At 72.1% G+C, this 114,139-nt stretch carries 102 protein-coding genes (1 of these 102 cut by a window edge); 57 read left to right on the top strand and 45 right to left on the bottom strand.

Going from position 1 to position 114,139, the window contains the following annotated elements; all coding sequences use genetic code 11:
• Positions 1 to 1,140, top strand: the final stretch of a protein-coding gene (locus tag V1634_RS27555; protein ID WP_331209063.1) for a hypothetical protein. The gene continues 1,416 nt to the left of window position 1, outside the view; 1,140 of the gene's 2,556 nt are visible here — the last part of the coding sequence; the start codon falls outside the window, past its left edge; it ends in the stop codon at positions 1,138 to 1,140.
• 188 nt (positions 1,141 to 1,328) lie between these two features.
• On the opposite strand, the gene V1634_RS27550 is transcribed toward V1634_RS27555, so the two are convergent.
• The gene (locus tag V1634_RS27550; protein ID WP_331209064.1) at positions 1,329 to 2,630 is read right to left on the bottom strand and encodes an asparaginase; all 1,302 of its coding nucleotides are present in this window, start codon (positions 2,628 to 2,630) and stop codon (positions 1,329 to 1,331) included.
• A gap of 253 nt (positions 2,631 to 2,883) precedes the next feature.
• Here V1634_RS27550 and V1634_RS27545 point away from each other — a divergent pair, with 253 nt between their 5' ends.
• The 5 genes from V1634_RS27545 (at position 2,884) to V1634_RS27525 (ending at position 6,889) form a co-directional block, all read left to right on the top strand.
• Positions 2,884 to 3,462, top strand: a complete 579-nt coding sequence (locus tag V1634_RS27545) for an RNA polymerase sigma factor (protein ID WP_331209066.1) — start codon at positions 2,884 to 2,886, stop codon at positions 3,460 to 3,462.
• Positions 3,459 to 4,370 (top strand): anti-sigma factor, encoded by a 912-nt coding sequence (locus V1634_RS27540; protein ID WP_331209067.1) that lies wholly within the window; start codon positions 3,459 to 3,461, stop codon positions 4,368 to 4,370. Before V1634_RS27545 ends, V1634_RS27540 begins: the two co-directional genes overlap by 4 nt.
• Positions 4,371 to 4,445: 75 nt before the next feature.
• Complete coding sequence (locus V1634_RS27535) at positions 4,446 to 5,171, top strand: hypothetical protein (RefSeq protein ID WP_331209068.1); 726 nt, start codon at positions 4,446 to 4,448, stop codon at positions 5,169 to 5,171.
• Between the two features lie 5 nt (positions 5,172 to 5,176).
• Positions 5,177 to 5,968 carry a hypothetical protein gene (locus V1634_RS27530; RefSeq protein ID WP_331209069.1) on the top strand — a complete coding sequence of 264 codons (792 nt, stop codon included), beginning with the start codon at positions 5,177 to 5,179 and terminating at the stop codon, positions 5,966 to 5,968.
• A 30-nt stretch (positions 5,969 to 5,998) separates the two neighbouring features.
• Entirely contained in the window at positions 5,999 to 6,889 is an 891-nt protein-coding gene (locus tag V1634_RS27525) for an ABC transporter ATP-binding protein (RefSeq protein ID WP_331209070.1), read from the top strand.
• Positions 6,890 to 6,911: 22 nt separating this feature from the next.
• Here V1634_RS27525 and V1634_RS27520 read toward each other — a convergent pair whose 3' ends face one another.
• From V1634_RS27520 to V1634_RS27510, 3 genes are all read right to left on the bottom strand, one after another.
• Entirely contained in the window at positions 6,912 to 10,289 is a 3,378-nt protein-coding gene (locus V1634_RS27520) for an NACHT domain-containing protein (protein ID WP_331210726.1), read from the bottom strand.
• A gap of 118 nt (positions 10,290 to 10,407) precedes the next feature.
• Positions 10,408 to 10,944: an NUDIX hydrolase gene (locus V1634_RS27515; RefSeq protein ID WP_331209072.1), complete on the bottom strand. Its 537-nt coding sequence runs from the start codon at positions 10,942 to 10,944 to the stop codon at positions 10,408 to 10,410.
• Positions 10,941 to 12,305, bottom strand: coding sequence for a helix-turn-helix domain-containing protein (locus V1634_RS27510; RefSeq protein WP_331209073.1), 1,365 nt, complete (start codon positions 12,303 to 12,305; stop codon positions 10,941 to 10,943). The genes V1634_RS27515 and V1634_RS27510 overlap by 4 nt, the downstream gene beginning before the upstream one ends.
• Positions 12,306 to 12,656: 351 nt before the next feature.
• Between V1634_RS27510 and V1634_RS27505 the strand changes: the two genes are divergently transcribed.
• The 3 genes from V1634_RS27505 to V1634_RS27495 all read left to right on the top strand — a co-directional run bounded on the left by V1634_RS27505 (position 12,657) and on the right by V1634_RS27495 (position 13,955).
• Positions 12,657 to 12,917, top strand: a complete 261-nt coding sequence (locus V1634_RS27505) for a hypothetical protein (protein ID WP_331209074.1) — start codon at positions 12,657 to 12,659, stop codon at positions 12,915 to 12,917.
• Positions 12,917 to 13,345: an Imm1 family immunity protein gene (locus tag V1634_RS27500; protein ID WP_331209122.1), complete on the top strand. Its 429-nt coding sequence runs from the start codon at positions 12,917 to 12,919 to the stop codon at positions 13,343 to 13,345. The genes V1634_RS27505 and V1634_RS27500 overlap by 1 nt, the downstream gene beginning before the upstream one ends.
• 109 nt (positions 13,346 to 13,454) lie before the next feature.
• Complete coding sequence (locus V1634_RS27495; RefSeq protein WP_331209075.1) at positions 13,455 to 13,955, top strand: hypothetical protein; 501 nt, start codon at positions 13,455 to 13,457, stop codon at positions 13,953 to 13,955.
• Here the strand turns inward: V1634_RS27495 and V1634_RS27490 are convergent.
• The 3 genes from V1634_RS27490 to V1634_RS27480 all read right to left on the bottom strand — a co-directional run bounded on the left by V1634_RS27490 (position 13,952) and on the right by V1634_RS27480 (position 19,402).
• Complete coding sequence (locus V1634_RS27490) at positions 13,952 to 15,169, bottom strand: TolB family protein (protein WP_331209076.1); 1,218 nt, start codon at positions 15,167 to 15,169, stop codon at positions 13,952 to 13,954. The genes V1634_RS27495 and V1634_RS27490 overlap by 4 nt on opposite strands.
• A gap of 206 nt (positions 15,170 to 15,375) precedes the next feature.
• Positions 15,376 to 16,095: a hypothetical protein gene (locus V1634_RS27485; protein WP_331209077.1), complete on the bottom strand. Its 720-nt coding sequence runs from the start codon at positions 16,093 to 16,095 to the stop codon at positions 15,376 to 15,378.
• Positions 16,096 to 16,408: 313 nt separating this feature from the next.
• Positions 16,409 to 19,402 (bottom strand): AfsR/SARP family transcriptional regulator, encoded by a 2,994-nt coding sequence (locus tag V1634_RS27480; RefSeq protein ID WP_331209078.1) that lies wholly within the window; start codon positions 19,400 to 19,402, stop codon positions 16,409 to 16,411.
• Between the two features lie 71 nt (positions 19,403 to 19,473).
• Here V1634_RS27480 and V1634_RS27475 point away from each other — a divergent pair, with 71 nt between their 5' ends.
• The gene (locus tag V1634_RS27475; protein ID WP_331209079.1) at positions 19,474 to 20,340 is read left to right on the top strand and encodes an AfsR/SARP family transcriptional regulator; all 867 of its coding nucleotides are present in this window, start codon (positions 19,474 to 19,476) and stop codon (positions 20,338 to 20,340) included.
• Between the two features lie 218 nt (positions 20,341 to 20,558).
• On the opposite strand, the gene V1634_RS27470 is transcribed toward V1634_RS27475, so the two are convergent.
• Both V1634_RS27470 and V1634_RS27465 read right to left on the bottom strand, forming a co-directional pair.
• Positions 20,559 to 21,143, bottom strand: a complete 585-nt coding sequence (locus tag V1634_RS27470) for a hypothetical protein (protein ID WP_331209080.1) — start codon at positions 21,141 to 21,143, stop codon at positions 20,559 to 20,561.
• A gap of 220 nt (positions 21,144 to 21,363) precedes the next feature.
• Entirely contained in the window at positions 21,364 to 21,585 is a 222-nt protein-coding gene (locus V1634_RS27465) for a DUF397 domain-containing protein (RefSeq protein ID WP_407951807.1), read from the bottom strand.
• A 214-nt stretch (positions 21,586 to 21,799) separates the two neighbouring features.
• Between V1634_RS27465 and V1634_RS27460 the strand changes: the two genes are divergently transcribed.
• From V1634_RS27460 to V1634_RS27445, 4 genes are all read left to right on the top strand, one after another.
• Entirely contained in the window at positions 21,800 to 21,922 is a 123-nt protein-coding gene (locus V1634_RS27460; protein ID WP_331209082.1) for a hypothetical protein, read from the top strand.
• 59 nt (positions 21,923 to 21,981) lie between these two features.
• Positions 21,982 to 22,503, top strand: coding sequence for a GNAT family N-acetyltransferase (locus V1634_RS27455; RefSeq protein ID WP_331209083.1), 522 nt, complete (start codon positions 21,982 to 21,984; stop codon positions 22,501 to 22,503).
• 331 nt (positions 22,504 to 22,834) lie between these two features.
• A complete protein-coding gene (locus V1634_RS27450) occupies positions 22,835 to 23,515 on the top strand; it encodes a lytic polysaccharide monooxygenase auxiliary activity family 9 protein (RefSeq protein ID WP_331209084.1) in 681 nt (226 codons plus the stop codon).
• Positions 23,516 to 23,817: 302 nt separating this feature from the next.
• Positions 23,818 to 26,265: a M14 family metallopeptidase gene (locus tag V1634_RS27445; protein WP_331209085.1), complete on the top strand. Its 2,448-nt coding sequence runs from the start codon at positions 23,818 to 23,820 to the stop codon at positions 26,263 to 26,265.
• Between the two features lie 130 nt (positions 26,266 to 26,395).
• Here the strand turns inward: V1634_RS27445 and V1634_RS27440 are convergent, their stop codons facing one another.
• Entirely contained in the window at positions 26,396 to 27,781 is a 1,386-nt protein-coding gene (locus V1634_RS27440; RefSeq protein WP_331209086.1) for a serine hydrolase domain-containing protein, read from the bottom strand.
• A gap of 311 nt (positions 27,782 to 28,092) precedes the next feature.
• Between V1634_RS27440 and V1634_RS27435 the strand changes: the two genes are divergently transcribed.
• The gene (locus V1634_RS27435; protein ID WP_331209087.1) at positions 28,093 to 29,154 is read left to right on the top strand and encodes a lytic polysaccharide monooxygenase auxiliary activity family 9 protein; all 1,062 of its coding nucleotides are present in this window, start codon (positions 28,093 to 28,095) and stop codon (positions 29,152 to 29,154) included.
• Positions 29,155 to 29,211: 57 nt separating this feature from the next.
• On the opposite strand, the gene V1634_RS27430 is transcribed toward V1634_RS27435, so the two are convergent.
• Complete coding sequence (locus tag V1634_RS27430) at positions 29,212 to 30,138, bottom strand: SDR family NAD(P)-dependent oxidoreductase (RefSeq protein ID WP_331209088.1); 927 nt, start codon at positions 30,136 to 30,138, stop codon at positions 29,212 to 29,214.
• A gap of 405 nt (positions 30,139 to 30,543) precedes the next feature.
• Here V1634_RS27430 and V1634_RS27425 point away from each other — a divergent pair, with 405 nt between their 5' ends.
• From V1634_RS27425 to V1634_RS27415, 3 genes are all read left to right on the top strand, one after another.
• Positions 30,544 to 31,731: an FUSC family protein gene (locus V1634_RS27425; protein ID WP_331209089.1), complete on the top strand. Its 1,188-nt coding sequence runs from the start codon at positions 30,544 to 30,546 to the stop codon at positions 31,729 to 31,731.
• A gap of 171 nt (positions 31,732 to 31,902) precedes the next feature.
• Positions 31,903 to 32,865: a hypothetical protein gene (locus V1634_RS27420; protein ID WP_331209090.1), complete on the top strand. Its 963-nt coding sequence runs from the start codon at positions 31,903 to 31,905 to the stop codon at positions 32,863 to 32,865.
• A gap of 5 nt (positions 32,866 to 32,870) precedes the next feature.
• A complete protein-coding gene (locus V1634_RS27415; RefSeq protein ID WP_331209091.1) occupies positions 32,871 to 33,824 on the top strand; it encodes a hypothetical protein in 954 nt (317 codons plus the stop codon).
• 7 nt (positions 33,825 to 33,831) lie between these two features.
• Here V1634_RS27415 and V1634_RS27410 read toward each other — a convergent pair whose 3' ends face one another.
• The 4 genes from V1634_RS27410 to V1634_RS27395 form a co-directional block, all read right to left on the bottom strand.
• Positions 33,832 to 35,124, bottom strand: coding sequence for a caspase family protein (locus tag V1634_RS27410; RefSeq protein ID WP_331209092.1), 1,293 nt, complete (start codon positions 35,122 to 35,124; stop codon positions 33,832 to 33,834).
• Positions 35,125 to 35,132: 8 nt separating this feature from the next.
• Complete coding sequence (locus V1634_RS27405) at positions 35,133 to 35,507, bottom strand: effector-associated constant component EACC1 (protein ID WP_331209093.1); 375 nt, start codon at positions 35,505 to 35,507, stop codon at positions 35,133 to 35,135.
• An 84-nt stretch (positions 35,508 to 35,591) separates the two neighbouring features.
• Positions 35,592 to 36,323: a cation transporter gene (locus V1634_RS27400; protein ID WP_331209094.1), complete on the bottom strand. Its 732-nt coding sequence runs from the start codon at positions 36,321 to 36,323 to the stop codon at positions 35,592 to 35,594.
• A complete protein-coding gene (locus V1634_RS27395; protein ID WP_331209095.1) occupies positions 36,323 to 36,667 on the bottom strand; it encodes an ArsR/SmtB family transcription factor in 345 nt (114 codons plus the stop codon). Before V1634_RS27395 ends, V1634_RS27400 begins: the two co-directional genes overlap by 1 nt.
• Positions 36,668 to 36,866: 199 nt before the next feature.
• On the opposite strand from V1634_RS27395, the gene V1634_RS27390 reads away from it, so the two are divergent.
• On the top strand, positions 36,867 to 40,640 hold the full coding sequence (locus V1634_RS27390) for a S8 family serine peptidase (protein ID WP_331209096.1): 3,774 nt from the start codon (positions 36,867 to 36,869) through the stop codon (positions 40,638 to 40,640).
• 46 nt (positions 40,641 to 40,686) lie between these two features.
• Here the strand turns inward: V1634_RS27390 and V1634_RS27385 are convergent, their stop codons facing one another.
• Positions 40,687 to 41,682 (bottom strand): helix-turn-helix domain-containing protein, encoded by a 996-nt coding sequence (locus V1634_RS27385; protein ID WP_331209097.1) that lies wholly within the window; start codon positions 41,680 to 41,682, stop codon positions 40,687 to 40,689.
• Between the two features lie 116 nt (positions 41,683 to 41,798).
• Here V1634_RS27385 and V1634_RS27380 point away from each other — a divergent pair, with 116 nt between their 5' ends.
• Positions 41,799 to 42,638 carry a M55 family metallopeptidase gene (locus V1634_RS27380; RefSeq protein WP_331209098.1) on the top strand — a complete coding sequence of 280 codons (840 nt, stop codon included), beginning with the start codon at positions 41,799 to 41,801 and terminating at the stop codon, positions 42,636 to 42,638.
• Between the two features lie 26 nt (positions 42,639 to 42,664).
• Here V1634_RS27380 and V1634_RS27375 read toward each other — a convergent pair whose 3' ends face one another.
• From V1634_RS27375 to V1634_RS27350, 6 genes are all read right to left on the bottom strand, one after another.
• The gene (locus V1634_RS27375; protein ID WP_331209099.1) at positions 42,665 to 42,976 is read right to left on the bottom strand and encodes an NIPSNAP family protein; all 312 of its coding nucleotides are present in this window, start codon (positions 42,974 to 42,976) and stop codon (positions 42,665 to 42,667) included.
• 41 nt (positions 42,977 to 43,017) lie between these two features.
• The gene (locus V1634_RS27370) at positions 43,018 to 45,522 is read right to left on the bottom strand and encodes a DUF4132 domain-containing protein (protein ID WP_331209100.1); all 2,505 of its coding nucleotides are present in this window, start codon (positions 45,520 to 45,522) and stop codon (positions 43,018 to 43,020) included.
• 11 nt (positions 45,523 to 45,533) lie between these two features.
• Entirely contained in the window at positions 45,534 to 45,926 is a 393-nt protein-coding gene (locus V1634_RS27365) for a hypothetical protein (RefSeq protein ID WP_331209101.1), read from the bottom strand.
• 67 nt (positions 45,927 to 45,993) lie between these two features.
• Positions 45,994 to 46,743, bottom strand: a complete 750-nt coding sequence (locus V1634_RS27360) for an MBL fold metallo-hydrolase (protein WP_331209102.1) — start codon at positions 46,741 to 46,743, stop codon at positions 45,994 to 45,996.
• A gap of 5 nt (positions 46,744 to 46,748) precedes the next feature.
• Positions 46,749 to 47,144 carry a RidA family protein gene (locus tag V1634_RS27355; protein WP_331209103.1) on the bottom strand — a complete coding sequence of 132 codons (396 nt, stop codon included), beginning with the start codon at positions 47,142 to 47,144 and terminating at the stop codon, positions 46,749 to 46,751.
• The gene (locus tag V1634_RS27350) at positions 47,141 to 47,866 is read right to left on the bottom strand and encodes a GntR family transcriptional regulator (protein ID WP_331209104.1); all 726 of its coding nucleotides are present in this window, start codon (positions 47,864 to 47,866) and stop codon (positions 47,141 to 47,143) included. The genes V1634_RS27355 and V1634_RS27350 overlap by 4 nt, the downstream gene beginning before the upstream one ends.
• Positions 47,867 to 48,094: 228 nt before the next feature.
• Between V1634_RS27350 and V1634_RS27345 the strand changes: the two genes are divergently transcribed.
• The 11 genes from V1634_RS27345 to V1634_RS27295 all read left to right on the top strand — a co-directional run bounded on the left by V1634_RS27345 (position 48,095) and on the right by V1634_RS27295 (position 59,931).
• Entirely contained in the window at positions 48,095 to 49,417 is a 1,323-nt protein-coding gene (locus tag V1634_RS27345; protein WP_331209105.1) for an ABC transporter substrate-binding protein, read from the top strand.
• On the top strand, positions 49,414 to 50,376 hold the full coding sequence (locus V1634_RS27340) for a carbohydrate ABC transporter permease (RefSeq protein WP_331209106.1): 963 nt from the start codon (positions 49,414 to 49,416) through the stop codon (positions 50,374 to 50,376). The genes V1634_RS27345 and V1634_RS27340 overlap by 4 nt, the downstream gene beginning before the upstream one ends.
• Positions 50,373 to 51,221 carry a carbohydrate ABC transporter permease gene (locus V1634_RS27335; RefSeq protein WP_331209107.1) on the top strand — a complete coding sequence of 283 codons (849 nt, stop codon included), beginning with the start codon at positions 50,373 to 50,375 and terminating at the stop codon, positions 51,219 to 51,221. The genes V1634_RS27340 and V1634_RS27335 overlap by 4 nt, the downstream gene beginning before the upstream one ends.
• Entirely contained in the window at positions 51,218 to 51,994 is a 777-nt protein-coding gene (locus V1634_RS27330) for an SIS domain-containing protein (protein WP_331209108.1), read from the top strand. Before V1634_RS27335 ends, V1634_RS27330 begins: the two co-directional genes overlap by 4 nt.
• A 33-nt stretch (positions 51,995 to 52,027) precedes the next feature.
• On the top strand, positions 52,028 to 52,969 hold the full coding sequence (locus tag V1634_RS27325) for a sugar phosphate isomerase/epimerase family protein (protein WP_101365630.1): 942 nt from the start codon (positions 52,028 to 52,030) through the stop codon (positions 52,967 to 52,969).
• Positions 52,966 to 54,483, top strand: a complete 1,518-nt coding sequence (locus V1634_RS27320) for a xylulokinase (protein ID WP_331209109.1) — start codon at positions 52,966 to 52,968, stop codon at positions 54,481 to 54,483. Before V1634_RS27325 ends, V1634_RS27320 begins: the two co-directional genes overlap by 4 nt.
• Positions 54,480 to 55,667 carry a M20 family metallopeptidase gene (locus V1634_RS27315; protein WP_331209110.1) on the top strand — a complete coding sequence of 396 codons (1,188 nt, stop codon included), beginning with the start codon at positions 54,480 to 54,482 and terminating at the stop codon, positions 55,665 to 55,667. Before V1634_RS27320 ends, V1634_RS27315 begins: the two co-directional genes overlap by 4 nt.
• On the top strand, positions 55,664 to 56,563 hold the full coding sequence (locus V1634_RS27310) for an IclR family transcriptional regulator (protein ID WP_331210725.1): 900 nt from the start codon (positions 55,664 to 55,666) through the stop codon (positions 56,561 to 56,563). Before V1634_RS27315 ends, V1634_RS27310 begins: the two co-directional genes overlap by 4 nt.
• Positions 56,560 to 57,831 (top strand): pyridoxal-phosphate dependent enzyme, encoded by a 1,272-nt coding sequence (locus V1634_RS27305; protein WP_331208377.1) that lies wholly within the window; start codon positions 56,560 to 56,562, stop codon positions 57,829 to 57,831. The genes V1634_RS27310 and V1634_RS27305 overlap by 4 nt, the downstream gene beginning before the upstream one ends.
• The gene (locus V1634_RS27300; protein ID WP_331208376.1) at positions 57,828 to 58,865 is read left to right on the top strand and encodes a Gfo/Idh/MocA family protein; all 1,038 of its coding nucleotides are present in this window, start codon (positions 57,828 to 57,830) and stop codon (positions 58,863 to 58,865) included. Before V1634_RS27305 ends, V1634_RS27300 begins: the two co-directional genes overlap by 4 nt.
• Before the next feature lie 178 nt (positions 58,866 to 59,043).
• Positions 59,044 to 59,931 carry a glycoside hydrolase family 19 protein gene (locus V1634_RS27295; protein WP_331208375.1) on the top strand — a complete coding sequence of 296 codons (888 nt, stop codon included), beginning with the start codon at positions 59,044 to 59,046 and terminating at the stop codon, positions 59,929 to 59,931.
• A gap of 95 nt (positions 59,932 to 60,026) precedes the next feature.
• Here the strand turns inward: V1634_RS27295 and V1634_RS27290 are convergent, their stop codons facing one another.
• Entirely contained in the window at positions 60,027 to 60,902 is an 876-nt protein-coding gene (locus V1634_RS27290) for a universal stress protein (RefSeq protein ID WP_331208374.1), read from the bottom strand.
• A 232-nt stretch (positions 60,903 to 61,134) separates the two neighbouring features.
• On the opposite strand from V1634_RS27290, the gene V1634_RS27285 reads away from it, so the two are divergent.
• The 11 genes from V1634_RS27285 (at position 61,135) to V1634_RS27235 (ending at position 72,565) form a co-directional block, all read left to right on the top strand.
• Positions 61,135 to 61,608, top strand: coding sequence for a Crp/Fnr family transcriptional regulator (locus V1634_RS27285; protein WP_331208373.1), 474 nt, complete (start codon positions 61,135 to 61,137; stop codon positions 61,606 to 61,608).
• Positions 61,609 to 61,730: 122 nt separating this feature from the next.
• Positions 61,731 to 63,392 (top strand): carbamoyltransferase family protein, encoded by a 1,662-nt coding sequence (locus tag V1634_RS27280; protein WP_331208372.1) that lies wholly within the window; start codon positions 61,731 to 61,733, stop codon positions 63,390 to 63,392.
• Positions 63,389 to 64,414 (top strand): glycosyltransferase family 2 protein, encoded by a 1,026-nt coding sequence (locus V1634_RS27275; protein WP_331208371.1) that lies wholly within the window; start codon positions 63,389 to 63,391, stop codon positions 64,412 to 64,414. The genes V1634_RS27280 and V1634_RS27275 overlap by 4 nt, the downstream gene beginning before the upstream one ends.
• Positions 64,411 to 66,123, top strand: a complete 1,713-nt coding sequence (locus V1634_RS27270; protein WP_331208370.1) for an HAD-IIIA family hydrolase — start codon at positions 64,411 to 64,413, stop codon at positions 66,121 to 66,123. Before V1634_RS27275 ends, V1634_RS27270 begins: the two co-directional genes overlap by 4 nt.
• Positions 66,120 to 67,076 (top strand): glycosyltransferase, encoded by a 957-nt coding sequence (locus tag V1634_RS27265; protein ID WP_331208369.1) that lies wholly within the window; start codon positions 66,120 to 66,122, stop codon positions 67,074 to 67,076. Before V1634_RS27270 ends, V1634_RS27265 begins: the two co-directional genes overlap by 4 nt.
• A complete protein-coding gene (locus V1634_RS27260) occupies positions 67,076 to 68,293 on the top strand; it encodes a glycosyltransferase (RefSeq protein WP_331208368.1) in 1,218 nt (405 codons plus the stop codon). The genes V1634_RS27265 and V1634_RS27260 overlap by 1 nt, the downstream gene beginning before the upstream one ends.
• Positions 68,293 to 69,006, top strand: coding sequence for a D-sedoheptulose-7-phosphate isomerase (locus tag V1634_RS27255; RefSeq protein WP_407951783.1), 714 nt, complete (start codon positions 68,293 to 68,295; stop codon positions 69,004 to 69,006). Before V1634_RS27260 ends, V1634_RS27255 begins: the two co-directional genes overlap by 1 nt.
• Complete coding sequence (locus tag V1634_RS27250; protein WP_331208367.1) at positions 69,003 to 70,529, top strand: PfkB family carbohydrate kinase; 1,527 nt, start codon at positions 69,003 to 69,005, stop codon at positions 70,527 to 70,529. The genes V1634_RS27255 and V1634_RS27250 overlap by 4 nt, the downstream gene beginning before the upstream one ends.
• A complete protein-coding gene (locus V1634_RS27245; protein ID WP_331208366.1) occupies positions 70,526 to 71,218 on the top strand; it encodes an SDR family oxidoreductase in 693 nt (230 codons plus the stop codon). Before V1634_RS27250 ends, V1634_RS27245 begins: the two co-directional genes overlap by 4 nt.
• Positions 71,215 to 72,255, top strand: a complete 1,041-nt coding sequence (locus V1634_RS27240; RefSeq protein WP_331208365.1) for a glycosyltransferase family 9 protein — start codon at positions 71,215 to 71,217, stop codon at positions 72,253 to 72,255. The genes V1634_RS27245 and V1634_RS27240 overlap by 4 nt, the downstream gene beginning before the upstream one ends.
• A 103-nt stretch (positions 72,256 to 72,358) precedes the next feature.
• Positions 72,359 to 72,565: a hypothetical protein gene (locus tag V1634_RS27235; RefSeq protein ID WP_331208364.1), complete on the top strand. Its 207-nt coding sequence runs from the start codon at positions 72,359 to 72,361 to the stop codon at positions 72,563 to 72,565.
• 36 nt (positions 72,566 to 72,601) lie between these two features.
• Here V1634_RS27235 and V1634_RS27230 read toward each other — a convergent pair whose 3' ends face one another.
• The 4 genes from V1634_RS27230 to V1634_RS27215 form a co-directional block, all read right to left on the bottom strand.
• The gene (locus tag V1634_RS27230) at positions 72,602 to 78,118 is read right to left on the bottom strand and encodes an ATP-binding protein (RefSeq protein ID WP_331208363.1); all 5,517 of its coding nucleotides are present in this window, start codon (positions 78,116 to 78,118) and stop codon (positions 72,602 to 72,604) included.
• Positions 78,119 to 78,320: 202 nt separating this feature from the next.
• Positions 78,321 to 79,571, bottom strand: a complete 1,251-nt coding sequence (locus V1634_RS27225; RefSeq protein ID WP_331208362.1) for an MFS transporter — start codon at positions 79,569 to 79,571, stop codon at positions 78,321 to 78,323.
• 73 nt (positions 79,572 to 79,644) lie between these two features.
• On the bottom strand, positions 79,645 to 80,376 hold the full coding sequence (locus V1634_RS27220; RefSeq protein WP_331208361.1) for a DUF6766 family protein: 732 nt from the start codon (positions 80,374 to 80,376) through the stop codon (positions 79,645 to 79,647).
• A 154-nt stretch (positions 80,377 to 80,530) separates the two neighbouring features.
• On the bottom strand, positions 80,531 to 80,758 hold the full coding sequence (locus V1634_RS27215; RefSeq protein ID WP_331208360.1) for a DUF2188 domain-containing protein: 228 nt from the start codon (positions 80,756 to 80,758) through the stop codon (positions 80,531 to 80,533).
• Between the two features lie 172 nt (positions 80,759 to 80,930).
• Here V1634_RS27215 and V1634_RS27210 point away from each other — a divergent pair, with 172 nt between their 5' ends.
• The gene (locus V1634_RS27210; protein ID WP_331208359.1) at positions 80,931 to 81,908 is read left to right on the top strand and encodes a DNA topoisomerase IB; all 978 of its coding nucleotides are present in this window, start codon (positions 80,931 to 80,933) and stop codon (positions 81,906 to 81,908) included.
• A 75-nt stretch (positions 81,909 to 81,983) separates the two neighbouring features.
• Here V1634_RS27210 and V1634_RS27205 read toward each other — a convergent pair whose 3' ends face one another.
• From V1634_RS27205 to V1634_RS27185, 5 genes are all read right to left on the bottom strand, one after another.
• Entirely contained in the window at positions 81,984 to 82,673 is a 690-nt protein-coding gene (locus tag V1634_RS27205) for a DUF3618 domain-containing protein (protein WP_331208358.1), read from the bottom strand.
• The gene (locus V1634_RS27200; RefSeq protein ID WP_331208357.1) at positions 82,670 to 83,113 is read right to left on the bottom strand and encodes a phage holin family protein; all 444 of its coding nucleotides are present in this window, start codon (positions 83,111 to 83,113) and stop codon (positions 82,670 to 82,672) included. Before V1634_RS27200 ends, V1634_RS27205 begins: the two co-directional genes overlap by 4 nt.
• Positions 83,110 to 83,697, bottom strand: coding sequence for a hypothetical protein (locus tag V1634_RS27195; RefSeq protein ID WP_331208356.1), 588 nt, complete (start codon positions 83,695 to 83,697; stop codon positions 83,110 to 83,112). The genes V1634_RS27200 and V1634_RS27195 overlap by 4 nt, the downstream gene beginning before the upstream one ends.
• 357 nt (positions 83,698 to 84,054) lie before the next feature.
• Positions 84,055 to 84,855, bottom strand: coding sequence for an SDR family NAD(P)-dependent oxidoreductase (locus tag V1634_RS27190; protein WP_331208355.1), 801 nt, complete (start codon positions 84,853 to 84,855; stop codon positions 84,055 to 84,057).
• 172 nt (positions 84,856 to 85,027) lie between these two features.
• On the bottom strand, positions 85,028 to 86,212 hold the full coding sequence (locus tag V1634_RS27185) for a zinc-dependent alcohol dehydrogenase (protein WP_331208354.1): 1,185 nt from the start codon (positions 86,210 to 86,212) through the stop codon (positions 85,028 to 85,030).
• Positions 86,213 to 86,502: 290 nt separating this feature from the next.
• Between V1634_RS27185 and V1634_RS27180 the strand changes: the two genes are divergently transcribed.
• The 6 genes from V1634_RS27180 to V1634_RS27155 all read left to right on the top strand — a co-directional run bounded on the left by V1634_RS27180 (position 86,503) and on the right by V1634_RS27155 (position 91,889).
• The gene (locus tag V1634_RS27180; RefSeq protein WP_331208353.1) at positions 86,503 to 87,846 is read left to right on the top strand and encodes an extracellular solute-binding protein; all 1,344 of its coding nucleotides are present in this window, start codon (positions 86,503 to 86,505) and stop codon (positions 87,844 to 87,846) included.
• Between the two features lie 7 nt (positions 87,847 to 87,853).
• Positions 87,854 to 88,828, top strand: coding sequence for a carbohydrate ABC transporter permease (locus tag V1634_RS27175; RefSeq protein WP_331208352.1), 975 nt, complete (start codon positions 87,854 to 87,856; stop codon positions 88,826 to 88,828).
• The gene (locus tag V1634_RS27170; RefSeq protein ID WP_331208351.1) at positions 88,825 to 89,760 is read left to right on the top strand and encodes a carbohydrate ABC transporter permease; all 936 of its coding nucleotides are present in this window, start codon (positions 88,825 to 88,827) and stop codon (positions 89,758 to 89,760) included. The genes V1634_RS27175 and V1634_RS27170 overlap by 4 nt, the downstream gene beginning before the upstream one ends.
• A gap of 115 nt (positions 89,761 to 89,875) precedes the next feature.
• Positions 89,876 to 90,292, top strand: coding sequence for a CBS domain-containing protein (locus V1634_RS27165; protein WP_331208350.1), 417 nt, complete (start codon positions 89,876 to 89,878; stop codon positions 90,290 to 90,292).
• Between the two features lie 270 nt (positions 90,293 to 90,562).
• Complete coding sequence (locus tag V1634_RS27160) at positions 90,563 to 91,522, top strand: TIGR03557 family F420-dependent LLM class oxidoreductase (protein ID WP_331208349.1); 960 nt, start codon at positions 90,563 to 90,565, stop codon at positions 91,520 to 91,522.
• A 61-nt stretch (positions 91,523 to 91,583) separates the two neighbouring features.
• Positions 91,584 to 91,889, top strand: coding sequence for a hypothetical protein (locus V1634_RS27155; RefSeq protein ID WP_331208348.1), 306 nt, complete (start codon positions 91,584 to 91,586; stop codon positions 91,887 to 91,889).
• 120 nt (positions 91,890 to 92,009) lie between these two features.
• Here V1634_RS27155 and V1634_RS27150 read toward each other — a convergent pair whose 3' ends face one another.
• From V1634_RS27150 to V1634_RS27140, 3 genes are all read right to left on the bottom strand, one after another.
• Entirely contained in the window at positions 92,010 to 94,487 is a 2,478-nt protein-coding gene (locus V1634_RS27150) for a glycoside hydrolase family 65 protein (RefSeq protein WP_331208347.1), read from the bottom strand.
• A 41-nt stretch (positions 94,488 to 94,528) separates the two neighbouring features.
• Positions 94,529 to 95,509 carry a PfkB family carbohydrate kinase gene (locus V1634_RS27145; RefSeq protein WP_331208346.1) on the bottom strand — a complete coding sequence of 327 codons (981 nt, stop codon included), beginning with the start codon at positions 95,507 to 95,509 and terminating at the stop codon, positions 94,529 to 94,531.
• A 125-nt stretch (positions 95,510 to 95,634) separates the two neighbouring features.
• The gene (locus tag V1634_RS27140; RefSeq protein ID WP_331208345.1) at positions 95,635 to 95,994 is read right to left on the bottom strand and encodes an STAS domain-containing protein; all 360 of its coding nucleotides are present in this window, start codon (positions 95,992 to 95,994) and stop codon (positions 95,635 to 95,637) included.
• Between the two features lie 215 nt (positions 95,995 to 96,209).
• On the opposite strand from V1634_RS27140, the gene V1634_RS27135 reads away from it, so the two are divergent.
• The 4 genes from V1634_RS27135 to V1634_RS27120 all read left to right on the top strand — a co-directional run bounded on the left by V1634_RS27135 (position 96,210) and on the right by V1634_RS27120 (position 100,047).
• Entirely contained in the window at positions 96,210 to 97,982 is a 1,773-nt protein-coding gene (locus V1634_RS27135; protein ID WP_331208344.1) for a glycoside hydrolase family 15 protein, read from the top strand.
• A 370-nt stretch (positions 97,983 to 98,352) separates the two neighbouring features.
• A complete protein-coding gene (locus V1634_RS27130) occupies positions 98,353 to 99,129 on the top strand; it encodes a hypothetical protein (protein WP_331208343.1) in 777 nt (258 codons plus the stop codon).
• A 94-nt stretch (positions 99,130 to 99,223) separates the two neighbouring features.
• On the top strand, positions 99,224 to 99,685 hold the full coding sequence (locus tag V1634_RS27125) for an SRPBCC domain-containing protein (protein ID WP_331208342.1): 462 nt from the start codon (positions 99,224 to 99,226) through the stop codon (positions 99,683 to 99,685).
• 2 nt (positions 99,686 to 99,687) lie between these two features.
• A complete protein-coding gene (locus tag V1634_RS27120; protein ID WP_331208341.1) occupies positions 99,688 to 100,047 on the top strand; it encodes an ArsR/SmtB family transcription factor in 360 nt (119 codons plus the stop codon).
• 120 nt (positions 100,048 to 100,167) lie between these two features.
• Here the strand turns inward: V1634_RS27120 and V1634_RS27115 are convergent, their stop codons facing one another.
• The gene (locus V1634_RS27115; protein ID WP_331208340.1) at positions 100,168 to 100,998 is read right to left on the bottom strand and encodes a TetR/AcrR family transcriptional regulator; all 831 of its coding nucleotides are present in this window, start codon (positions 100,996 to 100,998) and stop codon (positions 100,168 to 100,170) included.
• Between the two features lie 85 nt (positions 100,999 to 101,083).
• Here V1634_RS27115 and V1634_RS27110 point away from each other — a divergent pair, with 85 nt between their 5' ends.
• Together V1634_RS27110 and V1634_RS27105 are read left to right on the top strand one after the other, a co-directional pair.
• Positions 101,084 to 102,094, top strand: coding sequence for an ATP-binding cassette domain-containing protein (locus tag V1634_RS27110; protein WP_331208339.1), 1,011 nt, complete (start codon positions 101,084 to 101,086; stop codon positions 102,092 to 102,094).
• Positions 102,091 to 102,933, top strand: coding sequence for an ABC transporter permease (locus V1634_RS27105; RefSeq protein WP_331208338.1), 843 nt, complete (start codon positions 102,091 to 102,093; stop codon positions 102,931 to 102,933). Before V1634_RS27110 ends, V1634_RS27105 begins: the two co-directional genes overlap by 4 nt.
• Positions 102,934 to 102,986: 53 nt before the next feature.
• On the opposite strand, the gene V1634_RS27100 is transcribed toward V1634_RS27105, so the two are convergent.
• Together V1634_RS27100 and V1634_RS27095 are read right to left on the bottom strand one after the other, a co-directional pair.
• A complete protein-coding gene (locus V1634_RS27100) occupies positions 102,987 to 103,817 on the bottom strand; it encodes an NmrA family NAD(P)-binding protein (protein ID WP_331208337.1) in 831 nt (276 codons plus the stop codon).
• A 52-nt stretch (positions 103,818 to 103,869) separates the two neighbouring features.
• Complete coding sequence (locus tag V1634_RS27095; protein WP_331208336.1) at positions 103,870 to 106,122, bottom strand: DUF6461 domain-containing protein; 2,253 nt, start codon at positions 106,120 to 106,122, stop codon at positions 103,870 to 103,872.
• A 127-nt stretch (positions 106,123 to 106,249) separates the two neighbouring features.
• Between V1634_RS27095 and V1634_RS27090 the strand changes: the two genes are divergently transcribed.
• A complete protein-coding gene (locus tag V1634_RS27090) occupies positions 106,250 to 106,669 on the top strand; it encodes a GntR family transcriptional regulator (RefSeq protein ID WP_331208335.1) in 420 nt (139 codons plus the stop codon).
• Positions 106,670 to 106,874: 205 nt separating this feature from the next.
• Here V1634_RS27090 and V1634_RS27085 read toward each other — a convergent pair whose 3' ends face one another.
• The 5 genes from V1634_RS27085 to V1634_RS27065 form a co-directional block, all read right to left on the bottom strand.
• Entirely contained in the window at positions 106,875 to 107,306 is a 432-nt protein-coding gene (locus V1634_RS27085) for a hypothetical protein (protein ID WP_331208334.1), read from the bottom strand.
• Entirely contained in the window at positions 107,254 to 107,961 is a 708-nt protein-coding gene (locus V1634_RS27080; protein ID WP_331208333.1) for a hypothetical protein, read from the bottom strand. The genes V1634_RS27085 and V1634_RS27080 overlap by 53 nt, the downstream gene beginning before the upstream one ends.
• Positions 107,958 to 108,218: a hypothetical protein gene (locus V1634_RS27075; protein ID WP_331208332.1), complete on the bottom strand. Its 261-nt coding sequence runs from the start codon at positions 108,216 to 108,218 to the stop codon at positions 107,958 to 107,960. Before V1634_RS27075 ends, V1634_RS27080 begins: the two co-directional genes overlap by 4 nt.
• 346 nt (positions 108,219 to 108,564) lie before the next feature.
• Positions 108,565 to 108,768, bottom strand: a complete 204-nt coding sequence (locus V1634_RS27070; protein ID WP_331208331.1) for a DUF397 domain-containing protein — start codon at positions 108,766 to 108,768, stop codon at positions 108,565 to 108,567.
• On the bottom strand, positions 108,761 to 109,645 hold the full coding sequence (locus tag V1634_RS27065; protein ID WP_331208330.1) for a helix-turn-helix domain-containing protein: 885 nt from the start codon (positions 109,643 to 109,645) through the stop codon (positions 108,761 to 108,763). The genes V1634_RS27070 and V1634_RS27065 overlap by 8 nt, the downstream gene beginning before the upstream one ends.
• Positions 109,646 to 109,973: 328 nt before the next feature.
• Between V1634_RS27065 and V1634_RS27060 the strand changes: the two genes are divergently transcribed.
• Positions 109,974 to 112,049 carry a hypothetical protein gene (locus V1634_RS27060; protein WP_331208329.1) on the top strand — a complete coding sequence of 692 codons (2,076 nt, stop codon included), beginning with the start codon at positions 109,974 to 109,976 and terminating at the stop codon, positions 112,047 to 112,049.
• Between the two features lie 54 nt (positions 112,050 to 112,103).
• Here V1634_RS27060 and V1634_RS27055 read toward each other — a convergent pair whose 3' ends face one another.
• The gene (locus tag V1634_RS27055) at positions 112,104 to 112,832 is read right to left on the bottom strand and encodes a GntR family transcriptional regulator (protein WP_331208328.1); all 729 of its coding nucleotides are present in this window, start codon (positions 112,830 to 112,832) and stop codon (positions 112,104 to 112,106) included.
• Positions 112,833 to 112,940: 108 nt separating this feature from the next.
• Positions 112,941 to 114,139 (bottom strand): dipeptidase (locus tag V1634_RS27050; RefSeq protein ID WP_331210723.1); only part of this gene is annotated, 1,199 nt, incomplete at its 5' end.

Genomic DNA, 114,139 nt, shown 5'->3' with positions numbered 1-114,139 from the left:
CTGCTCTCGGCCGCGCACAGGTCCCAACTGGCCAGTGACCCCCGGGTCGCCCCGGCGCACCGGCTGCTCCGGGTCCGGCTCGCCGAGATCGGCACCTACCTCGGCCGGTCCCAGAGCGCGGGGCTGCTCGCCGCACCCACCTCGACGAACGGCGCGCTCGACCCGTCCGCGCTCTACGACCGGCTGGCCGCGCTCGGCGAGGCACATCCGTGGCGCTGGGACCTGACCCAGGCGCTGCTGCGGCTGCCGCCCGGCGGTGACGACGCCTTGGCGGGACGTGCCTCGGCACTGGGCACCCCCGGTGGGGACCGGCTCGCCGCCTGGCTGCGCTCCGGTGGGCTGCCGCGGCCGACGTTCCGGCCGGTCAGGGTGAGCTTCAGGCAGGCCCCCTCCTACCACTCCGGCCAACCCGGTACCTCCATCGAGCGGGTGCAGGTCGAGGTCGGCGCGGCGCAGGAGGCCGGGGCGGAGCGGTTCGAGGATCCGCTCGGGCTGCTCACCGGTCGGGTGGCCCGGTTCGACAACCACTGCGCGCGATGGTCCCGCCTCTGGCCGTCGGTACTGCCCGGTCACCGGGGGTTGGTCGCCGCGTACGCGTTGAACGACATCGCCGGCTCCGCCGACCAGGATCACCGGGGCGGCGCCGAGCTACTGCCACTGCTCGCCGAGAGCACCGGAGAGGGTGGGGTGGCGCTCGACATCGCCCTGGCGTACGGGCTCGGCGCCCGGCACCGGGCCGACCGGGTGGCCGCCGTCGACGCCCTGCTGGCACTCGCCGCCGCCGGTGAGCTGGACGCCGCCTCCGTGGGTCGGCAACTCGGTGAGCTGGCCTCGGGCGGGATGGTCACCCTGACCCGGACGGTCGAGCCGCTGCGGGACCTGACCCTGGCCGGTGCCCGGCTCAGCACCTGGCGACTGCTCGCCGCCGCCCTGCCGGCCCTGCTGACCGCGCCGAAGCCGCGCCCCGGGCTACCCGATCTGCTGACCCTGGCGGCGGAGACGGCGGCCGCCACCGGCGTCCCGATCGTCGTTTCCGGGCTGGCCGAGGTGGCGGCCCGCCGGGGGTCGAGTCGGCTGACGACCGAGGCCCGCCGCCTCGTCGCCGCGCTCGACAACCCGGCCGCCGCACTGACCGGATAGCCCCGCCCGCGCGCCGGGGGCGCTGCTCGAGGCACGCCGCACTGACCGGATAGCCCCGCCCGCGCGCCGGGGGCGCTGCTCGAGGCACCCGCTCCGGCACGGCGAGCCTCGAGCCGGACTGCCTCCGGCCTCGGCTGCCGGGCGGATCCCGGTTACTGCTCCTCCGCCCGGCACCGCCGGCAGGCCGGTCAGTCCTTCGGGCTGCCCTTGGGAGCGGTGTTCCACTCCGGGTTGCCGAGCGTGGTGACCCAGCTCCGCACCTGGGCCACGTCGGCCGGTGCGAAGGCGAGACTGAGCATCAGCAGCAGCCGGGCCTTCTGCGGCAGCAGGTCGTCCCCGGCGATGATCGGCGAGGTGGTGCTGCCGCCGTAGACGGAGCCGGAGCCGGTCCGGGTGGTGCTGACGAAGAGGACTCCCTTCGCCGCCGCCGCGCTCCGGGCGCTGCTCTGCGCCGAGGAGATGCCGCCGGCGCCGGTACCGGCGGTGACGATGCCCCGCACCCCGGCGTCCGCGAAGGCGGTGATGGCCTCCCCACCGGCCTGCTGGTAGCCGTAGACCACCTCGACCCGGGGCACCGAGGTCGGCGCGATCTTCGACAGGTCGAACGGGGTCAGCCAACGCTTCTTCGCGTCACACTCCTCGACCCGGGCCGGTGCCCGGCCGACCTTGATGTTCGGTCCGTCGACCCAGCCCAGTACGCCCAGTTCCCGGGACTGGAAGGTGTCCATCCGGTAGGAGCTGGTCTTGGTGACGTCCCGGGCGGCGTGGAACTCGTCGCCGAGCAGCAGCACGGTGCCGTAGCAGTAGGTGGACTGGCTGGCCGCCAGCACGATCGAGTTGTAGAGGTTGGCGGGTCCGTCGGCGCCGATCACCTGCGGCCCGTCCGGGGTGCCGGCCGCCCACGGTCGCATGGCACCGGTGAGCACCACCGGCTTGCGGCTCTGCACGGTCAGGTCCAGCCAGTACGCGAACTCCTCCATCGTGTCGGTGCCGCTGGTCACCACCACCGCGTCCGACTTCGTCAGGGCAGCTTCGACAGCCAGGGTGAGGGCGTGGAACTCGGCGATGGTGTAGCCGCCGGAGCCCTTGTTGCCGAACTGCACCGTCGAGACGTCGGCGACCTGGCCGATCTCCGGCTGGAGCCGGGCGACCAGGTCGCCGATGGCGATCCGGCCGGACTGGTAGTCGGTGAAGCTGCTCCGCGAGGTGGCGACGCCGGAGATCGTGCCGCCGGTGCCGATCACGGTGACCTTGGGCTTCTTCGCCTTGGCCCCGGCGACCGCCTGGGCGTACGCGACGCTGCGGATCTCGGTCGGTCCGGTGACCCCGGAGACCGCGCCGCTGATCGGGGGGAGCGCCATCGCCGTCGGCTCGGGGGCGCGGTTGAGCACCGAGACGACGGTGGCGGTGAGTGCCGCGGTGAGGACCGGGACCAGTACGGCGGTCAGGCGCCGAGGTGTCGGCCGGAGTCGACCGGGAAGGCTGGACAATGCGACCTCCAGTTGCGGGATGGGGGTGACGGCGATGGTGCGAGTTCCGGTTTTCCTCGGCGTTACAAGATCATTTCCCGTTGCCGCCTTTCGGAGCGGATCCGGTCGATCGCCGATGTCGATCAATCTTCCGGGGTGGTAACTGCCGGTTCGACCGCCTTCGCCGCCGGATTCGGTAAAGCCTGCTGTGACGAGCGGCACATTCCGCACCGGGACGTGAACCCGGGCGGGTCGGGCGGCTACCCAGGACGGGATGAATGACGTCGACCACGGGCTGTTGCAGCGGGTGGCCGCCGGTGACCAGCGGGCATTCGAGGAGCTGTACACCCGGCACGGCCAGCCGCTGCTGGCGTACGCCGAGGGGTTGCTCGGCGGCGACCGTGGGCGGGCCGAGGAGGCGCTCCAGGACACCTTCCTGGCCACCTGGCGGGGTGCCGGCTCGTTCGAGGGACGGTCCTCGGTGCGTACCTGGCTCTTCGGCATCTGCCGACGGCAGGCGCTGAGCCGGATGGACGGACGCCGGCCGGCGCCGCTGCCGATGGAGGCCGCCGCCGAGGTACCGGCCGGCGAGCCCGGTCCGGAGGCGGTGGCCCTGGCCCGGGCCGACGCCCGGGCGGTGGCCGTCGCCCTGGCCGAGCTGGCTCCGGCGCACCGGGAGGTGCTGGACCTCGCGTTCGGCGCCGGGCTCGCGCACGCCGAGATCGCCGAGGTACTCGGCATCCCGGTCGGCACCGTGAAGAGTCGGCTGTTCCATGCCCGGGCGGGGCTCGCCCGGGCGCTGCCCGACGACGCCGAGGCGGTCGGGCTTTCCGGACGGGAGGCGGGACGATGACCCACCCGGGTGACCTGCTGGCGGCCTTCGCCGCCGGCACGCTCGCAGACGACCGGGCCGACCAGGTGGCCCGGCACGTCGCGCAATGCCCCGGCTGCGCCGCCGAACTGGCGGCCTGGCGGCGGGTGGCCGACGCCGTCGGGGACCGCGTCGCGGCGGTCGCGGCACCGCCGGCCAGACTGCGCGACACGCTGCTGTCCCGGATCACGTCGGCCCGGTCGGTGGTCGGCGCGTCGACCGTACCCCGGTATGCGGCACCGATCGGCGGCGCCGCCGGGCGCCGCGCAGCGCGGATCCTGGCCGCGCAGCGACGCCTGGTCGACCGGCGGATCTGGCTGGTCGCCGCCGTGGTGCTGGCGGCCGGCACCGGCGTCGCCGGCTGGGCGCCGCCGGGAATCTCCGAGCAGGTCCTGGCCATCGTGGTACCCCTGGTCGCGGCCCTCGGCGTGGCCGGCGCCTGCGGCAGCGGCGCCGATCCGGCCGGCGAACTGGTCGCGGCGAGCCTGACCGGGGTACGCGCGGTGCTGCTGGCCCGGCTCACCCTGGTGCTCGGGGCGATCTTCGGCGCCTCCTCGCTCGCCTCCCTCGGCCTGGTCTGGGTCGACGCCGGAGCGCCGCTGGCGCTCTTCGCCGCCTGGCTCGGACCGATGGCGCTGCTCTCGGCGGTCAGTTTCGCACTCTCGGTGCTCTGGCGACCGGCGGTCGGGATCGGGGTCGCCATGGGCCTCTGGGTGCTCCGGCTGCTCGCCGGCTCCAGCGCCCTGGACGGGACCGTGGACCGGCTGGTCGAACCGCTCTGGCGGACCAGCGGGCCGTTGCTGCTGGTGGCGGCGCTGCTGATGGCCGGCACCGTCGTACTGCTGCCGCACCTGCCGGCCGGAGTCGGACGCCGCGCGTCACTGCGGTGACCGACCCCGGAATGTGGTCCGGGTCACCGGCCGCAGCGTGAACCCCGGCGGCCCGCCGGCCCACCCAGTTGCGTGATGGCCCAACATTCCTGGCACGTTCCCCTGCGGCGGGCCGAGTCCCGCCAACTGTGGCGGTACGAGGCGCGGCGAGCCGGCTGGGCGGCCGCCGCCACGCCACCGGCGGCACTGCTGGTCGCGGTGACCATGGCACTGCTCGCCGGCAACGGCGGGGCCGGGCGGCGGCAGGTCGGCGACCTGCTGCTCACCGGCCTGGAGGCCGTGCTGCCGCTGGCCGTGGCGATGAGCGCGGTGACCCTGGTCGCCCGGGACGGCTGCCGCGAACTGCAACTCGCGCTCCCCACCCGGTACGCCCGCACGCTCGGCCGCCGGCTCGGGGTACTGGCGCTGGCCACCGCGCTCTCCGCGCTGGTCTACTCCGCCGGGCTCGGCCTCACCGGCTGGTGGACCGGCCCGCACCTGCTCGCCTCGGCCCTGGTCTGGGCCCCGCCGACGCTCTGGCTCGCCGCCCTGGCGGTGCTGCTCGCCGTACTCGGCCGCAGCGTCGTACTCGCCACCAGCGCGGTCGCCGGGCTGTGGCTCTGCGAGCAGGTCCTCGCGAGCCTGCTGGTCGGTTACGAGTGGAGCCGTCCGCTCTACCTCTTCACCACCAGCCGGGTCGGTACCGGGGAGGGCTGGCTGACGAACCGGCTGGCGCTGACGCTCACCGGGCTGCTGCTCGCCGGTGCCGTCGCGCTGCTGCTGCGCCGGCCCCATCTGCTGTTGTCCGAGGAAGAGGAGTGAGCGGGATGTCGGAACTGTTCGCGGTCGGCCGGTACGAGTTCCGGATGCAGGCCCGCAAGCGGTCGCTGTGGCTGGCGACGCTGCTCCTGGCGGCGGTGATCACCCTCTTCCAGGGGCCGCGCGGGCCCCGCTACCTGCCGGCGGACGCCACGGCGCCGGAGGTGATGGCCGGCTGGGCGCTGCTGTTCGGCATCGTCGTGCCGCTCGGCTTGGGCATGGTGCTGGCGGACCGGCTGGTCCGGGACCGTCGGCTCGGCACCGCCGCGCTGCTGGAGAGCCTGCCGGTCCGGCCGGGACTGCTGCTGGCCGGGAAATACCTCGGCGGGCTCGCCGCGACCGCGCTGCCGGCGCTACTGGCGATGGTGGTCGCCGGAGGGTACGAGACCGTGCACCGGGGCGATCCGCTGATGCTCGGCTGGGCGGTACTGGCGTTCGCCGTGATCATGCTGCCCGGACTCGCCTTCGTCGCCGGGTTCGCCCTCACCTGCCCGCTGGCGATCTCCGCGCCGCTGTTCCGGGTGCTCTTCGTCGGCTACTGGTTCTGGGGCAACATGCTCGCCCCGGACTTCCTGCCCTCGCTGACCGGCACGCTGATCACACCGATCGGCGACTACCAGGCGAGCTGGCTCTCCGGCGAGCTGGCGTTCTTCGCCGGCGTACCCGGTTGGCTCTCCTTCCTGCGCCCCGAGCCCGGCGCCGGTAGCGCGCTGCTCAGCGTCGCCCTGCTCGTCCTGCTCGGCGTGGCGCCCCTGCTGGTCACGCACACCCTCCTGTCCCGTCGCCGGCACGCCGCCTGACGCGTCCGCCTGTCGAAAGGCTCACCTCGCATGGACATCCAGACCACCGGTCTGACCCGCCGGTTCGGCAAAGTGACCGCGCTGCACTCGGTCGACCTCGACATCCCGGGCGGCATGTACGGCCTGCTCGGCGCGAACGGTGCCGGCAAGACCACGCTGATGCGGATCCTCGCCGGAGTACTGCCACCCAGCGGCGGCCGGGTGCGGGTCGGCGGGCAGGACCTGACCACCGGCGCGGGGCGGCTGGCGGTGCAACGCCGGCTCGGCTACCTGCCGCAGGACCTCGGTCTCTATCCCGACCTGTCACCTCGGGAGTTCCTGGACTACGTCGGGCTGCTCAAGGGACTCGACGACACCCGGGCGCGGCGGCGGCAGGTCGACGAGCTGCTGGAACTGGTGGCGTTGACCGACGTCGCCGGCCGGCGGATGAAGGGCTTCTCCGGTGGCATGCGACGCCGCGTCGGCATCGCGCAGGCGCTGCTCGGCGACCCGGCGCTGATCGTCGTGGACGAGCCGACCGCCGGGCTGGACCCCGAGGAGCGGGTACGCTTCCGGACCCTGCTGGCCGGGCTGGCCGGGCATCGTACGGTGCTGCTGAGCACGCACATCGTCGAGGACGTGGCGCAGACCTGCCAGCACGCGGCGGTGATGGCGGCCGGTCGGGTGGTCTACACCGGGATGGTCACCGATCTGGTCCGGGTCGGTGAGGGTGCCACCTGGGAGGTGACCAGTTCCGGTCCGGCGCCGACGGTCGGGGTGGTGGTCTCGGCGATCGGCCGGACCGACGGCACGCACTACCGGGTGGTCAGCCCGACCCGGCCGAGTCCGGACGCGACGCCGGTGGCGCCCTCCCTTGAGGACGGTTATGTCGCGCTGATGCAGCGGGCCACGGTGTTGTCGACCACGACCGCTGCCGGCTGACGTCCGGCCGGCCGGCCCGACGTCAGCCCGGCGGGGTGGGCCCGGCCGGGTCGCCGGTCATCGTGGCGAGGGCCCGCAGCATCGGTGGCATGGTCGGGTCCACGCCGGCCTCGTCGAGCAGGTCGAGTCGTTCCAACTCGTCGAGGACGGCCGTCAGATGCTCGGCCGTCGGTGTCCCCGGCCGTGGGTGATTCCGCTCCACCAGCAGGTCCGGCAGGAGGTGCCGTAAGAGCTGGGCCAGCTCCCGATCGACGTCCTCGTGCCGACCCAGCCACACCCGGACGCAGCGCAGGTACGGCTCGGGCGGCAGCGGGCGCGCCTGGAAGTACCCCTGGCGCGCCTGCCCCGTCGCGCTGGAGAGGATCGTGGCCGCGACCGGCGCCGGTAGGCCGGTGTCGGCGGCGAGCCGCTCCAGCAGCAGCGTCAGCGGCAGCGTTTCGAAGGGCCGGAACTCGCACACCCGGAGCCACCGCTGGTACACGGAGAGACGCTCCGTCGGGGTGGTCTCGGAGAGCGGGGTCAGCAGGAGCGCGACCAGCTCGTGCGCCTCGGAACGCAACTGCGCTGCGGGCCCGACCCTAGCCACCTTGACGGCGTCGGGTTGGCGGGCGATCAGCGGGTCGAGCGCGTGTTGGGTCATGTCCTCGCCGACCCCGCAGAGCAGGTTGACCTCCCGGGCACCCCACCGGAAGGTGACAACCCGGGGGACATGCTCCGGCTGCTGGTCGGGCCAGGCCTGGCCCATCGTCCAGCCGAGATCGATCGGTGGTGGCGTCTCGTCCGGTCCGGCCAGCCGCAGCTGGATGTCCCGGTTCTCGCCGATACCGATCCGGTCGAGCGCGATGGTCCGGACAAAGCTGGTCCAGTCGGCCGAGAGCAGTTGCGAACGCCACAGCAACACGTGCCGGTGCCAGGACGGCACGACGCTGGTGCCGACGCCGTACAGGGTGCTGCCGGGGAGCGTACCGGCGGCGCAGACGGTGAGCAGCAACAGGTTGACCGAGTATGCCGCGTGCCGGGCCGGCACCGGCACCGGACGGGGCTGGTACCTGTCGTACCGGTGTTCGGCGCGCGCCCAGTTGGCCGCCCGGAACAGGCCGATCAGTAGCTCGACCAGGCAGTCCCGGCGCTGCTGATCCACAGTGGACATCATTCCCGCCAGGAATTCGACCACCGGCGCCCGGCCGCACAGCGCGGCCCAGGAGGTGAGCGCGTGCAGTCGGCCGTCGTCCACCGGCTGCGGGTCGCCGAACGGCATCCCGAAGGGCGCGACGGCCGCCGCCTGCCGAGCGGCCACCATGCCAGCCAAGACGTGCCAGACGAGGCGGGCCACCAGATATTCGCCGAAGGTCGCGTGCAGAAACTCGTACGTCTCCAGCTCGTCGTCGCCGGCTGTCGCGTTGTCGGCCACCCGGGAACGGTGCACGAAGAAGAACCGACCGAGCACGATCTCGGCCGGGCGCAGCGGAGCGCGCCGGTGCTCGGTGGGTGGGCTGGACGGAGCCGGGCCGAGCAGCGCGCCGAGGTCGTCGTCCAACTCCTTCTTGGTGACCCACTGCGCGCCCCGGTTGAAGAGCGCGAACGCGACCACCGACAGCCGGTACAGCTCGGCCGCGACCGCCGCGTCCAGCTCCGACCGGTCCAGTCCCGCCCGGTGTTTGGTCACCTCGCGGCGGGCGAACCGGTCCAGCAGCCGCTCGTACAACTCGTCGCGGCGGAGTTGGCCCGCGGCGCGCAGCGCGTTGCCGTCCGCGTCGTAGAGCGCGAGCATGAGCAGCAGCAGGGGTTGCTCGGCCAGCCTCCCGTGCGCGAGCACGGTGTCGGGGGCCAGCGGTGCCACGCCGCGCCGGGCGAAGTTCTCGGCGTTCACGGCGTTCCACACGTCCAGCCAGGCCGACACCCGTTCGGCGTCGAACGGCTCCAGCCGGACCGCGACCGTACCGTCCGGCGGCACCGCCCGGTCCGCCACGCTGGTCCGGCTGGTCACCACGACGACCGCCGGCCGGCCCTGGACCGCTTCCCGGCGCTGGAACCGGGCCACCCGGTCCAGATAGTCGGTCTGGCTGATCCCGGTGGCCTGCAACAGTTCGTCGAAACCGTCGAGCAGCACCACCGGCAGGGCACCGCCGGCCGCGCCGGCCAGCGCCGGCCAGTCCATCCGCTCACCGGTGACGTCCCGGACCGCGCGCTCGATCTGGTCCTGGAGGTCGGTGAGGGCCGACACGTTCCGCAGTTCGACCCGGACCACCAGGAAGTCGGCGGCCGGCAGCCGTGCCGCGAGCGTCCGGGTCAGCACGGACTTGCCGGAGCCGGGCTGGCCCAGCACCAGCAGCGGCGTCCGGGTGGCTCGCGGCGAGGTGAGGTAGCCCAACAGGAACTCCGGCAGGTCGTCCCGGACCGGCTGCTGCGTCCACCACCACTCGTCGCTGGGCCTGGCGTCGTCACCGACCAACTCCGCGACCCGACACAGCGGCGGCACGTACGCCTGGCCGAGGGCGGGCACCGAGAGCCAGTCCGGCACCTCACCGGACTCGACGACGGAGTCGTCGAGGGTGTCGGTGTAGGCGCGACGCAGGGCCGCCGGCAGGTCGGCGGCGGTCCGGCCGGCCGCGATCCGGGCGAGCGCCCGTTCCAGCCCGGCGAGCGAGATGCCCAACTCCCGTACGTCGGCCCGCGCGTCGCGCAGCACCGCCAGGACCCCGCGCACCTCGGCCCGGGTCCCCTCGTGCTCGCGGAGCTGCGACCAGAACGCCACCTCGGGGAAGTCGGTCGCGAGCTGCCCGAACAGCTCGTCGTACCGGCGCATCGCCCGCTCGGGCAGCGGCTCCACGCCCATCAGGAAGGCGGTCCGAGCCGAGGGTCGCAGCCGCTCCCAGGCGGCGAGACCGGGCAGGAAACCCACCAGTCGTACCGTGACAGCCTCGTACATCAGGCGGAGCGGGCCGCGGAATTCCCCGTACGGTTCGTGCGGTGCCGGCCGAGGCACCGGAGAGGCGAACAACGCCGTGAGCGGTGAGCGTACGGCGCCCTGGATCTTGTGACCGGTGAGGAGCAACTGCTCGTCGCGGGTCAGCTCCAGCTCGGCGAAGGAGATCGGCAGGTCGAGTTCGGCCAGCGCCTCGAAGTAGGCGGTCACCACGAGCACGGAGTGCGCGGCAGCCAGCCGCTCGGTACGGTCGTACCTGCCCAACCGGTGCCACTGCTCGCTGGCCTTGCTGACGAGTTCCCGGCTCAGCCGGGCGAACTCCGCCTTGGCATCGAAGAGCGCGAGCAGTCCGGGCACCAGCAGCGACCCGCCGAGCAGCAGCCCGCCGGCCAGATTGTCCAGGGCGGTGACGACCCGGCTGCGCCCGCCGCCGAGCAGACGCACGGCGTCGGCATACGAGAACGTGTCAGCCACCGGGCCATCATCGTCGAACGGACAGCCGGACGGGTATCGCCGGGGTGTCCCGAACCCGTCAGTCCGGCACGGTTACCGGTGTGCCAGGCCATGACTGCCCAGCTCCCACAGCACGTGGTCATCCGGATGGCCAGTCGCTCACCGACGTATGCAGATAGCCCGCCGTTCCGTCGGTGAGGGCAGTCAGTGCCCGATCGAGCCGCTTCCAGACGTACGGCCTGAGTAACGTCGCCGCCTGGTCCACGGAGACGAATCCGAAAGCCCTGATCTCCGGATCCGCCACGTGGAGCGAAGTGATCTGTCGATCGTCGAGGACTCCGCCGTCGAAGACGAACATGAGGCTGTCGTCCCAGGGACCGTGCGGCGCGACCCAATCGACCACCAGCACCGTGTTGAGCGAAAGCTCCAAACCCAACTCTTCCCGCAGTTCACGCTCAGCAGCCTGGTGCGGCGGTTCGTTCTGCTCGGCCATGCCGCCCGGCAGATCCCAGTCTGGTTTGTAGCTCGGATCCACCAGCAGGATCTCACCCCGACCGTTCCGGATGAGGGCGTCCGCGCCGACCCGTTTGCGGGCCTGCCTGGAGTTACCCTCGGCGAGGTGCTCACGCCAGGCTGCCCGGTCGCGTTCGTACAGTGGCCGTTCTTCGCTGGTCATCGCGGCCGACGTACTGCTGGTGGCTCGTGCAAGGCCCCGGTGGTGCCGATCCACGCGCGGTCGAGCACAGCTTGTCGAAGCCGCTCGATCAACTCCGGAACGTCGCCGCACTGCCCGGTTTGGGACCTGAGCAGCAACGCCACATGTTTCAGCCGGTCGAGGAGTACTGCCGAGCCGAGGTTCGTGGTGTTTGCGAGCACCTCGCGGACAAGAGCACACGCCTCGTCCGGCCGCCCTTGGCCAAGCAGGGCGGTGGCAAGCGTGATCTGGGCGAGAGCACGGCTACGTACGTGACCGTGCTTGCGACCTGCGAGGGCCTGGTGTAGTTGTCGGGCCGCCTCAGCGAAGTCGCCTATCTGGAGAAAACACCGGGCCGCCTCCGAGGCGAGGGATGCTTCGTCGAATGGGCTCAACCAGGGTGAGGAGGAGACAACTGTGCCCTGGAATGCAGTCTCGGCGGCCATGACCGCCGCTACGGCGTCGACGGGGCGGCCACCTGCCGCCAACCCGGACGCGCGGACTGCCTGTAGCCGAGCTTCAAGAGGGCCGTGTGGTGGTCCCTTCCGGAGATGTACCAGCCCGGCGTCGGCGTGTGCCACCGCATCCTGCGCGTTGCCATCCTGGCGAGCGAAGTGACTGAGACTCGCACAGACCTGGGCAGCGAGTTGGCTGTCACCGCTGGCGACGGCGTTGGCAACCGCGTAGGACAGATGCCGGTGGGCCATCGTCCTGGCGCCGCTTTCCAACGCCATCCAGGCCGCCATTTCGGCAAGGGACGCCACGGATTCTGATCCGGGGTGCGTTCGTGAACTCGCACCGGTCGATGGAAGCGCGGACGGGTACTGAGCGAGGTGGGCCGCGACTGTTGCGTAAAGGTGAGCGCCGCCGACCTCTCGATCGACGGCACGGAGCACGTGCACGAAGGGAAGCGCGATGCCGTCCGGTCCAGGCTGGGACTGTGCTGGTGCACTGCTGGGCAGCGCGAACCACAGTATCTCTGCGGGCATGCCGAGTAGCAGCGCCCAGTCGACCAGCCGATCGAGGTCGCGTAACGCTGGCCCGTTTTCCAGACGGCTGAGCTGAGCCTGCGACAGGTTCATCCAGCCAGCGACGAGGTCCTGGGGCAGCGGTCGTGGTCCGTGGTGGGGATGATGCCGGTAGGCCCTGATCACGTGGCCGATGTGGCGCTCGGAAAAAGCGTCGCGTAACTCCCTGGCCCGCCAGAACCCGGACGGCAATGGTGGCGGAGCGAAGAGATAACCACTGGCCTCGCCGCCGCATCGCCGACAGACGTTCGTGCGATTGTCTTTCGCCAGCCGCGTGCCACACCGGCCACAGATTGGCGGGGCTTTGCTGGACATGTCAGGACCCCCACGAGGGTTGCCGGTTCGCGTCGGACAGATACCGACGAGGTTATCGAACCAATGAGCTTTGCGTATATGTCGTACCAACGTTGCGTCATTCTGGCGGGGTGCGTCCTCCGTACAGGATCCACTCACGGCCCGGGGCGGGTGCTGTGGCCACCGGTCTCCGCGATGTACGTCCTTCCGACCGACCCCGCCCGCCTCGGTGCCGATCCAGTCGACAGGTGCGGACGACGTCGGGAGGGCACAGGTGTCTTGGTCTGCGAGAGCCGCCCGGAGGGCGGGGTGGGGTGGTGTTGCGGTTGGGGCGCTGGTCGGCGTACCCGGTCGAGCTGGTGGTGGTCGGCGGTGACGGATCGACCGGTCGATCGGCCGTCTGCGGCCGTCGAGGTCTCCGACGAGATGGCGGCGCACTTCCGGGACACGATGCGGACGCACGCCAACGATCCCGACCTCGGGGTCTGCGTGCGCTGTGGCCGGAGCCGGTGCGACGAGTGGCGGTGGGCATACGAGCGGCTGGTCCTGGCCGGCCGGCTCGACGACCTGCCCCGACCCGCTTGGCCGGGTGATGGTGGGGCGTCCTCGGCGGATGCGGGAGCCGCCGGGTGATGGTGGCGGTGGGGTGGGGGCTGGGCAGCTGGCGAGCGGTGGGCGACGCCGCCGAGTTGGATGCCCTGCTGGCCGGACTGGCGGTGATCTCGACCGGGCCACAGGTGGTCGGGCTGTATTCGCCGAGGTTCCTGGAGCCGGGTTTCCGGCCGGGCAGGCCGCCGGGGCTGCCGTCGTTGCAGCTCGGGCTCGGGCATCCGGTGCGAGGATTGCTCTACTGGACCGGGCCTCACCCCAGTCTGGGCTATGAGCCGGAGTTGCCGTCGTGGCCGGCCGAGGTGGAACGGATCGAGTTCGACTACGGCGGCGATCCGATCGCCTGCGGTCCGAAGCTCGCCAGCGTGACCCCGGGCGCGGTCCGCGACGCTGCCCTGGAGTACGCGGCCACCGGCGCCCGCCCGACCCGGGTCCGCTGGCGCGACAGCTAGCCCGGGGAGGTGCTCGCCCGGACGAGAACGTCGATGATCCCGAGCCGTCTGCGACGATACCCGGCAACCGTGTCGTCAATGCCCCGGTACTGACCCCATTGGAGTGCCTATGCCGAGCGGTAGACCTCTGCTGACCGCGACGTTGATGGTCATGGCGCTGTCGGGTTGCTCCGGCAGCGGAGAGCAGACGTGCCATCTGATTGGAGTCCCCGAGGGGATCGGCCTCACCGTCGACGCGGCGATTGCAGGACGGGTGGAAACAGGGGAGTTGACGCTGTGCTGGAGCGGCTCCTGCCAGACGCGGCCGGTCACGCTACGGCCGAGTTCCCGAATCGCGGACGAAGCCTGTACCGGGAACGAGTCTGACTCCGTCTGTGCCGCACGCGCAGAGCCGACGGGCGAGGAATCGGGCTTCGTCGACATTCCCGACATGCCGTCCGGCCCGGTCGAGGTGACCGTGGACCTGAAAGATCCGGCAGGGAGCCGGATAGTCAACCAGACCCTGACGGTTGACACGAAGATGGTGGACTCTCCCGGGGAGTGCGGGGGAGTAAGGCCGCAGGGCCGGATCGCGGTCGGCGCCGATGGGAAGGCGTACGCGGTCGGCTAGGCGGTCGAGCGCATCGCGGCTCGCCTCCGGCGCCGCCAGCGCAGCAGCACCAGGACGGTGGGCAGCAACCCGACGGCGAGAGCGGTGACCAGCCACGGCGGCGCGGCGAACGGGGAGGGACGCGGATCCGAACCGCGGAACGCGGCCCGGACCAGCAGGTCACCGGGTACCTCCAGGTCGCTGACCCCGGCCGGGGCGGTCAGCAGGACCTGCTCCGGACCGCCTGCGGTGACCGCCGCGAGCGCCGTCTGTCGCTTCTCGTGGTCCGCTTCCGGCGACTGCCGCTCCACCACCGGGTCCGCGCCGCGCCAGGAGACCAGTTCGGTGGCCGAGCCGGTGACCGGGACGGGGTCGCCCACCGGGCGGCCGGTGGTGGCGTCGAGGAACTCGATTCGCCAGGAGCGGCGGAGCGTCTCGGCGGTGTCGGCGCAGCGGGTCGTGCAGCCGTCGTGGGTCAGCAGGGCGATCCGCCGGCCGTCCGGGGTCCAGGCGGCCCGGCCGGCCAGCCGCTGCCGCTCGCCCAGCTCGACCCGCCAGCGCACCGCGGCACTGATCGGATCAAGCACCGTCAGCCACTCCCGCTCGGCCAGTTGCGCGGTCGGGTCCACCGGCCCGGTCACCGCCAGGGACGAGCCGTCGGGCGACCAGGCCGCCGCACTGTGGCTGGCGAAGACGCCGACCGGCAGTACCCGCTCCACCCCGCTCCACGGGTCGACGACGAGGAGGTCGTCCGGCTTCGCCGGATCGTTGAGCTGCTGGTTGTCCGGCCCGTACGTGATCACCTGGTCGTCGTTGTTCCGGGTGGCGACCACCGACCTGCCGTCCGGGGACCAGGCCAGCGGGCGGGACCCCGGCCGGTGCGTACGCCGTTGGTCGCCGCTGCGCAGGTCGAGCAGGAGGCCGGTGCCGGGACGCAGATACCAGCGGCCGTCCGGTGAGAGCAGCCCATGCCCCTCGCCGACGTTGATCGGCAGCAGCCGGTAGCCGCCGTCGCGGCCGACCACGACACCGGTGGACTCGAGATAGCGGGTGTTCGCGGTGAAGAAGAGCACCGAGGCAGGTCCGACCGGATGTTGGCCGACGGTCGCCTGCCAGAGCCACGGATTCCGTACCTGGCCAGGGACGATCTCGGCCGGGGCGGCGTCGCGGCGCGCGGCGAGCCAGCCGGGCGCCTGCGCCGCTACGGCGAGGGCAGCGGCGGCGGCGAGATACACCAGGACTCGGGTACGGCGCGTCGGCACAGGACCATTAAAGCCGAACCGGGGTGGCGAGCGAGTCCTCTCCCGCTGTGCCGCGATGACAGCGAGCCCGCCTCCGGCAGCTGGCCGGGGGCGGGCTCGCGGCGTGCGTCGGCTCCGGATCCGCTCCGCCTCGCCATCGAGCGGCGCGTCGGGCTCCAGCCCGCGCAAGCCGGCACTCTTCAGGAGAGGAAGGCGCCGTACCGTCCGCTGAGGATCCTGTCCTTCTGCGCCTGGCTGAAGTGCGTGTTCGGGTAGTTGTAGAAGGACGCCGACATCGGTGTGCCGTCGGTGTAGGTGGAGTCCGGCAGGCCCAGGGCGTGACCGAGTTCGTGCACCATGCCGCCGTACCAGCGGTTCATGTTGCCGTTGATCCCCGCCGCGCCGTCGGCGTCGTGGCCGCTGAGGATGACCCAGCCGTTGCCGCCGCCGCCTCCGGCGCCCTCGCCTTCGGCGCTGATCTCACCGACGTTGATCCAGCGGTTGTCCGGTGCGCCCAATCCGAACTTGCGCCTGAGTTCGGCCTGCATGTTGCAGACGGTCCACCAGTATTTCGCGCCGCAGGCCGGGGTGTTCTCGTACCAGGTGCGCAGCTGGTCCCCGGTGACGACCTCGACCACCGGATCGTTCAGCCGGAACGTCCGGCCCAGTTCCTGCCGGTAGTACCGCTGGGCCTCCCGCATCACGTTCGCGATGCCGTCCGGATAGCGCTGGTCGTACGCCACGTCGGCGGGCTTTAGCCAGAAGACCCGTACGGTTCCGTTCGGCGGGGCGGCGGACGCGGCCGGTGGTGCGACGGTGGCCGCGGCGAGGACGGTCGCCACCACCACACCGATCGTCAGGCCGATGCGCCAGCCACGGCGTCTCGACCGTGCCGGTGGTCGCCTCTGTTCGGTTGCCATCTCGGTCGTCCTTCCGTTGTCCGGGCCGGAGGTGGCGGAGGCGGGCCGGTGTGGAACATGCGCCTCGACACTCCCCGGCGTACTGGAGCCCGGCGATCGGGCACCGACGGCGGGACGGTCCGATGGGGGCGGTCAGCGGCCTGTGTCGTCGTCGGGGCGCTGTCGGAACCGGCGGTCCGGAGGGTGTGGTCGCGGGGCTCACATCACACCATGGCGGACGAAAACCTTTTCGGCAATGCTTCGAGCAATATCAATGTCTTGCTCAGCTCATCAACCTGAGCAGTGGAATCGACAACCGGCCGCACCGAAAAGGTTAGCGGTCGAGCTTGTCCCGGACCGTCCCGGCCTCCGGACGGCCGAGGCGGTCGAAGATCGCCAGCGCCGCCCGCCACGCCAGGCGGGCTTCGGGTACGGCTCCGGCGGCGTACTGGGCGTCGCCGAGGCGGTGCAGGGATTCCGCCTCCTGCGTCCACTGGCCGAGTTCCCGGCACAGCTCGACCGCCTGCCGCAGATAGCCGACCGCCGCCGCGTGGTCGCCGAGGAGGTGGTGGGCGTAGCCGAGGCTGTCCAGGGCACTGGCCTCGCCGCCCCGGTTGCCGTTCTTGCGGTGCAGCAGCAGCGCCTGTTCGCAGTGCTCGATCGCCTCCCGGTGCCGGCCCAGCAACGCCTGGCACCAGCCGACCGAGTTGAGTGCACTGGCCTGGCCGTCCAGGTGGCCGACCTGCTGGAACAGCCGCAGCGCCCGCAGGTCGGCGCGGAGCGCGCCCGCGGGATCGCCCTGCCGTTCGGCCAGCCAGCCGAGGCTGCGATGGGTGAACGCCTCGCCGACGGTGTCACCGAGTTCGCCGAAGAGGTCCAGCGCCCGCCGGTACGCCGCCCGCGCGTCGTCGTGGCGCCGCAACCGCACGTACGCGGCGCCGAGGAGCCGGTGCGCGTGTGCCTGGGCGGACCGGTCACCGAGGCGGTCGAGCGCCGGCATCACCCGACCGACGGTGGCCAACCAGTCGTCCCAGTGTCCACGATGGTCGAAAAAGTTCACCAGGGTCCAGGCGAGCTGCCAGGCGGGGGCGTCGGAACCGGTGTCGACAGCCCGGGCCACCACGTCCAGCAGTACGGCGTGTTCGGCGGCGAACCAGGCCAGTGCCGACTGCTGGTCGACGAGCCGTTCGGCGACCACACCGTCGCAGGGCGGCGCGATGGCGATCGGGTCCCGCTGCGGCCAGAGCAGCCGGTCGGCGGCGCGGGCCGTGTGCAGGTAGTGGTCGAGCAGCCGGCGTTCGGCGGCCTGCCGTTCCTCCGCCGGATCGCCGCCGGCCAGCTCGACCGCGTACGCCCGCAGCAGGTCGTGCCAGGCGTACCGGCCGGGCGCCACCTCGGCGACCAGGTGGGCGGCGGCCAGCTCGGCGAGGGCCGGCCGGAGCCGGTCCGCCGGCTCGGCGGCGAGACTGGCCGCGGCCGGTGCGGTGATGCTGGGGCCGGGCGTCAGGGCGAGCAGCCGGAACAGCCGGGCCGCCGCCGGGCTGAGGGTGTGGTAGGACCAGGAGAAGACGGTACGGATGTTGGTGGCCGGGCTGCCGGCCCGGAACCCGTCCAGGCCCTGATCGGCGTGGCGCAGCTCGGCGGCGAAGGATTCGAGCGGGAAGCGCGGGTTGCCGGCGGCCCGGGCGGCCACGATCGCCAGCGCCAGCGGGAGCCGACTGCACCGGTCCACGATCTCCGCCACCGCCACGGGTTCGTCGGCCACCCGCTGGTCGCCGAGGCGACGAGCCAGCAGCTGCCGGGCCTCCGGCTCGGAGAGCAGATCCAGGCCGAGCGGGTGCGCTCCCTCGGCGGCGACCAGGTCGGCGAGCTGGTTGCGGCTGGTGACGAGTACGGCGCAGCCCGGCGACCCGACGAGCAGTGGGCGTACCTGGTCGGCGTCGCGGGCGTTGTCCAGCACCACCAGCATCCGCCGGCCGGCCAGCCTCGCCCGGTAGAGGCCGGCCTGGGCCGCCTCGGTCACCGGAAACTGCTGCTGCGGTACGCCGAGCGCGTCGAGGAACCCCCGGATCGCCTCACCGGGGCCGAGCACCGAGCCGGTCTGGTCGAAGCCGCGCAGGTTGACGTACAACTGGCCGTCGGGAAACCGGTCCGCCACCGCGTGCCCGGCCCGGATCGCCAGGCTGGACTTGCCCACCCCCGGCGGCCCGGTGATGACCAGGGTTTCGGCCCGGTCGGTCAGGTCGTCGAGCCGGCGCCGGATGTCGTCGAGTTCCGCCTCGCGGCCGACGAAGCGGGCCGGGTCCGGCGGCAGCAGGTGCGGCGCGACCGACCCGGCCGAGACCCGTTCCCCGCTCCCGCCACCGGTCTCGATTCCGCTGGCCGTGCCGGGCGGGGTGGCCGGAGTTGGTGCCGGTCCGGTCGCGGCGGGCTCCGGGACCACGGCAGCGGTGCCGGCGGCGCTGCCCGGCGGCCGGTGCAGCGGCACGTCACGCCGCAGGATCTGGCGCTGCAACTCCTGAAGTCCCGGGGCGTCGATGCCGCGCTGGCGGAGCAGGAGCAGACCGGCCCGGCAGAGCCCGGCGGCCTCGTCCACCCGCTGCTCGGCATAGAGGGCGACAGCGAGCAGCCGGCGCAATCCCTCGTCGTACGGCTCCTCGGCCACCACGCCGGAGAGTTCGACGACCACCTCGCCGTACCGGCCGAGCGAGGCGAGCGCCTCGGCGTGGGCGAGCCGGGCCGAGCGGTGCAGTGCGCCGAGCCGGGCGACCTCGTTCAGCGCGAACGGCCGGTCGGCCACGTCGGCGAAGGCCGGGCCGCGCCAGAGCCCCAGGGCGTCGTGCAGGACGGTCACCGCCCGGGCCGTCGCCTCGGCGTCGTTCGCACCCAAAAGTTGGCGGGCCTGCGCGTACTCCTGCTCGAACCGGTGCGCGTCGAGCCGGTCCGGAGCCAGGTCCAGCCGGTACCCCCGGCCCGAGGCGTTGCCGGCGCCACTGATGATGGCGGAGGCGCCGGGGGAGTCCGGTCGCAGGGCCCGGCGTAGGTGCGACACGTGGCTGCGCAGCGTGGCCGGTGCCCCGGGCGGAACTCCGTCGCCCCAGAGCAGGTTCACCATCCGGTTGGCCGGCACCGACGTACCCCGGTTGAGCAGCAGGATCGACAGCACCTCGACCTGTCGCGGCCCGAGCCGGACCGGGATGCCGTCGCGCAGCACCCGCAGCGGTCCCAGCACCGAAACCAACAGCATCCCGACCTCGCACTTCGAAGGCTTCTCGGCCCGGCAGTGGAACTTGTTGATGTTACCGGGGCGGCTCCACGTCCCTTCCACGCTTCTTCCACGCCCCCGGTGTGATCCTTAACGGACGGTGCTCTGCGGCAACGGGGGAGGGAGCGGTCGCGATGGAACTCGCGGTCGGACTGTTGGGGCCGTTGGACATCCGTCAGGACGGGGAGCCTGTCACAGCGCCGGTCGGCAACCGGCGCCGCATCCTCGCCCTGATGCTGCTCGACGGCGGCGCCGTGTCACGTACCAGGTTGGTGGCCGAACTGTGGGGCCGGGAGGCACCACGGTCGGCAGCGGCAAACCTGCGCACCTACCTGTCCGGGCTGCGGGCGTGGCTGGCCGACCGCGCCGACCTGGTGCGTGACGATTCCGGATGGCGGATCGTCCCGCCGTCCCGGGTCCGCTTCACTCTCGACGTGACGAGCTTCCGGGCCGCGCTGGCGCAGGGGCGGCGCGCGGCCGAGGTCGGTGATCTGGCGGGGGCGGGCGGAGCCCTGCGGTGTGCTGTCGGGTACTGGCGGGGAGCGCCCCTGGAGGACGTGTCGCAGGGTGGCCCGCTGGCCGCCCGTGCCGCCGTACTGGAGGCGGAGCGGTTCGCCGCCACCGAGGAGTACGCGGACGTGCTGGTCCGGGCGGGAGAGTACGAGGCGGCCCGGGCGCTGCTGCACGAGTTCCTCGGCGACCATCCGCATCGGGAGCGCGCCTGGGGGCAGCTCATGGTCGCCTGCTACCGCAGTGGTGACCTGGCGGGGTCGCTCGCCGCCTACCGCAGCGCGCGGGTCGCGTTGATCACCGGGTACGGGATGGAGCCGGGCGACGAGCTGACGGCCCTGCACCGCGCGATCCTGCAACGCAAGCTGCCCGTTGAGGCGGCCCAGCCGACTCCGTATCCGCCTGAGCAGTTGCCACACCGCCATCCGGTGCGCGTGCCAGCCCGGATCGTGCGTCGCCGGGCGGCGGCCGGGTCGGTGGAACGCTCCTGACCCGGCGGTCCATCGTGAGCCCACGTCCGCTCTGCTCTGCGTCCTGGCAACCGTGGCGAACACGTCTGCATGGCCGGCTTCGCAACTGTTGCCGCGAGAAGCGAGGAGGAAAAGTATTACGGTTCGACGGTGAGCGCTTCAGTTCCTGTGGTTCCGCATGTCGCGTACGGGCCTGGCGGGCTCGTTGCAGTGCGCGTGCAAGTCGAGGCGGCAGTGAATCAGCGCCCATAGTCGCGACGCTCAGAATCGCGGCGGAGCAAGAACGGACGCACGCTGTTCTCCCAGACCTGATATGCAATGAACGAGGTCAAGACAAGGCCAACCGACCAAACGATCAGGAGACCCACGCCTTGAGCCTTGGAGGACTCCACTAGTTCCTCAAATATCGCGGGTGTCGCAGCCGTGAGTGCCAGTGCCGATATTCCTGGGAACGCAATGAAAGTTGGCTGCAGAAGGCCCACCGAACTCCTTCGAGAACGTAGCCGGTTGAACTCTTCCCAGTTGAGGCCGCCGGGCGCCCGAGGGGAGAGCTCGGTTTCGATGTATCGGCCGAGGCGAGCAATATCTCGCCTCATAAGCACATACCGCGAATACAGCAAGTATGTCGAGACGGGTAGGATTAGCAAGAGGGTCGTCCGGTTCGCGCCGGATAAGGCGAATCCGAAAAGTGCCCCCGCTGTCGTGATCTGGTAGATGAGCAGATTGTGTCGTTGGGCGCTGAGATCAAGGATCTCTTGTCGTAGTGCGGCGAATTCAGCTAAAAGTGCTTGCAGATTCGAATCGCTGCCGCTGTCGTCGGACATGCAATCAGGATAGTGTTCCAGTGCAACGGGGTTTCCAGTGAATCAATGGTCGCGGTCGACCTTTTGATGGATCTTGACACGGTAGGACCCCATGCACAACCTTGATCGAGGCCGTCGGTGCATTGATCTCGGCATGAGCGGGCGCTGCAGGAATGACTAGCCCGTTAGATGTGCGGCCCGAGGCGTTACGGCGCGTAACAAGCCTGATCTGCCCCTGGTATTACTGGATCATAGTTGCGGCGCGGCGGTCAGCGGGGAGGACGCCGGTCTTGACTCCGACGACGAAGGCGGACCAGGCGTACGGCGGGAAGGCGAGGACCGGTCCGACCTCGTCCTTGCTGTCGCGCACGGCGACGACGCCGGTCAGGTTGTCAGCGACCTCGACGCACTCGCCACCGTTGTCGCCGCTGCGGGTGCTCTCGCGCCACTGAACACCGGTCATGTTAACCATGATGGACCTCGCCGGCGAGCGACCCCGCCGACCCTGGCCGGAGCGATCGCATACGCCCTCGATCATCTGCCGAGTGCGCTGGCCGAGGCGGTACCCGACGACCCCGCACGACCACTCGGCGCGTCGCAGGCGGCGATCGGGGAGCCGATCGCCGATCCGGAGCCGATGTTGTTCCGGCCTCGCCGCGCACCAGCCCGGCGAGTGGGTGACCGGGCGTTTCGACGCGGCCGGCCGTCGGGTCGAGCTGTGCGAGTGCGGCATCCGTCATCTGGTTGGCGCCGCCGACTTCGCCACCGCGCTCGGCGTTCTCGGCCTGGCAACCCACTGACCTGCTGGTGGGTGTGGCTGCCGCGCCCGCCCGCGTGCCGGCGGTGCAATCATGATGCGGTGGTCGTCTGGCTGCCCACCCCGCTCGATGCCGGCCCCGTGCTTCTCCGTCGGCCCGCTGCCGAGGATCTGGCCGGGCTGACCGGGCTCTACACGGATGGTGAGGTGCGGCGTTTCCTCGGTGGAGCGCTCGACCCGGCGACCGCGGCGTCGAGGGCCGCTCGGCTCCTGGCCGAACGGGCCTGGGGGCGGTTCGTGATCATCGACCGGTCCACCGGCGAGTTGGCCGGCAGCGGCGACCTGGCTCGCAAGCGCGGCCCCTGGGAGATCTCCTACCAGCTGCGGCCGGCCTTCTGGGGTAGGGGCCTGGCGTCCGCGACGATCAACGCCTTGGTCGGCTGGTTCTTTTCGCAAATGGAAGAGGAGATCCTGATCGCGGTGACCCAGGACGCCAACGAACGCTCGACGAGGCTTCTGGAGCGCAACGGCGCGACGCTTCAGCACCGGTTCGTGGAGTACGGAGCACTCCAGCGGCAGTACGAGTTCCGGCGCACGTCCCGCCGACCGGGTGACCGTCAGTAGCGGACGAGGTGCGGCCAGCGGGCGCGGCCGTGGTCCGGGAGGTAGGGTCGAACGGTCGTCGCGTCGAGATCCTCGCCGTGGCGGGTCGGGTCGGATGCTCCCGGTGATGGTGGTCGTCGCCCGCGACCTGGGCTTATGTCGAAGGCGTCGTTGTTTGCCGGATCGCCACAGACCGTCGCAACCCGACAGACTAGGCTGCACTAGCGGCGACTCCGGCGAACTGGACCCACGGCGGCACTAATAGACGATCGTTGATATTTCGTTTCGTAGCTGTAATACTTCTGGAAGCGCTCCCAGACCGATCTTGAGCGCCGATGAAGGAGGATGTACAGTGCGTTCACACCACCACGACCAGTCCGGCCGGCGACCCCGGTCCGCCGCCCACCAGTCCCTCCGAGCGCTCGTCCTGGTGCTCGCCATGGTGGCCGGCTCGCTGGCCTGGACCGGCGCGGCCCAAGCTCACGGCACGATCGTCAACCCGGCATCTCGCGCCTACAAGTGCTGGCAGGCATGGGGAAGCAACCACACCAACCCGGCCATGCAGCAACAGGACCCGATGTGCTACCAGGCGTTCCAGGCCAACCCCGACACCATGTGGAACTGGATGAGCGCGCTGCGGGACGGCCTGGGCGGCAACTTCCAGGGCAGTACCCCCGATGGCCAGCTGTGCAGCAACGGCCTCTCCAGGAACAACAGCCTGAACCAGCCCGGAGCGTGGAAGACGACCAACGTCGGCCGCAGCTTCACCGTCCAGCTGTACGACCAGGCCAGCCACGGCGCTGACTACTTCCGGGCCTACGTCACCAAGCAGGGGTTCAACCCGGCCACCCAGCGCCTCGGTTGGGGGAACCTCGACCTGATCACCACGACCGGCCGGTACGCGCCCGCCCAGAACATCTCGTTCAACGTCTCGACCTCGGGACGCACGGGACACCACATCCTCTTCGTGATCTGGCAGGCGTCGCACCTCGACCAGGCCTACATGTGGTGCAGCGACATCAACATCGCCTGATCGGCACGACCGACAGTCGAGTCTGAACCGGCCCAGGACATCGTCCTGGGCCGGTTCGGTTTTTTCCGGAACGTTGCCGCGCCGGGCGGGAACCGAGCGAGCTGACGGAGCGTAACCGTTCCTCTGTGGTCGGTGATTGACAAGACGATCACGACAGCTTCAAGATTATCCAGCCCGGGCAGTAGGCAACGATCGCCGCCGGTCCCGGCGGCTGTTGCATCCTGCGTGTCATCCAGCGGTCCGCCGTCTCCCCGGCGGCCGGTCCCACAAGGGGAGAACTGCGCAGAAAGGGTTGCAACGCGATGTCAGATCTTCCTGGCCCCGGCTGGCGACGCCGCGTCGTCGTCGCGGCATCGGCCGCCCTCGCCGGCCTGCTCCTGGTCAGCCCGGCCACGGCGGGCGCGCCGACCCCGACCCCATCCGGATCCGACACCAGCGGACACCCCGATCTCGGCCGGCTCGCGGGCGAGGCGACGAGCGTGGTGGAGGTCCTGCTCGCCGACAGCGACGAGCTGGACAGGCTGGTCGCCACCGGCGTCGACCTCGACCACCACGTGAGCCGGACCGCGAGCGGCATCGTGGTGCACGCCGTCGTCACCCCGAACGAGGTCGCCACGTTGCGGGCGAGCGGCTACCGGCTCGGCGAGGTGCTCTTCACCCCCGCCGACTCGGCCCGACGGATCGCCGAGCGTGACGCGACCATCGCCGCCCACGCGGCGGAGAACGAGGCGCTGCGCGAGACCCAGTCCCGCCGGGGCGCCCAGGCACCCGCCGACGTCAAAATCATCCGGGCCGACTACTACACCTCCGGCACCGACCAGGTGTTGTCGGTGGAGGCGAAGTGGGCGCAGGGGCAGACCGCCACCGACGCCCTCACCGTCACCCGGGACAGCGGTCCCGGCACCCCGATGGGCTCCGGCGGCACCCAGACCATCTCCCGCTTCGTGGATGCCGGGGTGTACCTCTACCACCGTGGCGCCTCGACGGTGACGGCCCGGCCGAACTACATCCAGATCACCAGCCCGAGCGGCGACGTGGCGGTGGCCAAGGTGAACCAGTGGCTGCCCATCCCGAGGGAGAACCCGGAGGGTCCCGGCTACCAGAAGGACTTCGTCTCCAGCTACCTGACCCCGACCGAACTCTACGACCGGATCCACCAGCTCGCCGAGCAGTACCCGAGACTGGCCGAGATCGTCGAGTTGCCGCACAAGACGAACGGCTACCGGCGTAAGGCGCAGGCGGTGCTCGGCGCCGCCAACTCGAGCCGGGTCGCGGTCGACTCCAAGGCGTGGGGGCACGAGGGCGGCAACGACATCACCGTCGAGTTCGCCGACCCCGGCGCCGCCGACCAGGCGCTGTCGGTGCAGGTGACCGGCAACGCCATCCGGGTCAGCCTCGGCACCGACGCCTCCGGCGCGGTGACCAGCACCGCCGCCGAGGTCGTCGCGGCGCTGAACGCCACCGCCGGATCGCTGGTCGTCGCGTACACCTATCGGGGCGACACCGGCGGCGGTGTGGTGGCGCCGGCCGCGTCGACGCCGCTGACCGACGGCCTGAGCGCGCCGGCCAGCGTCTCGCGTGACCCGCACCCGGTGTACGCGATCCGGATCGGCAAGCACCGCAACAGCTCCAAGCTGGGTGTCCTCGCGTACGCCCAGGAGCACGCCCGGGAGTGGGTGCCGCCGCTGGTCACGATCGAGACCGCCGAACGGCTGCTGCGCAACTACGGCCACGACCGCCGGACCCGGGACCTGCTGGACAACCTCGACATCTGGATCGCCCCGTCGATCAACCCCGACGGCGGGCACTACTCGTTCTACGACTTCAACTCGCAGCGCAAGAACATGACGAACCACTGCCCGCAGACCGGGTCGGCGGACGCGCTCGGCCGCAACTCCTGGGGCGTGGACAACAACCGGAACTACACCGAGTACAGCCTCTTCGACGGCTACTCGGGCGCGTCGCCGAGCTGCACCAGCGGCACCTACGCGGGCCCCGGCGAGCTGTCCGAGCCGGAGAACCGGAACCTCGACTGGCTCGCCTCCCGACCGAACATCAAGTTCTCGATGAACCTGCACTCCTCCGGCAACTACTTCATGTGGTCGCCGGGCGCGTACGCCACACCGGGCCGCATCTCGGCGCCCCGGCCGACCCTCGGCGAGGAGTCGTTCTTCTGGGGCGCCTCGTCGCGGATCCTGACCTCGATCAAGCGGCACCGGAACATGGCGGTCACGCCGGCCCGTACCGGCCCGATCTCCGACGTGCTCTACTCGGCCGCCGGGAACTCCGGCGACATGCTCTGGTACAAGTACGGCATCTACGCCTGGAACTTCGAGGTCGGCACGTCGTTCCAGCCGGAGTGGGCCGAGGCGCACGACGAGACGATGGAGTTCGCCAACGGACTCGTCGAGCTGATGCGGGTGGCGCGGGACTTCGACACCGACCGCAGGCGACCGGAGAGCGGCCTCTCGGTCACCCGCAGCGCCACGCCTGGAATGGTGGACGTCAGGTTCGAGGTGAGCGAGCCGGCGGCGGTCTTCTACACCCTGGACGGCCGCAAGCCGACGTACTCGTCCACGCTCTACGGCTCGGCCGGCATCCGGGAGGGCGGCGAGACCCTGACCGTGCGCTACGGGACCAGGATCCACTGGTTCTCGGTGGACGCGGCCGGCAACGTCGAGAACAACTACCGTCCGGACGGCCGGGGCAAGAACTACCGCAAGGGCGTTGCCATCCCGCCCCGGCGGTGACGACGGCTCCGACACGACCACGTGGCGGCCGCGGCTCCTCCGGGTGCCACGGCCGCCGCGTCGCGTCGGGCGGGTGTGCTGCGGTTCCGGACGCTGGCGCGTACCGGTGCGGTCGCGGCGGGGCTGTCGATCACCTGACGGACCGGGCGAGCAGGTCCGCCACGGCGGCGCGTACCGGGTCGGGGTCCGCCCAGCTCCAGTTGGGGTGGGCCCGGTTGGTGAGCAGGGCGAGCACGAGTTTGCGGGCGGGGTCGACCAGCAGCGAGGGGCCGGCGAAGCCGGTGTGGCCGAAGGTGTGCGGGGAGGAGAGCCCGCCCATGAACCAGGGCTGGTCGAGGACGACGCCGAGGCCGTGCGCGGAGGTGCGGTGCGGGCGGTCGGGGTCGACCGCGGGTTTGCCGGCGTTGTGGTTGCGCAGCATCCGGGCCACGGTCTCGGCGGCCAGGATCCGGGTACCCCGGTAGGTGCCGCCGCCCAACAGGAGTTGGCCGATCGCGGCGACGTCGGTGGCGGAGGCGAAGATGCCGGCGTGTCCCGCGATCCCGCCGAGGTGGTTGGCGACGTCGTCGTGCACCGTGCCGCGCAGCAGACCTCGGGAGGATCGGGCGTCGGTGGCGACCAGCCGGGTGGATCTGGCGGTGGCGGAGAGCCAGGTGTTGGGGTTGAAGCCGGTGTCGCGCAGGCCGAGCGGCCCGGTGAGGTTGGTCTTCAGGGCCTGGTCGAGGCGCTGGCCGGTGACCTTCTCCACGATCTTGCCGGCGACCATCAGGCCGACGCTGGAATAGCGGAACGTGTCGCCGGGTGTCGCGCCGGCGAGCAGCGGGGTGCTCAGCACGGCGTTCCAGCGGGCGGTGTTGTCGGGCAGGCCGGTGACCTTGGCGCCGACCGGGAGGCCACTGGTGTGGGTGAGCAGCATCTCGACGGTGACCCTGTCCTTGCCGGTACCGCTGAAGTCCGGCAGGTAGCGGCGGACCGGGGCGTCGAGGTCGACCCGGCCCTGGTCCACCTGCTGGAGCAGCAGGATGGCGGTGTAGACCTTGGTGACCGAGGCGAGGTCGAAGATCGAGTCGGGGCGCATCGGGACCCGTTGACCAGCCGGGAGAAGCTTCGGCCCGGCGCCGTAGCGCAGCGCCTCGCCGACCGCGGTGTGCACGGTGGCGACCCCTCGGACCAGGACCGTGGCGACCGCGCCGGGGAAGCCGCTGTGCTGGAAGGTGTTCGCGGTGGCGGGTAGCTGCCGCTTGAGCAGGGCGGTCACGTCCGCCGCGTAGCCGAGGCGGTTGCCGGGCACCGGTTCCGGCGCGCTCGCCGGCCCGGGGGCGCCGCCGGGGGTCGACGTACCGGTCGGCGCGGTGCCGGCGGCCCCTCCGCTCCCGCCTCCGGTCGTGCGCGTCCTGCTGCCGGCGCCGCCCCACGCCGCGTCCGACCCGGCCCCGTCGGGGCGGTCGCAGCCGGCGAGGGTGGCGGTGGCGGCGGCGAGACCGGCGCTGACCAGGGTACGACGGGTGATGCCCATGGCGGTGATCCTGACAGCCGGGGATGCTTTGCACCACCGACCCGCCGGCCCTCGGTGACGAGTCCGCCCGTTGCCGGGTCGGCGCACGACGGCGAGGCGGGTTCGCGGGGCCCGGGGAAACTCCCGCAATGAGATTCACATATTTAGATGTATCTAGTACGATCATCGCGGGAGCCACCCCGCCGCCGCAGGCAGCGCAGTCGTCCTGCCCGCGGTTCCGAGATCAATGACGTTGGTGTCGGCGCGTGTTTCCTCGTGGGCCAGGGCATCCCGTCGAGCGACACAGGCGTCGGCGGAATGCTGGAGCACAGATGAAAGCTGCACGAAGAGCCCGCCGTCTGATATTCGGTGCGGTCGCTGTCCTCGTCACCGGGCTCACGATGGTCGTGGTCAACCAGGCCGGCCCGGCCTCGGCGCACGGATCGGTCACCAACCCGCCGTCCCGGAACTACGGGTGCTGGGAGCGCTGGGGTGACGACCACCTCAACCCCAACATGGCGCAGACCGACCCGATGTGCGCCCAGGCCTGGCAGGCCAACCCGAACACCATGTGGAACTGGAACGGCCTGTTCCGGGAGAACGTCGGCGGCAACCACCAGGCCGCCGTCCCGGACGGGCAGCTCTGCAGCGGCGGTCGTACCCAGGGCGGGCTGTACGCCTCGCTCGACGCGGTCGGCGCATGGGTCGCGAAGCCGATGCCGAACAACTTCACGCTGACGCTGACCGACGGGGCCCGGCACGGTGCCGACTACATGCTGATCTACATCACCAAGCAGGGCTTCGACCCGACCACGCAGCCGCTCACCTGGGGCAGCCTGGACCTGGTGCTGCGCACCGGCAGCTACCCGACCACCGGGCTGTACGAGGCCCAGGTGAACGCGGGCAACCGCACCGGGCGGCACGTCGTCTACACGATCTGGCAGGCGAGCCACCTCGACCAGCCGTACTACCTGTGCAGTGACGTGATCTTCGGCGGTGGCGGCAACCCGACCAACCCGCCGCCGACCACCCCACCCCCCACGAACCCGCCCCCGACCACCCCGCCGCCGACCACCCCGCCGCCGTCGGGCAACGGCGGCTGCACCGCGACGTACGCGAAGACCAACGAGTGGTCGGGTGGCTTCGGCGCCCAGGTCACCGTTCGGGCCGGCAACGCCGCGATCTCCGGATGGACGGTGAACTGGACCTGGCCCAACAGCCAGAGCATCACCAACTCGTGGAACGCGACGATAACTTCGTCGGGGTCGTCGGTGACGGCCACGAACGCCGGTCACAACGGCGCGCTGAGCGCCAACGGCAGCACCAGTTTCGGGTTCAACGGTTCCTGGAACGGCACGAACACCGCACCGACCCTGACCTGTACGGCCAGGTAGCAGCAACCGCGACGGGGGTGGCGCCGACCGGTGCCGCCCCCGTTCCGCTGCCCCGGATCAGCCGACCATGCGGTCGCACATCCGCCACAACCGGTCGGCCTTCTCCGGGTCGATCGCGTAGTCGGCGACGGACGAGGCGAGTTCCGCCTGGTCGGTGGGCGGGACGCTGACCGGCCTCGCCTCGGCGCAGTCGTTGAAGTAGCGGCCGGTGACGCCGGAGAGCAGCGGTGAGGTGGCCAGCAGTACGGAGGTGGCCGCGCCCTGCTGCGGGCTCTTCTGTAGATCGACCGGAACACCCAGGTCGCCGCCGATGTACTGCTGAAGTCCGGTGGCGATCGCGCCCGGGTTGAGGGCGTTGGCGGTTATCCCCAGCCGGGCCCAGCGACTGCCGGCGCCGACGGCGAAGAGGGCCACGGCGGTCTTGGCCTGCCCGTACGCCTGTTGCGGGTGGTAGGGGCGGGAGAGGTAGTGGATGTCCTGGAATACCACGGGGGAGAGGTGGTGGGCAGCCGAACTGACCGACACGATGCGGGCGCCCTCGGCCCGGGCCAGCGCGTCACGCAGTCCGACGGCGAGCAGGTGGTGGCCGAGGTGGTTGACGGCGAACTGTTCCTCCCAGCCCTGCGGTGTCCGGTGCAGTTCGGGCAGGGCCATGATGCCGGCGTTGTTGACCAGGATGTGCAACGGTCCGTCCCAGTCGTCGACGAAGGTCCGGATCGACGAGACGCTGGTCAGTTCCAGGGGTACCACCCGCACGTCGGGGTTTCCGGTCGACGCCGCGATGTCGGCGGCGGCATGGGCGGCGTTGTCGTCCCGGGCCGTCACCGTCACCTGCGCCCCCGCGCCGGCCAGCGCCCGCGCCGTCTCCAGACCGATGCCGGAGACGCCTCCGGTGACGACGGCTCGGCGTCCGGACAGGTCGATCCCGGCGATGACCTCCTCGGCGGTGGAGTGCCGCCCGTACGGTGTGACGATCCGTGCCATGATCCGTCTCTCGGTTGGTTCACTCCTGGGTGGTTTCGCCCGGCAACCGTCCGCACCCGCCGCAGCGCGCTCCCCGTGCGCCGCGCGGCGGGCAGTCCGCGCGGTGCTGCCGGTACCGGTCGCGCTCACGCTTCGCTCGTCATGATCGTCCGCCTACCGGCCCAGCATTCCCGCCCGGCACCACTTCAAGCGCTGGTCGGCGGCGCTGCTTCGCCGGCCGACTCTTTGGCGACCGGCCCGCGGGGACGAGGAGATTTCGACTCCGGGCCCGGAAAGGGACTACCTGACCGGATCGGCCGCTCTCGTCGGGTACGCGGTTGCCATATGACAGATCAGCCCGCTGCCGTCATATTTCCTTCCTATTGTGGCAACTGTGGTGGCCCGCAGACCGTCCGGGTGGCGGTGATGAGCACCCGGCGGGTCCGGAAGTTTCGCGGCGCGCTGGTCGAACGGTGGCGCCAACTGCGGGCGATCGAGGTGGTCGTGGTGCAGAGCGCCGTGGCGGCGGCGCTGGCCTGGTTCCTGGCCGCGGAACTGGTCGGCAACCCGCAGCCCGTGTTCGCCCCGATCGCGGCCATGGTCACCCTGGGGATCTCGTCCGGCCAGCGCCTGCGCCGGGCGGTGGAACTGGTGCTGGGGGTGACCGCCGGCATCGCCGTCGGCGACGGGCTCATCTATCTGATCGGCACCGGTTCGTGGCAGATCGGCGTGGGGGTCGCCCTGGTCATGATGGTGACGATCCTGGCCGGCGGGTCGGCGGGTGTGGTCTCCCAGGCGGCCACCTCGTCGGTACTGGTGGCCACGCTGCGGCCGCCGACCGAGGGCATCTACTTCACCCGGCTGATCGACGCGCTGATCGGCGGCACGGTGGCTTTGGCGGTGATGGCCCTGCTCCTGCCGGTGAATCCGGTGACCGTGGTGTCGCGGGTGGCTCGGCCGGCTCTCGACGTACTCGTCGACAGCCTGACGGGGACGGCGCGCGGCCTGGCGGAGCGCGACCAGGACCGCGTGCAGGAGGCGCTGGCCGCGTTGACCCGTGGTGAGGAGAAGCTCGACGAGTTCTACGACGTCCTGCCCGAGGGTCGGGAGGCCGCCACCATCGCACCGCTGCGCTGGCGGTCGCGGGCCGCGTTGCAGCGGTACGTGAAGGCCGCCGAATACCTCGAACGGGCGGTACGCAACGCCCGGGTGCTCACCCGGCGGGCGGTGACGCTGCTCCGCGACGACGAGCCGGCGCCGGCCGAACTCGTGGCCTCGCTCTGCGGGCTGGCGGAGGCGGCGAGGGTGGTGCAACGCGATCTCCGCCGTGGGTCGCTGCCGAAGGCGTCGCACCTGGTGTGCCAAGCCGTCGAGCAGGCGAGCGCCGCCTACCGGCAGGGGCTGGGCTTCTCCGGGAGCGTGGTGGTCGCACAGGTCCGCGCGATCGGCACCGACCTGCTCGGGACGACCGGGCTGCCACACGACGACGCGGAGCGGGAGGTACGCCGGGCCGGCGGCAGGCCGGGAGACAGCTTCGAGGCCACGAACTCCGCCGGTGGTGCGGCGGACCCGTCCGGTGCCGACCGGCGTCCCGACGGCGGCGGCACCGGCTGAGCGGAGCGCCGTGCCCGGCCGGCGGGGTGGTTGAGGGTGCCGACATGACACTCCTGGAGCCGTCGGTTCCACCGCCGCGTCGGGCAGCGCCGATGGAATCGCCGCACGATACGATTGGCCGTTGGTGAGCGCATCGTCGCGGTGGGCTATCCGAGAGGACGCGGAGACCCGATGTCGGGGACGTCGCTTGGGATCGGCTTCGTGCTGGTGCTGCTCGCGTTCGTCGGCTGGACCGGATACCGGGCGGCCAGCGTTGGTGGCACCTGCCTGCTCCTGGCCGGTGTCGGACTGGTCCTTGAGGAAGCCGTCGGATGGATGCCCGCCGACCAGGAGGCGGTGCTGACCTATCAGCTCGGGGTCGTCGTCGTGGCGGCGGCCGTCGCCATCCCGTTCGGCCTGCGTCGCCGCCTCGACGGTGCCGGCGGCATCGTGGTCGCCCTGGTGTTCGCGCTGACGTCGCTCGCGGCATCCCGGTTCGCCGACCCCGACTCGGCACTGCGGATCGTACTGGGGGCGTTGACGGCCGCCCTGGTGCTGATCGCGCTGCACATCCTCGCCGACCTGTGGGTGCTGCGACCGTACGTCGCCGTGGGGACGTACCTGCCGATCCGGCGGTTGTGCCGGGGGGTGATGCTGACCGCGCTGGCGGGAATCCTGGTCAATGCCGCGAGTCTCCTGGTGCCATGGCTCTGGCCCGCGCTCGGCCTGCTGTTTCTCAGCTTCACCTGCTTCGTCGTCGCGCTGCAACTCACGACCTTCGTGGTGATCCTCGTCCGCAACGGCCCGTTCGCGAAGGCGTGGGCCCGGCGGTGGTCGCGGACCAGGCGAGCGGCCAACGTCGAACTGGTCGGCTGGGGTGCGGCGGGCGCCGGTGCGTTGACGTCGCTGGGGATTCCGGTCGCGATCCCGGATGTTCTCCGGCCACCCGCGCCGGTCACGGTCGCGCTCCTCGTCCTCGGCGCGGGCTGCGTGGTGGCCGGCGGCGAGATGCTGCGCAGGGTGCTGGACCGGGCCGCTTCGCACCGGTACCGCCCGGAGCCGCCGGAGAGCCCGCACGTCGCCTCGGCGCTGCGCGGACTCGTCGAGTCGGAGCCGGTCTACCGGCTGCTGCCGGGCATCGTACGGAGGTGGTGAGGGTCGTGCGGGACGCGATTCAGACCGGCACGCTGGTGCTGGTGGCGTGGCTGCTCGTGGGCGCCCTGTTCCGTGGCGACGCCGTCGTGCAGGCCGCGCTGTCGCTGGCCCTGGTCACCGGTGGACTGCTCTGGGAGTCGGTCTCGCCCTGGATGCCGCCGGACCTGCGGCCCGCGCTGCTGAACTCCGCCGTGACCCTGGTGGGCTCGGCGGTGGTGGCGATCATGATCAGCGTGCGCAGCGACGACCGCTGGCGCGCCTGGGTGGCGCTGCTCGGCGCCGCGGCGGTCACCGGTGCGGTGCTGCGATACGACGTCGGCGAGCATCAGTCCTCGCTGATCATGACTGCGACGGTGCTCGCCGTCGTGGCGGCCGGGGTGGCCGTGCACATCCCGCTCGTGCGACACGTGCTGCGCCGCGAAGAACCGCAGGCGGCGAGGAGTGTGCACGGGCTCTGGACGACCGGGATGATGTGGGCCGTGCTGCTGGCCGTCGGCGTCGTCGCGCTGTGGCGGCAGACGATGCCGGGCTGGGCGGTGTCGCTGCTGGCGACCGGGTCGACCGCTGCCGGGATCGCGGCGTTGACGATCGGCCACACCATCGCACTGATGTGGCGCCACCCCGGGTTCGCCGGGGCGTACGCGGTGCCGATGTCCCAGACCCGGATCGACGTCCGGGCCGTCCTGCTCGGTGGCGTCCTGCTCTTCTCCCCGATAGTCGCCCTGCCCGGCCTCGTGCGGGCCCTGGGCGGCGGTCCCGAGTGGGCGGACGCGCTGAGTTGGACGGGCGGAGCGGTCGTGCTGGGCGGGGTGTCGAACGTCATGCGGGTGATCCGGCGCGAGGCGCTCCGACAACACCGGAACGCGCTGGCCGATCGGGGCTCCGCCGCCGTCCGGGACCGGGCGCTGGAGGAACCCGTCTACCGGCTGCTGCCCGGGTTGGTGAGCGAACGCGACTGAGGCCGGTTCAGAGTCCCTGCAACGCGGCCTGTACGGCGCGGCGGTCGGCGACCGGTAGGCCACGCTTGCGCAACATCCCCCTGAGTACGCTGCGCGCCTGATCGGCGTACCCGTGACCGGCGAGCTCGGCCACCGCGGCGGTCTGGGCCTGCACCGGCAACCCGCTCGCGGACAACCAGATCGCCATCATCAGTCCCCACAGCGCATCCGGGTCGTCGGTGCTGCCGACGTCCCAGGAGTCGACGAGTTCCGCCGCCCAGATCCGGTTCTCCGCCACCAGCGAGCTGAACTCGCGCATCCTCTTCAGCACCTGGTGCAGATCACCGTCGACGCCGAGGTCGCGGAGTGTCTCCAGGGCGCTTCCGGTCTCGCCGAGGTGGTCGAGTTCGGCCGCCATCCGCAGCCGTGCCAGCGCCGGCCAGCGCCGGTCCCGGGCGGCCTCGCGGAGTACGAACCGGTCCCGACCCTCCTCGCCGGCCCGGCGTACCAGGAGGTCGACGTGCCGGAACGGATCCCCCTGCGGACCGGTGGACGGTGACACCGGATCGGCGCGGAGGTAGGCGGCGTTGTGCACCAGCGCGAGGTCGCTGGCCGTGTCGCTGTGCACCTGCCTGGGTGCCGGCAGGCCGCTGCCGCGCATCCTGCGCAGCAGGTGCCGGTATACCGCGTCGACCGACAACAGCGGGGCCCCGTCGGGGATGCCGTTTCGCAGGGTGGCGATCAGCTCCCCGGTGAAGACGGTGTAGCGCTCGCCCTCGTGGAACAGCGCCTGGAGGTCGCCCGGCACCGAGGCGAGGGTGTAGGTGCCGGAGACCTCCACCTGGCCGAGCAGGTCGGCGTCGGCACCGCCGAGGGCCCGGATCGCCCGTCCGGAGTAGCAGCAGTCGAGGACGAGCACCCTGGTCCGGGCCGGGCTCGCCTGTACTGCCTTACGCAGCAGGCCGATCGGCAGCGCGGTGTACTCGGCCATTTCGGGATCGGTGTCGGCGCAGGCGAGCAGCAGTTCGCCGTCCTCGCCGACCAGGCCGTGCCCGGAGAAGTAGACGACGAGCACGTCGTCGGCTTCCCGGCACCACGCCGCGACCTGCCGGATCGCGAGGTCCTTGCTGGGGTCGACCAGGGTGTGGCAGCTCTCCTCGCCGAGTCCGCCCAGCCGGGGGTCGCGGAAGACCCGGGCCAGACCCTCCACGTTGCCGGTCACCGGCGGGATCTCCGGCAGCCCGTACCGGTAGTTCGCCGTACCGACGAGGATCACCCGGGACCGGTCCGGGTCGGCGAGCCGGAGTTCCCTGCTCGGCATCGTTCGGCTCAGCCCTCGTCCAGGGTGCGGGAGAACTCCGCCACCATCTCCTTCAACTGGGCGAGGTCCGCCGCCCGGACCCGGTCCGCGGTGATCGTGACGCTCCGGTTGCCCTTCTTGACGGTCGCGGTGATCTTGGCGTTACGGTGGCGCATCCACACCGACATCGTGCCGAGCAGAGCGGTCACCGCACCGCCGCCGCCCGCGGCGATCGTGATCGTGTCGAGCACCGCGCCCATCTGCCCCGGCCCCGGTTCGTGCCGCAGCAACCGCGTCCGACCGGCGAAGTCGTCCTGCTCGCCGAGCCACCGCTGTAACGACAGCACCTCGTCGAGGCTGCCGTCCACTGTCACCCGCAGGTCGGTCGGATCGTCAACCGTCACGGTGTCTGACGCTAGCAGCCGGTCGGTGGGCCAGTCACCGACCGGCAGCTCGGTCGATCGCCGTCGGCCGGTGCGCCGTCGGCGTCAGTTCCGGCCGCCGGAGCAACCCGGCTGGCAGCCGCACGCGTCGCCGGTGGTGGCGACGACGGCCCGGTCGGTCCCCGGCGGCGCGCTGAACGGTACGGCGCAGCAGGTGTCGCCGCGCCAGGCCTCCCGTCCCTCCCTGACCGCGACGGCGGCGATGACCAGCGCGGCGACCGGGTCGGCCCAGGACCAGCCGAAGAGGCTGTTCAGGCCGAGCCCGACCAGGAGTACCGCCGACAGGTAGGTGCAGAGCAGGGTCTGCTTGGAGTCGGCGACCGCCGAGCGGGAGCCGAGTTCCCGGCCGGTGCGTCGCTGCGCATAGGACAGCAGTGGCATGACGGCCAGCGAGAGCGCGGCCAGGACGAGACCGATGGTGGAGTGCGCTGCCTCGGCGCCACCGACGAGGGCGCGTACCGACTCGACCGTGACGTAGCCGGCGAGGGCGAAGAAGGAGATCGCGATGATCCGCAACGCGACCCTCTCCCGGGACTGCGGGTCCCGGCCGGCGAACTGCCAGGCCACGGCCGCCGCCGAGGAAACCTCGATCACCGAGTCCAGACCGAATCCGATCAGGGCGGTCGACGAGGCGAGCGTGCCGGCGGTGATCGCCACCACCGCCTCGACGACGTTGTAGGTGATGGTCGCGGCGACCAGCAGCCGGATCCGCCGGGCGAGCAGGGCGCGGCGGGCCGGTGCCGGGCCGGCCGGCTGCGACCGCAGCGGCGCGGCCATCAGCAGCAACCCCGGGTCGCGGCGTCGGGACAGGTGGCCGGGTCCACCGCCAGCACCAGGCCGAGCAGGTCGCCGAGGGCGTGCGCCAGCCGGGCGTCGGCCAGCTCGTAACGGGTCCGGCGGCCCTCCGGTACGGCGACCACCAGGCCGCAGCCGCGCAGGCAGCCGAGGTGGTTCGACAGGTTCTGTCGGCTGGTGCCGAGCAGGTCGGCCAGTTCGGCCGGGTAACCCGGGCCGTCGCGCAGGGCCAGCAGGAGTCGTGCCCGGGTCGGATCCGACAGTGCGTGACCGAATCGGGCCAGCACCTGTCCATGCGTGAGTGTCTCCACGACGCGATAGTACATTCACCGCTGTACTGTGGGCGGCCCAACCGAGGTACCCGCTGGGTGAACGCCGCAGGTACCCGCAGTGGCGGCCCGGTGTCCACTTGGCGCCATGTCGCCTCTGCGGCACCGCAGGGTGCTGACCGGGCAAATGCTCCGGCCACAGACTCCGACTGTCGCCGTTGACGGCGTCTTCGAAAGAGTCGAAGGAGACCCCGCCATGTCATCTCCGCTGCGCCGTACCGCTGCCGTGCTGGCAGCCGTACTCGCGCTCACCGCCGCCGGGCCGCCGCCGGCGAGCGCCGCGCCGCCGTCCGCCCCGGCGACCGGGCCGGTGGCCGCGCCCGGTACGGCCGGCGCAGGGTCGCGGGTCACCCTGGTCACCGGCGACGTCGTCGAGGTCTCGCCGGCCGGCGACGGCCGGTACGCGGCCTCGGTCCGCCCGGCGGCCGGACGTGAACGGATCACCTTCCACACCCAGGAGGTGGACGGCGGGCTGCGGGTACTGCCCAGCGACGTCGTGCCGTACGTCTCGGCCGGCATCCTGGACGAGGACCTCTTCGACGTGCAGGAGCTGATCGTCGACGGGTACGCCGACGGCGCGACGGCCAGCCTGCCGCTGATCGTCCGCTACCAGGACCCGACAGCCGACACCGTCCGCGCCCTCGCCGGTACGACCGACGCCCGGCCGCTGCCCAGCATCGGCGGCGCCGCGCTGGCCGCCGGGAAGGACTCGCTGGCCGGTCTCTGGCGGACGGTCGCACCGGCCGATCCGGGCTCGGCCCGCTCCGCAGCCGCCCTCGGTGGCGGGATCAGCCGGATCTGGCTGGACGGCCGGGTCCGGCCGGTACTCGACCGCAGCGTCGCCCAGATCGGCGCCCCGACCGCCTGGCGGGCCGGCCTGGACGGTGCCGGGGTGAAGGTCGCGGTGCTGGACACCGGGGTCGACCAGACGCACCCGGACCTGACCGGCCGGGTGACGGCGGCCCGGAACTTCAGCGACAGCCCGGACCCCACCGACCGGCACGGCCACGGTACGCACGTCGCGGCGACCGTGGCCGGCACCGGCGCGGGATCCGGCGGCACCCGCCAGGGGGTGGCCCCCGGCGCGAGCCTGCTCGCCGGCAAGGTGCTCGGCGACGACGGCAGCGGTTACGACTCCTGGATCATCGCCGGGATGGAGTGGGCCGCCGAGCAGGGCGCGGCGGTGGTCAACCTGAGCCTCGGCGGCGGCCCGACCGACGGCACCGACCCGCTCAGCGAGGCACTGGACCGGATCACCGCAGACACCGGCACCCTCTTCGTGGTCGCCGCCGGTAACGAGGGCGCGGACTACACCGTCGGGACGCCCGGCGCGGCCCCGTCCGCGCTCACCGTCGGTGCGGTGGACCGGGACGAGTCGCTCGCCGAGTTCTCCAGCCGGGGCCCGCGACTCGGCGACGAGGGACTGAAGCCGGAGATCACCGCCCCGGGCGTGGGTATCGTGGCGGCCCGCGCCGCCGGCACCACCATGGGGCGCCCGGTCGACGAGCGGTACACCGCCGCCTCCGGCACCTCGATGGCGACCCCGCACGTGGCGGGCGCGGCGGCGCTGCTGGCCCAGGCCCATCCGGACTGGTCGGCGGCACGGCTGAAGGACGCGCTGGTCAGCACCGCCCGGAGCAACCCGGAACTGTCGGTGTTCGAGGAGGGCACCGGCCGGGTGGACGTCGCCCGGGCGACCGGCCAGCGGGTGTACGCCAGCGGCCAGGTCGACTTCGGCCTGCACACCGACCCGGACGGCGCCGCCACCGCCCGGGCCGGTACGGCGGCGGTGCCGGTCGGCAAGGTCGTCACGTACACCAACGACGGGCCGGCGCCGGTGACCCTCGACCTCGCCGTCGAGCTGGAGAACGTCACCACCGAGGTGCCGGAGACCGATGCCGTCACGACCGGTTCCCGCACCGTGACCGTGCCGGCCGGAGGCTCGGTGCAGGTGCCGGTCACGGCCGACCTGGCGAAACTGGACCGGGGACTCTTCGGCGGCTGGATCACCGCGACCGGCCCGGGCGGCATGCTCGTCAGCACGGCGGTGGGGATCAGCCTGGACGGCCCCCGGCACCGGGTCACCCTCCGCGCGGTCGGCCGGGCCGGCCAGCCGGTGTCGGTGCCGGTCGTCGCGCTGATGGGTGACAGCTACCGCTGGGACAACCTGAACTTCCTGTGGGAGGGGGAGACCAAGACCATCGAGGTCGGCGAGGGTACCTACCTGCTGCACGCGCTGATCGAGGACGGCGGCGTACTCGACGAGCAGGCCACCCTGATCACCGACCCGGAACTGCGGGTCGACCGGGACCTCGAGGTACTGCTCGACGCCCGCCGGGGCACCCCGATCCGGATCGAGACACCCCGACCGGCCGAACAGCAGTCGGTACTGAGCTACTACTCGCACCGGGTCACCGGCACCGGTCGGCAGATCAGCCACGGCACCATGCACTTCAGCACGGTCCAACAGGTCAACGTCACCCCGACCAGGAGACTGACCAGCGGCCGGTACGAGTTCTCGTCGCGGTGGCAGCTCGTCGCGCCGATGGTGCGTGCCGAGGTCGCCGGAGTCGCCGGCCCACTCGACGTCAACCTGACCGGGCAGTCCCCGGCGTACGACGGCACCCGCCGGTTCCCGCTCGTCTACGCCGGCCGGGGCACCCCGGAGGAGTTGGCCGAGGCGAAGGTGCGCGGCGCGGCCGTACTCGTCGAGTCGGCCAACGAACCGGGCGGCGAGGACGCGCCGAGCGAGAGCGAGGTGACCGCGGCGGCGGCCCGGGCCGGTGCGGCGGCGACCCTGATGGTGCGTCCGGCGGACTGGTCGGCGTGGACCGTGTGGCGGCCCACCGGTGACCGGGAGCCGATCCCGATGCTGGCGGTGGCGAACGACGACGGCCGGCGGCTCATCGGGCGGGCGCAGCGCGGCGGGGCGACGCTGGCCCTGACCCTCACCACCTCCAGCCCCTACCTCTACGACGTACAGCACGTGGAACGGAACCGGATCCCGGACCGGATCGTCTACCGGGTTACCCCGGCCAACTCGACACGGATCACCACCCGGTACGCCGACAACGGCGGATTCCCCTGGGCGAAGGAGCAGCGGTTCGGATGGCGCCCCTGGCAGACCTATGCATGGAACGACACGTCCCGGTTCGTGGCGACACCGAAGGAGCGCGAGGAGTGGGTGACCACCGGCGACTCGGTCTGGCAGCACCGGGTGAGCCACGAGTGGCCGTGGAACGACTTCGGCGCGCTACAGAGCGGGATGGCCGAGCGGCCCACCAGCTACCGTGCCCGTAGCGCCGAGCAGACCTGGCTCGCCCCGGTGGTCCGCCCGGCCTCGCCGCGCGGGATACCGGAGCTGGTCTCCACCCGCACCGGTGACACTCTCGGGCTGCGGGTCCCCGAGTTCGTCGACGCCGAGGGCCACTACACGATCGGCGAGGCGTCCCGGGTCGGTGCCACGCTGTGGCGCGACGGGAAGCTGCTCGCCGAGCTGCCCGACGCCCGCCGGGACGTACCCACCACCGGGCCGGACGCCGGCTACCGGCTGGCCCTGACCACCGAGCGCACCGGCGAGGAGTGGGTCTGGGGCACCCGTACCGAGACGGTGTGGCAGTTCCGTTCCGGTCAGCGGCCCGGCGACGAGGCTCGACCGCTGCCGTTGTTGCAGGTCGACTACGCCGCGCCCGTCGACCTGACCGGACGGGCCAGCGGCCGGCCGCACACCGTCGGGCTGACCGTCCGGCACCAGGACGGTCACGCCACCGCGAAGGGGACCAGCCTGACCGCCGAGGTCTCGTTCGACGAGGGCGCCACCTGGCGGACCGTCCGGGTCACCGGGCACGGCAACGCCTACCGGGCGAGCGTTCCGGCCGGGAAGGGCACGGTCTCGCTGCGGGTCCGGGCCGCCGACCGGTCCGGCAACGCGGTCACCCAGACCGTGATCCGGGCGTACGGCCTGCGCTGAGCGGGTTCCGGGCGGGACGGCAGGGTGCCGTCCCGCCCCGGACCGGTCAGAGCCAGCCCCGGCGGGCGGCCTGGAAGGCCAACCCGGTGCGGGTGTCCACCCCGGCCAGTGCCATCAACCGCTCCAGCCGGCGCTGCACGGTCCGCCGGCTGACGCCGAGCTGCGACGCGATCGACTTGTCGGGAAAGCCGGCCACGAAGAGCGACAGCAGGAAACGCTCGCCGTCCTCCAGGGCGTCGTCGGGTGCCGCGTCGGCGAGTCCACCCCGGTCGGCGTCCCAGCGGATCGGCGTGGCCCGGTCCCAGTGGCTCTCGAAGAGCGCCAGCAGGGCATCCAGCAGCTCGCTGCGCCGGATCAGTGCGGCGGTCGGCTCCCCGACGTCGCGCTCGTCGTCCGGCACCAGCGGGCAGATCGCGGTCGACCGGTCGGCGATGGCGATCCGGACCGGCAACGTCGGCAGGGTACGGGCCTCCTCACCGGCGCGGACACTCTCCGCGATGCTCTCCAGTTCACCGGGTGCCTCCAGCAGGGCTCGCTCGTAGATCGCCCGGTAGCGCACCCCACGGGCCAGCGCCCCGGACTCCTCGGCGTTCTCCGAGCCGGACATCGCCAGCGGATTGGCCCGGCAGAACCAGAGGATCTCCTCCCGGGCCGAGTCCTGGAGGTCACGCAGCCGGTCACGCAACGCGGCCGCACCGACCACCACCTCGACCAGATGGTCGGCGTTGCGGCGCCGGGCGCTGCTCCGGTACTCCTCGGTCAGCGCCGCCACCGCCTGGCGGGCGCTCTCCAGCGACTCCTGCCGGCGCAGCAGGGTGTTGCCGAGCGCGACGTCCGGCGGCAGCGGCTCGAACACCGGGTCCGGGCCGGGTCGGGCCATGGCCAGTCCCTTGCCCCGCAGGCCCTCCAACACTCCGGTGGCCTCGTCGAGCGGCACGTCGGCCAGTCGGGCGAGATCGGCGGGCCGGGCCGCGGAGAGGCGCAGCAGCAGCCGGTACGCCCGCTCCTCCTGCGGTCGCAGCAGTCCGGTGTCGTCGAACATGCCCGTCTCCCCACTCCCCGTCGACTGCGAAGACTCTACGAAGCCACGGCCCGGTCGGCTGGCGTGGTGGCACGGGGACGTCATGGTCGTCGACGCCACCTGACTACGGTGGTGTGATGGCGAACCGGCTGAAGGTGTTGATCTCCGCCGACCTGGAGGGTGTCTCCGGGATCGTGCATCCCACCGAGACGAACCCGGGCGGCTACGACTACGAGCGCGGACGGGCGCTGATGACGGCCGAGGTGAACGCGGCGATCGCCGGGGTGCTGGACGCCGAGCCGAGCGCCGAGGTCCGCGTCGCGGACTCGCACGGCCCGTTCCGCAACCTGCTGCCCGAGGAACTCGACCGGCGGGCCCGGCTGATCCGTGGCAAGCCGCGCCCGCTGGGCATGGTGGCCGGGCTCGAAGCCGGGGCGGACGCGCTGCTCTTCGTCGGGTACCACGCCCGCGCCGGTGCCGGGCCGGCCGTGCTCGGCCACACCATCAGCGACGCCGTACTCGACGTGCGGCTCGACGGAGGGTCGGTGGGCGAGATCGGGCTCAACGCCGCCGTGGCCGGCCACTACGGCGTACCGGTGGTGCTGCTCAGCGGCGACGACGCGGCCTGCGCCGAACTCCGGGACCTGGTGCCGGAGGTGGTCACCGTCGAGGTCAAACGGGCGCTGGGCCAGGCGGCGGCGGAGACGCTGCACCCCCAGGAGGCCCGGGACCGGATCCGCCGGGGTGCCGCCGAGGCGGTCCGGGGGCGCCAGCGGGTCCGCCCCGTGCCGACCCGCACTCCGGTACGGGTGGAGCTGGACCTGTACGGCCCGTACACCGTCGACCTGGCCACCCTGGTGCCCGGCGTCACCCGGGCGGCCGGTGGCCGTACGCTCGCCTTCACCGCGCAGGACATGGCCGAGGCGTACCGGCTGGTTCAACTCCTGGTGCAGCTCGCGCAGATCAAGCCCGGCTGACCGGTCCGGCCGTCGAGGGTCGGGGTTCAGTCGGTCGGCAGGAGCGGACGCATGAAGGTCCGCTCGTACCGCACGACACAACCGGATTCGTCGCGGATCCGGTCCGCCGCGACGAACTCCGGATCGACACCGAACCGCGCCCGGTAGCGTTCGTAGGCGGCCAGGCTCTCGAAGCTGAACAGGGCCTCGGCCCGGTCGCTGGCCCCCTCGGCGGGCAGGAAGTAACCGTGGTGCACACCTCCGTGCTCGGCCACGAGCCGCATCCACGCGCGGGCGAAGCGTTCGAACGCCTCGATCTGCGCGGGGTCGATGGTGTAGTGCACGACGCAGGTGATCACGGCACCCACCGTACGGGCCGACGCCGGATCGCGGCTGGCCGTCAGCGCCGGAGCTGCCCGGTGATGGTGGGGTCGGTGATCTGGGTGTCCTTCGCGAGCATCAGCGCCTTGCTGAGGATGACGGCGAGCACCCGGTCCCCCTCGAACGGCAGGAAGACGTCGCCGGTCGAGGAGCCGGCGGTCTGCTTCGGCACGATGCAGAGATATTGGTCGTTCGGGCTCATCAGGATGTTGCCCGAGCCGAGGTGGATCTTGTAGGTGCGCAGGTCGCCCCGGACCACCAGGAAACGGCCCTCCACCTGCGCCCGCTCGGCGACGGCCAACCGGGGGACGAGGCGTTCGAGCATCTCCCGACGGGTCTGCGCGGTGCCGCTGAGTTCGCCGAAGCTGTAGGACGCCCAGTATTCCCGGAACCGTCCGCCGGGCCCGCCGTCCTGCCAGGTCGGGTCGTTGCCGACGCTGGCGACGCCGACGAACAGGTCGACGTCGCGGAGAATCTCGCTGAGCACCAGCGGCGGAATCTCGGCCAGCGGCACCGGGTCGGTCGGCTGCGCGTCCTGGGACACCCACTGCTCGTAGCCGCCGCCACCGGCGTGCGCGTAGTGCTCGGGTGCGCCGATCGGATAGAACCGGACCTGGTCGGTGGCGATCCGCAGGTATGCCCCCGACTCGGTGGTGTCGTCCTGCCACTCGTCGCCGATGCCCTCGATCCAGAACTCCGCGCGCAGCCCCCACTGCGGCAACTCGCGGGTGGCCGGCTCGTACGCGTCGTCGACCATCATCCGCAGCCTGTTGCGCCAGCCCCGGGCCGCGGCCAGGGCGTGGAACTGGTGCTGGCGCAGCACGTGCGCGGCGTACCGGTTGGAATAGACCCGGGTGTTCTCCTCGGCGGCGGTCAGCAGGTAGACCTCGCGGTGTGCCTGCTTGAACGGCTGGGTGACCCGGTGGGTCTCCAGCCAGGCGCGCCAGGCGAGCACCTCGGCCACCTCGCGGCCGATCGGGTGCCAGAGCCGGACCGTCTCGCCGGCCACGATCTCCTTCTCCTCGTGGGTGCGCAGGGCACCGTCGGCGAAGGCACACGGCACGTCGTCGACGAGCCAGATCAGCCGGCGGGCCAGCGTACCGACCAGTGGGTGGTCGAGGTAGCGGGCGCGCCAGGCGCCGAACGGCCAGACCCGCTGGGCGAGAAGCTGGCGGTCGAGGCGTTCCGCCTGGGCGGAGAGCATCTTCTCGACGTCCTTGACGGCGGCTTTGAAATCGGCGAGTTCCTCGGGGTGGGCGGACCGCACCGAGGCCGGTACCGCCTTGACGGTCTTTCCGGCGGCGTTGCGCCAGGTGACCGTGACCGTCCCGGAGGTGGCGTCCAGGGTCGCCGAGGCGTCGCCGAAGTGCGCGACGCGCACCCCCACCTCGGTCAGCCCGTACGCCGGCACGGCGAGTTCCTCGACCTCGTCCCGGGTCAACCCCAGCGCCGCCGCCCGGGCGTCGAGTGCCGAGTTCAGCTCCTTGAGGGTGCCCTTGAAGGTGACCCGGGCGGCGAGCCGGGCGATCTGGGCGAGCGCCTCCTCGGTCGGAATCCGCGACAGCGCGTGGACCGCCGCGTTGGCGATCTTTGGGCTGCGCGGGCCGAGCCCGGCGACCTTGCGCAGCGACGTCTCGACGAGCGCGCCGAGCAGCCGCGCGGTCTCGGGGTGCTCGGGCAGGAAGGAGAGCAGCCAGACCAGTCCACGCAGCGGCGTCGTGTTGAACTGGTCGAAGGACTCGTTGACGTCGTGTTCCCACTGGGTGCGGTTGAGCCGGAGGGTGCGCGGCTGCCCGACCAGCGCGAGCCAGCGCCGTAGCCGGGCACCGGGCTCGGCCAGCCCGTCGAGCAGTTCGCGGGCCGCCGCCTCCCATTTCTGCGACGGTCTGGCGCTCGTCGCGGTCGCCGCGCGCCGGAACAGCACGTGCCAGCGACGGGCCTGGTCCGCCTCGAGCGAGGCGACGTCGGCGAGGGCGCGGTCGGCCCACGCCTCGCCGGGGTTGAGCGCCGGTGCGTCGAGCTTGTCGAGCAGCGGCTTGAGCGCGTCGGCCGAGCCCCAGTAGCCGTGCGCGACGGTCCGGCGCATCACGGCGACGACCTCCGGCGGCAGCGACCGCCCGGTTTCGCGCAGGAGTTCGGCCATCTGCCGCAGCTCGTCGCCACCGAAGAAGGCGGTGTGCCGGGCGGCGAAGGCGAGCGCGACGGCGGCCGATTCCGGGCTGTCGATCTTGCCGTAGGGCTTGACCAGGATCTTCAACAGCTCGTTGGTGACCCGGCGCTGCTCGGCTTCGCTGACCAGGCAGCAACGGTCGAGGATCGCCATCAGCAGCTCGGGCTTGCGCTCGGGCGCGACGAGACCGAGCGCGTCGGTGACGTGCCGGCTCTCCCTGCCCCAGTCGCCGGTGTAGCCGGCGGTGTAGGCCATGGTCTCGTCAACGAGGCCCTCGACGTCACCGCGCCGGGCCAGCTCCGCCATCCGTTCGCCGGCTTCGGTCGCCGGCCGGTCCGGTCCGCAGTGGAGCATCGGCACCGGCATCAGCCACCGACCAGCGGTACGAGCTTGAGGAAGGTGATCCGGGTGCCCCGGGCCAGCTCCACCACCGCGTCCAGCTCGTCGACCTGCCGGTCGTCGACGAGGACGATGAAACCGTTGCGGGAGAACGCCTCCAGCGCACGATCGGCCTGCTCGTCCGGGTCGATCCGCCGGGGCTGCCGGAGCTTGAAACCGTTGAGCGTCCGCTCGGTGTCGGTCGGCTGCACCAGACCCCGGAAGAGGTCGCCGCCCTTCGCGTTGTGCTCGGCGACCTCCTGGAAGACGCGTCGCCGGATCACCTCCCGCAGCGGCAGGCGCTCCTCGAAGATCTCCAGGTGCCATGCGGCGCCGCGCTCGCCCGCGGTCGTCTCGTCGACGAAACTCACCATCGCCATGGCGCCGCAGTCTAGGGCCGCCCACCGACAGCGTGTCGGCGGTGCGGCCCACCGGAGCACCGGACGGTCAGGAGGTAAGGACGTTCGGCGGCGGGACGAGGCGCCGGAAGGACTCGGCCGCCCGGGCGATCTCCACCCCGGCGCCGGTCAGCACCGGCTCGCCGTGGCCGGGGAGCAGTACGTCGACCCGGTGCCCGGCGAGTGCGACCACCGTCTCGGCGTACCGGTCGAGCCGGCAGTCGTGGATCGCCTGCATGCTCACCCGCCCACCGGCGAAGAGGCAGTCCCCGCTGAACAGGATGGTGCGGCCGGCGCGCCGCAGCAGTACGACGAGGTGGCCGTCGCAGTGCCCGGGTGCGTCGACGATCCGGATGTCGAGGTCGCCGGCCCGGACGACGTCACCGCCGGCCAGCACCCGGTCCACCGTGGCCGGCGCGAGCCGGTAGTCGGACGGGTAGACCCCGGCCGCCCGGGCCACCGCCAGGGAACTGCGCGACTCGTCGGCGGTGGCGAGCGCGGCCGAGGTCTCGGCGCTGGCCAGCAGGGGCAGCCCGGCGGCCCGCGCGGCGGCGGCGCCGCCGGCGTGGTCGGCGTGGTAGTGCGTGACGACGACGCCGGCCAGGGCGGCCGGGTCGCAGACCTCGGCGACGGCGGCCAGCCAGGCCCGCGCACCCAGGCCGGTCCCGGTGTCGACCAGTACGCCGCCCGTGCCGTCCCAGATCAGGTAGCAGTGGCAGTCGTGCGGGTCGGTGCGGGCGTCGGGATGGCTGCCGCTGCCGACCAGCCAGACGGAGTCGACCAGGGGGACGGCGCCCATCGTGCTCAGCTCGCCCGCGTCGGGTCGCGGCGTACGGCCACGACGTCGATCTCGACCAGGATCCCGGCGAGGGTGCTGCCGACGGTGGTCCGTACCGGGTAGGGCGGCCGGAAGCGCCTGGCGTACACCTCGTTGTAGGCGGCGAAGTCCCGGTCGAGGTGTTGCAGGTGCACGGTCGCCTTCACGACGTCGCCGAGGCCCAGTCCGACGGTGCGCAGCGCGTCCTCGACGTTGTCGAGCACCTGCTCGGTCTGCGCGGTGATCCCCTCCGGTACGACGCCGGTGGCCGGGTTCTGCGGTCCGAAGCCGGCGGTCCAGACCAGCGTGCCGGTGTCGACGACGTGACTGTAGGGTCCGGCCGGTTCGGGCAGGTCGGGGCTGGTGTGGGCGGTCCAGGTCACTTGGCGGTCTCCCTCGGTTCGCTGCTGGGGCGGTGCAGGTCGGACATGACCTCGTAGCGGTCGTGGCGGTAACGGGACCGGGAACGCTGCGCCGGGCGGCGGTTGGTGTCGTAGAAGACGTCGACGATCTCCAGTGCCGGGGCGTGTTCCGGCAGGCCGAGCAGTTGGGCGTCGCGTGACGGTGCGGGTACGGCGCGTACCCGGCGTCGGGCCGCCGCGACCACCACGCCGGCCCGGGCCAGCACCTCGTGCAGCGACCCCTCCAGTTCGGCGGCTTCCAGGATGCGCTGGAACCGGGCCGGCAGGTGGGCGTCCTCCAGGCACATCGGCTCGTCGTCGGCGAAGCGGAGCCGTTCCAGCCGGATCACCGGGCTCTCCACCTCGACCCCGAGGTCGAGGGCGACCTCGGGGGAGGCGGCGACCTCCTCGATCGCCACGAGGCGGCTGCTCGGCCGCAGCCCCCGGGAACGCATGTCCTCGGTGAAGGAGGAGAGGTTGGGGCCCATGGCCACGGTGGGCCGGCGGACGAACGTGCCGAGGCCGGGAACGCGTTCCACCCGTCCGTCGGTGGCCAATGCGTCGAGCGCCTGCCGGACCGTCATCCGGCTGACCTCGAAGCGCACGGCGAGATCCTTCTCCGAGGGCAGCCGGGACCCGACCGGCAGGTTCCGGCACTGCTCGCGGAGAGCGTTCGTGATCGCGACGTGTTTCGGCGTTGACATGAAGTGAGCATCCCGTATCTCCGGCTGGCGGCCGTACCCGGCCAGGTCGGGTCCAGACCCGGTTCTCCCTTGCTCTTGACTGGTCTAGACCGCCTCGGTATGGTCCGGAACATTATTCCAACACCGCTCGGTCCGTCTAGTCCGCAGCGTCGTCGTCAGCCGCACGAAGAGTCGTGACGATCCGGAAGCTCGCGGAACACCTGAAGGCCGTGAGAGGAGTACCAGCTCATGAGGTACGGGAAGGTCAAGCGGCTGACCGCTGTGGCCGTGGCCGCGGTGGTCGGGCTCTCGGCCGCCGCGTGCGGCGGTTCGAGTGGGCCAGCCGGTGACGACAAGACACTGATCCTGTGGCACATGGAACAGCCACCGAACCGGGTCGAGGGGTTCCAGAAACTGATCGACGGCTACAACGCCACGAACCCGGAATACAAGGTCCAGGCGCAGGTCCAGGACTGGAACCAGATCTACACGAAGATCTCGGGCGCGGTGCAGTCGAAGACGCAGCCCGACATCCTCTTCACCATCCCCGACTTCACCACCTACGTACGCCCGCTCGGCGCGGTCCGGCCGGTGACCTCGCTGGTGGAGGAACTCGACAAGGCACACACCTTCGGCGAGGCGGCCAAGGCACCCTACCGGGACGACGACCAGTACTGGGCCGTCCCGCTCTACGGCATGGTGCAGATGCTCTGGTACCGCAAGGACCTGCTGGCCAAGGCCGGCATCAACGAACCGCCGAAGACCACCAGCGAACTGCTGGCGGACGCCCAGAAGCTCACCCAGGGCAACCAGAAGGGGATCGCGCTGCCGGCCGGCAAGAACCTCGCCACCGACCAGGTGCTCTACAGCCTGATGCTGACCAGCGGGGCCGGGAACTTCTTCACCCCCACCGGTGAGATCAACTTCAACACCCCGGAAACCGTCCGGGCCCTCACCCTCTACCGGGACCTGCTCAAGCAGTCGCCGTCGGACAGCGGCAACTACTCCTGGGGCGAGCCGCAGGCGGCGTTCAACAGCGGCGCGGCGGCGATGGCGATCGAGAAGGGGCAGTACCTGGCGCCGTTCGAGTCCGAGTCGGGCCGTCCGGCGAGCGACCTGGGCTGCGCCCCGATCCCGGTCGCGGACTCCGGCGGCAAGCCGGGCAGCATCTACTACTCCAACGCCGCCATGGTGATGTCGGGCGACGACGCCAAGGCCGCCGGTGCGGAGGCGTTCCTGAAGTACGTCCTCCAGCCGGAGAACTACGGCACCCTGCTCAACTCCGAGCCGGGCCTGTTCCTGCCGCTGACCGCCGACGGTGCCACCGCCGAGTCCTGGACCAGCAACGAGGTCATCCAGAAGTACCGGGGCTGCGTCGACGCCATGCTCGAACAGTCGAAGACCGGTGCCCTGTTCGGTTTCGTCGACGGCCAGTACGTCGACTCCGTCGGCAAGATCTCCGGGCAGAACATCCTGGCCCAGGTCGTGCAGCGGATGTACAGCAGCGGAGAGTCGCCGGAGGCGGCGGCCAAGTGGGGTGACGAGCAGATGCGTGCGGCGGTCGCCAAGTGAGCAGCCGCAGCGCGGCGCCGGGTACCGGGGAGGTCATCCCCGGTACCCGGGCGGCCGGGCGGCCGGCGACGGCCGCCCGCCGTCGCCGGCCCTGGCACACGCACCTGCTCGGGTACGGCCTCGTCGCGCCGCTGGTGCTGCTCATGCTCGGCGTGATCGGCTATCCGCTGCTGAACACGGTGCTGCTCAGCCTCCAGGACCAGGGCGTCGTCGGCAGCAGCTCGAACTTCGTCGGCCTCGACAACTACACCGAGGCGTTCGGCGACGGCGCGTTCTGGGCCTCGATCGGGCGGTCCGGAATCTGGCTGGCCGGCAACCTGCTGGTGCAGACCCTCATCGCCTTCGGCACCGCGCTGCTGATCGGCCGGTCCGGGCGCTGGGCCCGGGCCTCCCGGACCTGGGTGCTCATCCCCTGGGTGATCCCGACCGTCGCGGTCGCGGTCATCTGGCAGTGGCTGAGCAACAGCAACTACGGCATCGTGCCGAAGCTCGCCGCCGCGGTCGGGATCGACGGGCTGGGCAGCCCGTTCGGGGACAGCGCGCTGGCGATGCCGGCGCTGATCCTGATGAACAGCTGGCACTGGTTCCCGCTCGGCGCGGTCGTCATCTTCGGCGCGCTGCGGACGATCCCCGGCGAGATCTACGAGGCCGCCCGGGTGGACGGCGCCGACGCCTGGCGGATCTTCTGGCGGATCACCTTCCCGCTGCTCCAGCCGGTGCTCTTCGCGCTCGGGCTGGTCGGGTCGCTCTGGTCGTTCAACATCGTCGACTCGATCTACCTGGTCACCAAGGGCGGGCCCGCCGACGCGACGACGACGGCCCCGATCTTCATCTACAACAAGGCCTTCAACCAGTTCCAGGCGAGCGACGCCGCCGCCGTCAGCGTGATCACGATCATCCTGCTGGCCGCCCTCGCCTTCTTCTACATCCGCGTCGCGAAGCCGAAGGAGGACTCGTGACATCCGCGCCGCCGGTGACGTCCCGGCTGTCCTGGGCGCGGCTGCCGCGCCTCGTCACCTGGACCGTGCTCACCGCCATCGTGCTCGGCCCGCTCTACTGGATCACGATCTCGGCGTTCAAGGACCGTGAGGAGATCCTGCGTACGACGCCGACGCTGATTCCGACCAACCCGACCCTGGACAACTTCCGGCAGCTCTTCACCGCGACGGACTATCCGAGCTATCTCACCAACAGCTTCGTCATCGCGCTCTCCACCGCGCTCTGCACCGTACTGGTGTCGTTCGCGGCGGCGTACGGGCTCTACCGGCTGCGCATTCCGGGCGGCAACAAGCTGGCCGGGGCGATCCTGGTGGCGTACATGATCCCCGGGACGCTGCTGCTGGTGCCGCTCTACCAGGCGTTCGCGGCGGTGGAGCTGATCGACACCAGGAACGCGCTGGTGATCGTGAACGTCGCGTTCACCGCACCGTTCTGCACCTGGCTGCTGCGCGGCTTCTTCTTCGCGATCCCCCGGGACATCGACGAGGCCGCCGCCGTCGACGGGGCCGGCCCGGTCCGGATGATGCTGCGGATCGTCCTGCCGCTGCTCGCGCCGGGCATCTCGACCGTCGCCGTCTACGCCTTCGTCTTCTCCTGGACCGAGTTCGTGTTCGCCTCGCAGCTCATCGTCAGCGACCAGCTCAAGACCCTGCCGATCGGGCTGAGCGCGATCATGGGCCAGTACACCGTGAACTGGGGGCTGCTGATGGCCGGTACGGTCTGCACGGTCATTCCCGCGATCGTCCCGTTCCTCTTCGCCGGCCGCTACTTCGTCGGCGGCCTGACCGCGGGAGCGGTCAAGTGAGCGGCACGGCGCCCGCCGGGGGCGCGGCGTGGTCGGCACAGGAGGTCACCGCCGCCGGGTACGCGGCCCGCGTGCAGGAGGTCCTCGGCCGCGCCCTGGCCGAGGAACTGCCGGCGGTGCGACGGGCCGCGGAACTGGTCGCCCGGTCGTGGGCCGCGAAGGGCCTCTTCTACGTCTTCGGCAGCGGACATTCGCACATCTTCGGCGAGGAGGCGTTCTACCGGGCCGGCGGCGCGGTACGGGTCTGCCCGATCCTCAAGCCCGCGCACATGCTGCACGAGGGCGCGGTACGCAGCACCGTGCTGGAACGGGAGCACGGGCACGCCGAAGCGGTGCTGGCGGGGTACCGGCTCGACGGCGACCGCGACGTCCTGCTGGTCGTCTCCAACTCGGGCGCGAACCCGCTGCCCGTCGAGGTCGCCCGGGCCGCGAAGGCGCGCGGCCTGCCGCTGATCGCGATCACCTCCCGCCGGTACGCCTCGGCGATCTCCCGGCCCGGTCCACGGCTGCACGACATCGCCGACGTGGTCGTCGACAACCACTGCCCGCCCGGCGACGCGCTCGTCGAGCTGGGCCCCGGGCTGCCGTCCGCCGGCCCGTCGTCCAGTGTGGTCGGTCTGGCCCTGCTCGACGCGATCATCGTCGAGGCGCTCGGCATCCAGATCCGGCGCGGCGAGACGCCGGAGGTCTTCATGAGCGCGAACATGCCCGGCGCCGCCGAGCACAACAGCGAGGCCGCGCGGCGGATGTCCGACATCGTCCCGCACCTGTAGCCCGTCGCACACCTGAGGAAGGGAAGAGACCCGGTGAAGATCAGTTTTGAGGTCTGGCCGAACATGCCCTGGGGCCGGCTGGAGGCCGCCGGCCCGGCCTGGAACTCCTGGGGGGACAAGCCGGCGACCTGGTGCGTGGAGCAGACCGCGAAGTACGGCTACGACGGTGTCGACTTCATCTTCGCGAAGCTGCTGGAGGCGCCGAAGGCCGAGTACGACCAGCAGTTGCGGGACGTGCGGGCCACGGCGGAGCGGGTCGGCATCGACATCGGCTACCTCGGCCACCACACCACGTTCGTCAGCCCCCGGGAGTTCGACCGGGAGCGCGGCATCGAGTCGTTCAAGAAGGCCCTCGACGCGGCGGCCGTACTCGGCGCGAAGTCGGTCTGCACGCTGATCGGCGACGGCTACTACGACCCGCCGCTGAACGTCCTGCTCAGCCGCAAGGACGCCTGGCGGCAGTGCCGGGAGGCGATCACCGAGGTGGCGGCGCACGCGTCGACGCTCGGGCTCAACGTCAGCATCGAACTGTTGCAGGGCACCATCCTCAACCGGGTCGAGCTGATCGAGCGGATGTTCGACGAGGTCGGCGCGAGCAACCTGCGGATGACGATGGACACCGGGGCCTTCTACGTCGCGGTGAAGCCGTTCATGAACGTCAAGCAGGCGATCAAGCGGCTCGGCCCGTACATCGACATCGTGCAGATCAAGGACGAGGTCGGGCTGCCGACGATCGTGCACTGCAACCACATCTGGTTCGGCGGCGGGCTGGTCGACTTCCGGGAGACGTACGAGGCGCTCGCGGAGATCAACTTCGACGGGTACGTCAGCGTCGAGTGGGAGGGCTGGCAGGTCGGCGGCAACATCGGCGTCGGCGAGCCGGCCGGGGTGGGGCTCGCCGACTTCGACCGGGTCGCGGAGGAGTCCCTCGAATACCTGATGGAGTTCGGCTTCGTCCCCCGGCGCAGCCGTTGACCGGCGCCGTACCGGGCAACGCCCTGCTGGTCGGCATCGACCTGGGTACCACCGGGGTGAAGGTGGTGGCCGTCGACGCCGCGACCGGCGCCACGGCGGCCCGGTCCTACCGGGACTACCCGTCGGACACCGGCCGGCCGGGCCGGCACGAGCAGGACCCGGCCGACTGGTGGCGCGCGGCGGCCGGCGCGGTCCGGGAGGCGCTCGCCGACCTCGACCCCGGCGCGGTGGCCGGGGTCGGGCTGAGCGGCCACATGCACGCGGTGGCGCTCTTCGACGACCGGGACCGTCCGGTACGGCCGGCGATGACCTGGGCGGACCGGCGGGCCGTCGCCGAGGTGCGGGACCTGCGCGAGCGCGGGGACCTCTTCGGCGAGCTGACCGGCAACCCGGTGGTCGAGGCGTTCAGCGCCCCCAAGCTCGCCTGGCTGGTCCGGCACGAACCCGAGGCGGTACGCCGGGCCGTCCGGATGGTCCAGCCGAAGGACGTGCTGCGGCACCACCTCACCGGCGACTGGGGCACCGACCCCACCGACGCGGCCGGCACCCTGCTCTACGACGTGGGTCGGCGCCGGTGGGAGCCCCGGTTGTGGGCCAGTTGCGGGGCAGACGAGCGGCTGGCGCCCCGGGTGCAGGGCTCGGCGGAGATCGTCGGGACGGTCCGACCCGAGGCGGCCGAGGCGACCGGACTGCCCGCCGGTACCCCGGTGGTGGCCGGCGGCGGCGACGTCTCCTGCGCCGCGCTCGGTGCCGGGGCGGTCGCCGACGGCCGGGTCTACGTCAACGTCGGCACGGCCGCCCAGATCGTCACCCCGGTAGCCGAGCCGCGGGCCGGCGTCGACCGGTTCGTCTTCGCCCGGGCCGGCGAGGACGGCTTCCTCGGCATGGTCTCCTCGTACGCGGCCGGACTGGCGATCCGCTGGGCCGAGCGGAACCTGCTCGCCGGTGGCGCCCCGGAGGTGCCGGACGGCACGGCGGACCGGCTGGCCCGGGAGAGCCGCCCCGGCGCCGCAGGACTGACCTTCCTGCCGTACCTGCTCGGCGCCAGCGCCCCGATCCACGACCCGGCGGTCCGGGCCGCGCTGCTCGGTGCCGCTCCGGAACACGGACCCGCCGACATCGCCCGGGCCGCGCTGGAGGGCGTCGCGTACGCCTGTGCGGCGGCCGTGGCGCAACTCCTCGACGGCGCCGGTGCCGCGACCGAGATCCGGGTCGGCGGCGGGGTGACCCGCTCGCAGGTCTGGTGCGAGGCGTTCGCCGCCGCCTGCGACGCGCCGGTACGACGGCTCGGCCAGGACGCCTCGCCACGTGGCGCCGTCGCGCTGGCCGGGATCGGCGCCGGGATCTGGCCGGACGTCGCCGCCGCCTGCGCGGTGCTCGACGACAGCGCGCCGCTGACCGCCCCGGACGAGCACCGTGCCGCCTACCGGCAGGCCCGGCACCGCTACACCGCCGCCTCGGCGGCCGTCGCCGAACTGCACCGCGACCCGGCCCTCACCGGTGGTGCCGCATGATCGGGCGGATCGACCCGGAAGCGGTGCTGGCGGAGGCCGCCCGGCTGATCGCGATCGAGGGCCACCAGGACCATCCCGGGCAGGAGCGCGCGGTCGCCGACTACCTCGCCGACCGGCTGCGCGGCTGCGGCGCCGAGGTGCGGCTGCAACCGGTGCGGGGCGACCGGGCGAACGTGATCGCCCGGGTACCCGGCACCCGCCCCGGCCCGACCCTGATGCTCAACGCCCACCTGGACACCGTGCCGCCGTACGGCATGCCGGACGCGCTGCGGCCCAGGGTCGCCGACGGCCGGCTCTGGGGCCGGGGCGCCGTCGACATGAAGGGCGCGCTCGCGGCGATGATCGCCGTCGTCGAGCTGCTCGCCGCCCCGGACGTCACGTTCGACGGCGAACTGCTGCTGACCGGGGTGGCCGGGGAGGAGAACGGCAGCCCGGGAATGCGGGCGCTGGTGGAGGCCGGCGTACGCGCCGACTTCGCGATCGTCGGCGAGCCGACGATGCTGCGGGTCGGGCGGGCGCACAAGGGCGCGATGTGGGCGCAGGCGACGTTCCGGGGCGTCGCCACGCACGGCAGCGTGCCGCAGGACGGGGTCAACGCCGTCTACCACGCGGCCCGGTTCATCGCGGCGGTCGAGCGGGACCTGGTACCCCGGCTCGACCGGCGCCGTCATCCGCTGCTCGGGCCCGCGACCGTCAACGTCGGGGTGGTGGCCGGTGGCGACCGCCCGCCGATGGTTCCCGCCTCCTGCGTCGTGCAACTCGACCGCCGGTGGCTGCCGTCGGAGCGGCACGACGAGATACTCGCCGAGCTGCGCGAGGTCGTGGCGGAGCTGCGCCGGGCGGACTCCCGGGTGGACGCGACGGTCGAGGAGATGGCCGGTACGTCGACCTTCGTGCACGCCCCGCTGGACTGCCCGCCCGACGACCCGCACCTGCGGATGCTCTGCGCCGTCGCCGCCGACCCCGAGCCGGTCGGGTTGCAGTTCTGGACCGATGCCGCGCTGCTCGCCGCCACCGGCACTCCGGCGGCGGTCTGCGGACCGGGCGACATCGCCCAGGCACACTCCCTGGCCGAGTGGGTGCTCGTCGACCAGCTACGCGGCGCGGCCGAGGTCTACTGTGCTATGGCGCAGCGGATGCTGTCGGTGCGCCCGCTGGAGACCGACGCCGGGATGAGGGCATGAAGATGGTCAACAACGAGCGGAAACCCGACGGTCTGCGGGCGGTCGAACGGACCGTGGCGGTGCTGGCGGCGCTGGCGGAGAGCCCCTCGGGGGCGTCGCTGACCGAACTCGTCAAGGCGACCGAGATTCCGGCCACCACCCTGCACCGGATGCTCGGTGTGCTGCGCGGCACCGCGCTGGTCCGGGAGACCGCCGACGGCCGGTACGCGCTGGCCGCCGGCACGATGACGCTGGCCCGCTCCTATCTGGACGGGCTCGACCTGCGGCAGGAGGCGCTGGGGGTGATGCGGCCGCTCTCGGCGCTTACCGGCGAGACCTGCCACCTCGGCGTACTCGCCCTGGTGCACGTCGTCTACATCGAGAAGATCGACAGTCCGTCCCGGGTCCGGATGCACAGCCGGGTCGGCCAGACCAACCCGGCGCTGACCACCGCGATCGGCCGGGCCATCCTCGCCCACTCACCGGCGCACGTCGTGGACGAGGTGGTCGACGCGCACCAGCGGCTCTCCGGCGAACGGCTGGACCGTGCCGAGGTCGACGCGCTGCTGGCCGGGGTACGGGTCGACGGCTACGCCCGGGACATCCAGGAGAGCGAACTCGGCATCTGCTGCGTCGCGGCCCCGGTCTTCGACCACACCGGCCACGTCGTCGCCGGGCTGAGCATCTCGGCCCCGGCGACCCGGTTCGACGCCGGGGCCGCCGGCCGGCTCGGCCCGCAGGTCCGGGCGGCCGCGGCGGACCTCTCCGGCCAGCTCGGCTGGCCGGGTGCACCGACCCAGGCCACCGCCGACCCGCAGGCCGACCCGGCCGACCGGACCCCGCAACCGCGTCCGGCACCGGCGGAGCCACCGTCGGCGCCAGCGGAGTCACCGTCGACACCGGTGGCGGCACCATGAGGGACTTCACCGTCGGCTGTCTCCGGTGTGACCGGAGCACCGGCTTTCCCGCCTACCGCTGCCCGGCCTGCGGATCGCCGCTGGTGCTGGAGCTGGCCCCGGTCTCCGCCGCCGCCTGCCGGCCCGGCTCCGGGAGCGGACTGTGGCGGTACGCCGGGATGCTGCCCCGGGCCGGGCACGCCGTCACCCTCGGCGAGGGTGCGACGCCCCTGCTGCCGTTGCGGCTCGACGGTGTCGACGCGCACGTCAAGCTCGAGTCGCTCAACCCGTCGCTCTCGTTCAAGGACCGGGCGATGGCGCTGGCCGCCTCCGCCGCGCTGGACCGGGGACTGGAGGGTCTGGTCCTCGCCTCGACCGGCAACGCCGCCGTCTCGGCCGCCAGCTACGCGGCGGCGGCGGGACTGCGCTGCCGGGTCTTCTGCGCCACCGGCTCGAACGCGGGGGCGAAGGTGCAGACCGCCCGGGCGCACGGTGCGGAGGTGGAGCTGGTCGACGGCCACTACAGCGACGCGTACGCCGCGGCGACCCGCGCCGAGCACGAGGGCTGGCTCAACGTCACCACCACGTACCGGAACCCGCTGCTGACCGAGGCGTACCGGCCGATCGCGGCCGAACTCGTCGAGGATCTCGGCGGCGTACCCGAGGTGGTGGTGGTACCGGTCGGGGCGGGTCCGCTGCTGCGCGGCATCTGGCTCGGCTTCACCGACCTGCGGGACGCGGGCGTGACGGCCGGCCTGCCCCGGATGGTCGGGGTGCAGGCCGAGGCGTGTGCGCCCCTGGTCCGCGCCTGGGGCTCGGCGGACTGGGAGTCGTCGCTGCGCGAGCCGCTCGCGGTCGCCCCGACCGCCGCGACCGCGATCGCCGACGCGCTGCGCGGCTACGAGGACGAGGGCCTGCTCACCCTGGCCGCCGTCCGGGACAGTGCCGGCGCCCTCGTCGCCGTCGACGAACCGGCGATCGCCGAGGCGGGTCGCGCGCTCGCCCGCCGAGGGCTCTTCGTGGAGCCGGCGGCGGCCGCCGCCGTGGCGGCCCTGCACGGTTCCGCCGTTCCGGCGGGGTCGCGGGCCGTCGCGGTGCTCACCGGGCACGGCGCGAAGGAGCCGTCCACCCTCGACCTGCTCACCGGCCCCGGCCCAGGCGATCCGGCCGGGTCCACCGGCCCCGGCCCGGCCGGTCCGACCGGCCGCAGCGAAGGCGCCGCCGCTGCTGGAAGCCCTGGTTCCGGCGCGCACGAACCGTCCAGCACCATCCTCGGGAGGAAGCCATGACCGGACCGACCGTCGCCATCGCCGGTGTGGGCCGGTTCGGCGCCCTGCACGCCCGGGTCTGGACCGAGGCCGGCGCCCGGCTCGTCGGCCTGGCCGACCCGGACCCCGGTCGGCTCGCCGAGGTGGCCCGGGCGCACCGGGTGGAGGAGACCGGGAGCGACCTCGCCGCGCTGCTCGACCGGATCCACCCGGACGTCGTGGTGATCGCCTCCGACGAGGCGTCACACGTCGGGCTGGCCCTGACCGCCCTGGAGGCGGGGAGCCATGTCTTCGTCGAGAAGCCGCTGGCCCTGTCGAGCGTGGACGCGTGGCGGGTGGCCGACACCGCCGCCGCGCACCAGCGGCAGGTCGTGGCGGGCCACATCTCCCGGTTCACCGCGCCGATGGCCCGGATGCGGGCCGGCGTCGAGCGGGGCGCGGTCGGCACACCCTGCGCGCTGCGGCTGCGCCGGGACTTCAGCCGCGCCTGGTTCCTCAGCTTCGGCGACCGGGTGCATCCGGTCTGGGAATCCTGCATCCACGACATCGACCTGGCGATCTCGTTCGCCCGTACCCCGGTACGCCGAGTGACGGCGATGTGCAGCGGTGCGGCCGGCGACGCGGCGCCCAGTGTGGTCAGTGCCCTTCTCGAGTTCGACAACGGGGTGATCGCGACGGTGGAGTCCGCCTGGCTGGTGCCGGCGGCCGCCCCGGGCACCCTGGACGACGGCCCGTTGACCCTGGACGGCGCCATCGTCGGCGAGGTCGAGGTGCTCGGCCTGGACGGGATTCTCAAGGCTCGGCTGGTCAGCGACGCGCTGGTGGAGTGGACCCCGGCCGGGGTCCAGGTTCCGGACCTGTCGCTCTGGCCGGAGGAGGACGGCGTGGTCGGCGGGGCGTTGCGCCGCGAGGTGGGGTACGCCCTGGCGGTCTTCGCGGGCCGGCGCGAGCCCGACGTGATGCCGGTCGAGGAGGCGTGCTGGGGTGTGGCGGCGGCCGAGGCGGTCGTCGAGTCGCTGCGTACCGGCGGCCCGGTGGAGCCTGCCCGGCGCTGACCGGGCCGGGTGGTCCGGCCGGTGGTCGCAGGAAATCACCCGCGCGCCCGCACGTGTCAGCAGACTTATTAGTAAAGCATGCTGATAGATTAGTAAGGTTTGTGAACAGAACGTGTTACGGTCACCTCCATCGATGTGCGGCGCCCACCGGCCCGCACGTACCCAGGAAGGAGTGACCATGTCGAGACTGCGCGCTCTGATCGCGTTCGCGGCGCTGGTCGTCGCCGCCGGACTCGTGGCGGTCATCCCGTCGAGCCCGGCATCGGCAGCGGCCTGCGCGGCACCGTGGCAGTCCTCGGCCGTCTACTGGGGAGGCGACCAGGTCTCCCACGGCGGTCGCAACTACCAGGCGAACTGGTGGACCCAGAACGAGGCGCCACCGGGCACCACCGGCGTCTGGCGGGACCTCGGTGCCTGCGGCGGCGGCACCACTCCGCCACCGGGAGGCAGCTTCGCGGTGAGCGAGGCGCAGTTCAACCAGATGTTCCCGGGCCGCAACTCCTTCTACACGTACTCCGGACTGGTCGCCGCCCTGAGCGCATACCCGGCGTTCACCCGGACCGGCAACGCCACCGTCCAGCGCCAGGAGGCGGCCGCGTTCCTGGCGAACGTGCACCACGAGACCGGCGGGCTCGTGCACATCGTGGAGCAGAACACCGCCAACTACCCGCACTACTGTGACGCCGGCCAGCCCTACGGCTGCCCCGCCGGGCAGGCCGCCTACTACGGGCGCGGGCCGATCCAGCTGAGCTGGAACTTCAACTACAACGCCGCCGGGAACGCCCTCGGCCTGCCGCTGCTGACCAACCCCTGGCTGGTGCAGAACGACGCGGCGGTGGCCTGGAAGACCGCCATCTGGTACTGGATGACCCAGAACGGTCCGGGCCGGATGACCGCGCACAACGCGATGGTCACCGGCGCCGGGTTCGGCGAGACCATCCGCAGCATCAACGGCTCGATCGAGTGCAACGGCGGCAACCCCGGGCAGGTGCAGAGCCGGGTCAGCAGGTACCAGCAGTTCGTCGGCATCCTCGGCGTGCCGGCCGGAGCCAACCTGTCCTGCTGATCCACGCCCGAGCCTTGTCACCCGGCCACCCGACGGGTGACAAGGCCCGGCGCGGCGGTGTGCCGGCCACCGGCCGCTGCCTCCCGACCGCGTGCTCAGTCGGTGGTCGTCGGAAGTTCCCGGATCACCGCGACCGGGCAGTGCGCGTGGTGCAGCAGTTGCTGGCTGATCGAGCCGAGCAGCAGCCCGCCGAAGCCGCCGCGACCCCGGGAGCCCACGACCACCAGTCGGGCGTCCCGGCTCGCGTCGACCATGACCCCACCGGCCGGGCCGGGGAGAACGTCCACGGTCACCTGGACCTGCGGGTACCTGCGCCGCCCGTCGGCGAGTATCTCGTCGAGTTCGGCCCGCTCGGCACCGGCCTGCTCCTCGGAGCCGGATCCGGACGGCTGCCCGCCCGAGGCGACCGGCTGGTACGCCCGGACCACCCGCAGTTCGGCGCCATTGGCCGCCGCCTGCGCGAAGGCGTACTCGAGGGCCAGCAGTGCGCAGCTCGAACCGTCCACGCCGACCACGACCGGCCCGTCCGGCCGTTCCCGTTCGCCCCGTACCACGACGACCGGGCAGTGCGCGTGCGCCGTCACGGCCACGCTGGTCGAGCCGAGGAGAAGACCGGTGAAGCCGCCGTGCCCACGGCTGCCCAGCACCAGCAGGCCTGCCTCCCGGGAATGCTCCCGAAGCAGCAGCGCGGCCGGACCGTCCGCGACGGTGCGGGTGACGTGCACCTGCGGGTGGGTCTGGAAGGCGTCGAGGATCGCGGCGTCGAGCATCTTCTGCGCGTCGTCCCGGACACCCTGGTCCGGCCAGGTCGTCGCCAGTGGGGCGACCGTACTCGCGACGGCCGGCCACTCGAACGCGAAGAGCAGCGTCACCTGCGCGCCGGTGCGGGCCGCCTCGTCGAGGGCCCAGCCGAGGGCGGCGCCGGCGCCGTCGGACCCGTCGTAGCCGACGATGATGGGACGAGCGTTCATGACTTCCTCCAACCGGACTTCCCGGAACAATTTTCGCTGACCGGGCTCCTAGCACCGACCGTAACAGTGCGTGAGGCTTCCCGCGTAGGGTCGTTGGTCGGTTCGGTAGGTGACCCTGTCCCCGTACCGGTGGGTCCTTCGGCCCTGTCCGATTCCGGCCGGCCGGTGTGTGATGGAGGGAGGAACCGCCCGGCGGATGGAACGGCGTACCCGAGCGGCGATTGGGGAAGTCATGACGAGCACCCGCGACCTGCTGGCCGAACAGCCCTTCCTCGACGGCCTGGCCCCGGCCTGGCTCGACCGGCTCACCGCCTACGCGCATCCGGTGTACCGCAATCGCGGCTACCGGCTGTTCGCGGCGGGGCGCTCCGCGACGCGCTTCTGGCTGCTCCGCTCCGGACAGGTGGTGCTGGACCTGCCGACGCCGGGCCGGGGCGACGTGGTCATCGAGGCCCTCGGCGCCGGCGACGTGCTCGGCTGGTCCTGGCTCTTCGCGCCGCAGCGCTGGCAGTTCGGGGCGGTGGTGGTGGAGCCGGTCCGGGCCGTCGAGTTCGACGCGTCCGGGGTACGGCACCTGATGGCGGACGACACGACGCTCGGGTACGAGCTGAACCGCCGGTTCATGGCCGTGATGCTGGACCGGCTCCAGGCCACCCGTACCCGCCTGCTCGACCTGTACGGCTACCCGGAGCACCGCGCCTCGTAGCCCGGGTCGGTGGCGATGGCCGGACAGCCGAATCAGCCAACGGACTATTAGGACATCGACCACTTTCGGGAAGTTGCTGATCTTCGGTGTGAGGGCACCCCAAGCCGGGTAGGAGCGCCCGCATGCGCGTACTCGGGATCAATGCGATCTTCCATGATCCGGCGGCCGCACTGGTCGTGGACGGTACGGTGGTGGCCGCAGCGGAGGAGGAGCGGTTCAGCCGGCGCAAGCATGGAAAGCGGCCGGTCCCCTTCTCCGCCTGGGAGCTGCCCGAACTCTCCGCCGCCTGGTGCCTGCGGCAGGCCGGGTTGGACGCCGCCAGCCTCGACGCCGTCGCCTACTCCTTCGACCCCGGCCTGTGCCGGGACGCCAGCCAGCTCGGCCTGACCGACCCGTGGGACTGGCTGCGGATCGAGTACGCCAAACGAGCGCCGCAGTTCCTCGCCGAGGTGCTGCCCGGCCTCGACCCGGAGATCGTGCGGTTCGTGCCGCACCACGTCGCGCACGCGGCCTCGGCCGGGCTGGCCGCGCCCCCGGACCCGGCCGGCGCGACCGGCTCGGCGGTGCTGGTACTCGACGGCCGGGGCGAGACCGCGAGCCACCTCGGCGGGGTCTACCGCGAGGGGCGGCTGCAACAGCTCGCCGCACAGCAGCTGCCGCACTCGCTGGGACTGCTCTACGAGGACCTCACCCGGCACCTCGGCTTCCTGCACTCCAGCGACGAGTACAAGGTGATGGCCCTCGCCTCCTACGGCGAGCCCCGCCACCTCGGGCTGCTGCGCGAACTGGTCCGGGTGACCGACGACGGCGGCTTCACCGTCGACCGGATCGACTGGGCCTCGCTGGCCAAGCCGCGCCCACCGGACGCGGAGATGACCGGCGAGCACGCCGACCTCGCCGCCAGCGTGCAGGCCCGGCTCGAAGAGGTGATCCTCGACCTGGCCCGCTGGCTGCACGACGCCGCCGACGGCCCCGGCACGCTGACCATGGCCGGCGGGGTCGCCCTGAACTGCGTGGCCAACGCCCGCATCGCCGCCGAGGGCCCCTACCAGCGGGTGTGGGTGCAGCCGGCGGCCGGAGACGCGGGGACCGCGCTCGGCGCGGCGCTGCACCTCGACAGCGTCCTCGGCGACACCACCGCGCCGATGCCCGGGGTCGACCTCGGCCGGGGCTGGACCGACGAGGAACTGGAGGCCGAACTGCGCCGGGCGGCGCTGCCGTACCGGCGACCCGACTCGATCGCCGCCGAGGCGGCCCGGGTACTCGCCGACAACGGCATCGTCGCCTGGTTCCAGGGGCGCAGCGAGTACGGGCCACGGGCGCTGGGTCACCGGTCGCTGCTGGCCCACCCCGGCGACCCGGATACCACCCGCCGGATGAACGACGTCAAGGGGCGGGAGCAGTTCCGCCCGATCGCCCCGATGGTCCGGGCCGAACGGGCCGCCGAGATCTTCGAGGGCGTACTGCCCAGCCCGTACATGCTCTTCGTGCACCGGGTCGCGCCGCAGTGGCGGGACCGGATCCCGGCGGTGGTGCACGTCGACGGCACCGCCCGGGTGCAGACCGTCGACCCGGGGACCGAACCGCTGGTGGCCGAGATGCTGGCCGAGTTCGACCGCCGGACCGGGCTGCCGGTGGTGGTCAACACCTCCCTCAACACCGCCGGCCGGCCGATGGTCGACACCCCGCGCGAGGCGATGGAACTCTTCGGCTCGGCACCGGTCGACCTGCTCGCCATCGGCCCGTACGCCGTGCACCGAGGCGACCTGGGAGCAGGGCGGTGATCAGCATCGTCGTGCCGACCCTCGGCCGGGACAGCCTCGCCGACCTGCTCGACATCCTCGCCCGGCAGGTGCACGACAACACCGAACTGGAGATCCTCCTGGTCGACGACCGGCCCACCGACGGTACCGAGCTGGCCGTACCGGGGGCACTCGCGCCGTACACGAAGGTGTTGCGCGGCCGCGGCGCCGGCCCGGCGGCGGCCCGCAACCTCGGCTGGCGGGCGGCCCGGCATCCCTGGGTGGCGTTCCTGGACGACGACGTGCTGCCGGCAGCGGACTGGCTGGAGCGGCTCCGGACGGACCTCGCCGTGCCGGACCGGGTCGGCGGGGTGCAGGGCGAGATACGGGTGCCGCTGCCGGCCGACCGCCGGCCGACCGACTGGGAACGGGTGACGGCGGGCCTCGCCGACGGCGAGTGGATCACCGCTGACATGGCCTACCGGCGGGTCGCGCTCGCCGCCGTCGGCGGCTTCGACGAACGGTTCCCCCGGGCCTACCGGGAGGACGCGGAGCTGGCCCACCGGGTACGGCTGGCAGGCTGGCGACTGCTCCGGGGCACCCGCACCGTCCGCCACCCGGTACGACCGGAGAGCCGCTGGATCAGCCTGCGCGCCCAGCGGGGCAACGCCGACGACGCCCTGCTGCGCCGGCTCTACGGCCCGGGCTGGCGGACCGAACTGGGCATACCAGTGGGAAGACGACACCGGCACGCGACCCTGACCGGCGCGGCGGTGCTGGCCGCCGCCAGCCTGGCCGGTGGCGTGGCCGCACAGGGCTCCCGGATGCACCGCCCGCTCACCACCGTCGCCGCCCTGGCCGGCGCCGCCTGGCTGGCCGGTACCGCCCGGTTCGCATACGCGCGGATCGCACCCGGGCCGGGTACCCCGGCGGAGGTCGGCACGATGCTGCTGACCAGCGCCGTCATCCCGCCGCTCGCCGTCGCCCACTGGCTGCGGGGCTGGTGGCGCCACCGCGACGAGTTGCCACGCCCGCTCCGGCGGTACCCCGGTGGGCGGCGATGACCAGGCCGGCACGGCTGCCCGGTCCTCTCTTCGACGCCGTACTGCTCGACCGCGACGGCACGCTGGTCGAGGACGTGCCCTACAACGGAGACCCGGACAAGGTACGCCCGATGCCCGGCGCCGGGGCGGCACTGGCCCGGCTGCGCGCCGCCGGACTGCGACTCGGCGTGGTCACCAACCAGTCCGGACTGGCCCGTGGCCTCTTCACCGCCGCCGAGCTGGCCTCGGTCAACGCCCGGGTGGAGGAACTGCTCGGCCCCTTCGACACCTGGCAGATCTGCCCGCACGGTGACGGCGACGGCTGCCGGTGCCGCAAGCCGGCACCCGGACTCGTCGAGGCCGCCGCCCGCGCGCTCGGCACCGACCCGCGCCGCTGTGTGGTGATCGGCGACATCGGCCGGGACATGACCGCCGCCCTCGCGGCCGGCGCCACCGGGATCCTGGTACCGACCCCGGTGACCCGACCGGAGGAGGTCGCGGCCGCCCCGGCGGTCGCCGCCGACCTGACCGACGCGGTCGACCAACTGCTCCACCGGCAGGCACTGCTCCGCGCCGGGTCGACCACCGGCCGGATGTCGACGGCGGCGCGCCGGGCCGGCGCGCGACGGGGCACGGTGCTGGTGGCGCGGAGCGACTCGGCCGGGGACGTCCTGGTCACCGGGCCGGCGATCCGGGCGGTAGCCGCAGGTGCGGATCGAGTCGTCATGCTCTGCGGCCCCCGTGGCCGGGCCGCCGCGCGGCTGCTGCCCGGCGTCGACGAGCTGATCGAGTGGCCGCTGCCCTGGATCGACCCGTCACCGGCCCCGGTGGAGCCGGACGGCATGCGCGAGCTGACCGCCCGGCTCGCCGCCGTGGACGCGGAACAGGCGCTGATCTTCACCTCCTTCCACCAGTCCGCCCTGCCGCTGGCCCTGCTGCTGCGGATGGCCGGGGTACCCCTGGTCGGTGCGATCAGCGACGACTATCCGGGCAGCCTGCTGGACCTGCGCCACCGCGTGCCGACCGGGGTGCCGGAGGCGGAGCGGGCGCTGTCGCTGGCCGCTGCCGCCGGTTTCGAGTTGCCCGCCGGCGACGAGCCCACGCTGCGGCTGCGGGCCGACGCGCTGCCCGGACGACCGCCCGTGGACCTGCCGGCCGGCTTCGTGGTCGTGCACCCCGGTGCGTCGGTGCCGGCCCGGGCCTGCCCGCCGCAGCGCTGCGCCGACATCGTCGCCGCGCTCACCCGCGCCGGTCACCGGGTACTGGTCACCGGTGGCCCGGGGGAGCGGGACCTGACCGCACGGGTGGCGGCGGCCGGCGGCGTCGACCTCGGCGGCCGTACCTCGCTCGGCGAGCTGGCCACGCTGCTGACCCACGCCGCCTGTCTGGTCGTCGGCAACACCGGGCCGGCGCACCTGGCCGCGGCGGTCGGCACACCGGTGGTCAGCCTCTTCGCACCCACCGTCCCGTTCGGACAGTGGGCACCCTACCGGGTACCGGCGGTGCGGCTCGGCGACGCCGGTGCCGGGTGCCGGGACAGCCGCGCCAGCGTCTGCCCGCTGCCCGGCCACCCCTGCCTGGCCGGACTCGACCCGGCCGCCGTGGTGGCCGCCGTCGACCTGCTCGCACCCCGACCGCCAGCATCCCGACCGTCGGCGCCACGACCGTCGGCCGGGGCCGGTTCCGGTCCCGGTCCCGGCAACCCGACAGCAGGAGGAGGAGCAGGGTGAACATCCTGCTGTGGCACGTGCACGGCTCCTGGACCACCGCGTTCGTCCAGGGCAAACACCGCTACCTGGTACCGGTCACGCCGGACCGGGGGCCGTACGGCCTCGGCCGGGCCCGGACGTACGACTGGCCGGCGACGGTGCGGGAACTGCGCCCGGAGCGGCTCGCCACCGAGCCGGTCGACCTGGTGATCCTGCAACGGCCGGAGGAACTGGAGCTGGCCGAACGCTGGCTGGGCCGGCGCCCCGGCCGGGACCTGCCGGCGATCTACGTCGAGCACAACACCCCGAAGGGCGACGTACCGAACACCCGGCACCCGATGGCCGACCGCGACGACCTGCTCGTCGCGCACGTCACCCACTTCAACGCCCTGTTCTGGGACACCGGCGCCACCCGCACCGCCGTGATCGAGCACGGCATCGTCCCACCCCCGGTGCGGTACGACGGCAGCCTCGACCGGCTGGCGGTGGTGACCAACGAACCCGTCCGCCGCTGGCGGGTCACCGGGACCGACCTGTTCCCGCACTTCGCCACGGTGGCCCCGCTGGACGTCTTCGGGATGGGCGTCGACGCGCTCCCCGAGGCGGTCGGTCTGTCCGGCGACCGCCTCGGCACCTACGACCTGCCCCAGGCGCGGCTGCACGAGCAGCTCGCCCGACGCCGGGCCTACCTGCACCTGTGCCGCTGGACGTCGCTCGGGCTCAGCCTCCTGGAGGCGATGACGATCGGGATGCCGGTCGTCGTACTGGCCACCACCGAGGCGGTCGCCGCCGTACCGCCCGAGGCGGGGGTCCTCTCCACCAACCTCGACACCCTGCGGGAGGCCGCCGCGTGGCTGATCGACGATCCGGCCGCCGCGCGGGCGATGGGTGAACGGGCCCGGCACGCCGCCACCGCCCGCTACGGCCTCGACCGGTTCCTCGCGGACTGGGACCGACTGCTTCAGGAGGAATGATGCGCATCGCGATGGTCTCCGAACACGCCAGTCCGCTCGCCGAACTCGGCGGCCCGGACGCCGGCGGCCAGAACACCCACGTCGCCGAACTCGCCGCCGCCCTGGCCGACCAGGGCCACGACGTGCACGTCTACACCCGACGCGACCAGCCGCACCAGGGCCCGGTGGTGCCGATGCGGGACGGGGTCAGCGTGCTGCACGTGCCGGCCGGCCCACCGGAGCCGGTGCCGAAGGACGAGCTGCTGCCGTACATGGCCGACTTCGGCCGCTGGCTCGTCCGACACTGGCAGGACGGACTCTGGCGGCCCGACGTGGCGCACGCGCACTTCTGGATGAGTGGTCTCGCCACCCTCGTCGCCGGCCGGCAGACCGGGGTGCCGGTGGTGCAGACCTACCATGCCCTCGGCACCGTCAAGCGCCGCCACCAGGGCACCGCCGACACCAGCCCGCCACAGCGGATCAGATACGAACGGATGCTCGGCCGGGGTGTCGACCGGGTCGTCGCGCAGTGCCGCGACGAGGTGGCCGAACTGACCCGGATGGGCGTCCCGGGCTCCGCCATCAGCGTCGTGCCGTCGGGGGTCAACCCGGACGTCTTCACCCCGGACGGTCCGGCCGCCAGCCGCGAGCCGGGCCGGCCCCGGCTGCTGGGCGTGGGCCGGCTGGTCGAACGCAAGGGCTTCCTCGACGTCGTCCGGGCGCTGCGGACGGTGCCCGATGCCGAGTACGTGCTGATCGGCGGTCCTCCGGCGGCCCGGCTCGCCGAGGACGGGTTCGCCAACCGGCTGCGTGCGCTGGCCGAGTCCGAGGGGGTCGCCGACCGGGTACGCCTGGTCGGGGCGGTACCCCGCGCGGAGATGCCGCGCTGGTACCGGTCGGCCGACATCCTCGTCGCCACCCCCTGGTACGAGCCCTTCGGGCTGACTCCGCTGGAGGCGATGGCCTGCGGGGTACCGGTGCTCGGCACCGCCGTCGGCGGTCTCACCGACACGGTCGTGCCCGACCTCACCGGCGACCTCGTACCGCCCCGTGACCCGGAGACGCTGGGCGCGGTGCTGCGCCACCTGCTGGCCGACCCGGACCGGCGCCGCCGCTACGGCCTCGCCGCCGTGGAACGGATCCGTACCGGCTACTCGTGGACCCGGACGGCGGCGCGGCTCGGCGCCGTCTACACCGCCGTCTGCGGTACGCGCCAGACCAGCGGGGCGGTGGCCTGATGTCCGAACAGTTGCTTCTCGACGCGCACCTGACCCAGCTGTCCCGTGCCCTGCCCGGCTACCGGGACGCGGCCCGGCGGCTGAGCCGGTGGGGCGGCCAGCTCGCCCGGATCCTCTCCGACGGCGGGCGGCTGCTCGCCGCCGGCAACGGTGGAAGCGCCGCCGAGGCCCAGCACCTCACCGCCGAACTCGTCGGCAAGCTCCGCGACGACCGCGCCCCGCTCTCCGCGATCGCGCTCTCCGCCGAGACCTCCTCACTGACCGCGATCGGCAACGACTACGGCTTCGCCGAGGTCTTCGCCCGGCAGGTACGGGCGCACGGCCGGCCCGGCGACGTCCTGCTGCTGATGTCGACCAGCGGCCGCAGCGAGAACCTGCTCGCGGCGGCCGACGCCGGCCGGCGGGCGGGGTTGACCTGCTGGGCGTTCACCGGCCCGGCGCCCAACCCGCTCGCCGACGCCTGCGCCGAGGTGCTGGCGGTACCGTCGCCCGAACCGCAGGTGGTGCAGGAACTGCACCTGGTCTCCACCCACCTGCTCTGCTCGTACGTCGACCAGGCCCTGTCCCGGCTGCGGCCCGCCGGCAACGGCAACGGCCGGCCGGTCGCCGCCCGGGACGGTGCGGCGCCGCCGCCCAGAGCACAGAACGGGCGGGATTCCGCCGGTGCGCGGCGGCTGCTCACCGTGCTCTCCACCGAGGAGGCGTGCTCGTGAGCGGCCCACTGGTGGTGGTCGGCGACACGCTGCTGGACCGGGACGTCGACGGCCGGGTCGACCGGCTCTGCCCGGACGCCCCGGTGCCGGTCCTGGCAGAGGAGTCGGCCACCGACCGGCCGGGCGGGGCCGGGCTCGCCGCCCTGCTCGCCGCCGCCGACGGGCACGACGTGGCGCTGGTCACCGCGCTGGCCGACGACCCGGCCGGGGCTCGGCTGACCGCGCTGCTCACCGCCGCCGGCGTACGGCTCTATCCGCTGCCGCTGCCCGGCGCGACTCCGGAGAAGATCCGGCTGCGGACCGGCGGCCGGACGCTGCTCCGGCTGGACCGGGGCGGTGCGGCCCAGCCTCCGGGCGAACCGCCGGACGCCGCGCTGGAGGTCCTGGCCGGGGCGGGAGCGATCCTGGTCAGTGACTACGGGCGTGGCGTGGCCGGACTGTCGGCGATCCGCCAGGCACTCGCCGGGAGCACCGCACCTGTGGTGTGGGACCCGCACCCGCGCGGAGCGGCGGCGGTGCCCGGCAGCCGCCTCGTGACCCCGAACGAGGGGGAGCTTTTCCGGCTCACCGGCGACGCCGGTTCGGGGTCGCGACTGTCCGCGGCGGCCCGGGCGGCCCGGCTGCTGCGGGACCGGTGGCGTGCCGCCGCGGTCGCGGTCACGATGGGCGGCGACGGCAGCCTGCTCTGCCACAACGGCGGGGCCCCGCTGGTCGTACCCGCGCCGGTGGCCGCGACCGGCGACACCTGCGGTGCCGGTGACCGGTTCGCCGTCGCCGCCGCAGCGGCTCTGGCCGACGGGGCGCTGCTGTCGGAGGCGGTGGAGGAGGCGGTCCGGGTCGCCTCCAGCTATGTCGCGGCCGGCGGACCCGCCAGGCTTCCCGGACCGGCCGCCGCGGCCGGGACGGACGACGCAGCCGGCGCGGGTAGGACGGCCGACGCCGGCCCGGGTGGGGTGCACGATGCCGCAGGCGCGGTGGTGGGCGGCGGGCAGCCGGCCGGCGTGTCCGGGGTCGACGCTGGCGGCCGCGAGGCAGCCTCCGCCGTGCTGACCCGGATCCGGGCGAACGGCGGGACGGTGGTCGCCACCGGCGGCTGTTTCGACCTCCTGCACGCCGGCCACCTGGCCACCCTGCGGGCGGCCCGGCGGCTCGGCGACTGCCTCGTCGTCTGCCTCAACTCCGACCGCAGCGTCGCCGCGCTGAAGGGCCCGGGGCGACCGCTCACCCCGCAGGCCGACCGGGCCGGCCTGCTGGCCGCCCTGGACTGCGTCGACGCCGTCGTGATCTTCGACGAGCCGACACCGCAGGCGGTGCTCTCCTGGCTCCGCCCGGACATCTGGGTCAAGGGCGGCGACTACGCCCGAGGCGCCGACCCCGACCAGCCGGACCTGCCCGAGGCCGAGCAGGTACGGCGCTGGGGCGGCCAGACGGTACTCGTGCCATACCTCGACGGCCGCTCCACCACCGGCACCATCGCCGCCGCCCGGGCGGGCGGCCGTCAACTCGCGGAAGGACGACGATGAACAACCTGACCGGCAAGGCGATCCTGGTCACCGGCGGCGCCAGCGGACTCGGCGCCGCCGTGGTGACCGCAGTGCAGAAGGCCGGCGGACGGCCGTACGTGCTGGACCGGCAGGCACCGGCCGACGGCGTGCCGTGGATCGAGTGCGACCTCGCCGACACCCGGGCCGCCGAGCGGGCCACCCGGCAGCTCGCCGAGCAGGCCGGCGGCCTCGACGGCGTGGTCACCGCCGCCGGGGTCGACACACCCGGGCGGCTGGCCGACGTGCCGGCCGAGGTCTGGGAACGGGTCGTCACGGTCGACCTGTTCGCCACCGCCGCGGTCGTCCGCGCCGCCCTGCCCGCGCTGGAACGCTCGCACGGCACCGTCGTCACCGTCGCCTCCACCCTCGGGGTCAAGGCGGTCAGCGACGCCACCGCCTACTGCGCGGCGAAGTTCGGGGTCGTCGGCTTCACCCGGGCCCTCGCCGCCGAGCTGGCCGGCACGGTGGGGGTCACCCTGCTCGTCCCGGGCGGCATGCGCACCGCGTTCTTCGACGGCCGGGACGAGCAGTACCGGCCCGGCGCGGACGCGGTACTCAACGACCCCGGGCACGTCGCCGACGCGGTACTCTTCGCGCTCTCCCAGCCGCCCGGCTGCGCCGTACGGGAGCTGGTGGTCTGCGCCGACCGGGAGAGTTCGTACCCGTGATCCTGGTGCTGCGCGCCCTCGGCATCGGCGACCTCGCCACCGCCGTACCGGCACTCCGCGCTCTCCGTACCGCCTTCGCCGGAGACCGGCTGGTGCTTGCCGCACCCCGCTGGCTCGGGCCCTTGGTCGAGCTGGTCGGCGGGATCGACGAGCAGCTCGACGTCGACGGCCTGGGCCCGTACCGGTGGCCGTCGGCGGCTCCGGAAGTGGCGGTGAACCTGCACGGTCGGGGACCGCAGTCCCACCGGTTACTGCGCGCCGCCCAGCCGCGGCAGCTGATGGCCTTCGCCTGCCCCGAGGCCGGACACCACGTGGGCCCGGTCTGGCGGCCGGACGAGCACGAGGTCGACCGCTGGTGCCGCCTGCTCGACTGGTACGGCATCGCCACCGACCCGTCCGACCTGGCGCTGCACCGGCCGGCGCCGGGCGGTCTGCCCGTCGGGGCCAGCATCGTGCACCCGGGTGCGAAGGCCGCCGAGCGGCGCTGGCCGCCCGACCGGTTCGCGGCGGTGGCCCGGGAACTGACCCGCCGGGGACACCGGGTGGTGGTCACCGGCTCACCCGGCGAACGTGGCCTCGCCGAGGAGGTCGCCGGCCGGGCCGGCCTGCCCGGGTCGGCCGTGCTGGCCGGGCGCACCGACGTCGGTGAGCTGGCCGCGCTGGTCGCACACGGCCGGCTGGTGGTCGCCGGGGACACCGGCATCGGCCACCTCGCCACCGGATACGGCACACCGTCGGTACTGCTCTTCGGACCGGTGGCACCGGCGCTGTGGGGACCGCCGGTCGACCGGCCGTGGCACCGGGTCCTCTGGGCCGGGCCGATGGCGGAACGGCAACCGCGACCCGCTCCGGCCGCCCGGAAGCAGGACCCGGCCGCGCCGGGCCGGGCCGACGCGGTACGACCCGGGGCGGGACCGGTGTCGGCGGAGGGCGGCGTGCACCCGGCGCTGGCGGTACTCGGTGTGCCACAGGTCCTGGAGACTGTCGAGCAGGTCGAGCAGGTCGGGCGGGGACGCCCGGCGGTCACCGCGCGCTGACCGGGCCCGCCGAGCGACCGGACCGCCCCGACTCCTGCCGGACAGCTCACAGCAACCCGCCTGAGCTGCGTAAACACCTCATGTTGCGGCTACGCTGCGCGGCATGGCGGGGGAGTGGGTGGTGCTGCTCGGCGGGTCGGGCGGCGGTCAGCGGGTGCAGGTGTCCGGGGCCACGGTGGTGTGGCGGGCGTGCCTGTACGAGCGGACCGGCGACCACCAGCGGGTCGGCGGCATGGACCTGCGGGTGTACGCGCACCGGCCGGACTGCTGCCAGGGGTACGGGCGTGGCGACGCCGACGGGTGCGAGTGACCCCTTCGGGTACGGCTCGTCGGCGTCGCCCCGGCCTCAGTCGGCCAGCGCCGCCCCGGTCGCGTCCTGGCCGGGGTGAATGCCGTCCCCGGCCGGTCGCGGCAGACGTGACTCGATGGCCTCGATCACGCGTGGCCGCAGTTCGGCCGCCCGGATGACGGCGTCGACCGAGCCGACCTCGACGGCGCGCTGGATGCTGTGTACCCGGTCGAACTCGGTGGCCACCTCGCCGAGCTTCTCCGCGCGCACCGACGCGCGGAGTTCGTCGAGTTCCGCGGTCAGCGCGGCACGGTCGGCGCCGGACGCGGACGCGACGCGTGCCTCCAGGTCCCGCACCCGCTGATCCGCGGCGGTGCGACCGTCGACGTCACCGGAGAAGACCACGGCAGCGGCCGGCGCCCCGCCGAGCACCGAGGCGAAGGAGCCCTCCAGTGCCAGTACGGTCATCTCGGGGTTGAGCGCCTTCGAGAACACCACGAACGCGCCGCCGTGGTATCGCGAGATCACGCAGAACACGATCGGGCCACGGAAGTTGACGATCGCCCGGCCGATCTCGGCGCCGTACTCCAGTTGCAGCTTCCGCATCGACTCGGGCGAGCCGTCGAAGCCGGAGAGGTTCGCCAGCACCACCAGCGGCCGGTTGCCGCTGGCCGCGTTGATCGCCCGCGCGGCCTTCTTCGAGGAAGCCGGGAAGAGCGTGCCCGCGGTGTAGGTGTCCGGGCCGTCGGTGGGCGGGAAGCCGCGCCGTGGCACCGTGCGTGACTCGATGCCGAGCAGGCAGACCGGGATGCCGCCGAGATGCACGTCCTGCACCACCGCGGTCTCCGCGTCGGCCATCCCCGCCCAGCGCTCCAGCACCGGGTGGTCCTGGTCGGCCAGCGCCCGCATCACCGTCCGGATGTCGAACGGCTTCTTCCGGTCCGGGTTCGCCGCTGCCGAGAAGATCTCGCCGACGGTGCTGAAGTCGCTGCCCGGCATGGCGTGCGGGAAGTCGGAGATGTCGCGGTCGATCGGATCGCTGCTGGGTGCGCGCCGTGGCATCTCCTCGCCGGGCGCGACGTAGGTGTGCTCGTAGTGCGACATCAGCACGTCCCGGGCGGCGGTCAGGTTCGGCGCCCAGTACTGCGCCTGCCCGTTCGGCCCCATCACCCGGTCGTAGCCGCCGATGCCGAAGTTGTCCTCGGCCGAGACGCCGCCGGAGAAGTCGAGCGACTGCTTGCCGGTGAGCACCATCGCCGAGTCCGGCGTCATCACCAGGATGCCCTTGGTGTGCATCAGCATCGTCGCCTCGGCGTTCCAGTAGGGCTGCGCGCCGACGTTGATGCCGGCGACCACGATGTTGATCTCACCGCCGTGCTGGGTGAACTCGACGATCCGCTTGAGTGCGGCGGCGACCCAGTCCATGTTCTCGGTGCCCGAGGTCATGGAGATCCGGGCGCCGGCCGAGAGGGCGTACCACTCCAGCGGCACCCGCATCCGCTCGGCCAGGTCCAGTGCGGCGATCACCCGACGGCACTCCGGCTCGGAGAGCGCACCCAGCGACTTCGTGGGGTCGCCGAGCAGCACCACCCGGGTGATGCCCTGCGGGTGCCGTACCGTCGGTGTGCTGACCACACCGGCGACGATCGCCGCGCTGTTGCGGCCCTTCGGCCGGTCGACGGGTACGAGCGCGTGGTCGCCGTCGAGGTCGTGCTCGACGAAGTCGCCGAGCAGGCCGGTCAGCTCGTACGGGTACACGGTGTTGCGGCTGCTCGCCCGCAGCACCTTCAGCCGGTAGTCGTCGAGCGGCTCGACCGGGTCGACCGGCGGGTCGCCGACGGTCAGTTCGGCTCCGCCGGTGGCGTCGAAGGAGATCCGTACGGCGATCTTGGTCAGCGCGCCGGTCCGGCGGTCACGCTGCCGGGCGATGAAGAGGATCTCCTCCAAGCCGGCGCCCGCGGTCGTCGGGCGTACCCGCCCGGCGAGCATCTCCATCTCCTCCCGGGTGAGAGCGCTCGGCGGCCAGACGTAGATCACGATCCGGTTGGTGTTGAAGCGGGTCTTCGAGGGTCGACGCGCCTGTGCCCGGCGGATCGAGTCGAGGCAGGCCGCGACGGTGTCCTCGGTCGTCGGCAGCGAGACCAGCCGGCCGTCCTGCTCGCGCAGCTCCGTCAAGTCGCGCACCTGCGCGAACGCGACGAGGCGCTCGTCGGACGGGTTCTGCCGGGCCACGCACTGGAAGAGGTAGACCTCCTCGTCCGAGGAGGGCAGCCGGGTCAGGTCGAACTCGCGCAGCCGCTCCAACTGCATCCGCTGCGCGATGTACGGGTGCAGGCCGCGGATCAGCCGCTCCTCCGCCATCCCGGTCGGCGACGGGCGGAACGTGAAGTGGTGGTGCATCACCGCCCCGTGCCGCCCCGCGACGGTGGTGGTGAGCCGGCGGACCTGCGGCGGCAGCGGATGCGCGCCGATGACCTCCAGCAGCCCCGCCGCCATCGCGTCGAAGTCCGTCGGCTGGTTCTCCCAGGCAAGGTAGAGGTCGGCGTCGACCGAGTCCTCGCCGCCGGCCACCTCGGCGAGCCCGCGCAGCGCGCTGCCGAGCGCGTCGAAACGTACCGCCGCGGAGACCAGGCTCGAGTCCGCCCGCCGGGCGACCACGAACGTGCAGCCCGCGACCTGGCGGGTGTCGACGCCGGTGAGCCCCTTGTTGCCGTAGTACCGCCGGGTGAGCACCTCCAGCATGACCGCGTTGTCGAGGTCGTCGCGGACGAGCCGCTGGCCGAGCAGCCGGACCAGGGGCTCGGTGCTGCGTACCATCTCGGCGATCCGCTCGGCACGGTCCGCCGCGTCGGGCTGGGCGTCCAGGTGGCGCAGGTGCTTGCGGACCCGGGCGTAGACCAGGGCGCGGTTGCGGCGCAGCAGCGGCTGGGCGAACCAGGCGAACACCACGCCGCGGGCGAGGTCGGCGACCACCGGGAAGCGGACCTGGGTCGCGGCCACCAGCCGCTCCAGGGCCAGACCGGCCGGCTCGCGCAGCGTCTCGTCCGGTGGCGGCTCCCGCAGCCAGGCGCGCAGCAGCGTCGCGACGACCGTGGCGTCGGCGGAGGCGCGTTGCTGGGCGAGGAAGATCCGGAACACGGCGGCTTCCAGCGCGGGGGAGCGCTCCAGTTCGGTGACACCGTAGTGTTCGAGCGCCCGGGCGAGCCTGGCCTGGAAGGCACTCGGCAGTCCGGCCCGCTCGACGTCGAGGCTCTGCAGGTAGGTGTGGAAGTACTCCCGGGCGCTGTGCACGTGCGCCTCGCCGCCACCGTCCTCACCCGAGGGCCGGTTGCGGCTCAACTCGGCGAGGTTGGCGAAGACGTTGACCAGGTCGAGTTCCTCGGCCAGCGGCCGGTGACCCTCCTCGATGGCCAGCTGGCGGGTGGCGAGGTAGTCGTCGAGCACCCGGCGGTCGTCGTGCGGGTCGACGTCGAAGCCGAGCAGCAGGCCGCGCAGGTTCTCCTGGCCGCGCCGGGCGCGTTGCCGGGCCGGGATCTCCCGGGGCGCGGCCGGCAGGTCCAGCTCGACGGTGGCGGCGGCCGGACCCTCGTCGGCCCCCTCGCCGAGCGGCTCCAGCCGCAGCAGCGGCGCGCCGGCCTGCACCTGGCTGCCCACCGAGACGGCACATTCCTTCAGCCGGGCCCGGAACGGCGCCCGCAGCACCGTCTCCATCTTCATGGCTTCCAGCACCAGTACCGGTGCCCCCGCCTCGACCTCGGCGCCGACCGGCAGCGGCGTGGCGACGACCAGCGCGGGCATCGGGGAGCGGACGACACCGCCCTCGTCCCGGCTGACCCGGTGCGTCACGCCGTCCACCTCGACCAGGTGGACCGGCCCGTGCGTCCCGGTGAGCAGGCGGTACCGGTTGCCGTTGACGACGATCTGTCCGCTGTGCCGGTCGAAGCGGTCGAGTTCGACGTCGGCGGTGCGGACGCCGCCGCCCGTCTCGATGCCGACCCGGAACCGGTGCGGGCTGATCCGGGCCACCCGCAGCCGGTAGCCGACCCCACGCAGCTTGAGGTCCAACGGCCGGCCGCTGGAGTGCTGCACCTGCGGGCGCCCGCCGGACGCCGTCGCCAGCAGCCGCCGCCGCTCGACGCGCTCCTCCTCCTCGTACGTCTCGATCGCGGCCGCCGCCAGCGCCACGGCGGAGTGCCGGTGCGCGACGAGCCGGCCGGCGCCCCGGACGCGGTCGATCCAGCCGGTGTCCGCGCTCGCGTCGACGACCTCGGACTGGTCGAGCAGGTCGAGGACGAAGCTCTTGTTCGTCGCGCCGCCCTCGATGACCACCGTGGTCTCCGCCATCGCCCGGCGAAGCCTGCCGAGCGCCTCGTCGCGGTCCCGCCCGTACGCGATGATCTTCGCGATCATCGAGTCGAAGTCGGCGGGGATGGTGTCACCCTCGCTGACGCCGGTGTCCACCCGGATGCCCGGTCCGGCGGGCAGGTCCAGCCGCACGATCCGGCCCGGCGAGGGCGCGAAGTCCCGGTCGGGGTCCTCGGCGTTCAGTCGGGCCTCGATGGCGTGCCCGCGCTCCACCGGCGGCCCGCCCTCCAGCCGTCCGCCGGAGGCGACGTGCAGTTGCGCCTTGACCAGGTCGAACCCGGTGGTGGCCTCGGTGATCGGATGCTCGACCTGTAGCCGGGTGTTGACCTCCAGGAACGCGAAGAGGCGGTCACCGGGGTGGTAGAGGAACTCGACGGTCGCCGCGCCCCGGTAACCGACCGCGACGGCGAGCCGTTCGGCCGACGCCTTGAGTTCGGCGGTCTGCGCCGGGCTGAGCACCGGCGAGGAGGACTCCTCGATGACCTTCTGGTTGCGTCGCTGCACCGAGCAGTCGCGGACGCCGAGCGCCCACGCGGTGCCCTGGCCGTCGGCGATCACCTGGACCTCGACGTGTCGGGCACCGGTGACCAGGCGTTCGAGGAACACCACGCCGCTGCCGAACGCCCGCGCCGCCTCCTGGCGGGTCCGCTCGAAGGCGTCGGAGAGCTCCGAATCGCGTGTGATCACGCGGATGCCGCGCCCGCCGCCGCCCGCGGTCGCCTTCAGCATCAGCGGGTAGCCGATCTCGGCCGCCGCCGCCAGGGCGGCGTCGAGGGTATCGACCGCGCCGCGACTCCAGGGCGCGACCGGTACCCCGACCTCCTCGGCGATCAGCTTCGCGCCGATCTTGTCGCCCAGTTGGCGCATGGCGTCCGGGTTCGGGCCGACGAAGGTGACCCCGAGCTTTTCGCACAACTCGGCGAACGCCGGGTCCTCGGCGACGAAGCCCCAACCGACCCACGCGGCGTCGGCGCCGGACCGGACGAGCGCCTGCTCCAGCACCGCCATGTCGAGGTAGGGGCGCGCGGAGGCGGGGCCGAGGTAGTAGCCGAGATCCGCCTCCCGGACGAAGGTCGCGGTACGGTCGACGTCGGTGTAGAGCGCGATGGTCTCGATCCGCGTCCCGGTCTGCGCAGCCAGCTCTCGGACCGCGTGGATGAGCCGCATCGCGGCCTCACCACGGTTGACGATGGCGATACGGCTGAACACCCGACCGACCCCTCCGGTAGACCCACGATCAACTCGCCACGGGACGGCTGCCCCCGGCAGTGATCACCCTGCTGCCTGGCGGCCGGCGGCGCCATGTCGTACGCACCGAACAGTACGCACCCCTGTTTGTAGGAACCTAACAAAAGCTTTTGGCTGTCTCCACTCCCTGGTTGCCGGCATCGCCACCGATCGGGCCGACCCGTCAGCCGGACTCGACGCCCGCGCGCGGGGTTGCCCGGGCCGCCGCCGGGGATGCCCCGGCGGCTGGTGGACCGGAGACGCGGCGCAGCCCGCGTACCGCCGGGGCGAGCAGCAGGGCGACGCAGCCGAGCACGCCGACCGCGACCGAGGTGGCGAGGACCCGTTCGGCACCGACCAGGCCGGCCGCCGGACCGGAGAGCCCCTGACCGATCGGCAGGCTCCCGTTCGAGCCCAGCACCTCGTACGAGGTGACCCGGTTGAGCAACTGGGGCGGTATGTGGGTCTGCACGCTGGTCTGCCACATGATCGACCAGAAGGCCCAGGCCAGGCCGTTGACCGTCGCCGCGGCCATCAGCACCGTCAGTGGTGCGTGCAGGGCGATCGCCAGCGGCAGTAGCCCGTAACCGAACATCATCACCGCGCCGGCGGCCAGCGGCCGGTGCGGCTTGACGCGCAGGGCACCGAGCCCGCCGAGAATGGTGCCGACGGCGACGGCCGACTGGACCCAGCCGTACGCCGGGGCGCCCAGACGCTGGCTGATCAGCACCGCGCCGAGCGGGATCAGCGGACCGAACAGCAGGATCCCGTAGACGGCCCAGATCAGGATGACGTTCCACATCCAGGTACGGGACCGGAACTCCCGCCAGCCGTCGGCGAGGTCGCGCAGCATGGACCTGCCGGTGCCGGCCACCGGAAGCCGGCCCAGGCGCAACCCGGCGAGACAGGCGGCACTGACGGCGAAGGCACCGACGGCGACGGTGAAGACCGGGCCCGCGCCCAGGAAGCCGAAGAGCAGGCCGGCCGTTGCCGGGCCGAGCATCTCGGCGAGGGAGTTGGCGACCTTGATGGTGGAGTTCGCCCGTTGCACGTCGCTGGCCACGATCGGCACCATGCTGTTCACACCCGGCTGGAACATCGCGGCGGCGGCTCCGCTGACCGCCCAGCAGAGCAGGAGCAGCCACAGCGGCGGCGTGCCGAGGAAGAACGCGGCGGCCACGACGGCCTGGGCGAGCATCCGGGTCAGGTCGGCGCCGACCATCAGCGGGCGGGCGCTGAACCGGTCGGCGAGTACGCCGCCGAAGAGGATGCAGCCCAGGAACGGGATCATCCAGGCGGCGAGCACGAATCCGACGCCACTCGCGCCGTAGAGCCCCCCGATCGCCAACCCGGCGCCGACCACGAGCATCGCGTCGCCGAAGAGCGAGACCGCCCGAGCCACCAGATAGTACGAGAAGTTGCGGGTCCACAACACGTGTCGAGCGAATCATGACACCGGTGGCTGCGCCATCGGAGCGGAGAGCCGCTCCCGATCGGACCGCCGGCTGTCACGCCCCGGTTTCGTGGTGCGGGGTGTTGACCGGCTTCGACTCCGGTGAACCGTGCTGGCGGAGGAAGATACTGAGCACTATCAGTGTGCCGACGGCGAGGAACTCGCTCTGCCAGTTCTGCATCGACTGGAACCAGAACTCGCTGCTGCCGAGGAACTGCCACGCCGTGATTGGCGGCGCACCGGAGTCGAGCATCTGCTGTTCGTTGTACTCGGCGGTCCCGCCGAGCAGGTGCAGCACGAAGGAGGCGCCGAAGAGCAGGAAGAGCGCGATGGAGAGGCTGTTGCGGTAGAGCGCCAGCAACAGGCCACCGGCACGTACCGGCCAGGGGGAGTTCGACTTCGCCTTCGTCGGGTTGTCGCCGGGCCGGTCCTGGTCGGGATCGGGCTTGGACTCGGCGGAACCGCGCTGCACCAGATAGACCGTGAGTAGCACGTACGCGCCCATCTGGAGGAACTCCGATTCCCAGTTCTCGAACACCGCTTCGGCGAAGTGCCCCGTACCGAGGTAGCCGAGATAGCCCTCCGGCCGCGCACCGGCCTGGATCAGCTCGTCGTTGCGGGTCTGCCAGCCGAAGAAGCTCTGTAGCACGAGGAAGAACAGGAACGCGCCGAACATCGTCACGGCCAGCGCGTTGTCCCGCAGCCAGCGACGGAGCCGGTGCGCCGGCTGCGGGTCGGCGGTGCGACGCGCTCCGGCCCGACCTGGTGTGATGGTCTGCTGTCCCATGCCGATACCTCCTTTCGGAGGAGGTGCTCTTCCCGGATCAGGAAATCCCTCCTGCCCGGGCGATGCTTCCCGGCCCTGGTTCGCGGAAAACCTGGTCACGGCGTGTCGTAGCCGAATGAACGGGAGGGGGTTGCCCGGCGGCGGGCGGGCGGAATCAGCACCCGGGCAGCGGAACGGGGTCGTGCTGGTAGGTGTGCACCATTTCGATCTGACCGAAGGGCCGGTGTACGACGAGTCGGCTCGGCCGATTCGCCCGGGCCACCTTGCGACCGGCGACGATCGCGCTTTCCTTGCTGCCGTATCGGCCGACGACGGACGAGTCGCGTTCCACCTTCCAGCAGTTGATTTCGGGGATCACGTGGTATTGCGCCCGGTCGGGCATTCTGCGCCTCCTGTCTGCTTCTCGTCATAGGAGCTACCCAGGAGACCGCAGAGGTAACCGGAAATCCATTTTGGTGGATGGGATCGCCGCTGGTGTCGGCGGTCCGGCGAAGACCTGGAGTGCCCGAGCCGGGCCGGGGGTAGAACAGCCGGCATGGCAGCGATGGTGAACCATGAAGTTGCGTCGCGCTGACCTGGGCGCGCCCGGTTACGGCCGCCGCCGACGGGGACGCGGGGTGACGTTTCTCGACTCCGGCGGACGGGCCATCACCGACCCGGCGCAGCTCCGCCGGCTACGTGGCCTGGCCATCCCGCCAGCCTGGCGGGAGGTGTGGATCTCGCCTGACCCTCGGGGGCACATCCAGGCCACCGGGATCGACGAGGCCGGCCGCAAGCAGTACCTCTACCACCCGGTGTGGCGGGAGCGGCGGGACCGCGAGAAGTTCGCGCACGTCCTGGAGGTCGCCGGACACCTCGGCCAGCTCCGCAAGCAGGTCGACCACGATCTGCGCGAGCGCGGCCTGACCCGGGGCCGGGTGCTGGCCACCATCGCCCGCCTGCTCGACCTGGGAATGTTCCGGGTCGGTAGCGACCAGTACGCCGCCGGGGAGGCGCCGACCTTCGGTGTCGCCACACTGCGCCCGGAGCACGCCCGGGGGGCCGGCGGCTGCGTCGTGCTGGAGTTCCCGGCCAAGGGCGGAGTGGAGCAGAGCCGACGGGTGACCGATCCCGAGGTCTGCCAGGTGCTCCGCAGCCTGCGGCGGCGGCGCCGGGGCCGGGAGCGGCTCTTCGGCTACTGGGAGCGGCGGCGCTGGTGGGACGTACGCGCCGAGGACGTCAACGACTACCTCCGCGAGGCCAGCGGTACCGACATGACGGCGAAGGACTTCCGTACCTGGCACGCCACCGTACTCGCGGCCACCCGGCTCTGTGCGGCCGGACCGCGCAACTCCGAGGCGAAGCGGCGGCGGGTGGTGGCCGGGGTGATGCGGGAGGTGGCCGACCTGCTCGGCAACACCCCGGCGGTGGCCCGGGCCTCGTACGTCGACCCCCGGCTGCTCGACCTCTACCGGGACGGTCGGCTCGGACCCCTGGCGGGAACGTCCGGCCAGTCGGCCGAGCAGGCGGTGCTGGCCCTGCTCGGCGACTGACTCCACCACCCCGGAATGGCCGGGCGTCCCGCTGCCCGGCCGACCGGATGTCCGGCGTGGAGTACGCCGACGCGGTCAGCGCCGCCGTACCTCGCCCATCGTCTCCTGGGTCTGCCCGCGCAGATCCTCCGCCGAGGAGCGCGCCTGATCCCGCATCTCGCCCGCGTGCTGGCCGGCGCGAGAACGGACCGACTCGACGGCGTGTTGGGCCGGCCCGCGCAGGTTCTGCTGTGCCTGCTGGGCGATGCCGCTGGCCTGCTGCTTGATCTGGTCGGAATGCTCGGCGACCTCGTCGCGGATCCGGCCGACCGCCCGCCGTTCCGGCGAACTCGCCGGCAGCAGCGCGGAGGCGAGCACCCCGAGCCCGAACGCGACGAGACCGGCGGCCAGCGGGTGCCCCTCCGGCATCTTCCGGGTCTGCTGTCCCAGCTCCTGGATCCGGTGACCGGCCGAGGAGATCCCGGCCTGCGACGTCTCACGGGCCCGCTGCATTCCGCCGCGGGCCTGCTGGGCACCCTCCCGGGTCCGGTCGACCGCGCCGGCCACGTCCTGGCGGGCATGCTCGGCGGTACCCATCACGGAGTCCCGGATCCGCTGCCAGGCGTTTCGGGCCCGGCTGGCCTGGTGGTGCGCCATGTTGCGCGGGTTCACCCGGTCGCCGATGTTGCGCGGGTTCATCCGGTCGCCGAGCGCGCTCAGGTTCTCGCCCAGGCGATCCTGGGTGCGGTCGGCGTCGGCTCGGATCGAGCCTGGGTCCGTACTCATCCTTGTCCCCCCGATCGATGGTGTGTCCCGTCACGCATGGCGGAAGGCATCCGCCGGATCGACTCGGACGTCTGCGGCAGCGGCCGGAGACTGCGCGCCTGGCGCCTGGCCACCCCGACGAGAACGGCGGCGATCACCGCCCACACTCCCGCGACGACCAGAGCCGCCCAGCCCTGGTCCATCACGTTCGACAACCCCCACCAGAGGGCGTACGACAGGAACAGCAGCACCATCAGCGCGCCCAGCGCGGCGCCGCCGAACATCCCGGCGACCCGGCCGGCGGTGCGCGCCTCCTGCCGCAGCTCCAGCTTCGCCAACTGGATCTCCTGGCGGACCAGGGTCGACGTGTCGCGGGTGACGGCGCCGAGCAGCTCGCCGATCGAGGCGCGGGTGGGGTCCTGCTCCCGGTCCGCGCCGAGACCACCCGCCGAGACGCTCACCGCCGTACCTCGCTGGCTCGTCCGTCCCCGCCGCGCTGGCCGACTTCCGGGTTGCCGTGCGGCGGCCCGGCCTGCGGCGGACCGGTCATCCCGGACGGCTGTCCGAGTGTTGCCGCGTCGGGATGGCCGGCCTCGGCCCGCCGTCCGTCCGGATGGGGCTCGGTTCCGCCGCCACCCTGCAACGCGTCCCGGGTCCGGGTCAGCCGGCCGGCGAGCACACCGGCGACGGCGGCCCCGGCCAGGAAGAGTCCCGGGTTGCGGCGGGCGTAGTCGCGCACGTCGTTGAGTACCATCCCGGGCTCACGCTGGTCGAGCCACTGGGCCGCCCGCTGGACCCGGTCGGCCGCGTGCCGGACCAGGTCCTTGCCGACCCCCTGCTGTTCGCTGCGTTCGGACATCGCCTGCAGCTCGTCGCCGAGCGCCCGCAGACCGGACGCCGCGCGATGCTGCTGGGCGCTGGCCTGCTCTTTGAGCTGGGCCGACGCCTGCCCCATCAGCTCGTTGGCCTGCCGTCCCGCCTCGGCGGCGACGTCCCGGCCCCTATCGGCGGCATTGTGCGCCAGACCGCCTCCGGTCTGTGCCAACCGCTGTCCGGTCTCGGTGGCGCCATGCCGCGCAACCTGGGTCTTCGACCGGTGACCGTCACCGGCCGGGTCGGCATTACTGTGCTGTGTCATATCCGCCCCCAGCTTCGCCCGCGGTGTCGGCGGCCGGTTACCCCGCTGATCGGCTGATATACCGACTGCTACCGACCTTTCGCGCCCCCTGACCAGGGGCGACGGTGATAGTCGACGGGATCGCACCGGTCGGCCCTTCTGTCCCGAACCGGGTGGTGGACGGCGGTGTGGGGGTGAAAGTTGCGGACCGGTGCCGCCCGGCCCGCCCAGTGGCCCGTCCGGTTCGGTCGGGGGCTCAGTCGGGGGTTGGTTCGGCCGGGCGGCTCAGTCGCCCGCCGACCCGGGCCGGGAGAGCCGGGAGTGCAACTCCGCCTTGACCCGCTCGGGGAGCAGCTTGGCCGCGCCGGCGAGCAGCCGGTTGTGCACCGAACCGGCGACGACGTGGTCCTTGCCCGCCATCATGGCCTCGAACCCGTGCCGGGCCACCTCGGCCGCGTCGTCCTTCGGGCCGGCACCGAGCCTGGTGTCGCGCATGTCGGCACGGTCGAAGAACTCGGTTTCGGTCGCCCCCGGCATCAGCGCGGTCACGGTGACCCCCGAATCCTCCAGTTCGTTGCGCAGCGCCTCCGAGAACGAGAGCAGGAACGCCTTGGAGGCGGCGTACCCGGCCTCGAAGGGCCCGGGCTGGGTGGCGGCGATCGACGAGGTGAACATGACCCGACCGGTGCCCCGGGCGACCATCTGCGGTATCCCGAGCTTGGCCAGGTGCACCGCCGACCGTACGTTGAGGTCGATCAGCCGCAGTTCGTCGGCGAGGTCCGTCTCGGCGAACCTGCCGTTGACGCCGATACCGGCGTTGATCACCAGGGCGTCGAGGGGGCGACCCGTCGCGAGGACCCGGTCGTACGCCTGCTGGACGCCGTCGGGCGTCGCCAGGTCCGCCTGTACGGGCTCGACGGTGACGCCGAGCGCCTCGACGTCCCGGGCGGCCTCGCGGATGCGGTCGTCCTCGGCGACGACGACCAGGTCGAAGCCGTGCCGGGCGAACTCCTTCGCCAACTCGTAGCCGATGCCGGTGGATGCGCCGGTGACCAGGGCGAGCGGCCGGCCGGAGGTGTCGGTCATGTCGGTGCTCCCTGATGGTCTGAGAAACGGTCCGCCGCGACGCTCGGCGCCGGCCGCGGAGCCCGCCGCGAGTCTGTCGGGTCGGATGATGCCCCGCCGGCCCCGCGCTAAACCGTTACCCGTACCGCACGGGCGCGGGACCGGCGTCGCTGCGGGGCCGGCGTCGACGTCGCTACGGGGTCAGCACCACCTTGATGCAGCCGTCCGTCTTCTTCTGGAACATCTCGTAGCCCTCGGCCGCCCGATCCAACGGCAGCCGATGGGTACGCAGGTCCTGCACGCCGAGCGGATCGTCCTCCCCGGCCAGCAGCGGCATGATCTCGTCGGTCCAGCGGCGTACGTGTGCCTGTCCCATCCGCAGTTGGACGCCGCGGTCGAACATCTCCATCAGCGGCATCGGGTCGAGTTCCCCACCGTAGACGCCGGAGAGGGAGACGGTGCCGCCCCGGCGTACCGACTTGACCGCGGCGTGCAGGACGCTGAGCCGGTCCACTCCGAACCGGTCCGTCATCGACCGCGCCACCGCGTCCGGCAGCATGCCGACCGTGGTCTGGGCGAGCCTGCCCCACGGGGAGCCGTGCGACTCCATCCCGACCGCGTCGATCACCGCGTCCGGCCCCCGGCCGTCGACCAGGTCGATGAGGGCGCCCGGCACGTCGTCGAGATCGCTGACGTCCACCGTTTCCACGCCGTGCCGCCGGGCCATCGCCAGCCGCTCCGGCACGAGGTCGAGCCCGATGACCCGGGCGGCGCCGAGATGGCGGCCGACCCGGGCGCAGAACTGCCCGACCGGCCCGAGACCGAAGACGGCGAGCGTGCCGCCCGGCGGTACGTCGGCGTACCGCACCGCCTGCCACGCGGTGGGCAGGATGTCGGAGAGGTAGAGGTAGCGCTCGTCCGCACCGGTCGCCGGCACCTTGACCGGCCCGAACTGCGCGTGCGGGACCCGCAGGTACTCCGCCTGGCCGCCCGGCACCGAGCCGTAGAGGGAGGTGTAGCCGAACAGCGCCGCGCCCTTGCCCTCGGACCGGACCTGGGTCGTCTCGCACTGGGCGTAGAGCTGGCGCTCGCACATCCAACACGAGCCACAGGAGATGTTGAAGGGCACGACCACCCGGTCACCGGGACGGAGCCGGTCCACCGCCGAGCCGACCTCCTCGACGATGCCCATCGTCTCGTGGCCCAGGATGTCGCCCGGTTCCAGGTAGGCGCCGAGCACCTCGTAGAGGTGCAGGTCGGAGCCGCAGATGGCGGTCGAGGTGACCCGGATGACCGCGTCGGTCGGTTCCTCGATCCGTGGGTCCGGCACCTCCGTCACCCGCACGTCACGCTTGCCCTGCCAGGTCAACGCCTTCACCGTGTCCGCCTCCCGTCGACAGTTGGGGATGGCGGAAGTGCTACCCGAGTGCCCGATGCGCCAACCCGCGTCGCCGTCCCAGGTGACACCTGACGCCGAACCTACTCCGCAGGGTCACGCCCCAGGTCGCGGAGAGTCACCCGGTGGTCGTGCCCGCCGCGCCCCCGCCGACGGGAGATGGTGCAGATCACGCGGGAGGAACCGGTCGAGCGTTTCAACGGGACGGCCCGGTGGAAGTAGTCACCCGCCGCGTTGCCCGGGTCGGCCGGGAACGCGGGGGAGGGGGCGTCATGCGCAGATACCCGGGCCTGGCGGCGACGTTGGCGCTGCTGCTCGGCGTCACCGGTTGCGGCGGGGTGGGCGGCACCGGTGACGACGGCGGCACCGGCGGGTCCGGCCGGCTCACCACCCTCGGCTTCAGCCTCTCGGACGAGATCGCCACCAGCCGGGTCGACGCCTTCAAGCAGGCACACCCGGAGATCACTGTGGAGATCACCGAGGGTGGTTTCGACGAGCAGCAGTTCCTCTCGGCGGTCGCCGACGGCAACCCGCCGGATCTGGTCTATCTGGACCGGAAGCTGATCGGCACCTACGCCACCCGGGGCGCGGTCACCCCGCTCACCGACTGCGTGCGCGAGCACGGCATCGACCTCGACCAGTACCGGCCGGTGGCCCGCCAGCAGGCCACCCTGGACGGTGTCCTCTACGGCATCCCCGAGTTCTACAGCGTCCGCGTCGTCTACCTGGACGAGGCCGTACTCCGGCAGGCCGGCCTCACCCCCGACCAGGTCGACCTGGCGAACTGGGCCGGGCTGCCGGCCCTGACCGACCGGCTCGCCGGGGTCTCGAACGGCCGTCTCACCCGGATCGGCATCGACCCGAAGATCCCCGAGTTCCTGCCGCTCTGGGCCAAGGCCAACGGAGCCGACCTGCTCTCCGCCGACGGGCGGACCGCCCGGCTCGACGACCCCAAGGTGCTGGAAGCGCTGCAGACCACGTACGGGTTGCTCCAGCGGCAGGCCGGCTGGGACAGGTTCAAGGGCTTCCGAGACACCTTCGACTTCTTCGGCGCGGACAGCCCGCTGGCCCGGCACCAGCTCGGGGTCTGGCCGATGGAGGACTGGTTCCTCAACCAGGTGGCCAAGAACACCCCGGACGCGCAACTGGTCGTCAAGCCCTTCGTCGACCGGCAGGGCAAGCCGCTCACCCTGGTCACCGGCCAGAGCTGGGCGATCCCGAAGGGCGCGAAGAATCCCGACGCGGCCTGCGAGTTCGCCAAGCAGATGACCGCGACCGAGACCTGGGTGGCGGCGGCGAAGGCGCGGGTCACCGCCCGGCAGGCGAGCGGGGCGCCCTTCACCGGCCTCTACACCGGCAACGCGGAGGCGGATCGCCGGATCATGTCGGAGATCTACCGCCCCAGCGGCAATCCCCGGTTCGACAGCGCCGTACAGACCATCCTCTCCGTGCAGGAGCACGCCTTCACCGTTCCGGCGTCCCGGGCCGGCGCGGAGTTCGACAAGGCGTGGATGGACGCGGTCAACCGGGTGCTGTCGGGGCAGAGCGACCCGGCCGAGGCGCTGCGCCGGGCGCAGTCCGAGGCGACCGCCGCGCTGGACCGGGCCGCGAAGTAGACCGACGATGGCGACCACCACCGTCGAGGTCCCGGCGGCCGACCGGGCCGCCGGGCCCCGCCGGCGCCGCCGGATGAAGCCGCTGGCCCGCCACGAGATGCGCTGGGCGTACGTCTTCATCGCGCCCTGGCTGGTCGGCCTCCTGGTCTTCCAGGCCGGCCCGATGCTGGCCAGCCTCTGGCTCAGCCTGACCGAGTACGACGTGGTCAGCGCGCCGACCTGGACCGGGCTGGACAGCTACCGGCGGATCGCCGAAGACCCGACGGTGCTGCGCAGCCTCACCAACACGCTCTACTACACCGTGCTGCACGTGCCGCTCACGATGGCGGTCTCGCTCGGCCTGGCGATGCTGCTGCTGCGGGTCGGCCGGTTGCAGGGCTTCTTCCGTACCGTCTTCTACCTGCCGGTGATGACTCCGGCGGTGGCGATCGGGGTGCTGTTCCTGCTGCTGCTCAACACCCAGGACGGTCTCGTCAACCGGGGCCTGGCGGCCGTCGGCGTCGACGGCCCGGCCTGGACCACCGACCCGGACTGGGTGATGCCGGGAATCGTCCTGATGAGCCTCTGGAGCCTCGGTTCGACCGTGGTGATCTACCTCGCCGCGTTGCAGAACGTGCCGCGCGACCTGTACGAGGCGGCGGACATCGACGGAGCCGGAGCCTGGGCGCGCTTCCGGCACGTGACCGTACCGATGATCTCGGGGTCGCTCTTCTTCACCCTCGTCGTGAACACGATCGCCTCGATCCAGATGTTCACCGAGGTCTACACGATGTACTTCGGGAACCGGGAGACGCAGAAGGCGTTCAACTCCGATGCGGCGACGTTCTACGTGATCCGGCTCTTCCAGGAGGCGTTCCAGTTCCTGCACATGGGCTACGCCTCGGCGATGGCCTGGCTGCTCTTCCTGGTGATCCTCGCCATCACGGCAGTGCAGGTACGGCTCTCCCGGCGGTTCGTCTACTACGAGGGGCGGGACCGATGACCGAGACCGCGACCCGGGCCGGCGACGCCCTCGTCGTACCGCCGGCCCACGGGGGAGCGCTGTCCCCCGGTCGGGCCGGGGCGGCGCCGGAGCGGGCGACCGCCCGTTCCTGGTGGCGCCGGCTGCCGTTCGTCCTCGCGCTGGTCGGCGCGGCGCTGCTCTTCCTGCTCCCGTTCGCCTGGCTCGTCACCGCCTCGTTGCGCCCGCGCGAGTACATCTTCTCCGCCGGGCTCCTGCCGCTGCCCTTCGCCCCGGAGAACTACTCGGAGGCATGGTCGGCGATACCGCTGCTGAGTTGGCTGTTCAACAGCCTGGTGGTCGGAGTCGCCGCCGCGGCGGCGGTCACCGTCTCCAGTGCCTGGATCGCGTTCGGCTTCGCCTACTTCCGGTTCCCCGGCCGGAACCTGCTGTTCGGTCTGGTCCTCGCCACCATGATGCTGCCGTTCGCGGTCACCATGATCCCGACGTACCTGATCTGGTCGGAACTGCGCCTCACCGGCACCCAGGTGCCGCTCTGGGCCGGCAACCTCTTCGGGTCGGCGTTCTACATCTTCCTGATCCGGCAGTTCCTGCTCTCGCTGCCCAGGGAGTACTTCGAGGCGGCCCGGGTCGACGGGGCCAGCTATCCGCAGCTCTTCTGGCGACTGGCGTTCCCGTTGATCCGGCCCGCGCTGCTGGTGGCGTTCGTCTTCGAGTTCAAGGCGAGCTGGACCGACCTGATCAAGCCGTTGATCTATCTGCGCGACGAGGAGCTGTACACCCTGCCCCGGGGACTGAAGGTACTGCTGGACCGGTTCGGGTACGGCGGCGAACAACAGTGGGAGATCGTCCTCGCCGGCAGCGTCATCGCCACCGTACCGATGATCATTCTGTTCTTCCTGGCCCAACGGCACTTCGTCGAGGGCATCGCCACCACCGGCCGCAAGGGGTGACCACCGGCCGGCGCGGCTGTGCCGGATCGCCCGTCGCCGATGCGACGACCCGCATCGAATCCGCAGCTTCTGGGTAGGAGGACCGCAAGCCCGTCCCAAGAAGAGGTGATCTGTTATGACAACCGCACGCGAGATCATGACGCCGAATCCCACCTGTGTCGGCGAGAATGACGACATGTTGACGGCCGCCCGCCGGATGTCGGAACTCGGTGTCGGCTCGATGCCGATCTGTGGCAGTGACAACCGGCTGAAGGGCATGCTCACCGACCGTGACATCGTCGTCAAGGTACTCGCCCAGGGGCGTGATCCCGGCAGCGTGACGGCGGGAGAACTCGCCCAGGGCAAGCCGGTGACCATCGGAGCGGACGACGACGCCGAGGAGATCCTCCGCACCATGGGCAGCCACCAGGTGCGCCGGCTGCCGGTGATCGACGGGCACGACCTGGTCGGGGTGGTCGCGGTGGCCGACGTCGCACGGGCGCTGCCGGACCGTCCCGTCGGTGACCTGGTCGACGCCATCTCGCAGGGCTGACCCGAACGCACCACACCGGGTGGACGGCACCTCCGCCGAGCCGGCCGCCCGCCCCGAACCCGGGCTCGACGGTACCGGCGCCGTCGAGCCCATTGGCGTCCGCACCGTCTGGCGTCCGCACCGTCTGGCGTCCGCACCGTCTGGCGTCCGCACCGTCTGGCGTCCGGACCGTCGCCCCGGTACTCCGCCCGGTGCCGACGATCCGGTCGCGATGACTGATTCTCCGACGATCCGGGTAGGGCGAGGGCACCCCTATTCGAGGAGGACGGCATGCGCATCGGCTACTTCCTGTCCAGTGAGGAGTACACCCCGGCCGAACTGCTGGAGCAGGCACGCGGGGCGGAGGCGGCGGGTTTCCAGGGACTCTGGATCTCCGACCACTACCACCCCTGGGTGGACGCGCAGGGGCAGAGCGGGTTCGTCTGGTCGATGCTCGGCGCGCTGAGCCAGGTCTGCTCGCTGCCGGTCACCACCGCCGTCACCTGTCCCACGGTCCGGATCCACCCGGCGGTGATCGCCCAGGCCGCGGCGACCACCGCGGTGCTGCACTCCGGCCGGTTCGTGCTCGGTGTCGGCACCGGCGAGGCGCTCAACGAGCACATCTTCGGCGACGCCTGGCCGAACGCCGCCACCAGGCTGGAGATGCTGGAGGAGGCCGTCGAGGTGATCCGCGAACTGTGGCAGGGCGGGTTCGTGGACCACCAGGGCAAGCACTACCGGGTCGAGAACGCCCGGATCTACACCCGGCCGGAGACCCCGCCGCCGATCTACATCTCCGGCTTCGGGCCGAAGGCCGTCGACCTCGCCGCCAGGATCGGCGACGGCTACATCAGCGTCAGCCCGGACGGAGAGCTGGTCAGCCGGTTCCGGGCCAACGGCGGAGGCGACAAACCGTGCCAGGCCGGCTTCAAGGCGGCGTACGCCAGCAGCGTCGAGGAGGGCGCGAGGATCGCGTACGAACGCTGGCCCAACGCCGGAGTGCCGGGCGAGTTGTCTCAGGTGCTGCCCTCGCCCCGGCACTTCGAACAGGCCGCCCAACTGGTGACCCAGGACCAGGTGAAGCAGGCGTTCGTCTGCGGTGACGACCCGGAAGCCCACCTGGAGATGATCGGCAGATACGCCCAGGCCGGCTTCGACGAGGTCTACGTGGCCAACACCGGACCGCACTACCAGGGACTCTTCGCGCTCTACGCCAAGCACGTCCTGCCGGCCCTCGGCGGTAACGGCTGAACCGGCGACCAGGCCGGGCAAGGGGTGAGTGAACAGCTCCGACGCTGGGTAGTGGGCAGTCATGACGACACATGACGACTCGATCCTGATCGGCGGCCCGCGAGACGAGAGCCTCGTCGCGGCCGGCGACGCCGGGCTGATCGAGCTGGAGATTGACGGACTGATCCACCGGTACATCCGGACGACGGCGACCAGAGAAGTCGGCGACGGCACGTACCGGGTCTACAACTACGACGGGGAGGTGGCGCCGGACGGCGGGAGTTCGGGTTCAGAGAACGCCCGGGACCGGGTGGCGTCCCCGCTGGCCGCCGGCCAGGCCACCGAACTGGCTACCGGCCCGGGTGACCTGTCCGGGTCCCGGTCGTAACGTTCCCCGTCCCGGTCGTAACGTTTTCCCGGCGCCGTCCGGGGCCCGCCGCCGGCAACCGCCCGGCAACCGGCGGCCCCGGGCGGCGTTCGCGTGCCCGACCGGCCGTCGGCAGCGGCGTCACCCGGCTGCCGGAGCCGTCGGACCGGGCCGGGCCGGCGGCGGCGCGGCCTCGTCCGCGTCCGACCCGGCCGGCCGGGTGGCGGTCACCGGCTGCCCGGCCGTGCGGCGTCGGGGAGCCCGGCCCGGCGGTGCGGGGGGTTCCGGGCCGGGGTCGGACAGTGCCGGCAACGGCAGGCGGCGGGACCGACCCGGCCGCAGGCGCAGCGGCGTGCCATGGTGCCGCAGCCGGATCCCCGCCTCGTCGGTCCCGTCCCGCAGCAGGTACGTCGCCGAGTCACCGGTCACGGTGACCCGGAGCCGACAACCCCGCCAGCGCAGCGAGAACTCCAACCGGGTCAGCGCCGCCGGCAGCCGGGGCGCGAACGCGAGTTCGTCGCCCTGGTCACGGAGCCCGCCGAAGCCCGTCACCAGCGCCAGCCAGACGCCGGCGAGCGCGGCGATGTGCAGACCGTCGCGGCTCTGCTCCGGGAAGTCGTGCAGGTCCTGCAAGGCCGAGTCGGCGAGATGGGCGTAGCCGAGTTCCAGGTGCCCCAGTTCGGCGGCGAGGATCGCGTGCGCGCTGGCCGACAGCGACGAGTCGCCGACGGTACGCCGGTGGTAGTAGTCGAAGTTGCGGGCCTTCTGCTCTCGCGTGAACAGCTCGGCGCAGTGCTGCATCGCGAGTACGACGTCGGCCTGCTTGATCACCTGCCGCCGGTACAGCTCCAGGTAGGGGTAGTGCAGCAACAGCGGGTACTCGTCGGATCGGGTGCCGGCGAAGTCCCACTCCTGTAGCGCGGTGAACCCGGCACACTGCTGGTGCACCCCCCGTCCGGCGTCGTACGGCAGGTGCATCGCCTCGGCCGCCCTCCGCCAGGCGGACAGCTCCGCCTGCGCGACGCCGAGCTGCCGGGCCCGCTCCGGCAGCCGGCCGGCGGCGGCGACGGCCCCGAGCAGGTTGTGCCGGGCCATCACGTTGGTGAACAGGTTGTCGTTGCCGAGCGCGGTGTACTCGTCCGGCCCGGTCACGCCGTCGATGTGGAATCCGCCCGCGTCGTCGAAGTGGCCCACCCGGTTCCAGAGCCGGGCCGTCTCGACCAGCAGCTCCAGCCCGGCGTCGTGCAGGAACGTGAGGTCGTCGGTGGCGGCGACGTACCGCAGCACCGCCGCGGCGATGTCGGCGTTGACGTGCAGGGCGGCGCTCCCGGCCGGCCAGTATCCCGAACACTCCCGGCCGTCGATGGTCCGCCACGGAAAGGCCGCCCCGGCCAGCCGCAGTTCGCCGGCCCGCTGCCGGGCCCGGTCGAGGGTGGCGTGCCGCCAGCGCAGCGTCGCCTCGACCGCCTCCGGCCGCAGGTAGCTGAGTACCGGTAGCACGAACGTCTCGGCGTCCCACATGGTGTGGCCGTCGTAGCCGTTGCCGGTCAGCCCCTTGGCCGGCAACGGACGCTGTCCCGCCCGGGCGCTGGCCTGTAGCACGTGGAACAGCCCGAACCGTACGGCCTGCTGAAGCTGCGGGTCGCCATCGACGACCACGTCCGCGTCGTCCCAGAACCGGTCGAGATAGCCCCGCTGGTCGGCGCGGAGTCCCGCCCAGCCACGTCGGTTCGCCTCCGCGAGTGCCGTGGTCGCCTCCGCGATCAGCTCGTCGAGGGGCCGCTGCCCGGACGAGGCGTACCCGACGAGTTTGGTGACCCGGAGCCGCTGCCCCGGCGCGAGTTCGGCCTCGACGGCGACCCGCACCAGATCCGGGCCGGTGTCGACGTCGGCCTCGGCTCGCGGCGGCCCGTCGAGCAGGTGCGTGACGGTGGCGACGATCCGCTGGCCGCTGCGCCGGGTCTGGTGGGCCAGGAGACCGCCGAGACCGTCGGCGGTGTGCCGCTGCGACAGCAGCGGGCGTTCGAGGACGTTCGGGGCCCTCGGGTCGTCGCTGTCCCGTTCGGGCAGGGCCGGGTTGGCCCGCAGTTCCGAGTGCAGCCGGATCCGGACCGGTCGGTCGGTGGCGGCGACCTCGTACCGGATCGCCAGCACCCCGGGGTGGACGAACGAGACCAGCCGGGTACTGCGCACCTCCACCGCCGCACCGGACCCGGCGGTCCAGCCGAACGACCGCCGGAGGATGCCGGCGCGCAGGTCGAGGACGCGTTCGTGCCGGTGCGTGCCGTCGGCCGTCGGCTCGACCGGCTGGCCGTCGACGAAGAGCCGGAACCGGGTTCCCTCCGGCACCCCGACCAGCACCTGGTTCTGTTCCGGGAAGGCGTAGCCGTTCTCCGGGTAGCTGAGGTCGTACTCCTCGAAGCACGAGTTGAGGTAGGTGCCGGGGTTGCCGCTGACGCCGCCCTCCTCGAGCGTGCCGCGTACCCCGAGCCGGCCGTTGGCCAGCGCGAAGACGGACTCCAGGTCGGCCAGGGCACGGTGGCCGAGGCCCTCCTCGCGGATTTCCCAGGTCGGCTCGCCGGGCTCCGGACGGCCGGTCCTGGCGCGTGGTACCGGCATCGTCGGGTGCCGTCTTCCGCTGGCGGGGCCGGTGTCGACGGTCACGCCGGCCCGCCGATCCGCGAGTCCTCGCCTGGCTCCGGGTCGAGCCCCGCCAGCCGCTTCCGCAGCGTGCTGCCGTCGAGCGCCGGGCGGCCTCCCGGATGCCCGACGCTGGCTCCGGCGGCGGCCACCGCATACCGGGCCGCGTCCGGCGGTGGATCACCGCGGAGCAGTGCCACGGTGAGGGCGGCGGTCAGGGCGTCTCCCGCGCCGGTGGTGTCCACGACCCGCTCCTCGGTGAGCGGCACCAGCAGATGTCCCTGGCCCCAGCGACGGTCCGCCCAGACGAAGAGGTTTCCCGCCGGCCCGAGGCCGAGCACGACCAGACCGGGGCCGGCGTGCAGTAGCTGCTCGGCGGCGGCGCGGACCTGCGCCGGGTCGTCGGCGGAGACGCCGGTCAACAGCCCGGTCTCCCGGTCGTCGGCCCGCAGCACGTCGGCGGCGGCCAGCAGCGGCCGGCGGTGCCGGTCGTCGGCCGGGGCCCCGTCGAGGACGAGCAGCCGGCCCGCCTCCCGGGCGAGCCGCGCCGCTGCCAGCGCCGTCTGCGGTGGCTGCTGGAGCTGCACGAGTACGGCGTCGGCGGCGAACGCCTCGGTGGCCGCCAGTACGTCCGCCTCGGTCAGCAACATCTCGTCGGGCAGGTGTTGCAGGTAGCGCCAGCCACCGTCGGCGTCCAGCGCCTCCACGATCAGCCCCGTGCGGGCCCCGACCCGGCGCCGTACCTGCGACACGTCGACACCGTCCCGACGCGCCTGCGCCAGCAGATCGTCACCGACCCGGTCGTCGCCGGCCACGGCGAGCAGGATCGGACGCGCGCCGAGCTGGGCCAGCGCGACCGCCTGGTTGGCGCCCTTCCCGCCGAGCAGCTCGCGCCGGCACCGGACGTCGGCGGCGTTGCCGGCCGGGGGCATCCGGTCGACCACCAGTACGAGGTCGCGGGCCAACTGTCCGACCACCAGAACCTGCGGGATAGCGCTCACGGACGTCCAGCTACCCAGAACCGGCCCGGGCTACTCGACCGGACGAACCTGAACGGCAGCACCCGGAGGTGCGACTCCACATCCGAGGGAGGGGGCCGAGCCTGGGGACCGGCCCGTGAGCCGGCTCAGGTGCCCTCGGTCATGACGGAGAGCAGGCCGGTCAGCTCCAGGACCCGGCGGACGTTCGCCTGGCAGTTCACCACGTTCAGCCCGGCACCCTGGTTGAGCGCCCGGTTGTACGCGCGGACCAGGGTGGCGATGCCGCTGGAATCCAGGAAGGTGACGCCGGCCAGGTCGACCACGACCTTCTCCGGCTTCTGGTCCAGCAGCTCGTCCAGACAGTCCCGTAGGCTGTCGGCGGTGCTCATGTCGATTTCGCCGTCGGCTGCCACCCGGACCTCGGCGCCGTCGCGTACCACCGTCAAGGACAGCTCGGCGGCGGTGGATTCGAGATCCGGGGACATCTCCCACCTTCCGTCCGTCATCGCATCATAATGACACCTGCCGGGACCGGTGACGCGCAGGTCGGCGCTTGGTTCCCCGTCGACCCCGATCCGAACCCACTATGCCCGATCGACACCCGTGCCCGGTCATGGCGGTGGTGACGGCCCGATCACGGTGGCGAACGGGCAGGACGCGCCCCCGGGCCGGGTCCTCCGCCGGGACCACTAACCGGGGCGAAATCGGGTAGTCGCGCGGAATGTCCGAGGCGGCGATCGCCGATTACGGTTTGCTGTCCGACTGCGCCTCGGCGGCGCTGGTCAGTCGGGACGGCTCGGTCGACTGGTGGTGCCCGGGCCGGTTCGACGCGCCGTCGGTGTTCGGGCGGCTGCTGGATCCGGATGCCGGCCACTGGCGGCTCTGCCCGGCGGACGGGGTGGGCGGGCAGGCGGAGCGGGGCTACCTCGACGACTCGCTGGTGTTGCGGACCGTCCATCACACCGTCGGTGGTGACGTCGCGGTCACCGAGGGTCTGGTGGCGGAGCCCGGGGCGCGCGGGCACGAACTCGGGCAGAACTCCCCGATGCTGCTGGCCCGGGTCGTCGAGGGACTGACCGGCAGGGTACGGATGCGGTGCGAGTACGTGCCACGGCCGGAGTACGGGCTGGTCGTTCCGTACCTGCACTGTCGCGGGGACGAGGTGTTGGCCGAAGCCGGTCCGTTGACCCTGGCCCTGCGCAGCCCCGTGCCGCTGGCGTGTGCACACGGCCGGGCGTACGCCGAGTTCGACGTGGTCGCCGGTCAGGTGCTCGGCTTCGACCTGGTCTCCGCGCCGCCCTACGGGCCGCCGCCCCGGCACCTGGAGCCGGTGTCGGCGCTCGCGGAGACCGTCGAGGCGTGGCGGGTGATCCGGGACCTGCACCCCTACCACGGCCGCTATCCGGAGCTGGTGCGGCGCAGTTCGTTGGTGGTGCAGGGCCTGACCTACCGGCCCAGCGGGGCGGTGGTCGCGGCCGTCACCACGTCGTTGCCGGAGCGGCTCGGTGGTGCCGACAACTACGACTACCGGTACGCCTGGCTGCGGGACTTCTTCCTGACCATGCGGGCGCTGTGGGTGACCACGTGTCCGGAGGAGACGGGGCGACTCTTCGGCTGGGCGGCCCGTTCGGCGGGGCGTACGGGTGACGAGCCGGTGCCGATCATGTACGGGGTGACCGGCGAGCGGGACCTGTCCGAGTACTCCCTCGACCACCTGCGCGGGTACGCCGACAGCCGACCGGTCCGGGTCGGCAACGACGCCTGGCGGCAGCGGCAGCACGACGTACCCGGGGTACTGCTCAGCGCGTACCTGCTCCGCGACGCGCTCGGTGACCTGTCGGAGGAGTCCAAGGCGCTGCTGGTTGGCCTGGCCGAGCAGGCCACACACTGGCGGGAACCGGATGCCGGCATGTGGGAGGAACGCGGTCCTGGACGGCACTACCTGGCGTCCAAGGCGCTGTGCTGGGGTGCGCTGGACAGCGCGGTGAAGCTCGCCCCGCTCCTTGGCCCGCGTGCCGACCCCGAGCGGTGGGCCGCCGTCCGCGACGAGATCCGGAGCACGGTACTGCGGGACGGCTGGAACGAGCGGGTCGGCGCCTACACCGGGGTGATCGGCTCGGCGGAGCTGGACGCCTCCGTCCTGGTCCTGCCGGGCTCGGGGATGGTGGCGGCCACCGATCCGAGGATGCGGGCCACGATCGAGGCCATCGCGACGGACCTCAGTACCGAGGGTCTGGTCCGGCGCTGGCCGGACGATCCGGCCGGCTTCGTGGCATGTACGTTCTGGTTGGTCGAATGCCTGGCGATGGCGGGCGAGACCGAGCGCGCCGTCGCGCTGTTCGAACGCACCGCCGCCCGCGCCAACGATCTCGGACTCTTCGCCGAGCAGATCGATCCGCGCACCGGCGCGCACCTCGGCAACACCCCGCTGGCGCTGTCACATGTCGGCCTCATCGGAGCAGCCTGGCGGCTCACCACACCCGGCTTCCTCTGAACCTCGCGGTACCTCCGGCTCTGAATCTCGCGGTACCTCCGGCCCGCCGGGTCCACAGCGACGGTACGTCGTCGGTTCCGGCGGGCCGTTCACCGGGTGGGACGGTCCCGGCGTCCGACGTACAGGCTGGCGGCGCACCAGAGGGCGAGGACGCCCGACAACCATGCCACGACGACGTTGACGGGACGGTTGAATCCAGTTAGGACCTGGCCCACGAACGCGCACGTCATTGCCGTCAGGAGCAGCCATTGGACGGCCCTGGGTATCCTGCTCATGCGGTCACTCCCTCCGATGCCCCCGGTCGGAGAGTCTGGTACCCGACGCCGAGCGGTGGCACTCGTCCCGGCCCGGGTGCTGGGACGATGTGTCCATGAGGCAGAACGCGTCGGTGGTGTCGGCCGGGCCGACCTTGCGGTGGTGGGGCCTGCTGCGGCTCGCTCTGGTCCTGTTGTGGCTGCTCGCGGCGGGCACGGCCTGGTGGCTGGCACCCCGGGAGCAGAGCTACGACCGGGCGAGGGCGGACGTGCTCGCCGGCCGGGTGAGCGCGTACCAGTGGGGTGACGGGTGGGATGTCGATCCCCTGCCGTGGTTCGACGCTCCCAGCCTGCATGCCTCCGGCACCCTGGGCCCGCTGTTCGTGTGGCGAACCCCCGACGGTCGGGTGCACTGGACCGACACCGGGACGTTCGATCAGGTGATCGTCAGCGGGGCCGTCGAGCCTGCGGGCTACTCCGGACCGGGCGCCGTCGGGATCGCCCAGCACCTCCGGGCGGCCGGCCTGGAACACCGAGCCGGCGACGTCCACCCGCTGGGAGCCGTCGCCGTCGCCGGGTTGGGTCTGGTCCTCGCCGCCGTCTTCCTCGGTGTCGTCGTCGCCGGTCCCGCCCCGGTACACGGCACCCGGTGGTTCTGGTTCTGGCTGGTGGCGATCGCACCGTACGGCCTCGGGGTGCTGTTCTGGTTGGCCCGGGACCGCCCGTGGTCGCGGTCGACGGCACCGGTTGGCATGCTCGGCGGCGGCGAACCGCGGGACCGTGGCGCGCTCGGGTTCGGTCTCGGCATCTTCGCCGCGATCCTGGTCGGCGCGGTGCTGCTGTTCCTGCACGATGCCCTCGGCGACCAGTGGGTGCCACGGCCGGGCGGCTGAGCCGGCGGGCGCCGAACCCGCAACCAATGGTTGCGCATTCCCGGTGGGTGCACTAACCTGACGTGCAACCAAACGTTGCGAGAGGGTGGCGAGCATGGAACTGGGAACGATCGAACGAGAGATCCACATCGAGGCTTCGCCCGAGGTCGTCTTCGACGTGGTGAGCAGTCCGGAGCATCTGCGCGGATGGTGGCCGGACGAGGCGGAGTTCCCGGCCGTGCCCGGGGGAGCAGGGCGGATCGGCTTCGGGGACGTGTCGCAGGACGGCACCTGGGAGCAGTTCACCGTTGTCGACGCCGTGCCGTCGCGGCTCTTCTCCTTCCGGTGGACGCACGGTGCGGGCGAGGCGGCCGGTCCGGGCAACTCCTTCCTGGTCGTCTTCGAGCTGGAACCCGCCGGGACCGGGACCCTGCTGCGGATGACCGAGAGCGGCTTCCGCGAGCGCGGCTGGGACGAGGCCAAGGTCGTCGCGGAATACTCCGCGCACGTCACCGGCTGGGACTTCTACCTGCCGCGCCTGCCGACGTACGCGGCGAAGGTCGGGGCGGGGGCGTAGGCGTGACGGTCGACGACGACCTCTGGTCGGCGGTCGGCGATCCGACCCGGCGCCGGATGCTCGACCTGCTGCTGAGCGAAGACGGCGGTACGGCGACCAGCCTGAGCGAGCGGCTGCCGGTGACCCGGCAGGCGGTGGCGAAGCACCTCGTCGTCCTGCACCGGGTCGGCCTGGTACACGGCACGGCCGCCGGCCGCGAGAAGCAGTTCCGCGTCGATCAGGATCAACTCGCCCGCGCCGTCGCCCAGCTCGCCGACGTCGGTGCCGCCTGGGACTCCCGGCTCCAGCGCATCAAGCGCATCGCCGAGACGATCCAGCGCGGCAGGGACGCGGAGCACGGCACCCGGAAGCAGAGACGGTAGCCGGGAACGCGGAGGCGACCCACTCACCGTGGCCCGGGGCTCGGTACACCACGAGCCCCGGGCCACCGGAGTCAGGGTGTGATGGCGATGCCGATCCTGCGGTCGCGTCGCCCGAGGACGTCACGGGCAACCGGCGGACGGAGCCGTCTCCCCGAAGCTGGCCCCCGGGGCATCGGTCCCGGTCATACCGGCCGGCGGGTTCGAGCGGCGGGTGGCGAAGAGCGCGGCGAAGCCGTCGAGCAGGCAGCTCAGGCCGAATTCGAAGGTCTCGTCCCAACCGGCGTCGAAGGCGTCCTCGGCGAGTGCGGCCATCGCCGGGTAGTTGCCGGACGTCATGGCGCGCTCCAGCACCGGCAGATGCTGGCTCCAGAACTCCTCGTCGCTGACACCGCTCTCCTCGGCCGCCGCGTCGTAGAGGATCCGATGCCGGGCGTAGCCGGTGACGAAGCCGTCGAGGGTGATCATCACACTGATCCGCTCCTGGCTGGTGAGACCGAGGTCGGCCAGCGCGGCGACGACGATCTCGGCCCCGGCGAGACTGTTCGGGCCCATCACCGGGCGGGTCCAGTTGACCTGTAGTAGCCAGGGGTGCGCCAGGTGCAGTCGGTACGAGTCGTGGGCCACCGCCGTCAACAGTTCCCGCCAGCCCTTGTCGGCGGCCCGAACCGCCTCGTCGCCCGGACCGCTGACCCTGTCCAGCATCAGCGCGAGGAGTTCCGCCTTGCCGGGGACGTACCGGTAGAGGGTCATCGCACCGACCCCGAGTTCGCCGGCCACCCGCCGCATGGAGATGGCGGCGGTGCCGTCCCGGTCGGCGACGGCGATCGCCGCGTCGACGATCCGGTCCAGGGTCAGTGTCGGTTTCGGTCCACGGGCGGGGCGCTCGGTGCCGCCCCAGAGCAGATCGATGCTGCGTCGCAACTGCTCCGTGGGGCTGAGCTCGCTCGTCATGGTGCGGTCATCCTACAAGTCGGTTGTGATCTGGGTACGGCGTACGCTAATCTCCGTACACCGTACCCAGTCTAGGGGGTTTTCCGTGCCCACTTCCGGCCACGTCGTCTTCACCGAGGGCCTACAGAAGCGATATCGCGACACCCAGGCACTGGCCGGGCTGGACCTCGCCGTGCCGCGCGGCCTGGTCTACGGACTGCTCGGACCCAACGGCGCCGGCAAGACCACCGCCGTACGCATCCTGTGCACCCTGCTCCGCCCGGACGGCGGTCGCGCCGAGGTCGCCGGCCACGACGTACGGACCGAGCCCCGCCTGGTGCGCCGCCGCATCGGCCTGACCGGGCAGAACACGGCGGTCGACGACAACATCACCGCCCGGCAGAACCTGGTGATGTTCGGCCGGCTGTTCCACATCGGCGCTGCCGCCGCCCGGCAACGCGCCCAGGAGTTGCTGGACCAGTTCGGCCTCGCCCATGCCGCGGACAAGACCCCGAAGAAGTTCTCCGGCGGGATGCGCCGCCGGCTCGACCTCGCCTCCAGCATGATCCTCGCCCCCGACGTGCTCTTCCTGGACGAGCCCACCACCGGGCTGGACCCGGCCGGACGACGCGAGGTGTGGCAGGCGGTCGGTGATCTCGCCTCGCGCGGCACCACGGTCGTGCTCACCACCCACTACCTCGACGAGGCCGACCGGCTCTGCGACCGGATCGGCGTCATCGATCGCGGCAGGAACCTCGTCGAGGACACCCCGGACGGGCTGAAGCGCCGGATCGGCAACGAACGACTCGAGATCGTCGCCGCCGAACCGGCCGACCTGCCGGCGATCCGCACCCTCGCGGCGAAGGTCGCCGCCGCCGGGCGTACGGCCACGGTGGACGACGGCGTACTCGCGGTCAGCGTTCCGGTGGACAACGGCGTGGCCGCGCTGACCGAGGTCGCCTCGGAACTGCGCCAGCGGGGCATCGCCGTGGCCGACCTGGGGCTGCGCCGCCCCACCCTGGACGAGGCCTTCCTGCACCTGACCGAAGAACGCCGGGGCGCCGACACGCACCCCGACGCGATCCGCCCGACCGCTCAACTGGAGGCCAGCAGATGACGACGATCCCCCTCGCACCGGAGACCACCGACACCCTCGGCAGCCGGGTCAAATGGGCGGTCGTCGACTGCTGGACGATCCTGATCCAGGAGATGGTGCACCTCGTCCGGCAGCCCTCCAACTTCGCCTGGCAGCTCGGCTTTCCGATCGTCATGGTGCTGATGTTCGTCTACGTCTTTGGCAGCGCCATGGACGTCTCGGGGCAGGGTGCCGGCGCCGGCTATCTGGAGTACGCCATGCCCGGTCTCTTCGCCATGACCATGGCCTTCGGCTTCATGAACACCGCCTTCGCGGTCGCCATGATCAAGGAACGGGGCTTCATCGACCGGTTCCGCTCCATGCCGATGGCCTCGTCCGCGGTGGTCACCGGACGCGGCCTGGCCGACGTCATCCACGCCACGGTGGACCTGGCCATCCTGGTCGTCATCGCGCTGGTGCTCGGCTGGCGTCCCGGGGGCAGCCTCGCCGCGACGCTGACCGCCTTCGCGCTGCTGCTGTGGCTGCGTACGGCCCTCATCTTCGTCGGCATCCAACTCGGGCTGATGCTGAAGAACACCGAGGCGGCCGGAAACCTCTTCGCGCTCGCCTTCCCGTTCGGCATGGTCTCCTCGGTCTTCGCGCCACCGGACCTGATGCCCGGCTGGCTCGGCGCGGTCGCCGCCTGGAACCCGGTCTCCTCCACCGCCGGTGCGATCCGGGAACTCTTCGAGTCTCCCGCAGTGGCCAGCGGGTACTGGATCGAGGAGCACGCCGTCACCACCGCCGTGCTCTGGCCTGCGGTCATCACGGCGATCTTCCTGCCCCTGGCGGTACGCCAGTACCAGCGCCTCGGTCGCTGATCGCCAGCGCCGCCACCGCCCTCGCCCCCGGTCGGTCTTGCTGGCTCACACACCTAGCCGGCTTCGACCGGGGGCGCCTGGAACCTCTCCGCGTGCTCGGCCACCCACTGCGCGAACGTGCGGGCCGGGCGGCCGGTCACCTGCTCGACGGTGTCGACGACGGTCCTGGCGGCCTCGTCGGGAGCGGCGTACCAGCCGACGACGTATTCGGCCTCCGCCCGAGGTACGCCGGTGGCGATCAGCCTGTCGACGGCCTGTTCGTGCGTGATCGGGACGAGGGTGATGTCGCGGTGGATGGCCCGGGACAGGATCGCGATCCGTTCGCGTGTCGTCAGCGCTTCGGGTCCGGTGAGGTTGTACGCCCGCTCCGCATGGCCGTCGTCGAGCAGTGCCACCGCAGCCACCGCCGCTATGTCGGCTTCGTGGACCAGCGCACTGGGAAAGTCGTACGGCTCGCGCACGACCCCTTCGGTCCGGATCGATTCGACCCAGGTCAACGTGTTGGACATGAACTCCTGCGGCTCCAGGCGTGTCCATCCCACACCCGAGTCCGCCACAGCCTGCTCGACCGGCCCCACCTCGCCACCCCAGAGCACGGTGATCCGGTCCACCCCCGCGGCAACCGCCCGTCGAACCAACTCCGGTCCGACCTCGGCGAGCCCCGTCGTCACCGTGACGTGCAACCGGTTGACGCCGTCGAGGGCGGCGTCCAACCTCTCCGGCATGGTGTGCGTACCGGCCACCAGCTCCACGCCGGCCGGAAACCTGCCGGTGGCAGCGGCCGGATTCCGGGTCAGGGCCCGGACGTGTTCTCCTCGGCGGACGAGTTCTGCCACCACGTGTCGTCCGGTGTTGCCGGTGGCCCCGGTAACAAGCGTCGTCATAGTCGCACCCCTCTCGTCGCCGACGACGCTAGAAGCTCAACCGCGCTTGACGTCAAGGATGTCGGCGCAGCCCGGATCCGCTGGCACCGGATCGCGCTTCGGCGATCCGGGTCTGCGCCTCGGCGAGCAGGTTCGCCGCGTGCGGGCCGGCGGCGTAGCGGGCCGCGTCGACCGTCTCCGTGACGGCGGCGACCGGGTCCGGGTTCGTCGCCCGGTGCAGGGCGAGCCAGACCCATCGGTGCGTACCGTCGTCGAGTTGGGATCGGCGGGCGCGCAGGTGCGCGTCCGTGGTCAGGGCACGGGCCGCGATGCTGGCGACGATGTCCGGGTCGGCGCCGATCCCGGCGTACCGGGCGGCCTCTGCGGCGACCTGCCAGGCCAGGTCCCGCAGTTGCGGTTCGGGTAGTCCGGTCAGCGCCTCGGCGACGTCCCCGAGCAGGTCACCGGGTCCCGACCGGCGTGGGTACAGCGTCGGCAGGTCCGGCACGATCCGGAAGGCGACGTCGGCGGCCTCGATCCGGGCCAGGGCTTCGGCGGTGATGCCGTGGCCGGTGAACCGCTGCACCGCGACCAGCCCCATCAGCCGCTTGCCGCGGTGGTGGTCGGCGAAGTCGAGGTCGGCGAGCATCACGGCGACCGGCGGTGGCGCCTCGATCGCGCCGAACGGTTCCACCGAGAGCAGCACGTCGCCTTGTTCGGCGAACGACAGCCGGGTCAGCGCGTTGACGTTCCAGTACATGCTGGCGGCCCGCCCGCCGGTGGAGGCCCGGGTCAGCACGGGCTCGGTCGAACCCTGCCAGCCGTTGTACTCGACGGCGACCACGGCATCGCCGACATCCAGCACCGCGACCCACGGATCGATCGACTGCCGGCTCATCAGCTCCTCGCCGATGGACCGCAGCGACTCCGGTCGGTCCGGGTCCGCACCGAAGGCGCGCAGCACCTCGTCGGCGCTCGCCCCGGTCACCACCGTGACCGTGGCGGCCTCGGCGAGGGCGCTGCGGCGCACCCACCGGTAGGCGGCCTCCGGCCGTTCGGGGCGTGCAGGTTCGGGTTCGCCGCGCAACCGGTGGCCGAGCCGGTCGGTGCGGGCGTACACGATTTCGGGTGCGCTGGGTGCCTGCCACACCACGAGTTCGTAGTGCTCGCGGTCGGGATCGTCGGTGTCGTCCCTGCCCCGGGCGTGTACCCGCAGCCGGTAGTCGCCCGGCCATGGTGGGGTGGCCCGGCGCAGCCCCGGCTCACCCGAGTCGGGTCCGATCACCGAGGCGCCGCCGACGGCCGCCCGCCAGCTGACCTCGACGATCTCCTCCCAACCGGTCGCGACCTCCGGCGGCGGTCCGTCCAAGATGGTCAGGAGCAGCCGGACGTGTCCGCTCTCGGTACCGGTGCGGATCACCGCGCCGCCCGGGACGACCGCCACCAGCCCGTTGCCGCCGAAATCGACCTCCGGAACGTGATCGCCCTCCAGCAGCGCGAACCGGTGGCCCGACACCGGCACCGATCCGCTCGACCGGCAGGGCAGCAGGTACTCCGCCCTGGCCCGGGCCAGGACCGCCGCCGCGTAACCGGGCGGCATCGGGGTGTCGCGCAGCAGCAGTACCGCCGTGCCGATCCCGACGCCGAGCACGGCCGGTGCTGCCGTGGCCCAGCGGGGGATGCCCACCCGGGGCAGGACGGCGGCGGCGGTGGCCACGGCCAGCCCGAGCCATGCCGCGCCGTGTGCGGCAGCGACAGCGGACTCGTCGGTGAGGTCGGGCGCGACCTCCAGCCGCGGAGACACCTGCGGATGCGCGGCCAGCCGACGGGCCAGCGCGACGACCAGCGGTACGGCACCGGGCCGGATCTGCCCGAGCAGGGCGGCACCGCTGACCGCCTCGCTCTGCCCGCCCATGGTGGCGATGGCGACGTTGCCGGTGAACGGTTCCGGCAGAAAGCCGGTCAGGTCCGGGGCGCCGGTCAGGTCCAGCTCCGCCACGGTCAGTTCCAGCGCACCGAGCAGGCGTTCGGTCAGCAACGCAGGCAGCGTGCCCAGCGCGTCCTGTACCGGCGAGTGGGTCGCCCCGGCCCGGCCGCCCGGACGGATCCCGGCGAAGGCTCGGGCCCGACCGCCGGAAGGGACCCCGGCGAACGCCAGGTGCGGGGCGGTCGGTTCGCGGATCGGCCAGACGTCGTCGTCGGCCATCGCCCGCAGCCGACCGAGTTCGGCCCCCGGTGCCGGCGGCACGCGGGCGACGAGCAGCGGCAACGCGGCGGCGACCGCTCCGGCCAACTCCGCCAGAACCTCGTCAGGAACCTCGACCACAGCGTCTCGCGTCCTCCCCGTAGCGGACGGCGCATTCTAACCATTGACTCATCTCACGGCTGGCCGCCAAGCCTTCGCCGGCCGCGCTGCGGATTATGGCGTATCGTCCTGCTACAACGGTTGCTACATGAGCGGAGGCTTGGTGGGAAGGGGCGCGTTGGACGCGGTACCAGGGATAGTCATCGACACGGCGTCGACGGTGCCGCCGTTCGAGCAGTTGCGTGCACAGCTCGCCCGGCAGATCCAGGACCATGCCCTGGTCGTGGGTACCCGCCTGCCGCCGATCCGCCAGCTCGCGACCGATCTCGGTCTGGCCGCGAACACGGTGGCCAGGACCTATCGGGAACTGGAGGAGGCTGGCCTGATCGAGACCCGGGGGCGGGCGGGCTCCTTCGTGTCGGCGGCCGGCGCGCAGGGGCGCGAACGGGTGCGACGGGCCGCCGCCGAGTACGCGGCCGTGGTCGCCAGCCTCGGCATAGACCCGGACGAGGCCATCCGGATCGTCCAGGCGGCGTTGACCACGGGTACCCGGACGTCGGCCACCTGACTCGTCCCCATTGAGGCTGGTGCTCGTTGACCGACCCCCGGCCTCCAGAACTACTACGACCAGAGGGATCGAGAAGACTACCGAATGGTTATTGGAGACCGAGGGCCGCGGAGAATAAGCAAGGCCCGGACTTGCCCACAAGGGTGGCTCTGGCTTCGTCCGGGACTGCTCATGGTGGAGCGGCGATGGTCCGGGCCAGGGCGATTCACATGAACCTTGCTGCTGCTTGCTCGACTTGCGAGATGAACTCTTCGAGTTGCGGCTCGGTCAGATCCGCGTCATGTAGCAGATTTCCAAGGACAAAGATTTGCACTTGGAAGGCGACCTCGGGATTGATGCTGTCGGCCAGTTCTACCTCGCCAAGGGCAGCTCTGATCATCCCTTCCACGTCCAAGGCGGACAGCTGATTGCCGTCTTGGTAGCGCCCACGGATGTCGGAGACGTAGCGAGCGATGTCGCGGACGTCCGTGGCTGAGTCGAAGCGGTCGTTAACCGCTATCGCGAAGGCCGCACCGATGACCTGAGGAGCGCCCTGCCAGCCCAACTGATCCAGTTCGGCGGTGAGGCGGTCCGCACTTCCCCAGTCACGACGAGCTATCGCGCGGACTAGCTCGCTCAGTTCGATCCTTGTGCCCACGGTTCTTGAACCTCGCTATCTGACTGCGAATCATCTGGCCCGACTTATGCAATGCGATCCCGACCACCAGCCCGGCGACAACTATGTGGCCTGCGGCTTCGGGCACGTCAATCTTGGCCTTCGGCGCGGGCGCAGACAAGGTCGGCGTGCCCGTCCCGGCCTGCTGGCTCCCAGACGGCCCCGAAGGGTTACGGAAGATGCTGATCACCTGCTGGGTCAGTTCTGTCCCGGACTTCGCGCCGTCCTGCACGGACTCGACATCACGCGTCATCCTACCCAGGAAGCTGTCGAGGTTACGCTTCGCGTTTGAACGTCGCTCAGCGTCCGCCACAATCTGCTCACCTGACGGTGCTGCGGCTTCGGCGGCCTGGTGGGTGGGGGTTGAGCCTGGTGCGATTTTGTTGATGTAGGTGGTCAGGTTCTCGTTTGCCTTCGCGAGGAGCCGGGCGTACCGGGCGGCCTTTTCGCTCGCGGTGCGGCTGGCCGTGACGGCCTGCCGGATGTGGTTGTGGTTGGTGCCCCTGGCGACCTCGGTGACGTGTGCTTCGGCCTGGTCGGCGTCGGCTTGGGCACGCAATGCGGTGACGGCGGCGGCGTCCAGGCTTCGGAGCACTGCAAGCAACTGGGCGACGACATCGCCGACGCTGCCGGTCATCCGAGGTCGGCGAGGTAGGACGTGGCGTTGCCCTCGGCGGCGAGGAATCGGCCGACGGTCGGCCTGACCTCGCCCTCCGCCTCGGTCAGATTCTTCCGCACCTTCTGGACGTCGCCATCCCGACTGTCGTGCAGGAGCTGGTGGGCACGCGCGATGGCTTCGGCGGCGTCGGAAGCAGCCTGCTCGAATGTGGAGCGGCCACGCTCGATTGCCTCGATGCCGGCGCGGAGGGTGCCCTTGACCTCATCGATCGTCACTGACTGCCCCCAGATCACCCGGCGGTCTGGGGTACGGTGCCGCTGACCTGTTCGGCCGCTCGTGCGAGTGCCACCCTCACGCCATCGTTGCTGGCCACGCTGGTCCTCCAGATCGCCGTCGTCGTATAGCCACCGGCGCGAGCCGTCGGGACACGGCCCGAGTCAAGCTCCACGTCTGGCCGATGGCCGGACCCTATCGGGTGTGATCGATCGGTCGCTGCCCTGGAGCCGACAGCATGGGCTGAAAGACTTGAGCGTCCGACCAGGTCAGATCCTCCGCTTCGGGAATGGAGAGAACAGCAGATGCCCCCGGCCAAGGCCGAGGGCACTGGTTGGCGCGGGTCGGTCAGCGGGCGATGCTGGTGGTCTTGACTCCGTCGACGAAGGCGGACCAGGTGTACGGCGGGAAGGCGAGGACCGGCCCTGCCTGGTCCTTGCTGTCGCGTACGGCGACGACGTGTGTCAGGTTGTCGGCGACCTCGACGCACTCGCCACCGTTGCCAGCACTCCGGCTGCTCTTGCGCCACTCGGCGTCGGTCAGGTCAACCATGGGTTAGCTCCCCGATGAATTTGTTGATCAGGTTCTTCGATTGTCCCTCATCCAGCGCCAGCCGGCTAAGGCTGGCCCAGACCTTCTCGTAGGCGGCGTATTCGGCTGCGCGGTCGAGGTAGAGGGCTCCGGTCAGCGACTCGCTGTAGACGATCGGTGGCTCGGGCGTATTGCGGTTACCGGACGGGAAGTCGAGCAGGACGAACTCACCCGCCACGGTGCCGTGGTGTGGACCGGCAGCCAGCGGTAGCACTCGAACCGAGACGTTGGGCAGGTCAGCTACCTCGATCATGTGTTGGAGCTGTTCGACCATTACGGACCGGTCACCGACTGGCTGCAGCAGCACCGCCTCGGAGAGGACCATCTCCACGTTGGGCGCGGGCGGCAGGCGCCGGGTCAGCAGGCTTTGCCGTTGCAGTCGCACCTCGACGGCGCGCTCCCGATCTTCGTCGCTCATCTCCGGCTGGTCGATGCCATACATCCCTGAGGCGTATCCACGGGTCTGGACGATGCCCGGTATCAGCGTGTTCTTGAAGAAGCGCAGTCGCGAGGCCACAGACTCCAAGCCGACGTACAGCTCGAACCACTCGGGGATGGCGTCGCCGTACGCGTGCCACCAGCCCTTGGCCTTTGTCTGGGTGGCCAGCCCGACCAGGGCGCCGACCAGGTCCGGCTTGACGTCGTAGAGCGCGCACATCGCCCTGACGTCGAGCGAGCGGACGACGCCGAGTCCACTCTCGATCCGCCAGACCTTCTGCCGGCTGCACTCCAGGGCATCGGCCGCCGCGTCCAGGGTCACCCCGGCCTCGGTGCGGAGCTGCTTGAGCGTTCGGCCGAGCTGGCGGCGCGGCACGGTCGAACCCATGTCCTCGGTCATCTGATCACTCCCCGCGTTCGATTCTGCAACATCCTGCCGCCTCCGATAAAACGTCTATCCGTTGACCAAAAATAAGTCAACAGGCGATGGCGATTTCTTGCGAGAATTCGTTGCCACCCACCCGTCACACGCTACAAGATGGCCCTCGAGAGGCGACCGTCCATACAGTTTCCGACTGGGTCGCCGCGCTGATCAACAATCCTCGGCGAAAGGATGGCGCTGCCGTGCGCGCAAATCTCCGTCGTATTCATTCCACCTACCGCCACCGACCCGATCGCGATCGGCGAACCGACGGGTCACGCCAGGCCGGGCAGCCGTGGACAGGCCGATGACCGGCCGGCCCGTGGTCGTCACCTGCCCGAGCTGTGACGGACTCACCTTCACGGTCGGCGCCTGTCTCTGCGTCGGATACGGCAACCGGATGCTGGTCACCGACGATCCGGCACCCCGGGAGCCGTACCAGGAATGCCGGATGTGTCGCGGCGTCGGCCAGATTGCGACCGCCTGCCATCGGTGCGGGCAGCGCGGCGAGCGGCGGGCGCAGCTCGTGCTGACCGTGGCCAACGTGGACACCGGTGAGGTCGCCTCGGCCAGTGTCGTCCCGGGCACGGTGCCGCCCCGGCCGGCGCCCGGCGGCGGATGGCATCTGCCCCTGCAACCGCTGGTTGACCAACTGGCCGATTCCGTCGGCGCGGCCACCTGGTCGGACTGCCACGGGCAGTCGGGCGACGGGTCGGCCGTGTGGCTGCCCCGCGAGTGGAGTCCCGAGCTGCCCGACGACCAGCGGCTTGCGCTGGAGACCCGGGCCATCGCCGGCCACCCCGGCGAGAGCTGGCAGGTGTACCTCGGCCGCAGCGTCGCCCCGCCACCGGTCGTCCCGGAGCAACGGCTCGGCCAGCTCTGCGACCTCGCCGACCGGCTCTGCCTCGACCTGGTGCTGGAGGCACGCCGGCTGTGCCACGGCCACGACGATCTGCTCTGGGACATCCGCTTCGACGTACCCGGGGCGGCGGTGCCGGCGACCCGGCGCGGGACGGCGTCCAGCCTGACCGAGGCGCTCGGCACCGTCACCGTGGCGTACGCGATCTCCGGTATCGCGGCGCGCGGCCTGGCCGCGCCGGCCCGGTACCTCGTCCCCTCGGTCGCACCGGCCCCCGACCCGGCGCGGCCCGCCCGGGACCTGGACCAGGTCGAGCGTCGGGTGGTCGCCGAGTGCGCCGATCTGCGCACCGGGGAGCCGCTGCCCGGTGCCTGCGCGATCTGGCGGGACGGGCGCTGGTGGTACACCGGCCTGCGGGTCGCCGGCCGGACCGAACGACTGGTCGAGCGGGAAACCGGCCAGCTTCTGCGCCGCCGCACCGAAGTGCTGCGGCGCGGCTGGGAACCACCCGACCCCGGCTGGCTCGGCGACGCGATCGCGCACACCCCGTGCCCGGCCTGCGACCCCGGCAACGGGCTGCGGCCCTGCTTCTGCACCGTCGGTGCTCCTGCGGCCGATCCCGACTGCGCCAGTTGCGGTGGCACCGGACTGCGCGCCGGGATGCTGACCTGCCACACCTGCCTGGACAGCCACCGGATCTTCCAGGGCATGGTCGTCACCCTCACCGACCTGGACCACCAGGTCGTACACCTCAACTGGCGGGCCGGCGACGCCGCGCCCGCGCCGCTGGTCGCGACCCAGCCCGGCGGCAAGCCGGTGGTCCAGCTACCCGAGCGCTTCCGGCTGGCCACCCACGCCACGACCCTTGGCGTACGACCGGAGGACCTCACCGAGGCCGACGGCGGCTGGCCGGTCGACCAGGATCTCCGCGACGGGTACGTCACGCTGCACGTGACCGGCGTCGAGCCGCTGACCCAGCACCTCGCCCAGTCCGGCCGGGGCAGACCCGGCGGCCGGCTGATCGTGCTGGCCGCACCACCCGAGGTGCCGCCGTTGGCCCACCTGATCCGGCTCGCCCACGCCCTCGGCCTGGCGGTCGACGTCTCGGTACGCGACAACCGGCACAACGCCGACGACCCGCTACGCGCGCAGGGCGTCTGCTGGTACGTCGAGATCACCGTCCCCGCCCCGACGGCGCCGGAGGAGGAACCGGCGGGCCGGCCGACGCTGGCCGGGGCGATCGCCTACGCCCTCGACTACCTGGGCAGTGTGCTGGCCGAGGCGGTACCGGACGACCCCGCGCAACCGATCGCGGTGCCGCAGGCGTCGATGTCGGACCCGACCGCCGACCCGGAGCCGATGCTGCGCCGGCTCGGCGCGCACCATGCCGGACAGTGGGTGACCGTCCGGTTCAGCGGCGCCGACTGCCGGATCGGAGTACGCGAGCAGGGGGGCCTACGTCATCTGGTCAGCGCCGCCGACCTGACGGCCGGGCTCACCGCTCTCGGCCTGGGCGCTGTCTGACCCCCGACGCCCCTGCGCTATGCAGCCCGTGAGGCTTCGGCGCGCGGGGCAGGCTCAGGCGCCCCGGGTGATCCGCAGGGTCAGCACGTCGGTCCGGACCGTGATGTGCCCGTGGAACAGCGCCAACCCCTCCGCGTTGTAGCCGATCTGGGTCGCGCTGACCAGCGGATGCCCGACCGGTACCCCGAGCCGGCCGACCGCCGCCTCGTCGGCGAGTACGGCGGCGAACTCGATCTCGGCCCGGCACACCGGCATCCCGGTCGCGCCGGCCAGGAACTCGAACATGTCGAGGTCGATGCTGACCAGGCCGGACGGGTCGAGGTCACGGTCGCCGACCCGCAGCGGCAGGTGGTCGCGGATCCAGGCCGCCGCGACGCCGTCGACGGCGAAGAGCCGGTCGACCCGCCAGACCGGTGAGCCGACGTCCAGCCCGAGGATCTTCGCGCAGTCGTCCGGACACTCGGCCCGGCTCACCGCCGCGTCCTGCAAGGCCGGCCGGTGGCCGGAGGCGGTGATCCGGTCCCGCAGTGCGGTGACGTCACCGATCGACACCGGTACCCGCTCGGCCGGTTCGCTGACGAAGGTGCCGACACCCCAGGTCCGGGTCAGTACGCCCTCGGCGGCGAGCTGCCCCAGCACCTCCCGTACGGTGGCCCGGCTGACCGCCAGCCGGTCGGCCAACTCGCGCTCGTTGGGCAGCTTGTCGCCGGTCCGGAACTCGCTGCCGATCAGATCGCGCAGTTGGACCTGCGCGGTCTGTAGCGCGGTTTCGCGCCGAGCCATCAACCTCACCTCTTCGCTCCGCCGCGCCAGCTACGGCGTACGGAGTGTAGTAGTTGGGCACCCGCCGGATCGACGTCCGAGCGGGTGCACCCCCACCACCCGACGTCGTTACCAGACCTGTTCCAGTACCCGGATGGTGTTGCCGCCGATCACCTTGGCGATCTCGTCGTCCGAGTAGTCGTGTTTGACCAGCCAGCCGACGATGTTGCCGAACGCCTCGCCCGGGTTCTCCACCCCGGAGACGTACTCGACCCTGGGGTGCTCCGGCTTGTTGCCGGAGTCGTGACCGTAGTTGCCGGCGTACGTCTTGTGCACCCCGACGTGGTCGCCGAACATCGTGTCCGGGCCGAACGTCACATGGTCGATGCCGACCAGGTCGACGCAGTAGGTGAAGTGGTCCATCACCGATTCCAGCGAGTGTTCCAGGTGCGCCTCGGAGAGCGTGGTGTGCGGGGCGGCCTCGATGCCGATCACACCGCCGCGTTCGGCGCAGGCCCGGATCACCTCGTCCGGCTTCATCCGCGAGGTGTTCCAGACCGACCGCGCCCCGGCGTGGGTGATGAAGACCGGTACCCGGCTCGCCTCGATGGTGTCCAGGCAGGTCTGGTCGCCGGAGTGCGAGATGTCGATGGCGATGCCGAGCTTGTTCATCCGGTCGACCGCGCGCCGGCCGAAGTGGGTCAGCCCGCCGTCCCGGGCCTCGGAGAGCCCACCGCCCAGCATGTTCGCCTGGCTGTACGCGATGCCGAGCTGCCGCACCCCGAAGCCGTACAGGATGTCGATCCGGTCGAGTTCGTTCTCGATCGGGCTGCTGCACTCCAACCCGGCGACCAGGGCCAGCCGGCCGTCCCGCTTGGCCGCCCGGATGTCGTCGAGCGAGGTGGCCAGCTTGACGTAGTCCTGCTGGTAGAGGTCGCTCATCCGCATCCCGAGGGCGTAGACGAGGTCGTTCCACTTCCAGCCGTTCTCGCTGGTGACGCAGGAGGCGCCGGCCATGAAGTTGTCGAAGACGGCGGTCAGCCCGGACCGGGCCAGCCCCTCGTAGCCGGTCCGCTGCCGGGCGGTCCGGTTGTAGGCGCGCAGCTCGGTGACGTCCGCCGGCAGGATCACCGGGTGCTCGTGCAGGGAGATCGCGATGTGCTCGGCGAGCAGGCGCGTGACCCGCTGCCGCTGCGCGTCGGAGAGCCCGAGGTCGTGCTCGGGCACCCGACCGATCTCCGGGGCCAGGTCGAAGACCCGGTAGTCGGCATGTGGCTCCAGGTACGAGTAGGACTTGTGGCCCTGGTACCGGGAAGCGGGTTCTTGCA

Origin of the sequence: Plantactinospora veratri (assembly GCF_036421995.1) — a bacterium.
GTDB classification, from domain to species: Bacteria; Actinomycetota; Actinomycetes; order Mycobacteriales; family Micromonosporaceae; genus Plantactinospora; species Plantactinospora veratri.
Note: the sequence above shows the minus strand (reverse complement) of the source record. Positions and strands in the feature narration are given on the sequence as shown.

What these genes read in the sequence shown, in the direction of transcription:
- V1634_RS27545 (WP_331209066.1), top strand. Translation starts at nt 2,884, where the DNA reads ATGAATGACGTCGACCACGGGCTGTTGCAGCGGGTGGCCGCCGGTGAC.
- V1634_RS27540 (WP_331209067.1), top strand. Translation starts at nt 3,459, where the DNA reads ATGACCCACCCGGGTGACCTGCTGGCGGCCTTCGCCGCCGGCACGCTC.
- V1634_RS27535 (WP_331209068.1), top strand. Translation starts at nt 4,446, where the DNA reads ATGGCCCAACATTCCTGGCACGTTCCCCTGCGGCGGGCCGAGTCCCGC.
- V1634_RS27530 (WP_331209069.1), top strand. Translation starts at nt 5,177, where the DNA reads ATGTCGGAACTGTTCGCGGTCGGCCGGTACGAGTTCCGGATGCAGGCC.
- V1634_RS27525 (WP_331209070.1), top strand. Translation starts at nt 5,999, where the DNA reads ATGGACATCCAGACCACCGGTCTGACCCGCCGGTTCGGCAAAGTGACC.
- V1634_RS27515 (WP_331209072.1), bottom strand. Translation starts at nt 10,944, where the DNA reads ATGACCAGCGAAGAACGGCCACTGTACGAACGCGACCGGGCAGCCTGG.
- V1634_RS27510 (WP_331209073.1), bottom strand. Translation starts at nt 12,305, where the DNA reads ATGTCCAGCAAAGCCCCGCCAATCTGTGGCCGGTGTGGCACGCGGCTG.
- V1634_RS27500 (WP_331209122.1), top strand. Translation starts at nt 12,917, where the DNA reads ATGGTGGCGGTGGGGTGGGGGCTGGGCAGCTGGCGAGCGGTGGGCGAC.
- V1634_RS27495 (WP_331209075.1), top strand. Translation starts at nt 13,455, where the DNA reads ATGCCGAGCGGTAGACCTCTGCTGACCGCGACGTTGATGGTCATGGCG.
- V1634_RS27485 (WP_331209077.1), bottom strand. Translation starts at nt 16,095, where the DNA reads ATGGCAACCGAACAGAGGCGACCACCGGCACGGTCGAGACGCCGTGGC.
- V1634_RS27475 (WP_331209079.1), top strand. Translation starts at nt 19,474, where the DNA reads ATGGAACTCGCGGTCGGACTGTTGGGGCCGTTGGACATCCGTCAGGAC.
- V1634_RS27470 (WP_331209080.1), bottom strand. Translation starts at nt 21,143, where the DNA reads ATGTCCGACGACAGCGGCAGCGATTCGAATCTGCAAGCACTTTTAGCT.
- V1634_RS27465 (WP_407951807.1), bottom strand. Translation starts at nt 21,585, where the DNA reads ATGACCGGTGTTCAGTGGCGCGAGAGCACCCGCAGCGGCGACAACGGT.
- V1634_RS27445 (WP_331209085.1), top strand. Translation starts at nt 23,818, where the DNA reads ATGTCAGATCTTCCTGGCCCCGGCTGGCGACGCCGCGTCGTCGTCGCG.
- V1634_RS27440 (WP_331209086.1), bottom strand. Translation starts at nt 27,781, where the DNA reads ATGGGCATCACCCGTCGTACCCTGGTCAGCGCCGGTCTCGCCGCCGCC.
- V1634_RS27435 (WP_331209087.1), top strand. Translation starts at nt 28,093, where the DNA reads ATGAAAGCTGCACGAAGAGCCCGCCGTCTGATATTCGGTGCGGTCGCT.
- V1634_RS27430 (WP_331209088.1), bottom strand. Translation starts at nt 30,138, where the DNA reads ATGGCACGGATCGTCACACCGTACGGGCGGCACTCCACCGCCGAGGAG.
- V1634_RS27425 (WP_331209089.1), top strand. Translation starts at nt 30,544, where the DNA reads ATGAGCACCCGGCGGGTCCGGAAGTTTCGCGGCGCGCTGGTCGAACGG.
- V1634_RS27420 (WP_331209090.1), top strand. Translation starts at nt 31,903, where the DNA reads ATGTCGGGGACGTCGCTTGGGATCGGCTTCGTGCTGGTGCTGCTCGCG.
- V1634_RS27410 (WP_331209092.1), bottom strand. Translation starts at nt 35,124, where the DNA reads ATGCCGAGCAGGGAACTCCGGCTCGCCGACCCGGACCGGTCCCGGGTG.
- V1634_RS27400 (WP_331209094.1), bottom strand. Translation starts at nt 36,323, where the DNA reads ATGGCCGCGCCGCTGCGGTCGCAGCCGGCCGGCCCGGCACCGGCCCGC.
- V1634_RS27395 (WP_331209095.1), bottom strand. Translation starts at nt 36,667, where the DNA reads ATGTACTATCGCGTCGTGGAGACACTCACGCATGGACAGGTGCTGGCC.
- V1634_RS27390 (WP_331209096.1), top strand. Translation starts at nt 36,867, where the DNA reads ATGTCATCTCCGCTGCGCCGTACCGCTGCCGTGCTGGCAGCCGTACTC.
- V1634_RS27385 (WP_331209097.1), bottom strand. Translation starts at nt 41,682, where the DNA reads ATGTTCGACGACACCGGACTGCTGCGACCGCAGGAGGAGCGGGCGTAC.
- V1634_RS27380 (WP_331209098.1), top strand. Translation starts at nt 41,799, where the DNA reads ATGGCGAACCGGCTGAAGGTGTTGATCTCCGCCGACCTGGAGGGTGTC.
- V1634_RS27370 (WP_331209100.1), bottom strand. Translation starts at nt 45,522, where the DNA reads ATGCTCCACTGCGGACCGGACCGGCCGGCGACCGAAGCCGGCGAACGG.
- V1634_RS27365 (WP_331209101.1), bottom strand. Translation starts at nt 45,926, where the DNA reads ATGGCGATGGTGAGTTTCGTCGACGAGACGACCGCGGGCGAGCGCGGC.
- V1634_RS27360 (WP_331209102.1), bottom strand. Translation starts at nt 46,743, where the DNA reads ATGGGCGCCGTCCCCCTGGTCGACTCCGTCTGGCTGGTCGGCAGCGGC.
- V1634_RS27350 (WP_331209104.1), bottom strand. Translation starts at nt 47,866, where the DNA reads ATGTCAACGCCGAAACACGTCGCGATCACGAACGCTCTCCGCGAGCAG.
- V1634_RS27345 (WP_331209105.1), top strand. Translation starts at nt 48,095, where the DNA reads ATGAGGTACGGGAAGGTCAAGCGGCTGACCGCTGTGGCCGTGGCCGCG.
- V1634_RS27315 (WP_331209110.1), top strand. Translation starts at nt 54,480, where the DNA reads ATGATCGGGCGGATCGACCCGGAAGCGGTGCTGGCGGAGGCCGCCCGG.
- V1634_RS27310 (WP_331210725.1), top strand. Translation starts at nt 55,664, where the DNA reads ATGAAGATGGTCAACAACGAGCGGAAACCCGACGGTCTGCGGGCGGTC.
- V1634_RS27305 (WP_331208377.1), top strand. Translation starts at nt 56,560, where the DNA reads ATGAGGGACTTCACCGTCGGCTGTCTCCGGTGTGACCGGAGCACCGGC.
- V1634_RS27300 (WP_331208376.1), top strand. Translation starts at nt 57,828, where the DNA reads ATGACCGGACCGACCGTCGCCATCGCCGGTGTGGGCCGGTTCGGCGCC.
- V1634_RS27295 (WP_331208375.1), top strand. Translation starts at nt 59,044, where the DNA reads ATGTCGAGACTGCGCGCTCTGATCGCGTTCGCGGCGCTGGTCGTCGCC.
- V1634_RS27290 (WP_331208374.1), bottom strand. Translation starts at nt 60,902, where the DNA reads ATGAACGCTCGTCCCATCATCGTCGGCTACGACGGGTCCGACGGCGCC.
- V1634_RS27285 (WP_331208373.1), top strand. Translation starts at nt 61,135, where the DNA reads ATGACGAGCACCCGCGACCTGCTGGCCGAACAGCCCTTCCTCGACGGC.
- V1634_RS27280 (WP_331208372.1), top strand. Translation starts at nt 61,731, where the DNA reads ATGCGCGTACTCGGGATCAATGCGATCTTCCATGATCCGGCGGCCGCA.
- V1634_RS27270 (WP_331208370.1), top strand. Translation starts at nt 64,411, where the DNA reads ATGACCAGGCCGGCACGGCTGCCCGGTCCTCTCTTCGACGCCGTACTG.
- V1634_RS27260 (WP_331208368.1), top strand. Translation starts at nt 67,076, where the DNA reads ATGCGCATCGCGATGGTCTCCGAACACGCCAGTCCGCTCGCCGAACTC.
- V1634_RS27255 (WP_407951783.1), top strand. Translation starts at nt 68,293, where the DNA reads ATGTCCGAACAGTTGCTTCTCGACGCGCACCTGACCCAGCTGTCCCGT.
- V1634_RS27245 (WP_331208366.1), top strand. Translation starts at nt 70,526, where the DNA reads ATGAACAACCTGACCGGCAAGGCGATCCTGGTCACCGGCGGCGCCAGC.
- V1634_RS27235 (WP_331208364.1), top strand. Translation starts at nt 72,359, where the DNA reads ATGGCGGGGGAGTGGGTGGTGCTGCTCGGCGGGTCGGGCGGCGGTCAG.
- V1634_RS27220 (WP_331208361.1), bottom strand. Translation starts at nt 80,376, where the DNA reads ATGGGACAGCAGACCATCACACCAGGTCGGGCCGGAGCGCGTCGCACC.
- V1634_RS27215 (WP_331208360.1), bottom strand. Translation starts at nt 80,758, where the DNA reads ATGCCCGACCGGGCGCAATACCACGTGATCCCCGAAATCAACTGCTGG.
- V1634_RS27210 (WP_331208359.1), top strand. Translation starts at nt 80,931, where the DNA reads ATGAAGTTGCGTCGCGCTGACCTGGGCGCGCCCGGTTACGGCCGCCGC.
- V1634_RS27205 (WP_331208358.1), bottom strand. Translation starts at nt 82,673, where the DNA reads ATGAGTACGGACCCAGGCTCGATCCGAGCCGACGCCGACCGCACCCAG.
- V1634_RS27190 (WP_331208355.1), bottom strand. Translation starts at nt 84,855, where the DNA reads ATGACCGACACCTCCGGCCGGCCGCTCGCCCTGGTCACCGGCGCATCC.
- V1634_RS27180 (WP_331208353.1), top strand. Translation starts at nt 86,503, where the DNA reads ATGCGCAGATACCCGGGCCTGGCGGCGACGTTGGCGCTGCTGCTCGGC.
- V1634_RS27175 (WP_331208352.1), top strand. Translation starts at nt 87,854, where the DNA reads ATGGCGACCACCACCGTCGAGGTCCCGGCGGCCGACCGGGCCGCCGGG.
- V1634_RS27170 (WP_331208351.1), top strand. Translation starts at nt 88,825, where the DNA reads ATGACCGAGACCGCGACCCGGGCCGGCGACGCCCTCGTCGTACCGCCG.
- V1634_RS27165 (WP_331208350.1), top strand. Translation starts at nt 89,876, where the DNA reads ATGACAACCGCACGCGAGATCATGACGCCGAATCCCACCTGTGTCGGC.
- V1634_RS27160 (WP_331208349.1), top strand. Translation starts at nt 90,563, where the DNA reads ATGCGCATCGGCTACTTCCTGTCCAGTGAGGAGTACACCCCGGCCGAA.
- V1634_RS27155 (WP_331208348.1), top strand. Translation starts at nt 91,584, where the DNA reads ATGACGACACATGACGACTCGATCCTGATCGGCGGCCCGCGAGACGAG.
- V1634_RS27150 (WP_331208347.1), bottom strand. Translation starts at nt 94,487, where the DNA reads ATGCCGGTACCACGCGCCAGGACCGGCCGTCCGGAGCCCGGCGAGCCG.
- V1634_RS27140 (WP_331208345.1), bottom strand. Translation starts at nt 95,994, where the DNA reads ATGACGGACGGAAGGTGGGAGATGTCCCCGGATCTCGAATCCACCGCC.
- V1634_RS27135 (WP_331208344.1), top strand. Translation starts at nt 96,210, where the DNA reads ATGTCCGAGGCGGCGATCGCCGATTACGGTTTGCTGTCCGACTGCGCC.
- V1634_RS27130 (WP_331208343.1), top strand. Translation starts at nt 98,353, where the DNA reads ATGAGGCAGAACGCGTCGGTGGTGTCGGCCGGGCCGACCTTGCGGTGG.
- V1634_RS27125 (WP_331208342.1), top strand. Translation starts at nt 99,224, where the DNA reads ATGGAACTGGGAACGATCGAACGAGAGATCCACATCGAGGCTTCGCCC.
- V1634_RS27115 (WP_331208340.1), bottom strand. Translation starts at nt 100,998, where the DNA reads ATGACGAGCGAGCTCAGCCCCACGGAGCAGTTGCGACGCAGCATCGAT.
- V1634_RS27105 (WP_331208338.1), top strand. Translation starts at nt 102,091, where the DNA reads ATGACGACGATCCCCCTCGCACCGGAGACCACCGACACCCTCGGCAGC.
- V1634_RS27100 (WP_331208337.1), bottom strand. Translation starts at nt 103,817, where the DNA reads ATGACGACGCTTGTTACCGGGGCCACCGGCAACACCGGACGACACGTG.
- V1634_RS27090 (WP_331208335.1), top strand. Translation starts at nt 106,250, where the DNA reads ATGAGCGGAGGCTTGGTGGGAAGGGGCGCGTTGGACGCGGTACCAGGG.
- V1634_RS27080 (WP_331208333.1), bottom strand. Translation starts at nt 107,961, where the DNA reads ATGACCGGCAGCGTCGGCGATGTCGTCGCCCAGTTGCTTGCAGTGCTC.
- V1634_RS27070 (WP_331208331.1), bottom strand. Translation starts at nt 108,768, where the DNA reads ATGGTTGACCTGACCGACGCCGAGTGGCGCAAGAGCAGCCGGAGTGCT.
- V1634_RS27065 (WP_331208330.1), bottom strand. Translation starts at nt 109,645, where the DNA reads ATGACCGAGGACATGGGTTCGACCGTGCCGCGCCGCCAGCTCGGCCGA.
- V1634_RS27060 (WP_331208329.1), top strand. Translation starts at nt 109,974, where the DNA reads ATGACCGGCCGGCCCGTGGTCGTCACCTGCCCGAGCTGTGACGGACTC.
- V1634_RS27055 (WP_331208328.1), bottom strand. Translation starts at nt 112,832, where the DNA reads ATGGCTCGGCGCGAAACCGCGCTACAGACCGCGCAGGTCCAACTGCGC.